General features: G+C 65.2%; 79 protein-coding genes and 2 pseudogenes. 34 read left to right on the top strand and 47 right to left on the bottom strand.

The window, feature by feature from the left end; translation table 11 throughout:
* Positions 1–288: 288 nt before the first annotated feature.
* Both E0702_RS11295 and E0702_RS11300 read right to left on the bottom strand, forming a co-directional pair.
* Positions 289–1,443 (bottom strand): enoyl-CoA hydratase/isomerase family protein, encoded by a 1,155-nt coding sequence (locus E0702_RS11295; RefSeq protein WP_132043906.1) that lies wholly within the window; start codon positions 1,441–1,443, stop codon positions 289–291.
* An 85-nt stretch (positions 1,444–1,528) separates the two neighbouring features.
* Positions 1,529–2,695: an acyl-CoA dehydrogenase family protein gene (locus E0702_RS11300; protein ID WP_132043908.1), complete on the bottom strand. Its 1,167-nt coding sequence runs from the start codon at positions 2,693–2,695 to the stop codon at positions 1,529–1,531.
* 281 nt (positions 2,696–2,976) lie between these two features.
* On the opposite strand from E0702_RS11300, the gene E0702_RS11305 reads away from it, so the two are divergent.
* Together E0702_RS11305 and E0702_RS11310 are read left to right on the top strand one after the other, a co-directional pair.
* Positions 2,977–3,426, top strand: coding sequence for a MerR family transcriptional regulator (locus tag E0702_RS11305; protein WP_132043910.1), 450 nt, complete (start codon positions 2,977–2,979; stop codon positions 3,424–3,426).
* Positions 3,427–3,510: 84 nt separating this feature from the next.
* On the top strand, positions 3,511–5,202 hold the full coding sequence (locus E0702_RS11310) for an AMP-binding protein (protein ID WP_132043912.1): 1,692 nt from the start codon (positions 3,511–3,513) through the stop codon (positions 5,200–5,202).
* 326 nt (positions 5,203–5,528) lie between these two features.
* On the opposite strand, the pseudogene E0702_RS19935 reads toward E0702_RS11310, so the two are convergent.
* From E0702_RS19935 to E0702_RS11335, 4 genes and pseudogenes are all read right to left on the bottom strand, one after another.
* Positions 5,529–5,642: pseudogene (locus E0702_RS19935) on the bottom strand (hypoxanthine-guanine phosphoribosyltransferase); the annotation flags it as partial.
* A gap of 156 nt (positions 5,643–5,798) precedes the next feature.
* Positions 5,799–6,377 (bottom strand): hypoxanthine-guanine phosphoribosyltransferase, encoded by a 579-nt coding sequence (locus E0702_RS11325; RefSeq protein ID WP_132043914.1) that lies wholly within the window; start codon positions 6,375–6,377, stop codon positions 5,799–5,801.
* Between the two features lie 32 nt (positions 6,378–6,409).
* Positions 6,410–7,462 carry a beta-N-acetylhexosaminidase gene (nagZ, locus tag E0702_RS11330; RefSeq protein WP_240721722.1) on the bottom strand — a complete coding sequence of 351 codons (1,053 nt, stop codon included), beginning with the start codon at positions 7,460–7,462 and terminating at the stop codon, positions 6,410–6,412.
* Between the two features lie 2 nt (positions 7,463–7,464).
* Positions 7,465–8,130 carry a TetR/AcrR family transcriptional regulator gene (locus E0702_RS11335; RefSeq protein WP_132043916.1) on the bottom strand — a complete coding sequence of 222 codons (666 nt, stop codon included), beginning with the start codon at positions 8,128–8,130 and terminating at the stop codon, positions 7,465–7,467.
* A 217-nt stretch (positions 8,131–8,347) separates the two neighbouring features.
* Here E0702_RS11335 and lexA point away from each other — a divergent pair, with 217 nt between their 5' ends.
* The 6 genes from lexA (at position 8,348) to E0702_RS11365 (ending at position 15,278) form a co-directional block, all read left to right on the top strand.
* Positions 8,348–8,995 (top strand): transcriptional repressor LexA, encoded by a 648-nt coding sequence (lexA, locus tag E0702_RS11340; protein WP_132043918.1) that lies wholly within the window; start codon positions 8,348–8,350, stop codon positions 8,993–8,995.
* A complete protein-coding gene (gene dinB, locus E0702_RS11345; RefSeq protein WP_132043920.1) occupies positions 8,967–10,040 on the top strand; it encodes a DNA polymerase IV in 1,074 nt (357 codons plus the stop codon). The genes lexA and dinB overlap by 29 nt, the downstream gene beginning before the upstream one ends.
* A 470-nt stretch (positions 10,041–10,510) precedes the next feature.
* Positions 10,511–13,114: a bifunctional aconitate hydratase 2/2-methylisocitrate dehydratase gene (gene acnB / locus E0702_RS11350; RefSeq protein WP_132043922.1), complete on the top strand. Its 2,604-nt coding sequence runs from the start codon at positions 10,511–10,513 to the stop codon at positions 13,112–13,114.
* A gap of 256 nt (positions 13,115–13,370) precedes the next feature.
* On the top strand, positions 13,371–13,577 hold the full coding sequence (locus E0702_RS11355) for a DUF6494 family protein (RefSeq protein WP_132043924.1): 207 nt from the start codon (positions 13,371–13,373) through the stop codon (positions 13,575–13,577).
* Complete coding sequence (locus E0702_RS11360; RefSeq protein WP_240721723.1) at positions 13,570–14,520, top strand: ABC transporter ATP-binding protein; 951 nt, start codon at positions 13,570–13,572, stop codon at positions 14,518–14,520. The genes E0702_RS11355 and E0702_RS11360 overlap by 8 nt, the downstream gene beginning before the upstream one ends.
* A complete protein-coding gene (locus E0702_RS11365; RefSeq protein WP_132043926.1) occupies positions 14,517–15,278 on the top strand; it encodes an ABC transporter permease in 762 nt (253 codons plus the stop codon). Before E0702_RS11360 ends, E0702_RS11365 begins: the two co-directional genes overlap by 4 nt.
* Before the next feature lie 50 nt (positions 15,279–15,328).
* On the opposite strand, the gene E0702_RS11370 is transcribed toward E0702_RS11365, so the two are convergent.
* Positions 15,329–15,952 carry a hypothetical protein gene (locus tag E0702_RS11370; protein ID WP_237561969.1) on the bottom strand — a complete coding sequence of 208 codons (624 nt, stop codon included), beginning with the start codon at positions 15,950–15,952 and terminating at the stop codon, positions 15,329–15,331.
* A gap of 562 nt (positions 15,953–16,514) precedes the next feature.
* Between E0702_RS11370 and E0702_RS11375 the strand changes: the two genes are divergently transcribed.
* From E0702_RS11375 to E0702_RS11395, 5 genes are all read left to right on the top strand, one after another.
* Positions 16,515–17,000 (top strand): molybdopterin-dependent oxidoreductase, encoded by a 486-nt coding sequence (locus tag E0702_RS11375; protein WP_240721724.1) that lies wholly within the window; start codon positions 16,515–16,517, stop codon positions 16,998–17,000.
* Positions 17,000–18,433, top strand: coding sequence for a sensor histidine kinase (locus E0702_RS11380; protein WP_205741924.1), 1,434 nt, complete (start codon positions 17,000–17,002; stop codon positions 18,431–18,433). Before E0702_RS11375 ends, E0702_RS11380 begins: the two co-directional genes overlap by 1 nt.
* Positions 18,420–19,502 carry a response regulator gene (locus E0702_RS11385; RefSeq protein ID WP_132043928.1) on the top strand — a complete coding sequence of 361 codons (1,083 nt, stop codon included), beginning with the start codon at positions 18,420–18,422 and terminating at the stop codon, positions 19,500–19,502. The genes E0702_RS11380 and E0702_RS11385 overlap by 14 nt, the downstream gene beginning before the upstream one ends.
* A 73-nt stretch (positions 19,503–19,575) precedes the next feature.
* A complete protein-coding gene (gene yejK / locus E0702_RS11390; RefSeq protein ID WP_132043930.1) occupies positions 19,576–20,586 on the top strand; it encodes a nucleoid-associated protein YejK in 1,011 nt (336 codons plus the stop codon).
* 10 nt (positions 20,587–20,596) lie between these two features.
* Complete coding sequence (locus E0702_RS11395; RefSeq protein WP_132043932.1) at positions 20,597–22,372, top strand: ABC transporter transmembrane domain-containing protein; 1,776 nt, start codon at positions 20,597–20,599, stop codon at positions 22,370–22,372.
* A gap of 6 nt (positions 22,373–22,378) precedes the next feature.
* On the opposite strand, the gene E0702_RS11400 is transcribed toward E0702_RS11395, so the two are convergent.
* Complete coding sequence (locus E0702_RS11400) at positions 22,379–23,155, bottom strand: metallophosphoesterase (protein ID WP_132043934.1); 777 nt, start codon at positions 23,153–23,155, stop codon at positions 22,379–22,381.
* Positions 23,156–23,237: 82 nt separating this feature from the next.
* Positions 23,238–23,558 (bottom strand): cupin domain-containing protein, encoded by a 321-nt coding sequence (locus tag E0702_RS11405; RefSeq protein WP_132043936.1) that lies wholly within the window; start codon positions 23,556–23,558, stop codon positions 23,238–23,240.
* Positions 23,559–23,744: 186 nt separating this feature from the next.
* On the opposite strand from E0702_RS11405, the gene E0702_RS11410 reads away from it, so the two are divergent.
* The 4 genes from E0702_RS11410 (at position 23,745) to E0702_RS11425 (ending at position 27,321) form a co-directional block, all read left to right on the top strand.
* The gene (locus E0702_RS11410; RefSeq protein WP_132043938.1) at positions 23,745–24,599 is read left to right on the top strand and encodes an AAA family ATPase; all 855 of its coding nucleotides are present in this window, start codon (positions 23,745–23,747) and stop codon (positions 24,597–24,599) included.
* Positions 24,600–24,602: 3 nt separating this feature from the next.
* Positions 24,603–25,793, top strand: coding sequence for a vWA domain-containing protein (locus E0702_RS11415; protein ID WP_132043940.1), 1,191 nt, complete (start codon positions 24,603–24,605; stop codon positions 25,791–25,793).
* Between the two features lie 101 nt (positions 25,794–25,894).
* Positions 25,895–26,557: a hypothetical protein gene (locus E0702_RS11420; protein WP_132043942.1), complete on the top strand. Its 663-nt coding sequence runs from the start codon at positions 25,895–25,897 to the stop codon at positions 26,555–26,557.
* 2 nt (positions 26,558–26,559) lie between these two features.
* The gene (locus E0702_RS11425; protein WP_132043944.1) at positions 26,560–27,321 is read left to right on the top strand and encodes a DUF3307 domain-containing protein; all 762 of its coding nucleotides are present in this window, start codon (positions 26,560–26,562) and stop codon (positions 27,319–27,321) included.
* Positions 27,322–27,428: 107 nt separating this feature from the next.
* On the opposite strand, the gene E0702_RS11430 is transcribed toward E0702_RS11425, so the two are convergent.
* Positions 27,429–28,970: an acetyl-CoA hydrolase/transferase family protein gene (locus tag E0702_RS11430; RefSeq protein WP_240721725.1), complete on the bottom strand. Its 1,542-nt coding sequence runs from the start codon at positions 28,968–28,970 to the stop codon at positions 27,429–27,431.
* 253 nt (positions 28,971–29,223) lie between these two features.
* Between E0702_RS11430 and E0702_RS11435 the strand changes: the two genes are divergently transcribed.
* The gene (locus E0702_RS11435) at positions 29,224–30,948 is read left to right on the top strand and encodes a proline--tRNA ligase (RefSeq protein WP_132043948.1); all 1,725 of its coding nucleotides are present in this window, start codon (positions 29,224–29,226) and stop codon (positions 30,946–30,948) included.
* Between the two features lies 1 nt (position 30,949).
* Positions 30,950–31,597, top strand: coding sequence for a lytic transglycosylase domain-containing protein (locus E0702_RS11440; protein WP_439952329.1), 648 nt, complete (start codon positions 30,950–30,952; stop codon positions 31,595–31,597).
* 2 nt (positions 31,598–31,599) lie between these two features.
* Here the strand turns inward: E0702_RS11440 and E0702_RS11445 are convergent, their stop codons facing one another.
* From E0702_RS11445 to rfaH, 5 genes are all read right to left on the bottom strand, one after another.
* On the bottom strand, positions 31,600–32,616 hold the full coding sequence (locus E0702_RS11445; protein WP_165927525.1) for a PqqD family peptide modification chaperone: 1,017 nt from the start codon (positions 32,614–32,616) through the stop codon (positions 31,600–31,602).
* 191 nt (positions 32,617–32,807) lie between these two features.
* Positions 32,808–33,224: a hypothetical protein gene (locus E0702_RS11450; protein WP_132043952.1), complete on the bottom strand. Its 417-nt coding sequence runs from the start codon at positions 33,222–33,224 to the stop codon at positions 32,808–32,810.
* 220 nt (positions 33,225–33,444) lie between these two features.
* Positions 33,445–33,555, bottom strand: coding sequence for a cytochrome c oxidase subunit CcoM (ccoM, locus tag E0702_RS20075; RefSeq protein ID WP_306766913.1), 111 nt, complete (start codon positions 33,553–33,555; stop codon positions 33,445–33,447).
* A 129-nt stretch (positions 33,556–33,684) separates the two neighbouring features.
* Complete coding sequence (locus E0702_RS11455) at positions 33,685–34,191, bottom strand: FKBP-type peptidyl-prolyl cis-trans isomerase (protein WP_132043954.1); 507 nt, start codon at positions 34,189–34,191, stop codon at positions 33,685–33,687.
* Between the two features lie 47 nt (positions 34,192–34,238).
* Positions 34,239–34,772 (bottom strand): transcription/translation regulatory transformer protein RfaH, encoded by a 534-nt coding sequence (gene rfaH, locus E0702_RS11460; RefSeq protein ID WP_132043956.1) that lies wholly within the window; start codon positions 34,770–34,772, stop codon positions 34,239–34,241.
* A gap of 137 nt (positions 34,773–34,909) precedes the next feature.
* On the opposite strand from rfaH, the gene E0702_RS11465 reads away from it, so the two are divergent.
* Positions 34,910–36,277, top strand: a complete 1,368-nt coding sequence (locus E0702_RS11465; protein WP_132043958.1) for an AmpG family muropeptide MFS transporter — start codon at positions 34,910–34,912, stop codon at positions 36,275–36,277.
* 62 nt (positions 36,278–36,339) lie between these two features.
* Here E0702_RS11465 and E0702_RS11470 read toward each other — a convergent pair whose 3' ends face one another.
* Together E0702_RS11470 and E0702_RS11475 are read right to left on the bottom strand one after the other, a co-directional pair.
* Positions 36,340–38,172 (bottom strand): SEC-C domain-containing protein, encoded by a 1,833-nt coding sequence (locus E0702_RS11470; protein ID WP_132043960.1) that lies wholly within the window; start codon positions 38,170–38,172, stop codon positions 36,340–36,342.
* 66 nt (positions 38,173–38,238) lie between these two features.
* Positions 38,239–39,483, bottom strand: coding sequence for an ABC1 kinase family protein (locus E0702_RS11475; protein WP_132043962.1), 1,245 nt, complete (start codon positions 39,481–39,483; stop codon positions 38,239–38,241).
* Positions 39,484–39,602: 119 nt separating this feature from the next.
* On the opposite strand from E0702_RS11475, the gene E0702_RS11480 reads away from it, so the two are divergent.
* The 3 genes from E0702_RS11480 (at position 39,603) to E0702_RS11490 (ending at position 43,318) form a co-directional block, all read left to right on the top strand.
* Positions 39,603–41,534, top strand: a complete 1,932-nt coding sequence (locus tag E0702_RS11480) for a DNA topoisomerase III (RefSeq protein ID WP_132043964.1) — start codon at positions 39,603–39,605, stop codon at positions 41,532–41,534.
* Positions 41,534–42,439 (top strand): ketopantoate reductase family protein, encoded by a 906-nt coding sequence (locus tag E0702_RS11485; protein ID WP_132043966.1) that lies wholly within the window; start codon positions 41,534–41,536, stop codon positions 42,437–42,439. The genes E0702_RS11480 and E0702_RS11485 overlap by 1 nt, the downstream gene beginning before the upstream one ends.
* A gap of 207 nt (positions 42,440–42,646) precedes the next feature.
* On the top strand, positions 42,647–43,318 hold the full coding sequence (locus E0702_RS11490) for a hypothetical protein (RefSeq protein ID WP_240721726.1): 672 nt from the start codon (positions 42,647–42,649) through the stop codon (positions 43,316–43,318).
* A gap of 146 nt (positions 43,319–43,464) precedes the next feature.
* Here E0702_RS11490 and ppc read toward each other — a convergent pair whose 3' ends face one another.
* From ppc to cysM, 5 genes are read right to left on the bottom strand one after another with little or no spacing between them, the layout of a single operon-like run.
* Complete coding sequence (gene ppc, locus E0702_RS11495; protein ID WP_132043968.1) at positions 43,465–46,113, bottom strand: phosphoenolpyruvate carboxylase; 2,649 nt, start codon at positions 46,111–46,113, stop codon at positions 43,465–43,467.
* Positions 46,114–46,130: 17 nt separating this feature from the next.
* Positions 46,131–47,033: a nucleoside triphosphate pyrophosphohydrolase gene (gene mazG / locus E0702_RS11500; RefSeq protein WP_132043970.1), complete on the bottom strand. Its 903-nt coding sequence runs from the start codon at positions 47,031–47,033 to the stop codon at positions 46,131–46,133.
* Positions 47,030–49,312, bottom strand: a complete 2,283-nt coding sequence (gene relA / locus E0702_RS11505) for a GTP diphosphokinase (RefSeq protein WP_132043972.1) — start codon at positions 49,310–49,312, stop codon at positions 47,030–47,032. Before relA ends, mazG begins: the two co-directional genes overlap by 4 nt.
* Positions 49,305–50,771, bottom strand: a complete 1,467-nt coding sequence (locus tag E0702_RS11510) for an RsmD family RNA methyltransferase (RefSeq protein ID WP_132043974.1) — start codon at positions 50,769–50,771, stop codon at positions 49,305–49,307. The genes relA and E0702_RS11510 overlap by 8 nt, the downstream gene beginning before the upstream one ends.
* 3 nt (positions 50,772–50,774) lie before the next feature.
* Entirely contained in the window at positions 50,775–51,671 is an 897-nt protein-coding gene (gene cysM / locus E0702_RS11515; protein WP_132043976.1) for a cysteine synthase CysM, read from the bottom strand.
* Positions 51,672–51,781: 110 nt separating this feature from the next.
* On the opposite strand from cysM, the gene E0702_RS11520 reads away from it, so the two are divergent.
* Positions 51,782–54,502 carry an ATP-binding protein gene (locus tag E0702_RS11520; RefSeq protein ID WP_132043978.1) on the top strand — a complete coding sequence of 907 codons (2,721 nt, stop codon included), beginning with the start codon at positions 51,782–51,784 and terminating at the stop codon, positions 54,500–54,502.
* Here E0702_RS11520 and acpS read toward each other — a convergent pair.
* The 11 genes from acpS to rpoE form a co-directional block, all read right to left on the bottom strand.
* Positions 54,442–54,819 (bottom strand): holo-ACP synthase, encoded by a 378-nt coding sequence (gene acpS / locus E0702_RS11525; protein WP_132043980.1) that lies wholly within the window; start codon positions 54,817–54,819, stop codon positions 54,442–54,444. The two genes, E0702_RS11520 and acpS, sit on opposite strands and share 61 nt — an antisense overlap.
* Positions 54,820–54,822: 3 nt before the next feature.
* The gene (gene pdxJ / locus E0702_RS11530; RefSeq protein WP_132043982.1) at positions 54,823–55,632 is read right to left on the bottom strand and encodes a pyridoxine 5'-phosphate synthase; all 810 of its coding nucleotides are present in this window, start codon (positions 55,630–55,632) and stop codon (positions 54,823–54,825) included.
* 157 nt (positions 55,633–55,789) lie between these two features.
* Entirely contained in the window at positions 55,790–56,536 is a 747-nt protein-coding gene (recO, locus tag E0702_RS11535; RefSeq protein WP_132043984.1) for a DNA repair protein RecO, read from the bottom strand.
* 97 nt (positions 56,537–56,633) lie between these two features.
* Positions 56,634–57,533, bottom strand: a complete 900-nt coding sequence (gene era / locus E0702_RS11540; protein ID WP_132043986.1) for a GTPase Era — start codon at positions 57,531–57,533, stop codon at positions 56,634–56,636.
* A complete protein-coding gene (gene rnc / locus E0702_RS11545) occupies positions 57,530–58,219 on the bottom strand; it encodes a ribonuclease III (protein ID WP_132043988.1) in 690 nt (229 codons plus the stop codon). The genes era and rnc overlap by 4 nt, the downstream gene beginning before the upstream one ends.
* Before the next feature lie 68 nt (positions 58,220–58,287).
* Positions 58,288–59,091 (bottom strand): signal peptidase I, encoded by an 804-nt coding sequence (gene lepB / locus E0702_RS11550; RefSeq protein ID WP_132043990.1) that lies wholly within the window; start codon positions 59,089–59,091, stop codon positions 58,288–58,290.
* Positions 59,092–59,119: 28 nt separating this feature from the next.
* Positions 59,120–60,937: a translation elongation factor 4 gene (gene lepA, locus E0702_RS11555; RefSeq protein WP_132043992.1), complete on the bottom strand. Its 1,818-nt coding sequence runs from the start codon at positions 60,935–60,937 to the stop codon at positions 59,120–59,122.
* Between the two features lie 153 nt (positions 60,938–61,090).
* Entirely contained in the window at positions 61,091–62,506 is a 1,416-nt protein-coding gene (locus tag E0702_RS11560; protein ID WP_132043994.1) for a DegQ family serine endoprotease, read from the bottom strand.
* Positions 62,507–62,618: 112 nt separating this feature from the next.
* Positions 62,619–63,590 carry a MucB/RseB C-terminal domain-containing protein gene (locus tag E0702_RS11565; RefSeq protein WP_132043996.1) on the bottom strand — a complete coding sequence of 324 codons (972 nt, stop codon included), beginning with the start codon at positions 63,588–63,590 and terminating at the stop codon, positions 62,619–62,621.
* Positions 63,591–63,603: 13 nt separating this feature from the next.
* Positions 63,604–64,329, bottom strand: a complete 726-nt coding sequence (locus E0702_RS11570) for a sigma-E factor negative regulatory protein (RefSeq protein WP_132043998.1) — start codon at positions 64,327–64,329, stop codon at positions 63,604–63,606.
* A gap of 189 nt (positions 64,330–64,518) precedes the next feature.
* Entirely contained in the window at positions 64,519–65,124 is a 606-nt protein-coding gene (gene rpoE / locus E0702_RS11575; protein WP_132044000.1) for an RNA polymerase sigma factor RpoE, read from the bottom strand.
* A gap of 323 nt (positions 65,125–65,447) precedes the next feature.
* On the opposite strand from rpoE, the gene E0702_RS11580 reads away from it, so the two are divergent.
* Positions 65,448–66,524 carry a 3-deoxy-7-phosphoheptulonate synthase gene (locus E0702_RS11580; protein ID WP_132044002.1) on the top strand — a complete coding sequence of 359 codons (1,077 nt, stop codon included), beginning with the start codon at positions 65,448–65,450 and terminating at the stop codon, positions 66,522–66,524.
* Between the two features lie 80 nt (positions 66,525–66,604).
* Here the strand turns inward: E0702_RS11580 and xthA are convergent, their stop codons facing one another.
* The gene (gene xthA, locus E0702_RS11585; protein ID WP_132044004.1) at positions 66,605–67,441 is read right to left on the bottom strand and encodes an exodeoxyribonuclease III; all 837 of its coding nucleotides are present in this window, start codon (positions 67,439–67,441) and stop codon (positions 66,605–66,607) included.
* Positions 67,441–67,710, bottom strand: coding sequence for a hypothetical protein (locus E0702_RS11590; protein WP_132044006.1), 270 nt, complete (start codon positions 67,708–67,710; stop codon positions 67,441–67,443). Before E0702_RS11590 ends, xthA begins: the two co-directional genes overlap by 1 nt.
* 132 nt (positions 67,711–67,842) lie before the next feature.
* Here E0702_RS11590 and rhlB point away from each other — a divergent pair, with 132 nt between their 5' ends.
* Positions 67,843–69,117 carry an ATP-dependent RNA helicase RhlB gene (gene rhlB, locus E0702_RS11595; RefSeq protein ID WP_237561967.1) on the top strand — a complete coding sequence of 425 codons (1,275 nt, stop codon included), beginning with the start codon at positions 67,843–67,845 and terminating at the stop codon, positions 69,115–69,117.
* Between the two features lie 14 nt (positions 69,118–69,131).
* Positions 69,132–71,276: an ATP-dependent DNA helicase DinG gene (gene dinG / locus E0702_RS11600; protein ID WP_132044010.1), complete on the top strand. Its 2,145-nt coding sequence runs from the start codon at positions 69,132–69,134 to the stop codon at positions 71,274–71,276.
* On the opposite strand, the gene E0702_RS11605 is transcribed toward dinG, so the two are convergent.
* From E0702_RS11605 to E0702_RS11630, 6 genes are read right to left on the bottom strand one after another with little or no spacing between them, the layout of a single operon-like run.
* A complete protein-coding gene (locus E0702_RS11605; protein WP_132044012.1) occupies positions 71,229–72,296 on the bottom strand; it encodes a hypothetical protein in 1,068 nt (355 codons plus the stop codon). The genes dinG and E0702_RS11605 overlap by 48 nt on opposite strands.
* 17 nt (positions 72,297–72,313) lie before the next feature.
* A complete protein-coding gene (locus tag E0702_RS11610; protein WP_132044014.1) occupies positions 72,314–73,075 on the bottom strand; it encodes an energy transducer TonB in 762 nt (253 codons plus the stop codon).
* Positions 73,072–73,482: an ExbD/TolR family protein gene (locus E0702_RS11615; protein WP_132044016.1), complete on the bottom strand. Its 411-nt coding sequence runs from the start codon at positions 73,480–73,482 to the stop codon at positions 73,072–73,074. The genes E0702_RS11610 and E0702_RS11615 overlap by 4 nt, the downstream gene beginning before the upstream one ends.
* Positions 73,475–74,011 (bottom strand): MotA/TolQ/ExbB proton channel family protein, encoded by a 537-nt coding sequence (locus E0702_RS11620; protein WP_132044018.1) that lies wholly within the window; start codon positions 74,009–74,011, stop codon positions 73,475–73,477. The genes E0702_RS11615 and E0702_RS11620 overlap by 8 nt, the downstream gene beginning before the upstream one ends.
* Entirely contained in the window at positions 73,992–75,386 is a 1,395-nt protein-coding gene (locus E0702_RS11625) for a MotA/TolQ/ExbB proton channel family protein (protein ID WP_132044020.1), read from the bottom strand. Before E0702_RS11625 ends, E0702_RS11620 begins: the two co-directional genes overlap by 20 nt.
* On the bottom strand, positions 75,383–76,162 hold the full coding sequence (locus E0702_RS11630) for a DUF3450 domain-containing protein (RefSeq protein ID WP_240721727.1): 780 nt from the start codon (positions 76,160–76,162) through the stop codon (positions 75,383–75,385). Before E0702_RS11630 ends, E0702_RS11625 begins: the two co-directional genes overlap by 4 nt.
* Before the next feature lie 180 nt (positions 76,163–76,342).
* Here E0702_RS11630 and fhuF point away from each other — a divergent pair, with 180 nt between their 5' ends.
* The 7 genes from fhuF to E0702_RS11665 all read left to right on the top strand — a co-directional run bounded on the left by fhuF (position 76,343) and on the right by E0702_RS11665 (position 84,513).
* Positions 76,343–77,092 carry a siderophore-iron reductase FhuF gene (gene fhuF / locus E0702_RS11635; RefSeq protein ID WP_132044022.1) on the top strand — a complete coding sequence of 250 codons (750 nt, stop codon included), beginning with the start codon at positions 76,343–76,345 and terminating at the stop codon, positions 77,090–77,092.
* The gene (locus tag E0702_RS11640) at positions 77,089–78,030 is read left to right on the top strand and encodes a helix-turn-helix transcriptional regulator (RefSeq protein WP_132044024.1); all 942 of its coding nucleotides are present in this window, start codon (positions 77,089–77,091) and stop codon (positions 78,028–78,030) included. Before fhuF ends, E0702_RS11640 begins: the two co-directional genes overlap by 4 nt.
* Positions 78,031–78,134: 104 nt before the next feature.
* Positions 78,135–80,207 carry a TonB-dependent siderophore receptor gene (locus tag E0702_RS11645; protein ID WP_132044026.1) on the top strand — a complete coding sequence of 691 codons (2,073 nt, stop codon included), beginning with the start codon at positions 78,135–78,137 and terminating at the stop codon, positions 80,205–80,207.
* A gap of 58 nt (positions 80,208–80,265) precedes the next feature.
* The gene (locus E0702_RS11650; RefSeq protein WP_132044028.1) at positions 80,266–81,033 is read left to right on the top strand and encodes an ATP-binding cassette domain-containing protein; all 768 of its coding nucleotides are present in this window, start codon (positions 80,266–80,268) and stop codon (positions 81,031–81,033) included.
* A gap of 104 nt (positions 81,034–81,137) precedes the next feature.
* Positions 81,138–81,965: an ABC transporter substrate-binding protein gene (locus E0702_RS11655; protein WP_132044057.1), complete on the top strand. Its 828-nt coding sequence runs from the start codon at positions 81,138–81,140 to the stop codon at positions 81,963–81,965.
* On the top strand, positions 81,955–83,967 hold the full coding sequence (gene fhuB, locus E0702_RS11660) for a Fe(3+)-hydroxamate ABC transporter permease FhuB (protein ID WP_132044029.1): 2,013 nt from the start codon (positions 81,955–81,957) through the stop codon (positions 83,965–83,967). Before E0702_RS11655 ends, fhuB begins: the two co-directional genes overlap by 11 nt.
* Before the next feature lie 153 nt (positions 83,968–84,120).
* On the top strand, positions 84,121–84,513 hold the full coding sequence (locus tag E0702_RS11665; protein WP_132044031.1) for a hypothetical protein: 393 nt from the start codon (positions 84,121–84,123) through the stop codon (positions 84,511–84,513).
* 96 nt (positions 84,514–84,609) lie between these two features.
* Here the strand turns inward: E0702_RS11665 and nrdF are convergent, their stop codons facing one another.
* The 6 genes and pseudogenes from nrdF to E0702_RS19940 all read right to left on the bottom strand — a co-directional run.
* Positions 84,610–85,584 (bottom strand): class 1b ribonucleoside-diphosphate reductase subunit beta, encoded by a 975-nt coding sequence (gene nrdF / locus E0702_RS11670; RefSeq protein WP_439952330.1) that lies wholly within the window; start codon positions 85,582–85,584, stop codon positions 84,610–84,612.
* Between the two features lie 13 nt (positions 85,585–85,597).
* Positions 85,598–87,763, bottom strand: coding sequence for a class 1b ribonucleoside-diphosphate reductase subunit alpha (gene nrdE, locus E0702_RS11675; RefSeq protein WP_132044033.1), 2,166 nt, complete (start codon positions 87,761–87,763; stop codon positions 85,598–85,600).
* Positions 87,745–88,176 carry a class Ib ribonucleoside-diphosphate reductase assembly flavoprotein NrdI gene (gene nrdI / locus E0702_RS11680; protein WP_132044035.1) on the bottom strand — a complete coding sequence of 144 codons (432 nt, stop codon included), beginning with the start codon at positions 88,174–88,176 and terminating at the stop codon, positions 87,745–87,747. The genes nrdE and nrdI overlap by 19 nt, the downstream gene beginning before the upstream one ends.
* Complete coding sequence (gene nrdH, locus E0702_RS11685; protein ID WP_132044037.1) at positions 88,173–88,400, bottom strand: glutaredoxin-like protein NrdH; 228 nt, start codon at positions 88,398–88,400, stop codon at positions 88,173–88,175. The genes nrdI and nrdH overlap by 4 nt, the downstream gene beginning before the upstream one ends.
* Before the next feature lie 317 nt (positions 88,401–88,717).
* Positions 88,718–89,329: a superoxide dismutase gene (locus E0702_RS11690; RefSeq protein WP_132044039.1), complete on the bottom strand. Its 612-nt coding sequence runs from the start codon at positions 89,327–89,329 to the stop codon at positions 88,718–88,720.
* 529 nt (positions 89,330–89,858) lie between these two features.
* Positions 89,859–89,987: pseudogene (locus E0702_RS19940) on the bottom strand (electron transfer flavoprotein subunit alpha/FixB family protein); the annotation flags it as partial.

An 89,987-nucleotide genomic window follows, 5' to 3' on the forward strand; every position in this document is an offset into this window, starting at 1 on the left:
TCGCCCGGCAGAGCCGGCCTCCCACAAGTGAGGCCAACCCATGGTTTGTCATCAGCACCCGCGGGACGCCTACGGCGCCATTCGCCCGGCAGAGCCGGCCTCCCACAAGTGAGGCCAACCCATGGTTTGTCATCAGCACCCGCGGGGCGCCTACGGCGCCAGTCGCCCGGCAGAGCCGGCCTCCCACAAGTGAGGCCATCCCATGGTTTGTCAGCACCCGCGGGGCGCCTACGGCGCCAGTCACGATGCGGAGCCGCTGCGGCGGATCGATCCCTCCTACATCACGCTTCATCCCACCCGCTGGCCATGGCCCAGGTCGCGCAGCGGGTGCTCCTCGCTGGTCCAGGGGGATTCGAACATGGCGTCAATAAAGGTGGCGGGGACGCTGGCGACGTCGCGGTAGGTCCACTGGGGACTCTTGTCCTTGTCGATCAGCAGCGCGCGTACGCCTTCGACGAAGTCGCCGAGGCGGCCGCACTGCACCGAGAGCACCAGCTCGTCGCGGAAGGCGTCGGCGAGGCTGGTGTGGGCGTGGCGCTCGAGCATGCGCCACACCAGGTGGGCACTGATCGGGCAGCCGGCGGCGAGGCGCTTGCGGTTGACGGCGAGCCACTTGTCGTCGCTGTCATCGGCCAGGATGCGGGACACGGCGGTCTCGACATCGACATTGCCGACCAGTGCCTGAATGGTGTCCTGATGTGGTGCTACCTGCCCTGCCGGCGCCTGTTCACGCGCCTCGAAGCGGTCGATCACGGCCTGCACGGTGGCACGCCGTGTCTTGGCGCTGCGATCGCCAAAGTCGGCCTCGCCCAGTGCCTCGAGCAGCGCCGCACGACACTCACGAGGGATAAAGTGATCCCCCAGGCCGAGGTCCAGGGCATCCCGAGCATTGAGCTGGGCGCCGGTCAGGCCCAGGTAGGCGCCCACGCCCGGCGGCATGCGGTTGAGGAACCAGCTGGCGCCGATATCCGGATAGAGCCCGATGGTGATCTCGGGCATGGCGATCAGGGTGGTCTCGGTGACGAGACGATGGGACGCCCCGGCCGTCAGCCCCAGGCCACCGCCCATGACGATGCCATCCGCCCACACCATTACCGGCTTGGGAAAGGTGTGGATACGGTAGTCGAGACGGTACTCCAGGGTGAAGTAGCTCGCCGGCAGCTCGCTGTCGCGACCCGACCCGCGGTTCTCATCCTCTTCGTTCAGGGCCCGGTAGAGTGCGACCACATCGCCACCGGCGCAGAAGGCCTTGTCGCCACTGCCCTCGATCCATACCGCGACGATATTGCGGTCCACCGCCCAGGCCTCGAGCTTGGCATCGAGCTGGCGCGCCATCTCGAGTGACAGCGAGTTGAGCGAGCGCGGGGCATTGAGGGTGGCGACGCCGATGCGCCCACCGTCGGCGGTGGGCCGCTCGTCGAAGAGCACGGGTAGATCCGACATCCTGGTCTCCTTATGGCTTTTTTCAGGCGAGTTACTGGATTCAGGCGAGCTGCCCGATTCAGACAAGATGGTTTGTTCAAGCGAGCTATTGCAGCGATTCGATCACGCCGTCGGCGAGCAGGCGCCGCGCGACGATCAGACGCATGATCTCGTTGGTCCCTTCGAGAATCTGGTGAACGCGGGTATCGCGCACCAGCCGCTCCAGGGGGTACTCGCGGATATAACCATAACCGCCATGCAGCTGCAGGGCCTCGTTGCAGACAGTGAACCCCATGTCGGTGGCGAAGCGCTTCGCCATGGCACAGTGGGCGGTGGCCTCGGGGTCACCATTGTCCAGGCGCCAGGCGGCGTGACGCACCATCAGGCGCGCGGCGGTGAGCTCGCTGGCCATATCGGCGAGCTTGAACTGCAGCGCCTGGAACTGGTTGAGCTCGCGCCCGAACTGCTTGCGCTCGGCCAGGTAGTCGCGAGAGAGGGTCAGCGCCTGCTGGGCGGCGCCCAGGGAGCAGCTGGCGATATTGAGGCGGCCGCCGTCGAGGCCCTTCATGGCGAACTTGAAGCCCTCGCCCTCCTCGCCCAGGCGATTGGTGACCGGCACCCGCACGCCGTCGAAGCTGACCAGGCGGGTCGGCTGACTCTTCCAGCCCATCTTCTCCTCGTTCTTGCCATACTCGATACCGGCGGCATCGGCAGGCACCACGATCGCCGAGACGCCCCCGGCACCACTGTCCGGCGCCCCGGTACGCGCCATCACCACCAGCACCTCGGTGGCACCGGCCCCGGAGATAAACATCTTCGAGCCGCTCAGCACATACTCGTCGCCCTCGCGCACGGCCTTGGTGCGCAGGCTCGCGGCATCCGAACCGGCACCGGGCTCGGTGAGGCAGTAGGAACCCAGCGCCTCGCCGGCTACCATGGCGGGCACCCAGGCCTCGCGCAGGGCGTCATCGCCCCAGCTGGCGATCATCCAGGTCACCATGTTGTGGATGGTGAGGTAGGCGGTGGTGGCCACACAGCCCTGGGCGAGCTGCTCGAAGATCAGCGAGGCCTCCAGTCGCGAGAGCCCCAGGCCGCCGTGCTCCTCGGGCGTATAGATGCCCAGGAAGCCGGCCTCTCCTGCCCGGCGAATCACGTCAACCGGGAAGTGAGCGTTGGCGTCCCACTCGGCGGCATGGTCGGCGAGCTCGGCGCGGGCGAAGTCCGCCGCGGCCTGGGCCAGTGCCTTCTGGTCGTCGGTCAAGGAGAAGTCCATGGAAGGTTCCTCGTCGTCTGGTTGTTATGGGCCGTGTCAAGAACAGTGTTAAGAGCAGTGTTAAGAACAGTGTCAAGAACAATGTTATGGACAGTGTAGTGGCGCTTCGCGGCCGTGATGTCTGGCGCTACGGAATAGTGGCACCAACCTAGCACTTGCTTGGTTTATCCCATATCAACCCATGGTCTAACAAGACCTTTACGTTAACGTAAACCTCGGCTAGTGTTGCCTGAAGGCGGGCGAGCCACGCTCCGCTTGCCAATAACAAACGGAAGACACTCATGACTCAACCACCCTCCACCTCGGCTCCCGCCACCGCCCAGGACGGCCCGCTGCCCCGCCAGCGACGTACCTACAGCATCGGCGAGCTGGCCAAGATGTTCGAGGTCACCACGCGCACCATCCGCTTCTATGAGCAGGAGGGGCTGCTGGCTCCGGAGCGTCGCGGCCAGACTCGCATCTATGACGAGAAGGACCGCGTACGCCTGAAGCTCACCCTGCGCGGCAAGCGCCTGGGCTTCTCGCTGGCCGAGATCCGTGAGGTGGTCATGATGTACGACGCCATGCCCGACGGGAATCGGCGCCAACTGCGACGCCTTATCGAGATCCTGGCCGACAAGCGCAGCAACCTGGAGCGCCAGCTGGAGGATATCCGGCTGATGCAGCTCGAGCTCGACGACGTCGAGCGCCGCGCCCGGGATGTGCTGGCGAGCCTCGGCGATAGCGACTGACGCATCCGTGCCAGCCCCCACGCAGTGCTGTCCAACCGCCCAACAATTTCAGCAACAATTCAGCAACAAGCGCGAGACACGCTCATGACACGTCAAATCAACTCGATCAGCTATGTCAGCGGCACCAGTGATACCCCGCTCAAGGGCCAGACCATCGGTGACTGCTTCGACGAGACCGTCGCACGCTTCCCCGACGGTGACGCCCTGATCAGCCGTCACCAGGGGCTGCGCTATACTTGGAAGGAGCTGCAGGCCACCGTCGACCAGGCCGCCCGCGCCCTGCTCGCCATCGGCGTGCAGAAAGGCGAGCGGGTGGGCATCTGGTCGCCGAACTGTGCCGAGTGGACCATTACCCAGTTCGCCACGGCCAAGATCGGTGCCATCCTGGTCAATATCAATCCCAGCTATCGCACCCACGAGCTGGAGTACGCCCTCAAGCAGTCCGGCGCCTCGACGCTGATTCTGCAGGGGGTCTTCAAGAGCTCCGACTATGTGGCGACCCTTGCAGAGCTGGCACCAGAGCTGCGAGACGGAGGACCGAGCACCTTCAAGAGCGCCAAGCTTCCGGAGCTCAAGCGGGTCATCTGCCTGGATGGCGATCGCGCCCTGACCGGAATGTTCAGCTGGCAGTCGATGCTGGCTCACGCCGACGAGGTCTCCGCCGAGCACCTCGCCGAGGTGCAGGCCACCCTGCAGTTCGACGACCCGATCAATATTCAGTACACCTCTGGCACCACCGGCGCGCCGAAGGGTGCCACCCTCTCCCACCACAATATCCTCAACAACGGTTTCTTCGTGGCGCGCACCATGGCGCTGACCGAGAAGGACCGCATGGTGATCCCGGTACCGCTCTACCACTGCTTCGGCATGGTGATGGGCAACCTGGGCTGCATGACCCATGGTGCCACCATGATCTATCCGGGGGATGGCTTCGATCCCGAGCAGACCCTGCGTGCGGTCTCCGAGGAGAAGGCGACCACCCTCTATGGCGTGCCGACCATGTTCATCGCCGAGCTGGAGCACCCGGATTTCGAGAGCTTCGATCTCTCGCATCTGCGTACCGGCATCATGGCGGGCTCGATCTGCCCCATCGAGGTGATGCGCAAGGTGATCGATCGCATGAACATGCAGGATGTCACCATCTGCTACGGCATGACCGAGACCAGCCCGGTGAGCTTCCAGACCGAGACCGACGCCCCGCTGGAGAAGCGCGTGACCACCGTGGGCACGATTCACCCCCACCTGGAGGTCAAGCTGGTCAGCCCCGAGACCGGCGCCGTGGTGGCGCGTGGCGAGACCGGTGAACTCTGCACCCGCGGCTACAGCGTGATGCTCGGCTACTGGAACAACCAGGAGGCCACCGACAAGGCCATCGATGCGGCGGGCTGGATGCACACCGGCGACCTCGCCACCATGGATGACGAGGGGTATGTGGCGATCGTCGGGCGCATCAAGGACATGATCATCCGCGGCGGCGAGAACATCTATCCGCGCGAGATCGAGGACTTCCTCTACACCCACCCCGCCGTCTCGGATGTGCAGGTGATCGGCGTCCCGGACGAGAAGTATGGCGAGGAGGTGATGGCCTGGATCAAGCTGACCGAGGGCCAGGCGCTGACCGAGGAGGCGCTCAAGGCGTTCTGCAAGGGCAAGATCGCCCACTACAAGGTACCGCGCTATGTGAAGTTCGTCGACGAGTTCCCGATGACCGTCACCGGCAAGATCCAGAAGTTCAAGATGCGCGAGGAGGCCGTGCATGAGCTTGGCTTGAAGTAGGGGCCAAGCAGCCAGGCAGCCAGGCAGCCAGGCAGCCAGGCAGCCAGGCAGCCAGGCAGCCAGGCAGCCAAGCGAAAGGTAGAAACTAGAAAGGGAAACCCCGCAGGCCTCAAGGGCCGGCGGGGTTTCTGATTCTATGCACCGCCACCCGCTGGGAGGCTGACAAACTATGGCAGGAAGGCTGGGTGTGGTGGGAGGCCGGGTCCCCCGGGCGAATGGAGGCCGAAGGCCTCCCTGGCAATGCCAAGGAGCTGAGCAACTCCTCCGGGGCGCCTGGCGGCGCCTTCGCCCGGCAAAGCCGGCCTCCCACCAGCAGTTAGCAATGCTTATAGTCCTTTGGGCGCGAAGATCCCCGGGGCGTTGCGCCAGTAGCCCTTGATATCCATGCCGAAGCCGTACACGGGGCGCCTGGCGGCGCCTTCGCCCGGCAAAGCCGGCCTCCCACCAGCAGTTAGCACTGTTTATCGTCCTTTGGGTGCGAAGATCCCCGGGGCGTTGCGCCAGTAGCCCTTGATATCCATGCCGAAGCCGTACACGGGGCGCCTGGCGGCGCCTTCGCCCGGCAAAGCCGGCCTCCCACCAGCAGTTAGCACTGTTTATCGTCCTTTGGGTGCGAAGATTCCCGGGGCGTTGCGCCAGTAACCCTTGATATCCATGCCGAAGCCGTACACATAGCGGTCGGCGACCTCCAGGCTGCAGTAGTCCGCCTTGAGGCCGGGAACCGCCTTGCGGTCGTGCTGCTTGTCGACCAGCACGGCGGTGGTGACGCTGTCCGCGCCCGCCTCGCGGCAGTAGTCGAGAATGGCGGCCAGGGTCGCGCCCTCATCGAGGATATCGTCGACGATTACCACATGGCGTCCCGCCATGGGGATCTCCGGCGATACCCGCCAGAAAAGCTCCCCTCCCCGCGTCTTGCCGCGGTAGCGGGTGGCATGCAGGTAATCCACCTCCAGCGGGAAGCCGAGGCGAGTCAGCAGGTGGCCGGTGGTGATCAACCCCCCATTCATGACGCAGTAGAAGACCGGCAGCTTGTCACCCAGGTCGCGGGTGATCTCCTCTGCCATGCGGTCGAGGGCGCGTTCGACCTCCTCCTGGCTGATCAGGCAGTCGGCGTTGGCCATCAGTTCGCGCATATCGGTCAACGACTGATGGGTCTCGGGGTCGAGTCTGGACATCGAAAGGATCTCGTATGGAATTAAAGGTGGGATTACCCCATGGCCTCGAGGTGGGCATGCAGGCGGCGCCAGCGCGACAGCGCGGAGAGGCTCTCCAGGGACGGCCGCGCGCGGCCGAAGCGTAGCTTCGACAGGCGTGGCGTGGTGCGGTGATCGCGACAGGCGTCGAGCACCTCCAGGGCCGCCTGACGATCATTGCAGACCAGCAGCATGTCACAGCCGGCAGAGAGTGCCGCCTGGGCACGCTCGGCGGGCGTCCCCGCCGAGGCGGCACCGGCCATGCTCAGATCGTCGGAGAAGATCACCCCCCGGAACCCCAGGCTCTCCCGCAGCATGCCTAGCCAGGCCGGCGAAAAGCCTGCGGGGCGGCTATCGAAGTCGGAATAGACGACATGGGCCGGCATCACGGCGTCGAGCCGCGAGGCCAGCCGCTCGAAAGGCACCAGATCATGGGCGCGCAGGGCCTCGAGGGGGCGACCATCGACCGGCAGCTCGTGATGAGAGTCGGCCGATACCCCGCCATGCCCCGGAAAGTGCTTGCCCACCGCCACCATGCCGGCCTCGTGGAGGCCATCGATCAAGGCACCGGCCAGCGTCGTCACGACCTCGGGAGAGGAGGAGAGGCTGCGGTCGCCGATCACCGTGGAGGTGCCACCATCGACATCGAGTACCGGGGCGAAGGTGAGATCGAGACCGCAGGCGGCCATCTCCATGCCCAGCAGCCAGCCGGTGTCCTGACACAGCCGCCGGGTCTCGTCGGGGCGGCTATCCATGTCACGCCCCAGGCGGCGCATGGCGGGCAGCCGCGTCACGCCCTCGCGAATGCGCTGGACACGCCCCCCCTCCTGATCGATGCCGATCAACAGAGTGGGCCGCAGTCGACGAATCGAGTCACACAGCTTGCGCACCTGAGTGGCCGAATCGACATTGCGCGCGAACAGGATCACGCCCCCTACCTCCGGACGGCACAGCAGGTCGGCCTCATCGGCCGTCAACCGCGTGCCCTCCAGATCCAGCATGACGGGACCCAAAGGGTCTCTGGCGGGTTGAGACATATGCACCTGAGGAGTGGGCGTCTGGGACATGATCAGGCCTCCTGTGGGGCAGACGACAGGTGGTCCGGTAACGGTGCCTGCATGGCGGCCACCACCACCGGCCGCAGGCGACGTACCAGATCACGTACCGTGACATGCTCACCATAGTCCTTCTCGGCGATATCACGCAGCGCATCCAGGCCCGAGAGGGTAAAGATCACCGAGCCGAGCATGAAGTGCAGGCGCCAGAAGCGTTCGCTATCGGGCAGCTCCGGCGTCGCCTGGCGAATCAGCGCGGTGAAGCGGGTAAAGACGCTGCCATACTCCTCCTGGATATAGCGGCGCAGGTGGCCCTGGGCCTGACTGTAGGCGAGCCCAAGCAGACGCATGAAGACCTTGAGGCTGTTGCGCTCCGCAGGCACCTCCAGCACGCTGCCCGCCATGGTCTCGAGCAGACGTTCCAGGGGAATGGGCTGGCCAGCATAGTGCGCCTCGAGCTCATCCAGAGCACGATGAAAGCGTTCGGTAAAGGGGTCGAGATAACGCGCGAAGACCGCCTGGATCAACGACTTCTTGGAACCGAAATGGTAGTTCACCGCCGCCAGGTTGACCTTGGCCTTGCTGGTAATGGTGCGCAGCGATGTCTCGGCGAAGCCACGCTCGGCGAACAGCACCTCGGCGGTGTCGAGGATCCGGGTGACGGTATCATTCTGTGCCATGCTGGGAGCGTCCAGTTATAAACATTTGTTTGAAACTTAGCGCAATTCTACGCTAGTGGGCAGTTTGGGCTCAACGCTCGGGTAACGCATCGTTTAAAACGACCTTGAGATCGAGCCCCTTTCCGATGTTTCCACGCTGGAACATCCCAATTACTGTAAGGAACGACATGCTGTATACTTGATCAATACGCTTGCGCCATTCGCACAGGAGGTTCCCATGGCTCGTCCGCTGACCCAGCGCCAACAGAACGTCTACGACTTTATCGTCAAGACCATGCAGGAACTCGGGTACCCACCGACCCGGGCGGAGATCTCCCGGGCGATGGGGTATCGCTCGCCCAATGCGGCCGAGGAGCATCTGCGCGCCCTCGAGCGCAAGGGCGCCATCCGCATGATCTCCGGCACCTCACGGGGGATTCGACTGCCCGCCCAGGAAGCGGAGGCCGAGACCGAGGAGGCCCCGGCGCGGCAGCTGCCGATCATCGGTGAGGTGGCGGCGGGCAGCCCGATCCTGGCCGCCGAACATATCGATCGCTACTGCCCGCTGCCCCCGGAGTATTTCACGCCCCGGGCCGACTACCTGCTGCGAGTCCGCGGCCTGTCGATGAAGGAGACCGGCATCCTCGAGGGCGACCTGCTGGCGGTGCATCGCACCGATCGAGTGCGCAATGGTCAGATCGTGGTGGCACGACTGGAGGATGAGGTCACCGTGAAGCGTTTCCAGCGCAAGGGTCACCAGGTGACCCTGGTGGCGGAAAATGCCGATTTCGCCCCCATCGAGGTCGACCTGCGGCACGATCCACTGGAGATCGAAGGCATCGGCGTTGGCGTGATCCGTGGCGGCAACGGTCAAGCCCTCTCCTGAGCGCAAGATCCTCCACGCCGACTGCGACTGCTTCTATGCGGCGGTGGAGATGCGCGACAACCCTGCGTTACGCGACATTCCGCTGGCCATCGGCGGGAGTGTCGATCGGCGCGGGGTCATCGCGACCTGCAACTACCCGGCGCGGGCCTTCGGCATCCATTCGGCGATGCCCACGGCCCGCGCACTACGCCTCTGCCCTCACCTCACCCTGCTGCGCGGCGACTTCGACAAGTACCGCGAGGTCTCTCGCCAGATCCAGGCGATCTTCCATGAGCTGACCCCCCTGGTGGAACCGCTCTCGCTGGACGAGGCGTTTCTCGATGTCACCGGCGTGGAGCGTTTCTCGGGCAGCGCCACCTGGATGGCGCAGTGGATCAAGCAGGAGAGCCTGAGACGTACCGGGATCACCGTCTCGGTAGGGGCGGCCTCCAGCAAGTTTCTGGCCAAGATCGCCAGCGACTGGGAGAAGCCCGATGGCCTGACGGTCATCCCTCCACACCGAGTCGAGGAGTTCGTCAGCGCGCTGCCGGTAAAAAAACTCCACGGCGTGGGCCCGGCCACCGGCGCTCGCCTGGACGCCCTGGGCATCGACACTTGCGCCGAGCTGCGAGAGCTGCCCATCGAGCGCCTGGTGGAGGAGTTCGGCAAGTTCGGCAAGCGCCTCTTCGAGCTGGCCCGCGGCATCGATGACCGCCCGGTCAAGCCCGAGCGCGAGCGCAAGTCGGTCAGCGTGGAGACCACCTTCGCCCGCGACCTGCCCGACCTCGCCCACTGCCGGGAGGCACTGCTGCCGCTCTGCGAGAAGCTGGAGGAGCGCCTGGCACGCCACGGCCACCCGGCGCTTGCCGGCATCGTCATCAAGGTACGCTTCGATGACTTCAGCCTCACCACCCTGGAGAGCCGTGGCCTGGCGCCCTCCCCCGAGAACTACGCCAGATTGCTGGAGCAGGCCTGGCGGCGCGGCCAACGCCCGGTGCGCCTGCTGGGCGTCGGCACCCGGCTGGTGGAGGCCGATGCGAGGCGCCAGCTCAACCTGCCGTTGTGAGCCTGCAGGGATGCCTGACGGCGCCATTCGCTCCTGTGGGAGGCCGGGTCATCCCGGGCGAATGGAGGCCGAAGGCCTCCCGGTAATGTCTCTGAACATGGGGAACACCGCCGAGGCGCCTGACGGCGCCATTCGCGCGGCATAGCCGCCCTCCCACAAGGCGTCCCTCCCACAAGGCCCCCCTCCCACCTTCCACGCCAAACACTATGTAGCCATCACTATGTAGCCAAACCCACATCCCGCCGACCAAAGTGCAAGGCCCGCCAGCATGGGCTTCTCTTAACATTGTCGACAGTCTCGCGTAGAATCGCCGCCACCTGAAACGGGGACTTCCCTCCCTGTTCCACACGCCAGAGGCTTGTTCCGGTGCTGTTTCTACCGGGTAGCGACTCTATCGGACAGCGACTCTACTGGGTCGTGATTCCACCGGGTCGCGACACTCTGGCCCCACACGCAATGAGGGCCCTAACGTGCTTGAAGCCTATCGCCAACATGTCGAGGAGCGTGCCGCCGAAGGCGTGCCGCCTAAGCCGCTGAACGCCGAGCAGGTCGCCGCCCTGGTGGAACTGCTGAAGACGCCGCCGGCGGGTGAAGAGGAGTTCATCCTCGACCTGCTGACCAACCGCGTCCCGCCGGGCGTCGACGAGGCTGCCTACGTCAAGGCCGCCTTCCTGACCGCCATCGCCAAGGGCGAGACCGAGTCCCCGCTGATCGACAGGGTCCACGCCGTCAAGCTGCTGGGCACCATGCAGGGCGGTTACAACATCGTCTCGCTGGTCGAGCTGCTCGACGATGCCGACCTGGCCAAGGAAGTGGGCGAACAGCTCAAGCATACCCTGCTGATGTTCGACGCCTTCCACGACGTGGAGGAGCGTGCCAAGGCGGGCAACGCCGTGGCCAAGGATGTCATCCAGTCCTGGGCCGACGCCGAGTGGTTCCTCGCCAAGCCCAAGCTGGACGAGAAGATCACCCTGACCGTCTTCAAGGTGCCTGGCGAGACCAACACCGACGACCTCTCCCCGGCCCCGGACGCCTGGTCGCGCCCCGATATTCCGGTGCACGCCAACGCCATGCTCAAGAACGAGCGTGACGGCATCGAGCCGGAGGAGCCGGGCGTCAAGGGCCCCCTCAAGCAGATCGAGGACGTGAAGGCCAAGGGCTTCCCGGTGGCCTACGTCGGCGATGTGGTCGGCACCGGCTCCTCGCGCAAGTCCGCCACCAACTCCGTGCTGTGGTTCTTCGGTGACGATATCCCCAACGTGCCGAACAAGCGCGCCGGCGGCTTCTGCTTCGGCGGCAAGATCGCCCCGATCTTCTTCAACACCATGGAAGACTCCGGCGCCCTGCCGGTCGAGATGGATGTCTCCAGGCTCGAGATGGGCGACGTCATCGACGTCTACCCCTACGAGGGCAAGGTGTGCAAGCACGGCACCGACGAGGTGCTGACCACATTCGAGCTCAAGACCCAGCTGATCCTCGACGAGGTGCGCGCCGGCGGCCGTATCCCGCTGATCATCGGTCGCGGCCTGACCACCAAGGCGCGTGAGTCTCTGGGCCTGCCCGCCTCCGACGTCTTCCGCCTGCCCGAGCAGCCCGCCGACACCGGCAAGGGGTTCACCCTGGCCCAGAAGATGGTCGGCAAGGCCTGCGGCCTGGACGGCGTGCGTCCCGGCATGTACTGCGAGCCGAAGATGGCCACCGTGGGCTCTCAGGACACCACCGGGCCGATGACCCGCGACGAGCTCAAGGATCTGGCGTGTCTCGGCTTCCAGGCCGATCTGGTGATGCAGTCCTTCTGCCACACCGCCGCCTACCCCAAGCCGGTCGATGTGGATACCCACCACACCCTGCCCGACTTCATCATGAACCGCGGCGGCGTCTCGCTGCGCCCGGGCGACGGCATCATCCACAGCTGGCTGAACCGCATGCTGCTGCCCGACACCGTGGGCACCGGCGGCGACTCCCATACCCGCTTTCCGCTGGGTATCTCCTTCCCGGCCGGCTCCGGGCTGGTGGCCTTCGCCGCCGCCACCGGCGTGATGCCGCTGGATATGCCGGAATCGGTGCTGGTGCGCTTCAAGGGCAAGCGTCAGCCGGGTGTCACCCTGCGTGACCTGGTCCACGCGATCCCCTACTACGCTATCAAGAACGGCCTGCTGACCGTCGAGAAGTCCGGCAAGAAGAACGCCTTCTCCGGTCGCGTGCTGGAGATCGAGGGTCTCGAGGACCTCACCGTGGAGCAGGCCTTCGAGCTCTCCGACGCCTCCGCCGAGCGCTCCGCCGCCGGCTGCACCATCACGCTGTCCGAGGAGAGCGTGACCGAGTACCTCAAGTCCAACATCACCCTGCTCAAGTGGATGATCGCCAACGGCTACGGCGACCGCCGTACCATCGAGCGCCGCATCCAGGGCATGGAGGAGTGGCTGGCCAACCCGAGCCTGATGCGTGCCGACCAGGACGCCGAGTACGCCGAGATCATCGAGATCGATCTCGACCAGCTCAATGAGCCGGTACTCTGCGCGCCCAACGACCCGGACGACGCCCGTCTGCTCTCCGAGGTGGCCGGCGAGAAGATCGACGAAGTCTTCATCGGTTCGTGCATGACCAACATCGGCCACTTCCGCGCCGCGGGCAAGCTGCTCGAGAAGCAGCCGGCCGGCAGCCTGAAGACGCGCCTGTGGCTGGCACCGCCGACCAAGATGGATCAGCACCAGCTGACCGAGGAGGGCTACTACGGCATCTATGGGCGTGCCGGGGCACGCATGGAGATGCCGGGCTGCTCGCTGTGCATGGGTAACCAGGCGCGCGTCGCCGCCAAGAGCACCGTGGTCTCCACCTCCACCCGTAACTTCCCGAACCGCCTGGGCGACGGTGCCAACGTCTACCTCGCCTCTGCGGAACTGGCGGCCGTGGCCGCCGTGGAAGGCCGCCTGCCGAGCGTCGACGAATATCGCCGCTACATGAGCGAGTTCGACGCCATGGCCGGCGAGATCTATCGCTACATGAACTTCCACGAGATTGAGGAGTATCAGAACGCCGCCTCCAACGTGATTCCGATCGCTCAAGAGGCCTGAGTGCCGCGGTTCTGATATCCTCAGCTTCGACTCCGATGCTCGCAACATCGCAGGCCGCCGTTCGCGGCGGCCGGAGCCGATACCAAAGCGCCCTTCGGGGCGCTTTTTTCGTTCTGCGTAGACTCACGCGAACCTCGTCGGTGCCATCTCCAGGCTAAGTGCCATCTCCCGACTAAATGCCATCGGCGCCGAGGCGACAGTCTCGAGCAGTCACGGTAGGATGGAAATTGATCCCCCTTGCTAAAGGAGTCTCAGCATGAACCAGGACGCTTTCCAGCACAGCATTCGCAAGCTGCTCAAGACCGTCGGCGTGAATACCCAGCAGGAGATCGAGAAGGCCGTGCAGCAGGCGATCGATGCGGGCGACCTCAAGGGGGACGAGCAGCTGCCGGCGCGGGTCACCGTGACGGTCGACGGCATCGACCTGGCGCTGACCTTCGACGGCGACATTACCCTTGAGTGAAGCGCAGGACAGCACGGCCATTCGCGTCGAGGGCCTGGGCAAGACATTTGCCGGCGGCTTCGAGGCACTCAAGGATATCGACCTCGAGATTCGTCGTGGCGAGATCTTCGCCCTGCTCGGCCCCAATGGAGCGGGCAAGACCACCCTGATCAGCGTGATCTGCGGGCTGGTCAACCCGAGCCGCGGACGCGTGCTGGTCGATGGCTACGACAATGTGCGTCAGTTTCGCGAGGCACGGGCACGCATCGGCCTGGTGCCCCAGGAGCTGACCAACGACGCCTTCATCAAGGTGTGGGATACGGTGAGCTTCAGCCGGGGGCTGTTCGGCAAGCCGAGGGATCCGGCACATATCGAGAAGGTGCTACGCTCGCTGTCGCTGTGGGAGAAGCGCAACAATCGCATGATCACCCTCTCCGGCGGCATGAAGCGCCGGGTGCTGATCGCCAAGGCGCTGGCCCACGAGCCGGAGATCCTGTTTCTCGACGAACCCACCGCCGGGGTCGATGTGGCCCTGCGCCGCGACATGTGGGAGGTGGTGCGGGCGCTGCGCGACAGCGGAGTGACCATCATCCTCACCACCCACTATATCGAGGAGGCCGAGGAGATGGCCGACCGCATCGGGGTGATCCGCTCCGGCGAGCTGGTGCTGGTGGAGGGCAAGCAGGCGCTGATGCAGCAGCTGGGCCGCAAGGAGCTCACCCTCCATCTGCGTGATCCGCTGGCATCGGTGCCGGAACGCCTCGCCCGTCATCGCCTGACGCTGGCCGAGGAGGGACACGCCCTGGTCTACGCCTATGACGCCACGGCAGACGAGGATGATGGCACCGGTATCGCCGGGCTGCTGGCCGACCTGGAGGCCGCGGACATCGCCGTCAAGGACCTGTATACCCGCCAGAGCTCCCTGGAGGAGATCTTCGTCAATCTGGTCAAGGAGTCGGCGTGAACCTCGAGTCCGTCAAGACCCTCTACCGTGCCGAGATGGCCCGCAGCCTGCGTACCGTGCTGCAGAGCATCGTCTCGCCAGTACTCTCCACCTCGCTCTACTTCGTGGTGTTCGGTGCCGCCATCGGCACGCGGATCAGCGAGGTGGACGGCATCAGCTACGGCGCCTTTATCGTGCCTGGCCTGATCATGCTGATGCTGCTCACCCAGAGCGTCTCCAACGCCTCGTTCGGCATCTTCTTTCCGCGCTTCTCGGGCACCGTCTACGAGGTGCTCTCCGCGCCCATGTCCTACTGGGAGGTCGTCGCGGGATATGTGGGCGCCGCGGCCAGCAAGTCGCTGATCCTGGGGATCATCGTGCTGATCACCGCACGGCTGTTCGTGCCCTACACCATCGCGCACCCGCTGATGATGGCACTGTTCCTGGTGCTGACGGCGACTACCTTCAGCCTGCTGGGCTTCATCATCGGCATCTGGGCCGATGGCTTCGAGAAGCTACAGCTGGTGCCGCTGCTGGTGATCACGCCGCTGACCTTCCTCGGTGGCACCTTCTACTCCATCGATATGCTGCCCCCCTTCTGGCAGGCGGTCACCCTGGCCAATCCGGTGGTCTATCTGGTCAGCGGCTTCCGCTGGAGTTTCTACGGAATCAGCGATGTCAGCCCTCTGCTCAGCCTGGGTATGATCGTTTTATTCCTTGCCGCGGCACTGGCGGTGGTGGCCTGGATCTTCCGTACCGGCTATCGACTGAAGCCCTAGCCACCGGGACCAGCCATCGTAACAGTCCCGCAGGAGCGGGACTGTTACGGTCAACGGGCGGACTGCTCGCGCACGGCGTCAAGATCCCACGCCTTGAGCAGCTCGACGGCAGGAGCTTCCGATTCCAGCCTGCTGCCATCGACCTGCATCAGGATGCGTCCATCCATCAGGAAGGAGGCCTCGGCGCTGCCGTTGTCGGGATCCCACTTGAGAATCGCGGATTCGCGCCCGATGCGAATACGCTCCATATTGGGTTGGGCGGCGATCAATGCCGGGTTGTTGAACATCGCCGACATGGCCTGAATCATCGGATTGTCGATCATCAGCTTGGCGGTAAGCCGACCCTCGCCGCCGTCCTGCCGATACTCGCGCTCCAGCATGCTCCCTCCCCCACCGAACATCGCCGCCGCACCGCCACCACCACTGGTGCTGACCTCGGCGGCGCTCCACCCGTCGGGAGGCGCGGGGAAGGTCTCGGCGATTCTCGCCGCCATCAGCTTGCGCATATCGCTAATGGCGAACTCCAGTTCGGTGATCGCCGCGCCATACTCCTCCTCCTGGTAGAGCTCCAGGCCCAGCTCGATCTGCTCGACCACTTCGTCGGCCTGGGCCTGTGCCACCCAGCTCCCGAGGCTCAGCGCACCGGCTGCAATAACTGCCATGCCACGTTTCATGATGATCTCCTCGCTAATTCCGGGGACCTGCCCCGCTTCAGGCTCCTGGCGACTCCAGCGCCTGGTCCCATTAATCCGCCTCACCACCCTCACCAATCAGAGAGTTCGTGCGCTGCTCGCCCTGCAGGCCCTACTCACCGGCCAGCTCTGCCGCAACTCCTGTCGGGTGTAATAATTGCTGAATGCGCTCGCGCATATCAGGCTGTCGCAGCGTATTACTCGTCATCGTCTTGACTCCCCCGGCCTACCCAGCCTGAGTGGCTGTCGCTCCCTATCTCACCCTCGATACGGCAACATGCTAGGGTGCCCTGAAGGTGCGCCCTCGAAAGCCTGGACGCCAGGCGTTCCTGCTGCCGCCGCCTTCTCATAGCCTAGCGCCCCGATGCAGCACGCGACCCCTTCATACGCAGGGGGTCACCCTTGATCCCGGCGGGCTACAGTGCAATAGGGGCGATCACAAAAGAGGGGCGATCACAAGGGAGACGTTGACGTGATACCGATCCGATACTGTTTTCTCCGATACTGTTTTCTCCGATACCGTTTTCTCCGATACTGCTTTCTGGTGGCTCTGTTACTCGCCTTCCCGACCGCGACCTGGTCCACCGACACCCCCTTTCCTCCCCCCAGGGGTGACGTCTTGTTGGAGGTCGCCGGCGATATTGCACTCACCAATCTCGGTGATGAGGCTCATCTGGATGCCCAGATGCTGAATGCCCTGCCCCGTGAGCGGCTGACGACCCATACCAGCGTTACCGACGGCCGCCAGACATTCGAGGGCTTTCTGGTTCGGGATCTGCTGGATGCCCTGGCGGCGGACGGCGAAACGGTGACGGCCCTGGCCCTCAACGACTACCGGGTCGAGATCCCGATCGAGGACTTCCGGCGCTACGATGTGCTGCTGGCCGACACCATGAACGAGCAACGCCTCACCCGTCGCGACAAGGGGCCCCTGTGGATCGTCTATCCGCGTGACGACCACCTCGAGCTGCAGGATATCCGTTACGACTACCGCTGGGTCTGGCAGCTGCATCGGCTCGAGATCGACTGATGGCCAAGCTGCGAAGCGTACCCGCCTATGCCGCGCCGACTCTGGTGATCGTGGCATTGACCGCGTTTCTCGTCTTCGCACTGGTTCGCCTCGTCCAGGTCGAGCAGGCCATGCGCGTCAATGTGGATGAGAACATGCTGTGGGTGGTGACCCAGGCCCAGGTGGCCAGCCACCGACTGGATCAGGCGATCAACCGGCAGGCGCTGGGAGACCTCCGCGAGGACCCCGAGCTACGCCTGGATATCCTCACCAGCCGCCTGACGCTGCTGGATGATGGGCCCCAGCGACGCTACCTCAGCAACGAAGGATTGGCGGCGCGTCTCGATGATGCACTGCTTCAGATGCAAGCCCTGCGTGACAGTGCCACGACCCCGGAGGGGATGAACGGGTTCGACCCTCAACGGCTCACGCCAGATCTCGATGCGCTGATGGCCAGCCTCAATCGCATCGCCAACCGTGTCATGATGGCCGAGTGGGAGAGTACGGGGGCACGCCTGGATACGTACCATAGCAGCCTCAGGCAGGTGATCGCTTCCATCATCGGCATTGGCCTGAGCGGCATGGTACTGGTCATGCTGCTGGTCATCGCCCTGCGCCAGCGACGCGCCGCACAGCGTGAATTGATGGTGCATCGTGACCGCCTGGAGGAGGAGGTCGAACGTCACGTCTATCGCTATCGTCAGACCTCCGAGGCCCTCGCCCAGTCCCTCGACCGCGAGCGTGGCGTCAGCGAGTTCTATCGCAGCTTCGCGGCCATGGTCTCCCATCAGTTCCGAACGCCGCTGGCGGTCATCGACTCGGGCCTGCAGCGGCTACAACGACGGCATCTGCAGTTCAGCCCCGAACAGCGCAGCGAACGCTATACGCGGCTGCGCGAGGCGGTCACCCAGATGACCCGCCTGGTGGAGTCCTCGCTGACCGCCGCGCGTATCGACGGCAAGCAGGTCATAGCCAGCCTGGGACGGCATTCGTTGCGCCGTATCGTCGATGAGCTCTGCCACCTGGAGGCCGACGTCTCCGGCACCCGGCGTCTGCAGGCACGGCACGGCGCTGAAGACGCCTGGGCCTGGTGCGACCGCACCCTGACCGAGCAGATACTGGCCAATCTTGTCGAGAATGCCGTGAAGTACTCCCCCGAGAGTCAACCGGTACATCTCACCACGGCCCGCGAGGCGAATCAGATCATCTGTCGGGTCACGGATTTCGGTCGTGGCATTGCTGTCGACGAGCAACCGCGACTGTTCGAGCGATTCTTCCGCGGCAGCGCTGCGGCCGGCAGCGATGGTACCGGCCTGGGGTTGAATATCGCTCGCCATCTGGCCCAGATCCAGCACGGCGACCTGACGATGTGCTCGCGCCCCGGTGAGGGCACCACCTTTACGCTGCGGCTACCCGCCGCCGAGGTCAGGGAGACCGGCAATGAACAGTCATGACATCACTCACCGTTCACCGCTGATTCTATGCGCCGAGGATCAGGAAGATCTGCGCGCCGACATCTGCGATGAGCTCAGAGAAGCGGGATATGCCGTGCTCGAGGCGGCCGATGGTGAGGCCACTCTGCAGCAGGTCGACGCCTGTACTCCGGATCTGATCCTGTGCGATATCAATATGCCCGGGCTCAACGGCTACGGGGTACTCGATGCCGTGCGCGAACAGCGGCCACACCTGGCCGATACGCCCTTCGTGTTTCTCACCGCCCTTTCGGATCCTCGGGAGGTGGTCGAAGGCAAGCGCCTCGGGGCCGACGACTACCTGGTCAAACCTATCGACTTCGACCTGTTGCTGGCCACGATCGATGCCCGGTTGCGGCAGGTCTCACGCATGCGCGACAAGTCGAGCCATGAACTCCAGGAGCTGCGCCAGGCCATGAGCGCGCTGCACCAGGAAGTATCACAACAGGCGTTTCAGGCCGCCACCCGTGTGCTGGATCTGGTGGCACCGGGCATGGTGCTGCTTGATTGCCAGGGCGAGATCACTTTCATCAATCAGCGAGCGCAGCAATTGGCCGCAGCGAGCGACGTTCTTCGATTGAACCGGACACTCTCCGTGCGCGGTGCCATGGCCCGAAAATTACGCGAGACCCTCGCGGCGGCGACCCTGGCCAGTTGCCAGGGCGAGGAGCCGGTCTTCTCCCTGCGTCTGCCCCATCAGCCGGGCGGACACGGCCTGCTGGTGCTGATCTGCGCGCTAGGACAGACACCGGAAGCCACGGGGAAGGACGCCAGTGTCGTGGTGCTGTTATCGGCGCCGGATCAGCGTCCGCCATTGCCTCGGGAGATACTGGCCAGCCTGTTCGGGCTGACGCCTACCGAGTCGCGAATCGCCACCGCACTGCTGGAGGGCCTGCGCAGCGAGGAGATTGCCGAGCAGATGGGCGTCTCTCCTACTACCGTGGCCTTTCACCTGCGCAACCTGTTCCAGAAGACCGATACCCATCGTCAGGCGGATCTGATCGCGCTGCTGCTGGCCGGTTCGATGACCGCCTATCTCGAGGAGCGCTGAGACCGTCGCGCCTATCGGCGGCGACCAGCGGCGGGTATCATGCCTGCCCTCGTCCACCATCGCGGGAGGTCCCATGCCCATCCTCAACGCCATCGTGCATCGCATCGAGAAAGGCGGTGACGCCCCGGCTCGTCTACTGCCGGCAAGTGAACCGCTGTCCGAGTCGGAGGCTCTGGAGGCCATGCTCGAGGACCTGACCCGCGCCTATCATGCCAAGAACAAGGCCTGGGGCCACTTCGCGGAGCGCGGCCAGGATGATGAGAGTGATGCCGCCTCACCGCTGGCGATGGAGCTCACTGCCTATCTGGAGGAGCAACGCGACTTCGTTGCCGTGACACGAGACCTCGCCGGCCGCCTCGCCACGCTGCTGGATGCCCACCTCTCCGTGTCCGGTGACCTGATGGTGCTGGACACGCGTTTCGGCGATGCTCGCTTCCTGACCCTGGCCCTGCTGCACCATCGAGAGGGGTTCGCCATCGACGACGACCTGCAGCCGACGACGGCGCGCCAGCTCAATATGACCCAGATGAGCCTGGCCGCCCGGCTCGATATCAGCCAGTGGCAGCGCGGCGACTCCCGACAGTACCTCTCCTGGACCCGCGAGCGTGGCGGCAAGGCGCTGGCCGAGGGCTTCGCGGCCCTGCTGGGTGCCGTGGAGGGCGTCGATGCCCCGGGAGAGACCCGCACCCTGCTCAAGGCCTTCAGCGACTATGTCGAGCAGGAGGACCTGCCCGAAGAAAACAGCCGCGAGAAGACCGAGACCCTGGTGGAGTATGCCAGCGAGCAGGCCAGCCGGGGCGAGCCGATCACCCTGGAGGAGCTCTCGGGGCTGCTCGACGAGCAGCAGCCCAAGGCCTTCTACGATCATATTCGCAACGCCGACTACGGGCTGTCGCCGGAGATCCCGCCGGATCGCAAGACCCTGAACCAGTTCAAGCGCTTTACCGGACGCGCCGGCGGGGTCTCGATCAGCTTCGACTCCCACCTGCTGGGCTCCAGCATCGAATACGACGAGGCAAGCGACCGCCTGATCATCAAGCAGGTACCCAAGCAGCTCAGGGAGCAGCTCAAGGGTCAGGGCTAGGGAGGCGGTGATGTCGTCACGCCCCGATCCTCGCATACTGCTGCGTCTGCTGAGCCTGCTGGCCCCCTATCGAGGGCGCCTGGCGCTGGCCGCCCTGGCCCTGCTGATGGCCTCGGGCAGCGTGCTGCTGCTAGGCCAGGGGCTGCGCCTGGTGATCGACCGCGGCTTCATGGACGCCGACAGCGCCGCCCTGGGGCGCACCCTGGGCATGATGCTGGTCGTGGTCACGGTGCTGGCGATGGCCTCGGCACTACGCTACTACCTGGTATCCTGGATCGGCGAGCGGCTGGCCGCGGACCTGCGCCGCCGGGTCTTCGATCATCTGTTGACCCTGGAGCCCGGCTTCTTCGAGAGTGCCCAGGCGCCCGACCAGGCCGCCGGCGAGATCACCTCGCGACTCACCGCCGATACCAGCGTGCTGCAGAGCCTGTTCGGCTCCTCAATCTCCCTGGCCCTGCGCAACCTGGTGATGTTGATCGGTGCCGTCCTGCTGATGCTGGCGACCCAGCCATGGCTGTCGGCCATCGTGTTGGTGGGCATTCCGGCCACGGTGCTGCCGATTCTATGGTTCGGCAGGCGGGTGCGGGGGCTCTCGCGGGCCAGCCAGGACCGTGTGGCGGAGCTCGGCCGTTATGCCGATGAGGCGCTCTCCGGCATCCGCACCATCCAGGCCTTCACCCATGAGCGGCTCGATCGGCGCGACTATGCCGGGCGCGTCGAAGAGGCCTTCGCCAGCGCCATCGCGCGTACCCGCCAGCGCGCCTGGCTGACCGGCGTCGCCATGCTGGTGGTCTTCGCGGGGGTGGGCATCATGCTGTGGCAGGGCGGGCTGGCGGTACTCGCCGGCGAGATCAGCGCCGGTGAGCTCTCGGCCTTCGTCTTCTATGCCGTGCTGGCGGCCGGCGCCGTGGCCACACTTGCCGAGGTGGCCGGCGATGTGCAGCGCGCCGCGGGGGCCGCCGAGCGCCTGCTGGAGCTGCTCGACACCCGCCCTGGCATCGCACCACCGAGCCGGCCGATCCCTCTGCCTCGGCCACTCACCGGCGAGATCCGCCTGGAGGGAGTAAGCTTTACCTATCCGGGCCGGAAGACCCCGGCACTTGAGGCCATCGATCTGATCATCCGCCCGGGCGAGCGGGTGGCGCTGGTCGGCCCCTCGGGCGCCGGCAAGAGCACCCTGCTCGCGCTTCTGCTGCGTTTCCATGATCCGGACAGCGGCACCCTGCGCCTCGACGGCATCGACCTTCGCGACCTCGCCCCCTTCGAGCTGCGCTCGACCCTGGGCCTGGTGGCTCAGGAGCCTGTGCTGTTCACCGGCAGCGTGGCCGACAATCTGCGTTACGGCGACTTCGATGCCTCGACCGATGCACTGCGCAGGGCCGCCGAAGCGGCCAACGCGCTGGCCTTTATCGAGGCGCTACCCAGGGGCTTCGATACCCCCTTGGGCCCCGGGGGCGTACAACTCTCCGGCGGCCAGCGCCAGCGCCTGGCGATTGCCCGGGCGCTGCTCAAGGATCCCCGAGTGCTGTTGCTGGACGAGGCGACCAGCGCCCTGGATGCCGAGAGCGAGCGCCTGGTACAGCAGGCCCTGGACCGGCTGATGGTGGGACGCACCAGCCTGGTGATCGCTCATCGCCTGGCCACGGTGGCCGCCGCCGACCGCCTCCTGGTGATCGACGAGGGACGCCTGGTGGCCGCCGGCAGCCATGAGCAGCTGCTCGTCACGAGCCCACTCTATCGCCGCCTGGCCGAGCTGCAGTTCGGGCGGCAGGCAGCACAGGGGTGATGTGCATCAGCTTGATGGCCCCGGCACCGCAACGACCAGGTCGGGAACGAAGAGCGGCGGGTCGAACTCTCCCGGGTAGCCGCCTGGGTTGGCGATAACGCGGGTCCCCGCGATTTCGACATCGACCGGCTCGTGGACGTGGCCGTGGATCCAGAGGTCCATGCGCCCCATCAGCTCGGGCAGATGAGACGCGAAGGCCGGCGAGGCCGCATCGCCCCGATAGCCGGGCGGGATGCACTCGGCCAGCGGCGCATGGTGGCTGATCACCACCCGGGGGCCGCCGAAGGGCTCGGCGAGCGCGGACTCCAGCCAGCTCCTCGCCTTGGCATGCAGACGACGGCTCTCCGCCGGGGTGAACACCACTGCGTCCGGCTGCTCGACGATGCGAAAGTCCGGCATAAAGGCCAGTACCCTCTCTTCGGTAAGCGCCGGGTCATGATCGGGCTCGCCGACATAGAGCTCGAAGTCGGTCCACAGGGTAGTGCCGTGGAAGCGCACGCCGCCCAGGGTCAGTGAGCGGTTGTCGAGCAGGTGGATGCCGAGCCTGGCTGCCTCGTCGGCCAGCTCCCGGCGTAGCACCGGCATACTGCTACGATAGAACTCATGGTTGCCGGGGACATAGAGAGTCGGTATGCCAGCGAAGCGCTCGGCCGCCCACTCGAGCCCTCGAGTCCCGCGCGAGATATCTCCGGCCAGAATCACCACGTCACACTCCACATCCGGCAGCTCTCGCCCTTCATCGAAGCACTCGAGGTGCAGATCGGAGAGTATCCTCAAGCGCATGGTTCAGAATCCCTTTGTGGCATGCCATTTCGGACACAGTTTGATACAGGCTCCACGCGAAGGCCACGCGCCCAGACGCAGGCTATCCCTCATAGTGCACCGCCAGCCAGATGGTCGGCTGCCCCGGATCCGACCACGTCACCCGGTGTCGGCAGTGTGCCGGAATCACCAGATGATCGCCCGGGCCGAGCTCTCGCTCCTCACCCGTCGCGAAGGCCAGTACCGCACGCCCCTGCAGCACCGCTACCCACTCGTGCCGGGGCTGATCGTACCAGCCCTCTTCAGGCGAACTGTGGCCGCGCGAGACGATGCGCTCGATGCGCACCCCCTGGCCGGCGGCCAGCTCATCGAACTGCTCTTCTTCCAGCTTATCGGGAAGTGATGCATAGAGGTTGCGAAGCATGTTTCCTCCCTTGAAGATTCCTGGGCCACCCTTTCACAAGTCTACAGATAAACCATGAAACCCTGGCCTGGCTGTTAACTTGGTAATCCTTCTTGCATAACCGTGCTGAGGTTTGTCCCTGCTGGCGCCCTTCCGTACACTTGTTTGATCCCTTCACCCCTCTGATGACAAGCCGAGGCATGACGCATGGCGTTTGATTCCACTTCCACCTATGTAGCCACCGAGGCCCTCAAGCAGGCGGTCAACGCCGCGGTGACCCTGGAGCGTCCGCTGCTGATCAAGGGCGAGCCCGGCACCGGCAAGACTCTGCTCGCCGAGGAGCTGGCGGCCTCGCTGGGCACCGAACTTCACACCTGGCATATCAAGTCCTCCACCAAGGCCGCCCAGGGGCTCTACGAGTACGATGCGGTAAGCCGCCTGCGTGACTCCCAGCTGGGCGTCGAGGGCGTGGAGAACGTCGCCAACTACATCAAGCCCGGCAAGCTGTGGGACGCCTTTACCGCCGACAGGCGGGTGGTACTGCTGATTGACGAGATCGACAAGGCGGATATCGAGTTCCCCAACGATCTGCTCCAGGAGCTGGATCGCATGGAGTTCCATGTCTACGAGACCGGCGAGACCATCACCGCACGCCACCGCCCGATCATCATCATCACCTCCAACAACGAGAAGGAGCTGCCCGACGCCTTCCTGCGCCGCTGCTTCTTCCACTACATCGAGTTTCCCGACCGCGACACCATGCAGGCGATCGTCGATGTGCACTTTCCGGACATCGCCCCGAAGCTGGTCAGCGAGGCGCTGGAGGTGTTCTTCGACCTGCGTCAGGCCCCGGGCCTCAAGAAGAAACCCTCCACCTCGGAGCTGGTCGACTGGCTGAAGCTGCTGATGAGCGACGAGCTGGCCCGCGAGGCGCTCTATCAGCGTGACCCGGTCAAGGCGATCCCGCCGCTGGCAGGCGCGCTGGTCAAGAACGAACAGGATACCCAGTTACTGGAGCGGTTGGCCTTCATGATGCGCCGCCAGGGCAACCAGAGGCGCTGAACCATGTTTATCGGCCTGTTCGAGACCCTCAAGCGTGCCGGCGTCCCGGTATCGCTGCGCGAATTGCTCGACCTCCATGCGGTGGTGGAACGCGGCGTGGTCTTCGCCGACATGGAGGCGTTCTACCAGATTGCCCGCACCGTGATGGTCAAGGATGAGCGCCACTTCGACCGCTTCGATCGGGCCTTCGCCGCCTGGTTCGAAGGACTCGAGAACCTCGACGCCGCCATCGAGGCGCTGATCCCCGATGACTGGCTGCGCCGCGAGTTCGAGAAGCAGCTCTCCGATGAGGAGAAGGCCCAGATCGAATCTCTGGGCGGCCTCGAGCAGCTGATCGAAACCTTCAAGAAGCGTCTCGAGGAGCAGCAGGAGCGCCATGCCGGGGGCAACAAGTGGATCGGTACCGGCGGCACCAGCCCCTTCGGTGCCTACGGCTATAACCCGGAGGGAATTCGCATCGGCCAGGATGGCTCTCGCCACCGGCGTGCGGCCAAGGTGTGGGATGAGCGCCGCTTTCGCGACTATGACGACTCCCTGGAGCTTGGCACGCGCAACACCAAGATGGCGCTGCGCCGGCTCAGGAAGTTCGCGCGCCAGGGGGCCGCGGAGGAGTTCGATGTCGATGCCACCATTCGCGAAACCGCGCGGGATGCCGGCCTGCTCAATGTGCAGATGCGCCCCGAGCGCCATAACGCGGTGAAGGTGTTGCTGCTGCTCGATGTGGGCGGCTCCATGGACGACCATGTCCGCACCTGCGAGGAGCTTTTCTCGGCGGCCCGTTCGGAGTTCAAGCACCTGGAAGCCTACTACTTCCATAACTGCATCTACGAGGGGGTGTGGCGCAGCAGTGCCGGCACCCAGACTCGCCGTCATGCCGAACGCCTCCCGACCATGGAGTTGCTGCACACCTATGGCGATGACTATCAGGTGGTGATCGTCGGCGATGCGGCCATGTCGCCCTACGAGATCACCCACCCCGGCGGCAGCGTGGAGCACTTCAATGACGAGGCCGGCGCGGTGTGGCTGAAGCGCGTGATCGACAAGTTCCCGCGTCTGGTGTGGCTCAACCCCATGCCACGTCACACCTGGGACGTTACCCACTCCACCCGGCTGATCCGCCAGCTGGTCGAGGATCGCATGTACCCCATGACTCTCGAGGGGCTGGAGAGCGCCATGCGAACGCTGGCCAAATAGCCCATAAGGGCTATAAACCCATTTAATAGCCTTTAAAGGCTATAAACTGGCGACATAGCCACAGGCGGCTATACTGAGACGCAGGCTCAAGGAGTGACTGCGTGTTCGAGAAGACCACCCCGACCCAACGCATCGCCGTACTGACCGGCGACGTGGTCGACTCACGCAAGGTGAGCGACCGCCGTCGCCTCTATCGCCTCCTGGATGACAGCCTGCAGCGCCTGGCCAGGCAACAACAGGGTCATGCCGAGCGCTTTCGCGGCGATGGCTTCCAGATCGCCCTGCCCCGGGCTCGGCATGCCATGACGGCGGCCATCGCCCTGCGTGCGGCGCTGATCGAACACTCCGAACCCGATCAACGCTGGGATGCCCGTATCGCGGTGGCCGTGGGGCCGGCCAGATGGCACGCCGACCTGCGCATCGCCGAGGCCGATGACGCCCCCTTCGTCGCCTCGGGGCACCGACTGGATCGCCTGGGAGAGGGTAGCGAACATCTCGCGCTGACACTGCTCGACGACCCTGACGATGGCAGCCTGGCGTTGCTGATGCGCTTTCTCGATGACCTGCTCGCTGGCTGGTCCCCCTATTCGGCGGAGGTGGTCCAGCTGAGCCTCGAGCGGACCCTGTCCCAGCAAGCCATGGCGACGCATCTCGGCATCAGCCAGCCCAGCGTCTACAAACGCCTGAAGGCGGCACGCTGGCCACTGCTCAGCGATACCCTCGCCTATCTCGAGACCCGCCTGGCCGACAAGGACGCTGGCTGACCATGACACCGAACGAACTCTCGCTGCTGCTGGGCCTGGTGCTCGCCCATCTGGTCGGCGACTTCCTGCTGCAGCCACGCCACTGGGTCGAAGAGCGTTTTCGGCTACGCCACCGCTCACGCCATCTCTACTATCACGGTGCCGTGCATGGGGGACTCACCGCCCTGGTGCTGCTTGTCGCGACCCTGTTGCTGCCCGACGCGCCGGGGCCGGCAGGAGCACTCGGCGGCGCCCTGGGGGTGGGAGTCAGCCACTGGATAATCGATCTGGTGAAGGCCCGGCTACCCGGCACCTTACGCTGGTTCCTGCTCGACCAGGCGCTGCACCTGAGTGTGCTCCTCCTGATCTGGCTGGCCTGGATCGGCAGCATGGCACCGCTGGAATCCCTCGGTGCCTGGCTGCTCTCGCCCGGGGTGCTGGGTGTGGCGGCGGCCTACCTGATCGTGACGCGCCCCCTGTCGTTTGCCATCGCCATGGTGTTGACACCCTGGAGCCGCCAGATCGAGGAGGCCGGTACGCTGGACCAGGCCGGAGCACAGATCGGCATGCTCGAGCGCCTGCTGGTGCTCTCCCTGGTGCTGCTGGATCAGCTCACCGCCGTGGGCTTTCTGCTCGCGGCCAAGTCGGTATTGCGCTACGGCGACCTGCGTGAGGCGGGGGATCGCAAGCTGACCGAATACGTGCTGCTGGGCACCCTGGTCAGCGTTGCCACGACGCTGGTACTGGGCCTGACGCTGCGACTTCTGCTATCCAGCCCCATATAGGGAGTGCGATTCGACGATGGCATTGAGATCACCGCCATCGTCGATAAATCAGGCTCTCAGCGAAGAAGGCACCGGGACCGCCATTGCCAATCAGGCACTATCGCCAATCAGGCACTCAGGGCGCCGACCTCCTCCTGAAGGCTGCGCATATGACCATCACGCTCCACCGCCATATGCCATGACAGCGCCTGCTCCAGGCAGTGCGGCGTATGGCCACCGCGTCGACAGGCCTCCTCGAAGTAGCGACGCAACGCCGGACGATAGAGCGGGTCGGCGCACTGCTCGATCACCCTGACCGCACGCTCCCTGGGCGCCAACCCACGCAGATCGGCCAAACCATGCTCGGTCACCAGGATATCGACGTCGTGCTCGGTATGGTCCACATGGCTGGCGAAGGGGACCACGCTGGAGAGATCGCCACCCTTGGCCACCGACTTGGTGACGAAGATCGAGAGCTGGGCGTTGCGGGCGAAGTCGCCGGAGCCGCCGATGCCGTTCATCATCTTCGTCCCCCCCACGTGGGTGGAGTTGACGTTGCCATAGATATCCACCTCAAGGGCGGTGTTGATCGCGATGATGCCCAGACGACGCACGATCCCCGGATGGTTGGAGAGCTCCTGGGGGCGCAGGATAAGGCGGTCGCGATAGTCATCCAGACGAGGCCACACCCGCTCGCCACAGGCCTCGGAGAGGGTGATGGAGCAGCCGGAGGCGTAATCGAGCTTGCCGGAGTCGAGCAGGTCGAAGGTCGAGTCCTGAAGCACCTCGGAGTACATGGTCAGATGCTCGAAGGGCCCCTCGGCCAGCCCGGTCATCACCGCATTGGCCATGGTGCCGATACCGGCCTGCAGGGGCAGCAGCGAGGGCGTCAGTCGTCCGACCCTGACCTCGTCGGAAAAGAAGCTGATCAGATGATCGGCGATTCGCTGCGTATCGACATCCGGCGGCAGCACCGTGGAGGGACTGTCCTTGCCCTTCGTCACCACGATGGCGGCGATCTTCTGCGGGTCGATCGGGATATAGGGGGTGCCGATGCGCGAGTCCGGCGCCACCACGGGAATCGGCGTGCGCGTGGGCCGCATCTGGGGGATATAGATATCGTGAAGCCCCTCGAACTCGGCGGGAGCGTCGAGATTGAGCTCGATGATCACCTTGTCGGCAAGGATCGCATAGCTGGCGGAGTTGCCCACCGAAGAGGTGGGCACGATGCCGCCCTCCTCGGTGATGGCACAGGCCTCCACCACCGCCACATCGATCTCGGCCAGCTGACGGTTGCGCAGCAGCTCCACGGTCTCGGAGAGATGCTGGTCGATGAACATCACCTCGCCGGCATTGATGGCCCGGCGCAGGGTGGCATCGACCTGAAACGGCATGCGCCGCGACAGCACCTTGGCATCGGTCAGCACCTTGTCGAGGTCATTGCCCAGCGATGCGCCGGTCATCAGGGTGATCGAGAGCGGACTCCGTGCGGCACGCTCGGCCAGGGCACGCGGCACCTCCTTGGCCTCACCGGCCCGGGTAAAACCGCTCATGCCCACCGTCATGCCATCCTCGATCAAGGCCGCGGCCTGCTCCGCGGTACGCCGCTTGTCCTGCCAGCCGGCCCAGCGGCAACGCGCCTCGATCGAACTTGTGTCGCTCCTATCCAAGATCATCTCCTTTTACGGTCGGCGTGGAGGCCGAAAGACAGAATGGATCATGTCATGATGCTTACATGCTTTTATTTAGCACGCTAGTTGTAAGAACAGTCAATTTAACCTTGGCCATGAGCTGTCTGTGCAAGCCTCTGTGCACCCCTGGAAATGGCCGCCTTTTGCCGCGCCCGTGGCTTGGCCGTACAATGCCACCATCATTGCCGCCCTTGCGGCCCCCCTGTTTGACTACCGAGGAAACGCCGGACCCATGCGCGCTACCCAGATGCTGATTTCCACCCTGAAGGAAACCCCCGCCGATGCAGAGGTCATCAGCCACCAGCTGATGCTGCGGGCCGGCATGATCCGCCGCCTCACCTCCGGCCTGTACACCTGGTTGCCGCTGGGGGTGAAGACCCTGCGCAAGGTCGAGCGCATCGTGCGTGAGGAGATGAACCGGGCGGGCGCCCAGGAAGTGCTGATGCCGGCGGTTCAGCCTGCCGAACTATGGCAGGAGTCCGGCCGCTGGGAGCAGTACGGCCCGGAGCTTCTGCGTCTCAAGGATCGCCACGACCGCGACTACTGCGTGGGTCCTACCCACGAAGAGGTGATCACCGACCTGGTCCGCAAGGAGATCTCCAGCTACAAGCAGCTGCCGGCCAACTTCTATCAGATCCAGACCAAGTTCCGCGACGAGATTCGCCCGCGCTTCGGGGTCATGCGCTCCCGCGAGTTCATCATGAAGGACGCCTACTCCTTCCATGTGGACGAGGACTCCCTCAAGGAGACCTACCAGGCGATGTATGACGCCTACACGCGAATCTTCACCCGCCTGGGGCTGGACTTCCGCCCGGTAATCGCCGACAACGGCGCCATCGGCGGTACCGGCTCCCACGAGTTTCATGTGCTGGCCGAGTCCGGCGAAGACGACATCGTCTTCTCCACCGACTCCGACTACGCCGCCAACATGGAGAAGGCCGAGGCACTGCCGGCACCGCTGGGCAGCGATGTTCAGCGCGCCGCCCCCGGCGAGGAGCTGCGCCTGGTCGACACCCCCGATGCCAGGACCATCGCCGCCTTGGTGGAGCAGCACGGCCTGCCCATCGAGAAGACCATCAAGACACTGATGGTTCATGCCGCCGAGGGCGGCCTGATCGCCCTGCTGGTGCGTGGTGACCACGAGCTCAACGAGGTGAAGGCCGAGAACCTGCCCGAGGTGGCCGCTCCGCTGACCATGGCCAGTGAAGAGGAGATCCGCGCCGCGGTGGGTGCCGGCCCTGGCTCCCTCGGTCCGGTCAACCTCGAGATGCCGGTCATCATCGACCGTAGCGTGGCACTGATGAGCGACTTCGGTGCCGGCGCCAACATCGACGGCAAGCACTACTTCGGCATCAACTGGGAGCGTGATGTGGCACTGCCCAGCGTGGCCGATATCCGCAATGTGGTCGAGGGCGACCCCTCGCCGGATGGCAAGGGTGTGCTCGCCATCAAGCGCGGCATCGAGGTCGGTCATGTCTTCCAGCTGGGGCAGAAATACTCCGAGGCCATGAACGCCAGCGTGCTGGGTGACGAAGGCCGTGCCATCCACCCCTGGATGGGCTGCTACGGCATCGGTGTCACCCGCGTGGTGGCCGCCGCCATCGAGCAGAACCATGACGACGCCGGCATCATCTGGCCCGACGCCCTCGCTCCCTTCCATATCGCGCTGGTGCCCATGAATGCCCACAAGTCACAGCGCGTACGCGAGGAGTCGGAGAAGCTCTATGCCGAGCTGAGCGCCGCCGGTTTCGAGGTGCTGCTGGACGACCGCGACCTGCGCCCCGGGGTGAAGTTTGCCGACCACGAGCTGATGGGGCTTCCTCACCGCCTGGTGGTGGGCGATCGCGGACTGGACAAGGGTGAACTGGAATACAAGGGACGCCGTGACAACGACGCCACCATGGTGCCGGCCGGGGAGATCCTCGACTTCCTGCGTCAGAAGGTTCAGCTGGGTTAACGTGCAGCGCCCGCTTGTCGCCCTGGTGATAGGCGGGTGGTTGGCGACGGCGTCAGCGGCCGACGAGCAGGGCTTCCTGAGCGCGCTCGAGGCCGACGGCAAGCCGTTGCTGATCCAGCCGCTGCCGCCCGCGCCGCACACCCTTCGCACCACCCTCGACGAGGCGCTCTCTCGCCCTCGCCCACCGGCCGAGGTGTGGGCCGCGCGTCAGTGGCTCAACGCCATGGAGCCCTCACTCGAGCGCTATATCAATGAGCCGGGGCTGCGCCGCGAGCTGCTGCGCCGGGTCTATCACGAAGCGACCCTGGCGGGCCTGCCTCCCGAGCTGGTGCTGGCCCTGATCCAGGTGGAGAGCGCCTTTCGAATCGAGGCGGTCTCCTCTGCCGGGGCGGTTGGGCTGATGCAGATCATGCCATTCTGGATCCGCGAGCTGGGCCTGCCCGCCGATGACCTCAAGGACCCCTGGCGCAATCTGCGCTATGGCTGCACGATACTGGCCCACTACCTGGCGGTGGAGAACGGTGATCTCACCGACGCCCTGGCCCGCTACAACGGCAGCCTGGGCAAGACCTGGTACCCGGAGCGGGTGATGCGCGCCTGGCAGCGCCACTGGCGCCCCGCCGAGGAGCGCCTGACGGTCAGGCGTTGAGGCTATTCACCGCTGGTCACCAGGCCAACATCGGCCAGACCTGCCAACCACCGGCAGACATCCTCGATCACTGGCTCAGCAGGTTGACCGTAATATTCGGCCAGCAGCTCTCCCAACTCCCTCCCGCCAAGCGACTCCTGACCCAGCAGGCGCCAGATCATCGTGCCCGTTTCGTTCAGACGATGTATCTCGCCGCTACCCGACTGAATCAGGAAAAGCTCCCGGCCAAGCGGATAGGTTCGCACCTCCCGGCACGTCACCCAGCGCCGTTGCGCCGGAACCGGGTCATTTATCGCGGGCGCTCCACGTCTGTCAGGTCGAAACCCCTCCCGGCTGCCGACGCCGCAGCCTTGATTTCCCTGCATGCCTCCTTCGAGCGTGGCTCCCAGATGGCGCGCTGCCGTCAGCGGTTCGGCATAGCGCAACAGCAGACAGGGAACACGCTCCATCAGCGGAAGCAGGTGTGCCATCAACGCCTCGGGGCGGGCATGGTAGGCGAAGTTCTGCATCAGCAGCTGCAGCAATCCCTCCCCAGGCTGGAGCCGGATGATATCGGGGCTGGTTAGCCGGTCATCGCGCTCGAGGAGAACCAGGGCACCCACCGCGCATCGCTCACCATGTTCAGCGAGCCCATTGCCCGGCGGCAACACGAAGCGGTAACGTGAATCCTGCGGGCCGGCATGGGCCTCGGCATACTCGACCAACGGCGGCGAGAAGCTCTCGGGAAGCGGCAGACGTAGCCTCGGTGCCATGCCCAGCGCGACACCCTCACCCTCTCGTGTCAGACCCAGAACATCGTCCCCGAACAGCCGATAACCGGCCGCGGAGAAGGCCACCGCCAGAGTGCTCTTGCCGGCCCGATGGCCCTCCGGGAACAGCACCAAACGGCCATCAACTTCGACAGAGGCACAGTGCAGCCCCAGCAGTGAGGCCTCGCGATCGAGATAATCACCACCCAGATCCGCGATCAGGCTGCATACCGCCGCCGTCGAGGTCGGTAACTCGAGTCCGCGGGGCAACCTGGGCGAACGCTGCCAATATCCCCCAGGGCGTCGCCGCAGGCGTATGGCGGGCGCCAACCCCCGGGCTTGCCTGATGGAGGGGGGCCAATGCGCCAGCGCCTGTCTTAGCGCCTCGATGACGTCGGGTGACTCCTCTACACGCAGGCAACGACCGAGACCGGGGAGGGAAATATCAAATGCGCCGTCCCTCATCGCCGATAATCGGGGCGACCAAAGACGATATCCTCGACAATCGTCAACGGGTCTTCGCGATATTCACGCAGGCGGCGACGGTCTCGCTCATATTGCCGACGCGAATGGTAGCGGTCGTCTTTTCTATAGTGACCACCTTCCCGATGATGATAGTGCTCGTGGTAGACCCTCTTCTCCTTCCGGTAACCCCCATCGTAACGACTGGGTCGGGAATAGCTGGGACGCGACCAGCTGGGTCGTGAGTGGCTGGGGCGCGAACGATGCCCCCCGTCCCACGCATGGGCCTGGCCAACACTGAGCAACGTGGGGGCCACATAGGCACTGGCCACTCCTGCCCCCAGAGTGGCAAGCAACCGTCGGCGGCGCTGGCGATGCTGCTCAGCAGCCGTATTCTCATGATCCTGTTGTGACATATCAGCCTCCAGCTTACCCAATAGGCCATAATCGAACACTGTTCATACTAACCATTGAGGAAACGAGAAGTCCCCACCGGACGATCGTTGTCGTATTGTTTTCATGAGCGTTGCAGGATCGCGACACTTCGATGGCCAATAAAAAAAGGCCGACCCGTGAAGGTCGGCCCACTGGGCGGATGGCTCCCCCCTCCCCTGACGACTCGTGCCGTGACTGACTTCAGCGCTTCTTGCGGTGATCCCGCACGATGAAGGTGATCCAGCCACCCATGAAAGCGACCATCATCGCGACGGTGACTAGCCCAAAGACTACAGCGTCATCCAGATACATGTTGATCTCCTCCCCGCCCTGATGTGTTGAATCCACTGTAAGCCGGAACGGCGGGGGGAATTCTGATCTGAATCAAGTTACGCTTCGGCGCCTGCCGGGAGCCATCAGGCAATTGATTCAGGTCAGTTTTCAGAGCAACTTCTTGTCCTCGACCTGGGTGTGATCCGTGTCGGGGGGCAGCGGGTGTCCCTTGGCGAACTCGGCACGGGTGGCATCGCGAACCGTCAGCACCTCGAGCTCATAGCGCAGGGTTTGACCGGCCAGGGGGTGGTTGGTGTCGATCAGCACGCTGTCGTCGCGCACCTCCAGGACGGTGACGATCTGGGGGCCATCATCGCCGGGGGTCTGGAAACGCATGCCAGGCGAGAGCTCGGGGACCGGAAAGGCGTCCCGCCCCACCTCGCGCTTGAGGGCCTCATTACGCAGGCCATAGGCCTCGGCGGGCATCAGGGTCACGGTCAGTTCGGCCCCCTCGGCCTGGCCGTCCAGGGCACGCTCCAGCCCGGCGACGATGTTGTGGTGGCCGTGCAGGTATTCGAGGGGCTGCTGGCGGGCGCGGGAGTCATCGAGGACCCGGCCGTCGGCATCAATCAGCACATAGTGCAGCGTGACGACACACTGGGGAGCGATGGTCATGGGCTTCTCCTGAGTGGGAGGGGATAACGTGACAGGGCGGGGGCGACCTAGCCGCGCCGTAGATTGGCGACCGGCATCTCCAGACGCTGCTGACGCTGCAGCATGTTGAGCAGCACGATGGCGCGCTCTTCCCCCTTGTGGCTCTCGAACACCGCCTGCAGCTCCTTGAAGGGCCCTTCGGTGATCTGCACCACCTCACCGGCCTGGAAATAGAAGTTGGCATCCTGGTCGCGCTCGTTACCCTTGTCGCGCAGGGTCGCCACCAGGCTGTCATCCACGGCGACCGGCGTATCGCCGAAGGTGACCAGTTTCAACACGCCCCGGGTGGAGCGGATCGGCCGCCAGTTGCTGACCAGTCGGTCGAGGCGAATAAACAGATAGTAGGGAAACAGCGGCTCGGTGACCCAGGTCAGCTTGCCGCGGCGCTTCTTCTGAACGTCGAGTACCGGATGGAAGACCTCGAAGCCCTGGTTGAGCAGATTCTCGGTGGCGCGAAAGGATTCGCCCCCCTTGCACTGGATCACATACCAGCGCGGCACGGCCGCATCCTCTTCCTGGCGGATCGTATCGCTCTCCTTCATGGGGTCTCCCGTCGCTCTGGATGCTGGTATCACTGCCGGGGCTCTGCAACAATCGCTCGTTGCTTGTGCGCCCCGCTTGCGGGCCGGGCGCCCGGCGAAAGAGGCGAGGATTCTAACACCGTTGCAAGGAGAGCCCCATGCCGACGCCACCCGTGCAGAGAAGCTGGCAAGATGCCCTGGCGATCTATCTGCGTGCGCCTGTCATCACCATGCTGTTCCTGGGCTTCTCCGCCGGCCTGCCCTTCCTGCTGGTGTTCTCCACGCTGTCGGCCTGGCTGCGCAGCGACGGTGTCGAGGTGGCGGCGATCGGCTTCTTCGCCTGGATCGGCATGCTCTATTCGATCAAGTTCTTCTGGGCGCCAGTGGTGGACCGCCTGCCACTGCCGTTGCTGACTCGCCGCCTCGGCCAGCGCCGCGGCTGGATGCTGCTGGCTCAGGCAATGATCGTCGCCGGGCTGGTGGGGCTCGCCGGAATCGACCCGCTCGGGCAGCTGCCCCTGGTGGCCGCCTTCGCCCTGCTGGTCGCCTTCGGCAGCGCCACCCAGGATATCGCCATCGATGCCTTCCGCATCGAGTCGGCGCCTGAGGACATCCAGGCGGCCATGGCCTCCACCTATATCATCGGCTACCGGGGCGGGCTGCTGGCCGCCGGCGCCGGCGCCCTCTACGTGGCCTCGTGGCTCTCCTGGGAGGCCGCCTACCTGAGCATGGCGGCACTGGTGGGCATCGGCATCATCACGGTGCTGGTGCGCCCGGAACCCGAGCGGCTCTCGCTGAGCACGCAGTTGATCCACGAGCCACGCGTGCGCGCCTTCCTGCGGGCCAGTCGCGGAAGACCCAAGCCCCTGCGGCGCCTGGGCGCCTGGGTGATCGGCGCCATCGTCTGCCCCTTCACCGACTTCTTTACCCGCTATCGGCACAAGGCCCTGTGGCTGCTGCTCTTCGTGGCGGTATTTCGCATCAGCGACCTGGCCATGGCGTCCATGGCCAACCCGCTCTATATCGACCTGGGCTTCTCACTCAAGGAGATCGCCAACGTCACCAATGCGTTCGGTATCGCCATGAGCATCGGTGGGGGCATGCTGGGGGGGCTGCTGGTGGCACGCTACGGCATCGGGCCGCTCCTGGTGCTCGGCGCCACGGCCGCCGCACTGACCAACCTGCTGTTCAGCGCCCTGGCGCTGACCGGCCAGAGCCTGCCCATGCTGGTCATGGCCATCGTCGGCGACAACCTGGCCAATGGCCTGGCCAGTGCGGTCTTTATCGCCTTCCTCTCCAGCCTGACCTCGAGGGCCTACACCGCGACGCAGTACGCGCTGTTCTCGTCGCTGATGACCCTGCCAGGCAAGTTCCTGAGCGGCTTCGGCGGGCTGGTCGTCGAGGTCGAGGGCTATGCCACCTTCTTCCTGATCTCCGCCGTCATGGGGATTCCGGCGGTGCTGCTGGCACTCTGGATCAGCCGCGACCGTGAGCTGATGCCCGTCCCTGAAGCATCGAGAGCATGAATACCGGGCGCCTGGCGGCGCCATTCGCCCGGCAGAGCCGGCCTCCTACATGGCAGAATGGCTCAGCGCCGGCTGAGCCACTCCTGCAGCCACGCCAGGGCCCCCGGTGTGGCCCGCCACTGATCGCGCATCAGGGTGCGATACTGCCAGGCCTCGGCCCGGCTGCCCGGCACGACCGCGCCATCCTCGCCCACCGGCGTCGGCGGCGCCGAGCTGTCGCCACACATCAGCTTCACCGCGTGAGCATTGTGGGCATGAGTCTCCTCCAGTGCCTGGGCCGCCTCGTCGAGCCGGTCGAGGCGATAGAGCGCCAAAACACGTCCCATCAGCACGCCCAACACCGGCCCCTCGGCCTCGGCTTCCGGTGGCTGCTCACTGAGCGCCAGTGCCTCGCTGTCGCGTCCGTCGCGCAACAGCTGGTCGAGCACCAGCTCGCGAAGCCCCAGGCTGTCATGGCGATCCAGGGCCAGCAGGCCTTCGGCGAGCCGTCGTGAACGCTCCCGCGCCCCGCGCTCCATGCCAACCACCAGCGCCAGCCCCGTCCGCAACAGCAGCGTGTTGTCGGCATCTTCCCAGGCCAGGGTGCCCGGCCCCTCGGCCGCCACCTGCTCCAGCCAGCGCTCCAGCCGCAGGGCAAGCGGCACGAACAGGCTCGGCGCCATCCAGGGCAGGCTGCCGAAGCGCGAGGTCAGCGCCAGAGTCAGTTCCTGGACGACTGCCGGTGCATCCAGCCACTCCGGATGGCGGCAAAGCTCGGGCAACCACTCCGCGGCAGCGGGCCAGGGATCATCATCGAGTCCCAGTGGGGAGTCGGAAACACCCGATATCGGGAAGACCCGTCGCCAGGCGGCGTGCAGGGTGTCCTCGCGGGCGGTGGTGTGATACAGGAGCCGCCCCTCCCCGGTGCATGACACGGCCAGGCGCGGAGCGATCGGGAGCTCCTCGAGAAGCGCCTGCAGCGACGCCAGCGGCTCGGCCAGGTCTTCCTCGGCATTGAGCAGCTGCTCGGCCAGGGTGGCACCGGGGTTCTCGGCCAGGTCGGCGAGGAACTGCAGCTGCTCCGGCGCCAGATCCCCCTGGCGTGCCAGACGACGAAACCAGAAACTCGCTCGCTCGGCAGCCTCCTGCTCGTGCCCCTCGTGCAGCAGCAGCATGGCCTCGATATAGGCCAGGGTCGGCGAGTCCGGCAGCGCCTGCTGGGCACGCACGAAGGCCGCCCGGGCACTGTCCAGGTCGTCGTTGTCGAGATGCATCAGGCACAGGCGCTCCAGCGCCACGCCGCGCAGGAACAGTGGGCCATGCTCGAGCACCGCATCGAGAAGCGCCTCGCGCTTGCGATGAAAGCCGCGCTCCTGGAAGAGGTCGATCAGGATCTCGAAGGCGGGCTCGGCCTGCTCCGGTAGTCGAGACCAGTCACTGGATTCGAAGAGTGACTCGAGAACCTGCTGGGCGCGGCCGCGTTGGCCGGTCTCGGCCGCGATCAGCCCCGCCTCGAGCAGCGCCTGGGCGGGGGCACGGCCGCTGGCCAGCGCCGCCTTGAGCGTGTCGCCCTTCCAGTCGCGCAGCGAGAGCATCCACATCAGGTGTTCGGGCACCGAGCCGGGCAGCGACACCGCGCCACAGCAGTGCTTGGTCTTGCGACCGGAGTCACACCAGCAGGGCTCGTTTCGCCCGGGGCGCGCCAGCGGTTCGCAGAGGAACTCCAGGCGCGCCAGGGGCGTCTGTGACCACAGCTCCGGCGCCAGCGCCTGGGCCAGTGACAGATCGCCGCCCACCAGTCGGGGCCCCTCTTCCCGCGCCCAGGCCATCAGCGCCGGATAACGCTCATCCTGGCGAATCGCCTTGAGCGCCCCCGAGGCAAATCCCAGCAGCTGTTCCACCCATACCGCCAGCATTGCGCACTCCACCGTCCGGAAAACGGCACAGTCTACCAGCCCGCCGGGGGGCTTGGCAGCCGCTTGCTACCTCGTCGCCCACTCCAGCAGCGGTGCGGTGCGGGCCTGCATATCGAGCCGGGCGCCGAGGCGCACCAGGTTCCAGTAGTGGCCGTTGAGGGTTCGCGACAGCAGCAGGGTGTCGGCGGGCGGCTGCAGACGGTCCATGGCCGCCCACACCTTGGGTGAGAGCTCACGCAGGCGACGATGGACGCGCACATCGCCGAGGTCCTGCTCGCCGGGAGCGAAGAGCGCCGAGACGGCCTCCGCCGCCTCTCGGTAAAGCGACAGCGGTGCGCCCTGCCCCTGACGACCACCCAGCTCGAGCAGGGCGCTATCCATGGCCATGGCATCCCCCTGCAAGGTGGCGTCGAGCAGATGCATCATCGCCTTGAGCCGCTCGTCAGGCACCGGGATCACCGCTCCCAGGTCGTAGACCACCAGCCGAGCCTGGTCATCGGCGGCGAAGTTGCCGGCATGGGGGTCGGCATGCAGCTCGCCATGAGTGAAGAGCTCCTCGGTGAGCCAGTCGGCGAGGGTGGCGGCGATGCGCTGACGGGTGGCGTCATCCGCCGTCTCCAGGTCACGAAGCGGGGTGCCCGGCACATGGCGCATGGCCAGCACGCGCTCACCGGAGTAGGCCGGTAGCGGCTCGGGAATCACCACGCCCGGCCAGTCGGCATAGCGCTGTCGATAGCGCGCCAGTGCCTCGGCCTCGGCGCAGTAGTCAAGCTCTCCTCGCAGGCTCGCCGCCAGCTCCTCGAACAGCGAATCGAGGCGTGCCTGAGGCACCTTGAACCAGCGCCCGAGGCGCATCAGGCGGCGGACCTGTGCGAGATCTCCCTCCAGCACCTCGGCCAGCCCCGGGTACTGCACCTTGAGCACCAGCGTCTCCCCCTCATGCGTCACGGCGCGATGCACCTGGCCCATGGAGGCGCTGGCGAAGGGGCGTGTCTCGACCTCGCGAAACACCCTGTCGATATCCCCATAGTGATCATCCAGGGTGTGGCGGATCGACTCCCAGGGCATCGGTTCGGCCTGGCGCTGCAACCTGGCCAACTCCTCGGCAAGGTCCGCAGGCAGCAGATCGTCCCACTGGGACATGATCTGGGCCAGTTTCATGGCTGGCCCCTTGAGTTCGGAGAGCCCCTCGAACAGCGCCTCACCCAGGGCCCGCCAGTCGGCCTGCCCGCCCAGGCGAGTCCGCAACAGCGCACCACCGGTACGCGCTCCCAGCCCCATTAGCCGGCGTGTTCTGCCTCGCTCGCGCATCGCCCGGACTCCATGAAAATATTGATACAACAATTGTACACCATAATCGCAATGCAACACCTAGCCAAGCGTCGGTAACACTGGAAGAATCCTCAACTCTCACCGCAAGCGAGGACGCCATGCGCCTGATCATCGCCGAGAAGCCCAGCCTGGCCCGGGCCATCGCCGACGCCCTGCCCGGCTCCCCCCGCAAGCAGGGGGGGGCGATCGTCGTGGGCGATACCACCGTGACCTGGTGCCTCGGCCATCTGCTGGAGCAGGCGCCTCCCGACGCCTATGACCCGGCCCACAAGCAGTGGCGGCTGGACACCCTGCCGATCCTGCCCGAGCACTGGAAGCTCACCCCACGCCCCAAGGCTCGCGGCCAACTGGCGGCGATTCGCAAGCTGCTCAAGGCCGCCAATGAGGTGGTGCATGCCGGCGACCCCGACCGTGAAGGTCAGCTGCTGGTCCAGGAGGTGATCGAATACCTAGGCTGGAAGGGCAGAGTCTCACGACTGCTGGTCAGCGATCTCAACCGTCCCGCCGTGCAGCGGGCGCTGTCGCGACTGGAGGACAACCGTCGCTATCAGCCGCTCTACCGGGCCGCCGAATCACGCTCCCGCGCCGACTGGCTTTATGGCATCAACCTGACCCGGGCCTGGACGCTGACGGGCCGTCAGGCCGGTCATGACGGGGTGCTCTCGGTAGGTCGCGTACAGACCCCGGTGCTCGGCCTGGTGGTACGCCGGGACGCCGAAATTCGCGGCTTCACGCCCAGGCCCTTCTTCGTGCTATGGGCCGATCTTGCGGTGAGCCGCGGTGAGCTACGCGCCTGGTGGTCCCCCGGGGAACACCACCCGCTCGACGACCAGGGGCGCCTGCTGGCCCGGGAACCCGCGGCCAGCCTTGCCGAACGCCTGCCCGGGGCCGAGGGGCGACTGGTAACGCTGGAGACCCAGCAGAAGCGCCAGCCCGCCCCCCTGCCCTACTCGCTGTCGGCGCTGCAGGTCGATGCCGCCAGGCGCCATGGCATCTCCGCCAAGGTCGTGCTGGACACCTGCCAGTCGCTCTATGAGCGCCATCAGCTGATCACCTACCCGCGCTCCGACTGTCGCTATCTTCCCGAGGAGCATTTCGCCGCCGCCCGAGGCACCCTGGAAGGTGCCTGCCGTGAAGATGACACCCTGCGCGGCTGGTTGGACGGGGCCGATTTCACGCGCCGATCGCGAGCCTGGAATGACAGCAAGGTGGGCGCACACCATGCCCTGGCGCCCACCGGACGACCGGCGGACATGGCACGCCTCACGACCACCGAGGCGAACGTCTTCCGACTGATCGCCCGCAACGTGATCGCCCAGTTCTATCCGCCGCTCTCCACCCGCGACGTGAAGGCGGAGTTCTCGATCCTCGGGGAGACCTTCCGTGCCCGGGGCCAGGAGATCCTCGATCCCGGCTGGAAGCCGCTGTTCACCACCCGCGACGAGGCACCACCGCTGCCGCCGCTCAGCGAGGGTGAGGGGTGTCGCGTCCAGAACAGCGACGTGGAGGATCGCGAGACCCGGCCACCGGAGCCGTTCAATGACGCCAGCCTGATCAAGGCGATGATGAACATCGGCCGTTACGTGGACGATCCCGCCGTGAGACGCACCCTGCGCGAACACGATGGCCTGGGCACCGAAGCGACCCGCGCCGGCATCATCGAGACGCTGGTGGAGCGCGGATATCTGGTCCGGGAGGGCAAGGCCCTGCGTGCCACCCGCCTGGGCAGTGCACTGATCGCGTCCCTGCCCGAAGCGGTGAGTCGCCCCGAGCGCACCGCGTTATGGGAGCAGCGCCTGGGGGCCATCGCCGAAGAGGACGCCGCCCCCGCCCCCTTCCTCGAGTCACTGGTGGCCGACCTGCGCACCCTGCTCGCCGCCGCCGATGCCGGCCGCCTGCGTCAGGCACTACATAGTGCCGAGGGCGCCGAGGCCAAGGCGCCCCGTCGCACCAGCGGGCGCCGCAGTTCCGGCCGCTCGGCCAGGAGCGGCAAGCGTCGCACTCCCCAACGCCGCAAGGAGAGCCGTTGATGGCCCTTCAAACACACTGGATCGTCGGGCCAGGCGCCATCGGCCGGCTGCTCGCCCTGCGTCTGGCCCAACAGGGCCAGCGGATAACGCTGATCGGCCGCCGCCCCCTTCCCGGCCTTCAGACACTGGTCACCCCCCGGGGTGAAACTCTCGACATGGAGGTGGTCACGCGGACTCGCCCACCCGACGGGGTTCCCGATCTCCTCCACCTGACCACCAAGGCCTACGCCGCCGAGGGGGCCTATCTTGAGCTCGCTTCCCGACTTCCCGCCGACCTCCCGCTGGTACTGTGGCAGAACGGCTTTCACACCCAGCCACGACTCGCGACACGTCACTTGGGCCCTGTGCTGTGCGCCACCACCACCGAAGGGGCCTATGTTGCCGCGGATGATCGCGTCGTCCACGCCGGCCGGGGCAACACCCTGATCGGCTCGCTGGAGGATGGTCATGACGACCTGGCGAGAACAGTGGCCAGCCTGCTGAGCACAAGCGGCCTGTCGGCCCAGGCGGTGCCGGACATTCGGCGACGGCTATGGCACAAGCTGGCCATCAACGCCGCCATCAATCCCCTGGTTGCCCACCACAGGATTCGCAATGGCGAGCTTCGCGACACGCCGTTTCGTGAGGAAGTAGAGGCGGTGATCGGTGAGGTGGCGAGGGTAATGGAAGCCGAAGGCATCGCACCGCCCGAAGGCAGCGGGCTCGATGGCTGGCGCACCCTGGTCTGGAGGGTGGTGGAGGCCACCGCCAGCAATCGCGCCTCGATGCTCCAGGACGTGTTGGCGGGACGTCCCACGGAGCATGTCGCCATTCTCGGCCCTCTTAGCGAGACCGCCAGGCGCCACGGCCTGGCGACACCCAGGCTGGATTCGTTGCTGGAGTCCCTGGCCGGTGATTCCGCCTAGCACGAGAGACATTCCCCGGACGAGCTGCCATGCCAGCCTTGATGCATTGCGCCTGCAGCGTCGACACTGTCGGAGAGTGTCCCTGCTATCGTCGGACCAGTTGGCTGGCGAACCGGGGATGGGCTTGCTAGCCTATATGGATCTCATCGCTACTCGCCCTGCGGCCTGGTACGAATGAATCAGGCCTCAGCGCAAGGACAGGGACCCATGTCATCCCGTCATACCGCACCCCGTCATACCGCATCCCGTCATACCGCACCCCGTCATACCGCACCCCGTCATACTATTACCGCGCTACTGGCTGCTCTTGCCTTCGGGACATCCCTTGGCGCTGTCGGCGCCGAAGGGAGCTCCCTCGCCGAAGAGGTCGTCAGACAGGCCGATCAGCATAGCCCCGCTTATGCCAGCCAGCCAGACAACCTGATGCGCCTGGAAAACGGTGTTGTCATCGACGGCCATGACATCGAGAGTCCCGACGGCTATACCTCCGGTTTTCGGCTGATTGCCGGCTTCAGTCCATTTCAGCTCCCCAAGCTGGATCTCGGTGCCGAGTTCCGCTACCACCATAGTGACGAGATGCCGACCCGCCTCGATAATCAGCAGCTACTGGTCAATACCGTCAGCCTCGGCGGCAGCCTGGTGGCCGGCGTGCGTCTGGGCCGCTTAGGCCTCTATGCCAAGTCGGGCCTGGTCGGCTGGGAGGGCGACGCCGTGATTCCACGTGGAGACAGCGATGAAACCGGCACCACGCGGGTTCGGGGCTTCGGCGCCCGCCTGCAGCTCCCGGGCTTTACCAGCCGCCTCGAGCTCGAGGAGTACGATTCGCCCGACATGGCGCATCTCAACCTGTTGACCGCCTCGATTCATATTCCCTTCTAAAGAGCGCGACTACACCGCTTCAGGGCGCAAGGCGCAAGGCGCAAGGCGCAAGGCGCAAGGGAATTTCATCGCTTCACCCCCAGGAGTGCAAAAGCTTCCTCGCACCTTGTTCCTCGTACCTTGTTCCTCGCCCCTGACCGCAGGCCCTATCCCGTATTTCGCAGCCCCGCGGCGATACCCGCCATGGTGACCATCAGCGCCCGCGACAGATCGGCGCTGATCGCCCCGTCGGCGTCACGATTACGCTGCAGCAGCTCCGCCTGCAGCCCATGTAGCGGGTCGATATAGGGATTACGCACGGCTATCGCCTGGTGGATCAACGGCGTCTTCTCCAGCAGTTCCTGCTGCTCGAGAATCTCCAGCAGCACTCCATTGAGCCGCTCGAAACGCTGCCGAAGGCGCTGCCCCAGCGCCTTGAGACTCGGCTCGTCGACGAGGCGATGCTCATAGTAGGCAGAGATGCCCACATCGGCCTTGGACAGCAGCATTTCCAGCATGTCCAGGTAGGTGCCGAAGAAGGGCCAGCGGTCACGCATCTCCTGAAGCACCTCGCGCCCCCCCTCCTCTTCGAGGCGGGTGGCGAAGGCCTCGCCACTCCCCAGCCAGGCGGGCAGCATCAGGCGTACCTGGGTCCAGGCAAAGATCCAGGGAATCGCCCGCAGTGTCTCCACTCCACCATCCTGGCGCCGCTTGGTAGGCCGCGAGCCCAGAGGCAGACGCCCTAGCGAACCCTCCGGTGTCACCGCACGGAAGTACGGCACGAAATCGTCATCCTCACGCACCACCCCCACGTAGGCCCCATGGGCAATCTCGGCCAGGCGATCCATCTCATCGCGCCAGTGGGGTTCCGGGTCGGGTGGCGGCAGCAGCGTTGCCTCCAGCACCGCGCAGGCGTAGATCTCCATGGAGCGCAGGGCGATCTCCGGCTGACCGAACTTGAAGCGGATCATCTCGCCCTGCTCGGTCACCCTGAGGCTGCCATTCACCGAGCCAGGCGGTTGAGAGAGAATCGCCGCATGAGCCGGGCCACCACCGCGCCCCACGGTACCACCGCGTCCATGGAACAGCGTCAAGTCCACGGCGTGACGACGGCACACCGTCACCAGGCTCTCCTGGGCACGGTACTGGGCCCAGGCGGCGGCCAGCTGGCCGGCATCCTTGGCCGAGTCCGAGTAGCCAATCATCACCTCCTGCCGGCCGTCGATCAGACGACGATAGCCGGGCAGCGAGAGCAGGCGGTCGATCGCCTCGCCGGCATGATTGAGATCGTTGAGGGTCTCGAACAGCGGTGCGATCGGCAGCTTGACCTCGCCCCCCACCTCCTTCATCAGCAGTGCCACGGTCAACACGTCGGACGGCTCTGCCGCCATGGAGATGACATAGGTCCCGAGTGCTTCGGCCTGCTCACTGGCGATGACTCTGAAGGTATCGATCACCTCCCGCGACTCCGTCGAGCACTCCCAGCGCCGCGGTATCAATGGTCGGCGTGACTCGAGTTCCTCGAGCAGAAAGGCCTGACGCTGCTCTTCGCTCCAGTCACGATAGTGCCCCAGGCCCAGACCGGCGGTGAGCTCCTCCATCACCTGGGCATGGCGACTCGCCTCCTGGCGGATATCGAGCTGGGTCAGGGTGACACCGAACACCGCCACCCGCCGCAGGGTATCCAGCAGCGCACCATTGGCGATGGTGTCGAGGCCCACATCGCAAAGCGAGCGGTAGCAGGCAAGCAGCGGTGAATAGAGCTGATCACGGCTCTCGATGATCGGCCCCCCATCATAGGGCTTGCCATCGAGACTCGCCTTGGCCCAGTCACGGGTAGCCTCGACTCGCGCCAGCAGCTGGCGCAACAACTCGCGATAGGGCTCCGGTGCGTCGCCAACCTCGGCCTTGAGCGCGCTGTTGGCCTTCCACATGGAGAGCTCGGCCTTGAGCTGTTCCAGATCGCGCAGATAAAGATCCGCGGCCATCCAGCGCCCCAGCAGCAACACCTCGCGAGTCACCCGGGAGGTCACGTTGGGGTTGCCATCGCGATCGCCCCCCATCCACGACGAGAAACTGATCGGCGCGGCATCCAGAGGCAGTCGCTCGCCGGCCGTATCCAGCAGCAGATTGTCCAGGTCGCGGTGAAAGTCGGGAACCGCCTGCCACAGCGAGTTTTCGATCACCGCGAAGCCCCATTTCGCCTCATCCACCGGAGACGGTCGTTCGTGACGGATCTCGTCGGTATGCCAGGCCTGACTGATCAGCTCCTCGAGACGCCCCTTGGCCCGCGCACCGCGCTCGGGATAATCACCCGATGACTCGATGGCGGTCAGGCAATCGTCGATGGCATCGTACTTCTGGATCAGGGTGCGTCGGATGACCTCGGTGGGGTGGGCGGTCAGTACCAATTCGACACGCATGCCGGCCAGGCTCTCGACCAGCTTGCGTGGTGAGTGGCCGGCACGGCGCGCCCGCTCCACCAGCTCGGAGAGCACCGGTTGCGTTCCCGGCCGGTAATCCTCGACGCGACGAAAGCGGGCCCGGTAGTGCTGTTCGGCGATATTGGCCAGGTTGAGAAACTGGTTGAAGGCGCGGGTTACCGGCAGCAGGTCGCGATCAGGCAAGCGGCGCAGGTACTCGATCAGTTCACGCTGAGCCTGCTCATCGCCCTGACGACCTCGCTTGGCGAAATCGCGGATGGCCTCGATCTTGTCGACGAAGTCGGCCCCCAGGTCATCGGCGATGGTGCGCCCCAGGCTATCGCCAAGGATACGAACATTGTCACGCAGGGATTCGTGAAGGTCATGGCTCATGAAACTGAGTCTCCGGATCAAGTGGCAGCATCGTTGTATTCATTACGCTTGGCGGCCTGCCAGTGACGCTCCATGGTCGCAAGATCGGCATCGGCGGGGCTAGTGCCCGTGGCCGCCAGGGCCGCCTCCACGTGACGGAAGCGGCGCTCGAACTTGGTGTTGGTGGCCCGCAGGCACTGCTCGGGGTCGGCCTTGAGGGTGCGGGCGAGATTGGTCACCGCAAACAGCAGGTCTCCCACCTCCTCGATGGCATGTTCCCGACTCCCCTCGGCCAGCGCCTCCTCGACCTCATCGAGCTCCTCGCGAATCTTGGCGATCACCCCTTGGGAGTCGGGCCAGTCGAACCCTACCCGGGCGGCACGCTTCGAGAGCTTGGCGGCTCGCGACAGCGCCGGCAGGGTGCGCGGCACATCATCCAGAGCCGAGAACGCAACACCGTCGACCCCTGGGGCATCAGAGGTGTCGTGCGTTTCACGCCTCCGCTGCACACGCTCTTCGGCCTTGAGGGCCTCCCAGCGGCGATTGATGCTTTCGAGTTCGGGGGCCTGGCGTAGCCCGATATCCGCCACACCAACGCCGGGGGAACGCCGTGAGGCCAGGCTGCCATCGGGGAAGACATGGGGGTGGCGACGCAGCATCTTGGCGGTCAGGGTATCCACCACCGTGTGGAAATCGAAACGTCCCTCTTCACTCGCGAACTGGGCGTAGTAGACCACCTGGAAGAGCAGATCCCCCAGCTCTCCGGGCAGCTCCTCCCAGGCGCGGCGCTCGATGGCATCGGCGACCTCGTAGGCCTCCTCCAGGGTGTGGGGCACGATGGTGTCCCAGTTCTGCCTGAGGTCCCAGGGGCATCCCCGGTCCGGGTCGCGCAGCACCGCCATCAGGGTCAGCAGATCGTCCAGACCGTGGTGCTGGCTCATGCCTTCTTCTCCTTGCCCTTGCGCTTGCCGGGCTTGCCGCCGCTGCGCAGGCGCCTCACCTCGATAACGTTGGGCAGCTGCTGGATGCGAGAGAAGAGCCGCCCCAGCGACTCCAGGCCATCCACTTCGACGGTAATGGTCAGCCGGGCGATGCCATCATCGGTATCGGTGAGGGTATTGACCGCCAACACGTTGACCTTCTCGTTGCCCAGCACACCGGTGACGTCGCGCAGCAGGCCGGAGCGATCCCACGCCTGCACCTCGATATTGACCGGGTACTGGGTTCGCGCCCGCTCGCCCCACTCCACCTCGATGATGCGCTGGGGCTCGTCCACACTCAACTGCAGAATATTGGGGCAGTCCTCGCGGTGCACCGTCACTCCGCGACCCTGGGTAATAAAGCCGACGATCGGCTCACCCGGTACCGGATGACAGCAGTTGGCCATGCTGGTCTTGAGGTTACCCACGCCCAGCACGGTGATATCACTCTTCTCGCCCTTTCCGGTGGTACGCCTGGGCTTGGCCAACAGGCGGTCGAGCTGCTCCTGGTCGTCGTTCTCACCGAACAGCTGCTGAGCCTGGTTCAACACCTGACCGATGCGCAGATCCCCCGCCCCCAGAGCGGCGTACATGTCATCGGGTGTTGCATAGTTGACCTTGCGCGCCAGGGTATCGAGGGCCATGTCTTCGAGGTCGAGGCGCTTCATCTCACGCTCGAACAGGGTACGCCCCTCGAGGATGTTCTGATCACGGGCCTGGTACTTGAACCAGGCCTGAATCTTGGAACGTGCCCGGGAGGTGCGTACATAGGCCAGGCTGGGGTTGAGCCAGTCGCGACTCGGCCCCCCCTTGCTGGCGGTGAGGATCTCGACCTGCTGGCCGGTCTTCAGCGTATAGGTAAGGGGCACGATGCGGCCATTGACCTTGGCCCCACGGCAGCGGTGTCCCACCTCGGTGTGCACCCGGTAGGCGAAGTCGATGGGGGTCGCGACACGCGGCAGGTCGATGATATGACCATCCGGGGTGAAGACGTAGATGCGATCCGGGGCCACATCGCTGTTGAGGCCCTCGCGCAGATCGCCGAGATCACCGACCTCCTCCTGCCATTCGAGCACCTGACGCAGCCAGGCGATCTTGTCCTCGTAGCTGGTGCTCTTGGCCCGGGTATCATGTCCCTTGTAGCGCCAGTGAGCACAGACCCCCAGCTCCGCCTCCTCATGCATGGCGAAGGTACGTATCTGGATCTCCACGACCTTGTGCTCGGGGCCGAGGACCGCGGTGTGCAACGACTGATAGCCATTCTGCTTGGGGTTGGCAATATAGTCGTCGAACTCGTTGGGTACGTGGTGCCAGCGCGAGTGCACCAGGCCCAGCACGGTATAGCAGTCGGCGACTTCGGGCACCAGAATGCGCACCGCCCGAATATCATGGACCTGGGAGAAGTCGATGCGCTTGCGCTTCATCTTCCGCCAGATCGAGTAGATATGCTTGGCGCGGCCATCGACATCGTAGCGCTGGATACCTTGAGCATCCAGCAGGCCATTGAGAGTATTCACAATCTCGGTGATGTAGCGGTCGCGATCCAGGCGCTTTTCGGCCAGCTGGCGCGCGATGGCCTTGTAGTCATCCTCATGGAGATAGCGGAAGGAGAGGTCCTCGAGCTCCCACTTGAGGTGACCGATCCCCAGCCGATGCGCCAGGGGCGCATAGATATCGAACACCTCGCGGGCTACGCGCAACTGTTTGTCGCGGGGCGCTTCCCGGACCTGGCGCAGCGCACAGGTGCGCTCGGCGATCTTGATCAGTGCCACACGAACGTCGTCGATCATATTGACCAGCATCTTGCGCAGATTGTCCTGCTGGTCATGCTGGCCCATGTCATGGCTGGGCAGCTGCGTCGCACTGATCGCCGCCATCTGCAACACGCCATCGATCAGTCCGGCGACCTCCTTGCCAAACTGCTTGCCGACGGCCTCGAGGCCGACCAGCCCTTCACGCACCGCGCGATAGAGTACCGCGGCAACCAGCGCCGCCTGGTCGAGCTTGAGCTCACCCAGGATATCGGCCATCTCCAGGCCCATGCGAAAACTGGACCCTTCCGCCATCCAGGCCCGGTGGGGCCGGTCCGACTCGCCCTCCAGCCTCTCGGCGAGCCGACAGGCCGCGATCATCTCGGCAGGGTCGCGCAGCTTCACATCCTCCTGCAGGCGCTCGACCCAGCGTTCGATATCCACGCACCCCGCCTGGGTAAGTGGCTGATCCTCACGTACTTTAACCATCGACCAAGGCTCCTTGCCGCCGTTTCTCTGTCCGTGAATGTTCAAACAGCAGCATAGATTCCAGGTGAGAGGTATGCACGAACATATCGGCCACGGCGATGCGCGTGATCCGATACCCTCCCTGCACCAGGTGTGCGGCATCCCGTGCCAGGGTCGCCGGATCACAGGCGATATAGAGCACACGCGGCCCTGGCGCCGACGCCAGGGCCTGGGCGGCGGCTTCGGCACCCTCGCGTGGCGGATCGAGCACCACCACCTCGGGGCCGATGTTCTGCAGCAGCGCTGCCACTGTCTTCTGCTTTGCCAGGTCGGCCTGTTGTGCCGACAGCTGCAGCTCACCGCCCAGGGAGTTGTCACGCGCATTGGCATCCAGGCGCTCGACCATCGACGGGCTCCCCTCGACCGCCACGACTCGTGCTCCCGCGGAAGCCAACGGCAGGCTGAAGTTGCCAACACCGGCAAACAGATCAAGCAGCGTTTCACCGTCAAGATCACCTAGCCAGTTCAGGGCGGTCTTCACCATCTGTCGGTTGACCTCGGCATTGACCTGCAGGAAGTCGCCGGGAGCAAAACGCAGCTCGAGCTCTCTTTCGACACCCGGCACTCGGCAGCTCAGCAGCGGAGCGGGTGTCAGCCACTCCAGGGCGGGAGCCTCACGCCCTACCAGCCAGCCCAGATGGATCCCGTGTTCTGTGGCAAAGGCTCGCCAGGCTTCACGATCCGTGACGTGTTCCTTGAGCTGACGGATCACCAGGGTGCTGCCCTGATCGCTGGCCAGTAGCTCCAGATGCCCCACCTGGCGTGGCGCCTGCAGCGATATCAACTGACGATGCAGGGGGGCCAGCAGGGCATCGAGTTCAGGCATCAGGATGGTGCAATGAGCGATATCCACCAGGCGGTGACTATGGCGTGCGCGGAACCCCAGATGCAGGCGGCCCTCGGCATCCAGCTTGACCCCCAGTCGTGCGCGGCGTCGATAGCCCTGGCTGGCACCGGCCAGCAGCTCTGGCTCAGCGGCAAGCTCGATCCCCTGGCGCGCCAGCAGATCAACGAGAACTGCCTGCTTGTGGCGACGCTGAGCAGGCACTGCCAGATGCTGAAGATCACAGCCGCCACAGCGCTGATAATGGTTGCAGGGGGGGGTGACGCGCTCGGGCGAGGCCTCAAGCACCTCACGCACATGAGCCTCGTCGAAACGCTTACGGGTAAGGTGGATCGCCACCTCGACCCGCTCTCCGGGCAGCGCGCCGTCGACGAACAGCGTCTTGCCCTCGGCATCATGGGTCACGCCACGGCCATCATGGGCCAACCGCTCGATCACCAGGCCCTGCGCCTCGCACTCCCTCGAGGGCGCATCCCCCCTGCTACTCGTGTATGCCGGCGAGTGTGGCTGTCGGCCCTGCAGGCCGGAAACACCCGACCGCTCGCGACGCGGTCGCCGCTTGCCCAGCATCGCCATGACTCACTCCTCCGGGGCGTAGAGACCGGTGGAAAGATAACGGTCGCCGCGGTCGCAGACGATAAACACGATCACCGCATTCTCGACCTGCTCGGCGACTCGCAGGGCGCCGGCCAATGCCCCACCGGAGCTGACGCCGGCCAGGATGCCCTCCTCCCGAGCCAGGCGTCGCATATGTTCCTCGGCCTCACGTTGGCCGATATCGAGCACCCGATCGACGCGACTGGCATCGAAGATGCTCGGTAGATACGCCTCGGGCCAGCGGCGAATACCGGCGATACTGGCGCCATCCTCGGGCTGCAGGCCGATGATCTCGATGCCGGAGTTGCGCTCCTTGAGAGCCTGGGAAACCCCCATGATGGTACCGGTGGTCCCCATCGAGCTGATGAAGTGGGTCACGCTGCCGGCGGTCTGTTCCCAGATCTCCGGGCCGGTGCCACGATAGTGGGAGAGCGGGTTGTCGGGGTTGGCAAACTGATCCAGACGCTTGCCTTCACCGCGCGCGAGCATGGCCTCCGCCAGATCACGTGCCTCCTCCATGCCGCCCTCCTGGCTCACGGTGATCAGCCTGGCGCCGTAGGCCGCCATGCACTGCTTGCGCTCCTCCGAGGCGTTGTCGGGCATGATCAGCACCATGCGATAGCCCTTGATGGCCGCCGCCATGGCGAGGGCGATGCCGGTATTGCCCGAGGTTGCCTCGATCAACGTATCGCCCGGGACGATCTCTCCCCGGGCCTCGGCCTGCTCCAGCATGGCCAGGGCTGGCCGGTCCTTTACCGAACCCGCAGGGTTGTTACCCTCAAGCTTGGCCAGCAGCACATTGTTGCGACCGGCCGCGATACGCTTGAGGCGCACCAGCGGCGTATGACCGACGACGTCCTCGATGGTCGGAAAGTGCATGCAAGCATCCTTCTCTAAAGGTATTTTCACCATTATATCCGCGTGAATGCAGGGTGGACAGACACCTCCGCCGGCTGCGGGCCCCATCTCACTCACCGTCGAGATTCTCCATGTCACTAAAGCTGCGACTGCTGCTGACCGCACTGGTTCTCCCCTTGCTGCTGATGCTCGCCGTGGCGGTCATTACCCTGTCCCTGCACCGTGATGATCATGAGGGGCAGCTCGAGGCCAGGCTGAATCAGGCCACGGCTCTGATCGAACCCAGCCTATTGACTGCACTGCGAGCGAAGGACCTTTCAGCTCTGGAGGCACATACCGCCAACCTGCTCGACCTGCCGGAAGTCACGGCTGCGGCCATCATCGACACCGACGGCACGCCACAGGTGGAGGTCGGTCGTCTGACGCCGGGGGCTCCTGACGAGGATACCAGGGGCATCGTGCGACTGGGCGACGGCCACTGGCGTTTGATCCATCCTCTTGAGGACAACGCTAATACGCGCCTGGTGATGGATATCGATGCCAGCGGACTGCTGTTGGGCCATTATCGACAACTGGGTGCCAGCGGCCTGCTGCTTATCCTTGGTGCCGCCATCCTGGGGCTTGCCACCGCCAATACCTATCGGCGCCTGCAGCGCCCACTTGAGCAGATCGCTGCCACGCTGGCGAGACTGGCCCAGGAGGAGACTACCCAGCCACTGCCCCCTTCGCCTCCTGAGCTGCCGCCACTGGATGATCATATCAATATGCTGGCCTGGCGCCTTCAGGAGACTCGTGAAGAGATGCAGCGCCAGATCGCCCAGGCCACCAGGGAGCTGGAGGAATCGATGGAGACGGTCGAGATCCAGAACATGCAGCTGGATATGGCACATCGTCGCGCCGTGGAGGCCAACCGGGTTAAGTCAGAATTTCTCGCCAATATGAGTCACGAGATCCGCACCCCGCTCAACGGCATCATCGGCTTCTGTCGACTACTGGGGCGCTCGTCCCTGGATAGCCGCCAACAGGAGTGGCTGGAGCACGTCGATCGCGCCTGTAGCAATCTGCTGATGCTGGTCAACGATATCCTGGACTACTCGAGGCTCGAAGCCGGTAGGCTGGAACTCGAGCGAATGCCGATGGAAATGGTGGAGCTGATCGATGAGGTACTGGCATTACAGGCGCCCCTGGCCCAGCAGAAGGGGCTTGAACTGCTTGGCATGGTCTACGATGACGTGCCTGCGGTGCTACAGGGCGACCCGATGCGCATCCGCCAGGTGCTGACCAACCTGGTCAGCAATGCCGTAAAATTTACTGAACACGGAGACATTCTGGTCCGTGTGATGGTAGAGGAGAGCGAGGAGAGTCGCGTCATCCTGCGGATCAGCGTGACGGACACCGGCATAGGGCTTTCGGATGAGCATAGACAACGCCTCTTCGATGCCTTCCATCAGACCTCTCCAAGCCACCCTCGTGAGTTCGGCGGCAGTGGGCTTGGCCTATCAATCTGCCGCCAACTGGTGGAGCAGATGGGCGGTGAAATCGGAGTGGAGAGCGAACCGGGCCGCGGCAGCTGCTTTTCATTTACCCTGCCGTTGACTGGCGATCTCGAGTCGGAACGACCGCCGGAGCTTAACCTGGCCGGAGAGTCTATCCTGCTGGAGGAGCCGCACTCTCCCAGTCGATACGCGCTGCTGCACCTGTTACGCCGCTGGGGAGCCACGCCACGGCCGGCCGACATCACATCGCCATCTAGCCCGAGCCTGCTGATCGTGAGCCTGGGCGCACCGCCCTACACTCCCGAACTTCTTCAGCACTGGCAAGAACGGATCAGCGAGCTGCAATGCCCCGCACTCGTGCTGTGTACCGCCAGTCCACTCGAGTTTCCCGACATCATGCTGCCCACCAGAAGCGAGATGCTGGCCAAGCCGTTTACGCGGCGCGCGCTCGCCGATGCCATCCAACGCATCCTGACAAGCAGGCAGCCTGCTGCACTGACCATCGTCGACAGATCGGCTGGCATGGCCGACACGACCTTACGACTGCTCGCCGTCGACGACAACAACACCAATCGCCGTCTGCTGTGTGAACTGCTGACCGGCCCTGGCGTGGAGATCACGATCGCCGAAGGCGGTGAGCAGGCCGTCTCGCTGGGGCGTGAACAACATTTTGACCTGGTGTTGATGGATATCCGCATGCCGGGCATGGATGGACTCGCGGCAACTCGTGCACTACGCCGCCTAGACGACAGGTGGCGGTGCACTCCGATCATCGCCGTAACCGCCCATGCATTGGAGGAGGAGCGCCGTCGGCTGATGGCCAGCGGCCTTGATGATGTGCTCATAAAACCGCTGGACGCCAGAGACCTGGCTGACCTGCTGAGTCGTCACCTGGGGAGCGCTCCCCACCACCTCCTGACAACCGGCGCATCATCGGAGAAAACACCGTCATCGGTACTTGCCACTGTGGATCTCACTCTGGGTACGCGATTGGCTGGTGGGCGAGAAGAGTTGGCACATCAACTGCTTCTTCAGCTCGCCGACTCTCTCGATGCAAGCGAGGAGGCAATACACCAGGCCTATGAGAGTCGGAACGACGAAGCGCTGCTGGATGCCATACACGCCCTCAATGGTGCCTGCCGTTACTGCGGGGCACCACGCCTGGGGCTGCTTGCCGAAACGATGGAAACACGCCTGCGTAGCCGCGGACGCGTGGCCATGGCCCCACTGATAGAGGACCTGGCCGACGCCATGGAGGAACTTCGCCAATGGCGCAAGGCCCAGTCCGAGGGAGCTCACCCCTCCAGTATCACGAAGGCGACCGCGAACTCCTCCTCATCGGATAGCGTCAGATGAGCGACACGTACACCGACACTGCGTGCCAGCTCATGGGCCTTGCCGGCCAACAGCAGCGATGGCCGACCGAGGCTGTCATTGATCACCTGGATCTCGGTCCAGCGCATGCCGTGACGCAGACCGGTGCCCAGCGCCTTGACGAAGGCCTCCTTGGCCGCAAAGCGCTTGGCCAGGAAGGCCGCCGGCCTGGCATGCCTCTGGATACGCTCGCGCTCTACCTCCCCCAGCAGACGACGGGTAAAGCGTTCTCCCCTGCGTGAGAGCGCGGCCTCGAAACGCGCCACCCTGGCAATATCAGTACCGATCCCCAGAATCATGACTTAATGGACATGGTCATCATGGTCATCATGGTCATCATGGTCATGATCATGTTCCTCGAGGGCGGCGACGAAGCCAGCCTCCTGCCCCGCAATTGCCAGGCGCTTCATCTCGGATACCGCTTCCTTGAGGCCCACGAACAACGCCCGTGCGATGATCGCATGACCGATGTTGAGTTCATGCAGCCCCGGAATGGCGGCCACCGCCTCGACGTTATGGTAGTGCAGGCCATGACCGGCATTGACGGTCAGCCCCAACTCGAGGGCCATTTCGGTGGCCGCGGCGAGTCGCGCATGCTCACGGACGGCCTCGTCTCCTGTGGCTTCGGCATAACTACCGGTATGCAGTTCGATGACTGGTGCGCCGGCCCTGGCGGCGGCCGCGATCTGCTCGGGCTCGGGGTCGACGAACAGCGAGACCTCACAGCCCGCCGCGGTCAGGCGTTGGCAGGCATCGCGAATCGTCTCAAAACCACCTACTACATCGAGCCCCCCCTCGGTAGTCAACTCTTCGCGCTTCTCAGGCACCAGACAGACGTGGGCCGGGCGCACCTCCTCGGCCAGGGCCATCATCTCCTCGGTCACCGCGATCTCGAGGTTCATGCGGGTATTCAGCACCTCGGCCAACAGCCGTACATCGCGTTCCTGAATATGCCGGCGATCCTCGCGAAGGTGGATGGTAATACCATCGGCGCCGGCCTCCTCGGCAAGCAGCGCTGCCTGGAGCGGGTCGGGGTAGCGCGTACCACGAGACTGACGCAGGGTGGCGATATGATCGATATTGACGCCAAGCAGGATACGGGGGGGATGCATATGGGTCTCCTTAAAATAAGCCGTAAGCCGTAAGCCGTAAGCCGTAAGCCGTAAGCCGTAAGCCGTAAGCCGTAAGCCGTAAGCCGTAAGCCGTAAGCCGTAAGCCAGGATATCGGCGCCAGGCCTAGCGGCAGGGGTTTTGGTTACAGCTTAAGGCTTATAGCTTATAACTTATAGCTTCCGACGAAGATGGGCCCAGCTCCGAACGAAGTCCGGCGCGCCGGGCCTCGGCAAGCTCACGCATCAGCTCCCGGGAATGCAACGGACGGCTGCCCAGCAGTGGCGCCAGGGCGGCGCGAGCCACCATTTTGGCAGGACCGGCAAGCCCCGGCGCACTCCAGTCTTCGGCGGCGAGCAGGCGAAGGGTACGGCCATCGAGCCCTGGCCGGCCGAGGCGGAAGGCGCGGCTGGCAGCGTCGAAGACATAGCGAGCCTGGGGGTCGAGCTCGCCACCTTCGCTCGTAACGAAGCGTGGGGCAGCATCCAGTGACTCGAGCAGGGTAAACTCCAGGCGTCGAAGGGCTCCGGCGCGTGAGCCAGGGCTGGGAAGGGCCTCGAGCAGCGCGGTATAGAAGGCAAACACCTCCGCTACCGGAAACTCCACCGGGAGGGTGCGTGTCAGCAGCTCGTTGGCATAAAGCCCGCACAGCAGCCCTTCGCCCGCCAGCAGCGCCACCCCACCACGACTCTCCATTAGTCTCAGTCGTTTGAGCTCACCTTTCCCGATCCAGGTCACATGCAGCGGGGCGAAGGGCTGCAGCCCGCCACGCGACCGAGATCCGGGTCGCTGCACGCCCTGAGCGACCGCACGTACCCGGCCATGGTGAAGCGTCAACAGCTCTACCAGCGCACTGGTCTCGCGATAGGGGCGCTTGTGCAGCAGGAAAGCCGGCTCGGGGGTCATACGAGACGCCAGCCTCGTGCCGCCTGTTTGGGATTGTTTGGTGTCAGACCCTGGCCACGTCGGGGTCTGACCCCATAGGACGACTGGCGCAGCATCATTAGTCGAGGTCGTAACCCAGGCTCTTGAGCGCTCGCTCGTCATCGGACCAGCCACGCTTGACCTTGACCCACAGATTCAGCATCACCTTGGCTCCCAGGGCACGCTCCATATCGAGACGCGCCTCGCGGCCGATGCTCTTGATGCGCTCGCCGTTCTCGCCGATCAGGATCTTCTTCTGGCCCTGGCGCTCCACCAGGATCAGGGCGCTGATATGCACCACCCTGCCCTCGTCGCGGAACTCCTCGATCTCCACGGTCATCTGGTAGGGCAGCTCATCGCCAAGCTGACGCATGACCTTTTCACGCACCAGCTCGGCCGCCAGGAATCGCTGGCTCTTGTCGGTGATCTGATCCTCGGGGAAGAAGTGCACACTCTCCGGCAGGTGCTTGGCCACTTCGGCCTCTAGCTCCGGCACGTTGGTGCCGTGCTTGGCGGAGATCGGCACGATGGCGGCAAAATCCCGGCGCGCACCGACCGACTCCAGCCAGGGCAGCAGCTCGGACTTGTCCTGCAGGCGATCAACCTTGTTGACGGCCAGAATCACCGGCGCGTTGACATGCTCGAGGCGCTGCAGAACGACCTGGTCCTCGTCGCTCCAGCGAGTGCGGTCGATGATGAACACCACACAGTCCACATCGCGCAGCGCCTGCACGGCCGCCTGATTCATGAAGCGATTGATCGCCTTGTTGCGATCCTTGGCCATGATATGGATGCCGGGCGTGTCGACGTAGATGAACTGAGTCTCCTCCTCGGTCTTGATGCCCATCACCTGATGGCGGGTCGTCTGGGGCCGCCGCGAGGTGATCGACACCTTCTGGCCGAGGATACGGTTCATCAGCGTGGACTTGCCGACGTTGGGGCGGCCGACGATGGCCACGAAACCACAGGTCTGGGTCATGACCGAACTCCTCTTGGCTCAAGCTGCTTCAGGGCCATCTCGGCGGCCTGCTGCTCGGCATGACGGCGGCTGGAGCCAATGCCGGTGGTATGATCCTGCAGCAGTTCCACATGGCACTCCACGGTAAAGGTCTGGGCATGGGCCTCGCCCTCGACACTGACCACCTCGTAGCGGGGCAAGGGCTCCTGACGCGACTGCAGGAACTCCTGAAGGCGTGTCTTGGGATCCTTCTGGGTATGCTGCAGACTGGTGTCTTCCAAACGCCCCGCATACCAGGAGAGTATCCGGGCACGCACGGCTTCCATGCCGGCATCGAGATAGATGGCGCCGATCACCGCCTCGACGGCATCGGCGAGGATGGAGTCACGGCGATGTCCACCGCTCTTCATCTCTCCGGAACCCAGCCTGAGATGTTCTCCAAACTCCATCTCGCGGGCCAACTCCGCCAGTGTCTGTCCCTTGACCAGGCGCGCGCGCAGGCGGGACAACTGACCTTCTCGCGCCTCGGGGAAGCGGCGGAACAGGGCCTCGGCAATGACGAAGTTGACGATGGAGTCACCCAGAAACTCGAGGCGCTCATTGTTCTGGCCACCATAGCTTCGGTGGGTCATGGCAAGCTCGAGCAGCGAGTCGTCGCCGAAGTCGTGGCCGAGACGTCGGCTGAAGGCGTTGAGGGTTTGGCTCACGAAAATCCTGTTATCTGATTCTGTCGTCTGATTCTGGTCGTACAGCTTCTGAAAGTACAACGAGGCAGTTAGTGAATGAGTCGCATGCTGGTGAAGCTAGGTAAGCCGCCATCCCAGTGCATCCAGACGGCAAAGGCACGTCCCACCACATTGGCTTCCGGCACGAAGCCCCAGTAGCGACTATCGTTGGAGTGGTCACGATTATCGCCCATGGTGAAGTAGTGCCCCTCCGGTACGATCAGTTCACGCATCTGGGGACCGAAGTCACGCGGGTTATTGTAGATGTGGTGCTCCACTTCGCCCAGTTGTTCGGTGTACATCAGCTCTCCCGGCGCCTCTGCCGGCCCTTCGGCCAACAGTGTCTTGGGCACTGGCTTCCCATTGATATAAAGCTGCTTGCCTTCGTAACGGATGCGATCACCCGGCAGGCCTACGACGCGCTTGATGAAATTGACAGACGGCTCGCTGGGAAAGCGAAACACCATGACATCACCACGCTCGGGCTCACCCAGATCGAGAATCTCGGTATGCACTACCGGCAGGCGCAGTCCGTAGGCAAACTTGCTGACGAGGATGAAGTCACCGATCTCGAGAGTCGGCCGCATGGAGCCCGACGGGATCTGAAACGGCTCCACCACGAAGCTTCTCAGTACCAGCACCACCAGCAGCACCGGAAAGAAGGAGCGGGCGTAGTCAACCGGCCAGGGCTCTTTCAACACCTGTTCTCGGGCATTGTTCGGCAGACCTTCGGTGGTACCAGCCTCGGCGGTTTGCAGTGACTGGCGACGAGCCGGCCGCCACCAGAAATAGTTGAGCAGGGTAATCACGCCGGTGACGGCAACGGCAATCACCAGCAGCAGTGAGAAGTCCATGGCGGTTCGTTATCCCTCGCTGGTGAAATCAGTCGTTGACCTTGAGCACGGCAAGGAAGGCGTCCTGGGGAATCTCCACCCGCCCTACCTGCTTCATGCGCTTCTTGCCTGCCTTCTGTTTCTCGAGCAGCTTCTTCTTGCGGGATACATCACCGCCGTAGCACTTGGCGGTCACGTTCTTGCGCAGCGCCTTGACGGTGGAGCGGGCCACCACCTGACCGCCAATGGCCGCCTGAATCGCCACGTCGAACATCTGCCGGGGGATCAGATCCTTCATCTTTTCCACCAGCAGTCGCCCGCGACTATGGGCATGATCACGGTGAATGATTACCGCCAGGGCATCGACCTTGTCACCATTGATCAATACATCCAGACGCACCAGCTTGGCGGCTTCGAAACGCTCGAAGTTGTATTCCAGCGAGGCATAACCCTTGGAGATCGACTTCAGGCGATCGAAGAAGTCCATCACCACTTCGGACATCGGCAGCTCGTAGGTAAGCTGGATCTGACTGCCCAGGAACTGCATGTCCTTCTGGGTACCACGACGCTGCTCACACTCGGTGATCACGTTGCCGACGAACTCCTGGGGAACCAGGATGCTGGCGCGCACAATGGGCTCGCGCATCTCCTCGACGTCGGCCATATCAGGCAACTTGGAAGGGTTGGCGACGTAGATCACCTCGCCATCCTTGAGCATAAGCTCATAGACCACGGTGGGCGCGGTGGTCAACAGATCGAGATCATATTCACGCTCGAGACGCTCCTGAATGATCTCCATATGCAGAGTGCCAAGAAACCCGACCCGGAAACCGAACCCCAGCGCATCGGAATTCTCCGGTTCATACTCCAGCGAGGCATCGTTGAGCGCCAGCTTCTCCAGGGCGTCGCGGAAGTCCTCATAGTCGTCGGCACTGACCGGGAACATGCCGGCATAGACCTGAGGCTTGACCTTCTGGAAGCCGGGCAGGCGAGCCACATCCGGGGTCTTGGTATGGGTGATGGTATCGCCCACCGGCGCCCCCTGGATCTCCTTGATACCGGCCACGATGAAGCCCACCTCACCGGCACGCAGGATACCGGTCTCGCGGCGCTGCGGGGTGAAGATACCCACCTCGTTGACCTGCCAGTCGCGACCGGTGGACTTGATACGGATCTTCTCGCCCTTCTTCAGGGTGCCGTCGAAGATCCGCACCAGCGATACCACCCCCAGATAGTTGTCGAACCAGGAGTCGATGATCAGCGCCTGAAGCTGGCCACCCGGGTCCCCCTTGGGCGGTGGAATATCGCGCACCAGGCGCTCCAGCAGGGCATCAATGCCCAGCCCGCTCTTGGCCGATACCTGACAGGCATCGGTGGCGTCCAGGCCGATGATCTCCTCGATCTCGTGGGAGACCTTGTCGGGGTCGGCCTGGGGCAGGTCCATCTTGTTCAACACCGGCAACACTTCGAGCCCCTGCTCGATGGCGGTGTAGCAGTTGGCAACCGACTGAGCCTCGACGCCCTGACCGGCATCCACCACCAGCAGGGCACCCTCACAGGCATACAGGGAGCGCGAGACCTCATAGGAGAAGTCGACGTGCCCAGGGGTGTCGATGAAGTTGAGCTGATAGATATTTCCGTCCGGCGAGTGATAGTCGAGGGTCACCGACTGCGCCTTGATGGTGATGCCCCGTTCGCGCTCCAGATCCATGGAGTCCAGCACCTGCTCCTTGAGCTCACGCTCGGTCAGGCCGCCGCAGGTCTGGATCAACCGGTCGGCCAGCGTGGACTTGCCATGATCGATATGGGCGATGATCGAGAAATTCCGGATATGCTTGAGCTTGTCGAGGGAGGTGTCTTGGGACATCGGTGGACTTCTACCTGAATAGAGTTCGGGGCGGCGGGCACGGCAAGGCCGGCCGGCGGCCAGGATGGGCGCATTGTACCGGTATGCCCGTGCCAGATACAGCAGCCCGACGGGAAGACCGTCGGGCTGCTGGAGAGCTGACAGGAAAAGAGGTCAATCGCCGGTCAGGCGAAGCGCGACAAACAGCGAACGACCATCACGGTAGAGGCGCACCGGAACGGCACGATCCGTGGGCAGTTCACGCGCCAGGGAGACCAGCTGTGAAGCGTCGGTAATGGCCTGGTGATCGATACTGACCAGAATATCACCGGCCTGCACCCCTGCGGCTGCGGCGGCTCCACTGGGGTCGACCGAGGCAATGCGGACACCACCCTCGATGCCGAGTCGCTTGCGCTCGGCGACATCAAGCTCGGTCACGGCAATCCCCAAGCGCGCCTGCTGACTGTCATGCCCCTTATCGGCAGTACCCCTGCCGCTTTCAGGCCAGTCACCCAATGTTATCTCAAGGCTGCGACGCTTTCCGTCACGCATCAGCTCAAGCTCGACATCGCTCCCCGGTGCGGTACGTCCGATCAGCCGCGGCAGCGTGCTGGAGTCATCCACCCGGGCGCCATCAACCTCAAGGATGATGTCACCGGCCTGGAGGCCCCCTGCCGCCGCCGGCCCGTCAGGGTCCAGGTCTGCGATCAGCGCGCCACGAGGATCGTCCATGCCGAAGGACTCCGCCAGATCGCGCGATACCGGCTGGATCATCACACCCAGCCAGCCGCGACGCACTTCACCATCGTTGCGCAGCTGATCGGCCACATCCATGGCAACATTGATGGGAATGGCAAATGACAGCCCCATGAAGCCACCGCTGCGGGTAAAGATCTGGGAGTTGATCCCCACCACCTCACCCTCGAGATTGAACAGCGGGCCACCGGAGTTGCCCGGATTGATGGCCACATCGGTCTGGATAAAGGGCACATAGGCATCGCGCGGCAGGGTCCGGTCGATGGCACTGACGATGCCCGCCGTGACGGAATGATCGAAGCCGAAGGGTGAGCCAATGGCCGCCACCCATTCACCGACCTTGAGGTCATCGGAGTCGCCGAGACGCAGTGTCGGCAGGTCATCGCTATTGACCTTGAGTACCGCCACATCGGTGCGCTCGTCGCTGCCTACCAGCTCGGCGGGCAGTTCCCGGCGATCATTGAGACGTACCAGAATTTCATCGGCGCCATCGACCACATGGGCATTGGTCATGATGTAACCGTCGTCGCTGATGATAAAGCCAGAGCCCAGCGACTGACGCTCATGGGGTTTGCCAGCCCCGTGCCCCGGCGGCACCGGGAAGCGGTCGCCGAAGAAGTGGCGAAAGATCTCGGGGACCTCCTCACCACCGAATCCCTGGAAGGGATTGCGACTCTGCACCATGCGGGTCGTCGAGATATTCACCACACCGGGTGCCGCCTCCTCCACCAGTTCGGTGAAGTCGGGCAGCTCACGGGCCATGGCCCCCTGCCAGGCCATCAGGGTCACGGCCAGCAGCATCCATAGGGAGAAGTGTCGCAGCATTCGCATCATGTTGGCTCCTGCGTAGCTTGGAATGAACCGGGTTGAATTGACCAGGATGGGATCAACCAGGTTGAAATGAGCAGTGCAAAAAGAGTATTGACAGCATCGGGGCGTCACCGCATCAGGAGTCCTCGGCGGCCCAGCTCAAGCCATCGGCAACCCGCAGCAACACCCGCGGCGGCATCTCCCCCATGACCACCACCTGACACGGGGTACCGTCCAGGTCACGGTGCCGCACAACGGCATGGGAGACGCCGAGCCGATGCAGCCCGGGGGCCAGGGGCTCAATCTCGCCGAGTGGCGCGACGAAGAGGCTGAAGGTGGAAAGGCCGTCGCTGAACAGACGATGGGTCACGTCGCTGCCATGACGCCCACTGTGCGTCTCCACTGGCTGAGGGCTGAATCCGGCAGGCAGCCAGCCGATGTGCCAGGCATCTCCAGGCGCCTCGCGGGGAGCGTCGATGCTCACCTCGCCCTGATGCAGCCGTGGCCGCTCGAGCACCGTCAACTGAAAGGTCTCCACCGCGCGACCGGTCTCATCGAGCAGACTCTGCTTGAGGGTCAAGCCGGTCTCGGCATCGAGCCACAGCCGCTTGCCGTAGCGAAAGCTGTCGAGCGGCGAGATATCCAGACGATAGGCCCGCCGGTTGGCGATACGCTCCTCACCTGCCAGACTCAAACGGTAATGAGACGAAATCTTCGCCGCAATGCCGGCCGGGATCGTGGGAGCCGAGCCACCCTCCGCCCAGCCCAGGCGCCCGATGCGACTGCGTCGCTCAAACACCTCGGGGGGACCATCCAGAAAGCGCGCCCTGCCCCGCTCGACCCCATCGTTGACCTCGTGACTGATCACGAGGGTGCGCACCCCATCGAAACCGATGCGCACCGCGTGGGCATCGTAGCGGTAGCAGTGGCCGGCCCAGAGATTGAGCTCGTACCAGTCGCGAGCGGTCTGCGGGGTCGGCTCCGTGGTTAGGAGACGACAGTCGAAACGGTCATTATCGGGAGTGGCCTCCAGGGCAACGACAGAAGGCGCAACCGCCGCCAGCAGGAGCGGCACAAACACCGTAGCGCAACTGCGAAAGACGCGCATCGCCGACCTCCCGTCAGCGCTGACCGAGGCTGTCGCCACCGCTGGCGCGCAGCAGCGGCATCCAGGCATCACCGCTGCGGTAGGCTGTCCCTTCGGCGTGACGATCCAGATAGGATTGCAACAGGCGCGCCTGCTCCTCATCGGCCATCAACGACTGCCGCTGGCTGGGCGCCAGGAACATCGGTGTGCTCTGCATGCCGGCGCCAACGGTCATCAGGCCACTGACGCCCCCCTGGGGCAACTGGAAGAGTGGCAGATCCGCCAATGACGGTCGCTGCACGGCGGTGGCTGCCAGGCCGGCGGGCGACGCCTGGGGGGCACCCTCTGGGGTGCCTCCGGCGAGCTCGGCCGACGGGGCTCCCCCGCTGGGCAGGCCGCCGCCGTTGTAGAACTGCACACCGGTGATCACCATCAACGACACCGCGGCGGCGATTCCGGCGCTGCGTGCCAGCGGAAGTGAGCGGCGTGCAGCAGCTGGCCGAGCTCTATCGTCGTGGAGACCCACGTCGAGTACGGGGGCCGGCTCACTCTCAAGGCGCGCCAGGATGCCCGCCGACAGGTCGACGCTGACATCCACATCCGACTCCTGTCTCATCAGGCTGCGCATCAGATGGTAGCGTCGCCACGCGTCGGCGGCATCGGGTTCATCACTCAGCGATTTCAGCACGCGGCGAAGCTCCAGCTCGTCGCCCTCATTGTCCATCAGGGCAGAAAGCGATTCCCGTGCGTTCTGACTCATTCTTTACACCTCAGCCTGGCAAGGCCCCGGCCTTGCATCCGTTATCACCCAGATGTCGACATCCGCAATAGCCGCCCCACGAATGCCGACGCTCTGAACCGCCTTTAGCGGATCGAACACTGCTTGAGACGCCAAAAGCATCGGTCAGTTCAGCGAATCGACAATAAATCGACAAATTACTGCTGGACATCACTCGCCCACCGGTTCGCGGTTGCGCGAGGTGGTCACCAGCGGCTGGATATGCTGGTCGACCGCCTCTCGTGCCCGAAAGATCCGCGAGCGCACGGTACCCACCGGGCACTCCATGATGGTGGCGATATCCTCATAGGAGAGCCCCTCCAGCTCGCGCAGCGTGATCGCGGTACGCAGGTCATCGGGCAGGGCCTCGATCGCCTCGAAGATGGCCCCCTTCAGCTGGTCGCGAGCCATGGCCGCCTCGGGGGTCTCGGTATCGGAGAGGCGGCCACTCTGATCGAGGATCTCGGCATCGACGATATCCAGGTCGCTGCCGGGCGGGCGCCGCCCCCTGGAGACCAGATGGTTCTTGGCCGTGTTGATGGCGATTCGATACATCCAGGTGTAGAAGGCGCTCTCGGCACGAAACTTTCCCAGGGCGCGATAGGCCTTGATGAAGGCCTCCTGGGCGACATCCTGCACCTCGGCATGGTCATGCACATAGCGCCCGATCAGGCCGATGATCTTGTGCTGATACTTCCTCACCAGCAGGTCGAAGGCGCGTGTATCACCCTTCTGGGCCCGCTCGACGAGCTGCTGATCGGTTTCCCTGGCGCCCATCTAGCCCCTCCCCGTCATCAGGCGACGGGAAGGGGCGCGTCGTCCGTAAGGCATGGAAACTTCAACAATATGGCGTGCTTGCATAGCGTCTACCTGAAGCCTGGGCGATTGGGGGTCAAAGACCATCATCAAGAGTCGCACAAGTGTTCCCTTTTCCTGTTCATCCATCAAGCCGCGGATCCTCATCGGGCGCGGCCGCTATGACACTGCCGGCCCTTCGTAGGTTCCCGCGATTGATCCGGCCTACCCCGGCCGGTGTATAGTAGAGCCAAAACAACCATGCCGTCAGGCCTTCAGCGCAGACACGACCCACAGGAAATCGCATGACAGATCAACAGGTCAGCAACCTCAACGTCCTCTCCCAGGACGTGCTTATCACCCCGGAAGCCCTCAAGCTGGAGATTCCGCTTACCGACGCCGCCGAGCAGACCGTGATCGAAGGGCGCCATACCATCCAGCGCATCCTGGACGGCGAAGACCCGCGTCTGCTGGTGGTGGTGGGCCCCTGCTCCATCCACGACGTGGATGCCGCCCTCGACTATGCCCGCCGCCTGCGCCGCCTGGCCGACGAGGTGAAGGACAGCCTGTATATCGTGATGCGCGTCTACTTCGAGAAACCGCGTACCACCGTCGGCTGGAAGGGGCTGATCAACGACCCCAACCTGAACGGCTCCTTCGAGATCGAGAAGGGCCTGCATACGGCTCGCCAGCTGCTTGTGGAGCTGTCCGAGATGGGGTTGCCGTTGGCCACCGAGGCACTCGACCCGATCTCGCCTCAGTACATTCAGGACTGCATCAGCTGGTCGGCCATCGGTGCACGCACCACCGAATCCCAGACGCACCGCGAGATGTCCTCGGGGCTCTCCTGCCCGGTCGGCTTCAAGAACGGCACCGACGGCAGCCTGGACGTGGCGGTCAATGCCCTGCAGTCGGTGGCCCATCCGCACAACTTCCTGGGCATCGACTACAAGGGGCGGGTGGCCATCATTCGCACCCGGGGCAACGTCTATGGGCACGTGGTGCTGCGCGGCGGCAACGGCAAGCCCAACTATGACAGTGTCAGCGTGGCACTGGCAGAGCAGGAGCTCAACAAGGCCGGCATCAAGCCCAACATCATGATCGACTGCTCTCACGCCAACTCCAACAAGGATGCGGCGCTGCAGCCGCTGGTGCTGGAGAACGTCACCAACCAGCTGCTCGACGGCAACCGTTCGATCATCGGCCTGATGGTCGAGTCCAATATCGGCTGGGGCAACCAGAAGTTGCCGGAGGATCTCGACCAGCTTCAGTACGGCGTTTCCATCACCGATGCCTGCATCGACTGGGAGACTACCGAGCAGGCCTTCAAGGAGATGAACGAGAAGCTGGCACCGGTCCTGGTCAAGCGTATCGAGCGCTGATCGACACTACCGATAGCGCCGACAGGCACCTACCACACAAGCCCACGCTCCTCCGCGGCGTGGGCTTTCATGTTATGCCGTCACACTTGCGGCAGCGAAAGCTCGGTCCATACGGGGGCATGGTCGGAGGGCTTCTGCATGCCGCGCAGCTCATAATCGATGCCGGCGTCGACCACCTTCTCCGCCAGCGGTGCGGTCACCAGGATATGGTCGATGCGCAGGCCCCGCTTCGGCTCGCGATCGAACCCCTTGGAGCGATAGTCGAACCAGCTGTAGCGGTCGGCCACCTCGGGATAATGCAGCCGGTAGCTGTCCGTGAGACCCCAGGCCTTGATACCCGCCAGCCACTCACGCTCCACCGGCTGGAAGCTGGTCTTGCCTTCGCGCAGCCAGCGCTTGCGATTGGCCTCGCCGATACCGATATCGATATCCTCGGGCGAAATATTGAAATCGCCCATCACCGCCAGGCGCTCGTCGGGGCGGTGATGGAGTTCGAGCAGCGACCCCAGCTGGGCGTAGAACGCCCGCTTGTGGGGAAACTTCGTCGGATGCTCGACACTCTCGCCCTGGGGGAAATAACCATTCCATACCGTCAGCGGCTCACCGTCTGACAGCCGCAGGGTCACGCCGATCATGCGCCGCTGAGCCTCATCCCCGTCATCGGGAAAGCCGTAGTGGACCGCCTCGGGCTCGCCACACTGGGCAGTATCGAGCATCATCGCGACGCCGTAGTGCCCCTTCTGGCCGTGATAGATGACGCGATAGCCCAGCGCCTCCACCGCCTCGCGGGGAAACTCGGCGTCCTGGACCTTGGTCTCCTGCAGGCCGATCAGCGCCGGCCGGTGGGCCGTGACCAACGCCTCCAGCTGATGAAGTCGCGCACGAATGCCATTGATATTGAATGAAACCAGACGCATCAGCTCGGCGTGCCTCCCCGCTCGGACTCTTCGCTGTCCGCCTGCTGCGCATCGCGTTGCGGATGGATATCAATGGCCTGCCCCGTTTCCTGACGAGCCTGCTTGCGGGCGGCCTGAAGCTTGCGCTGCTGACGTTTCTTCTGGGTGTAGCGCGTCGACGAGGTGACCTGGTCGGGATTCTCGTGGCGCCACTTCTTGTAGTCCTTGCGCCGACCGGTACGAATCTGCACCTTGTCGGCCAGCGAACGGGTCTTCTTGCGACGTGTCATGGGCATACTCCTCTGCTGTGACGCGCATTCTATCAGCCCTGCGCGGTGAGACGCGCCCTTCGTCGCATAGACTGGTACAATACCCGTTTGCATGACATGACTACCCTATCGACACGGAAAGACAGCAAGCCTATGAGCGAGTCGGAACAGACCACGGCCCCGGCCGAGAACCACAAGCCCAAGCGTCGTCGTCGCAAGCCACGCCGTCGCCAGTCGAACTGGGATCTGCGCCAGTTCCAGGTCACCCCGGTGGCCGGCAAGTGGCGCTTTCACGACTTCGACCTGCCCCTGCCACTGATGCGCGCCATCCACGCGCTGGGCTTCGAGTACTGCACCCCGATCCAGGCCGAGGCCCTCGACCACACCCTGCTCGGCGGTGATATCGTCGGCAAGGCCCAGACCGGCACCGGCAAGACCGCCGCCTTCCTGATCTCGATCCTGGCCTACTTCCTCGAGGAGGAGCGCCCCAATGGCCAGAAGCCGGGCGCACCCCGCGCGCTGGTCGTGGCCCCGACCCGCGAGCTCGCCCTGCAGATCGAGAAGGACGCCAAGGCCCTGGCACGCTTTACCGACCTCAAGGTGGCCAGCGTCGTGGGTGGCATGGACTACCAGAAGCAGCGCGAGGCCCTCGAAGGCAAGCTCGATATCCTGGTGGCCACCCCGGGTCGTCTGCTCGACTTCCATCAGAAGCGCGATGTCGACCTCACCCAGGTCGAGGTGCTGGTCCTCGATGAAGCCGACCGCATGCTCTCCATGGGCTTCATCCCCGACGTCAAGCGGATCATCCGCCATACGCCGAAGAAGGAGGAGCGCCAGACCTTCCTGTTCTCGGCCACCTTCACCGAGGATATCCTTCAGCTGGCCAGCCAGTGGACCCATGAGCCGGCCCATGTCGAGATCGCCGTCACCGTCGACAACGCCGCCGACATCGACCAGCGGGTCTATATGGTCGGCGATGCGGAGAAGCAACGCCTGCTGGTCAAGTTGCTCCAGCAGGAGAGCTTTGACCGGGTGATGGTGTTCGGCAACCGCCGCGACCTGGTTCGCAAGCTCGATGATCTGCTGCGCAAGGCAGGCATCGACGTGGCCATGCTCTCCGGCGATGTTCCCCAGAATCAGCGCATCGAGACCCTCGAGAAGTTCCGTGCCGGTGAGATCCAGGTACTGGTGGCCACCGATGTGGCCGGCCGTGGCATCCATATCGAGGATGTCAGCCACGTCATCAACTACACCCTGCCGGAGGACCCGGAGGACTACGTCCACCGCATCGGCCGCACCGGCCGCGCCGGCGCCAAGGGGGTATCCATCAGCTTCGTGGGCGAAGAGGACGCCTTCTCGCTCCCCGAGATCGAGCGCTATATCGACGACAAGCTGCCCTGCGAGCATCCGCCCGAAGGGCTGCTTTAAACGCTTGGACAGATATGCTTGACGAGGCCTTGAAAGGCGAGATTCAGACCGCCTACCGCCATGCGCTGGAGGGCCTGGGTCTCACGCCCCGCTACGGTCAGCGACTGATGATCGCCGAGATCGCCCGCACCCTGGGGGGCATCGAGGCCGATGAGACCGGCAAGCGCGTCAGCGATGAGCATGTCTGTGTGCTCGAGGCCGGCACCGGCACCGGCAAGACCCTCGCCTACCTGCTGGCCGCCCTGCCGGTGGCCAAGGCCCGCGGCAAGCGACTGGTGCTCTCCACCGCCACCGTGGCGCTGCAGGAGCAGGTATTGCACCAGGATCTGCCGGCACTCAAGGCCCATAGCGGTATCGACTTCCGCTACGCCCTGGCCAAGGGGCGTGGCCGCTATGTCTGCGTGGCACGACTCGACCAGGCGCTCGACGGCGGCGAGGAGAACCCTACCCTGTCGATGTTCGAGCAGGCGCTCGACAGCGGTGGCGACGACTTCCAGGCGCTGGTCAAGGCGATGGGCGATGCCTACGGCAATGGCCGCTGGGAGGGTGACCGCGACAGCTGGCCCGAGGCGATCAAGGACGAGCACTGGCGTCGCCTCACCGTGGACCACCGGCAATGCACCAATCGTCGCTGCGGCCACTTCGGGGCCTGCGCCTTCTTCCGCGCCCGCCGCGATATGGAGCAGGCCGACATCATCGTCGCCAATCATGACCTGGTGCTGGCCGACCTCTCCCTGGGGGGGGGTGTGGTGCTGCCCGACCCGGGTGACTGCATCCATGTGTTCGACGAAGGCCACCATCTGCCCGACAAGGCCCTCAACCACTTTACCTATCGCTTCGGCGTGAACGCGGGCCTGCGCTGGCTCCGCAATCTCAGGAAGTCGCTCACCGAGCTCAATGCCGCCCTGGGGGGGCAAGCCACCCTGGCGCGGCTGCTGGCCAGCCTCCCCCAGGCGATGGATGCCGCCGAACCCCGGCTGGGGGAGGCCTTCGCGCTGGGCCACCAGCTCGCCGGACGCCCTCAGGGGCTTGGTGACGGCGAGGAGATTCACCAGCACCGTTTCGAGATGGGGCGAGCTCCCGAGGCATTGCGCGATCATGCCGCGGCACTGGTCACGCTGTTTGCCGAGCTCTCCCGCATCCTCGAGAGCATGGCCGATATCCTGCGCGAGAGCCTCGACCCCGACAAGCACACCGGGCTGCCGCGAGAGGCAGCCGAGGCGTGGCTACCGCTGGTGGCGCTGCTGCATGGCCGCGCCCTGGAGGCCCACGCCTTGTGGCAGGCCTTTACCGAGGTGGACCCCGAGGGTGAGCCACCACGGGCCCGCTGGCTGACCCTGGAGCATGTCGGCGGCGAACCCGAGCTGACCTTCTCGGCGAGTCCCGTCTCGGCCGCCCACACCCTGGCCAAGAGCCTGTGGGGCACCACCTTCGGCGCCGTGGTCACCTCCGCGACGCTTACTGCCCTGGGGCGTTTCGAGCGCCTGCAGGAGCGCGCCGGCCTCGCCAATCGTTACCGCTACCAGCGACTCCCAAGCCCCTTCGACTACTCGAAGGCGGTGCTCAGCGTCCCCAGGGAGGCCGTCGACCCGGCCGACCGCGAGGGACACGAGCGGGCCATCGTCGACTTCGTCAACGGACTCGAACGCCAGGAGGCGGTGCTGATGCTGTTCTCGTCCCGGGCCCAACTCCGCGCCGTGGAAAAGGCACTGCCCAAGGATCTGGCCAAACGGGTACTGGCCCAGGACCGCCTCCCCAAGCGCGAACTGATCAACCGTCATCGCAAGCGCGTGGATGCCGGTGAAGGCAGCATCATCTTCGGGCTGGCCAGCTTCGCCGAGGGCATCGACCTACCGGGGGACTATCTTACCCATGTGGTGATCACCCGGCTGCCCTTCGCGGTGCCCGATGATCCGGTGGGTGCCACCCTGGCGGAGTGGATCGAGAGCCGGGGCGGCAACTCCTTCATGCGCATCAGCGTGCCCGACGCCTCCATCAAGCTGGTACAGGCCTGTGGCCGCCTGATCCGCAAGGAGGCGGACCACGGCCGCATCACCCTGCTCGACCGACGCGTGCTGACGCGCCGCTACGGCCGGGCGCTGCTCGACTCGCTACCGCCCTTTGTGCGCGAGATCGACGGGGTGCAGCAGGAGCCGTAAGGACTCTTCCGCCGCCTCGTCACGCCCCCAGGCATTAGCCAGCCGGTCGAGCCGCGACCAGTCATCGGCCTTACCGCTGCGCTGCGCCACATCTCGCCAGGCTTTCAGTGCGCGCCCGCGATCGCGAGCGCGCTCCCAGGCCTGGGCCAGCAGGCGTCGATTCGCCTCGTTATCCATCAGCTCGTCCGACGCCAGGGCCGCCTCGAGATGTTCGGCGGCACGCGCCGGGGTGCCGCCGGCGAGGTGCAACTCGATCAATCGGCGCAGATCCTCTTCACCGCTCAGCACACCGGCACGCCAGCCCGCTTCCCAGATGGCGGCCGCTCTCCCGGCCTCCCCAAGCCGCTGAGCCAGAGCCGCCGCCTCGCGCCAGTGCGCCGGGTCGCGGCTTTCGGTCAGCCCGGCTCCGAGCAGGGAGAGCGCCGCCTTGCCCCGGCCGGCGCGTCGCAGCACGGCACCGGCCAGGGCACGCTGGCGATCGTCGAGCTGCGGCGCCAGCTTCCGCGCCTGTTGCACTCGTTCGGCGGCCTCCTCCCAGCGCTCGAGCTGTGCCAGGGAACGCACCAATTGCCAGTGATCGCGAGGCTCGCCTGCATGACGACCCAGCCACCCCGCCAGCAGCTCACTCCCCCGCTCGCGATCGCCGGCGGCCAGCCGCAGACGTGCCTCGTCGCGCAGCCAGCGATCATGGTGCTCTGCCTCGATGCCCTCGACACCGCGTGCCTCGGCGAGAAGCTCGGCCGCTCGGGCCGGCTCATCCTGCCGCGACGCGGCGCCGGCGGCCAGCTGCAGATAGAGAGCCCGCGCCCAGCGGTCGCCGGCATTGCCACCGGCCAAACGCCGCGCCTGCGCCAGGGCACGCGCCTCCACCGCCGCGGCCTCCCCCTCCTGGAGTGCCGCCTCAAGCTGCTGGAGGTCGTCGATAAAGCTGGCCTTGAGTGGAGGGGCAGCCTGAGCCAGCGAAACGCCCACCAGCCAACAGAGCAGCAGAGCGGAAACAGAGAGCAGGGTGTGGCGCATGGGAGACTCCTCGCGACTCATCTCAGCTGAAATTCCAGGCGCTGGCGCGCTCGCCGCAGCCCCTGGGCCGGCTCGAAGCGCCAGCGCGACACCGACCGGCGCGCCGCCTTGTCGAAGACATTGGTGGGTCGCGCCGAGAGCACCTGAATGCTGCCCGGATCCACGCTGCCGTCAGAACGAATGACGAACTGCAGCTCGACATACCCCTCGAGACCACGGCGCTGGGCCCGAGACGGATACTCGGGTGGCACACGACTGGTGGGGGCGATCTGGCCGACGTCGACCGGCTCGCGGCTGACGGGCTTGGCCACCGTCTCGGCGGGACTCCTTGCCGCCGAGGAAGGGGACGAAGTGGGCGCAGGCGCGGGGGCCGGTGTCGGGGTCGGCTCCGCTCGGGGCTGCTGGCGCGGCTCGGGCGGCGGCGGTTCAGGCGCCGGATCGGGGGGCGCCTCGGCCAGCTCGGGAAGTGAGCTGTCCAGCTCGACCGGCGCCGGCTCCTCGGCCGGCAGCTCCGGTTCGGGCAGAGCCAGTGCGGTGTTCGGCAAGGGGGACGGCTCCGGCAGTGGCGGTGGCGTGGCGGCAGGCGGCATCACGGGAGGGGGCTCGCTGACAGATTCAGCCGCTTCGGGCTCCGGTGCCGATGCCAGCTCTGTCATCGTCAGGCGCATCTCCTGTACCTCGATATCCGGCTCAGGGGGCGAGACCAGCAACGCCAGCAGCCAGAACAGCAACAGCGCCATGCCGGCACCGGCCAGCACCGAGAGTAAGGCTCGCCTCATGACGCCCCTCTGGTCGCCGCCACGGCGACATTGTCCACACCGGCCTGACGGATACGATCCATCACCTCGATCAGCAGCCCGGTGGTCGACTCCCGGTCGGCTTGGATCACCACGCCCCCTTCATCACTGACCAGCGCCGCCACGGCGTTGCCGACGCGATGGACATCTACCGGCTCGCCATCGACCCACACCGCCCCCTCGGGAGTGATGGCCACCATCAGCTGGGCATCCGGCCGGGGCGAGGCGGCACTGGACTCGGGGCGGTCGATCTCCACCCCGCTCTCCTTGATGAAGCTGGTGGTCACGATAAAGAAGATCAACATGATAAAGACCACGTCGAGCATCGGGGTCAGATTGATCTCACCGCTATCCCCGGCATCACCGGCAAGCGTACGTCGTCTACGCATCGTTCTCCTCCACGGCACGGGCCAGTCGGTCATGCAGCCGCTGATCCTCGCGCCGAATGACCTGTTCCAGCCGAGTGGTAAACAGCAGCCCCACCACCGCCACCGCCATGCCCGCCAGGGTCGGCAGCGTGGCCCGAGCCACGCCGTCGGCCATGGCGCGCGCCTGGCTGGTATCACTCAGCGCCAGGCTATCGAAGACGGCAATCATCCCGGTGACGGTGCCCAGCAGACCCAACAGCGGGCAGAGCGCCACCAGCAACTTGAGCCAGGGCAGTGGCCGGCGCAGCCGGGTGATCAGTTCGCGGGCCCACACCTCGCGAACGGTCAGGGCACTCCAGCTATGGTGGTCGGCGCGCTGCGCCCAGCGCCGAACCAGCCTGCGCCGAGCACGCCGATAGGTGAATCGAAAGAACAGCACCCGCTCCAGCGCCAGGCTGAACAGCAGCGCCGCCACGGCGGCGATGCCCACCAACACGACGCCACCGGCGTCAATCAGCCGTGTCAGGGGCTCAAGCCATAGCGGCAGCATGCGACCCTTTCTCCTTGGCGGTAATGGCGGATCGGCGATGCTCCAGTCGCTCGGCCAGGGCGGCACTGGCCTGCCCCTCCACCACGCCGGCCAGCTGACGACTGCGGCCGGCCAGGGCGGTGTGGGCAAACAGCAGGGGCACCGCGGTGATCAGCCCCAGCACGGTCGTCACCAGTGCCTGACTGATGCCGCCCGCCATCAGCTGTGGGTCGCCGGTGCCGAAGACGGTGATGGCCTGGAAGGTCACGATCATCCCGGTGACGGTGCCCAGCAACCCCAGCAGAGGAGCCACCGCGGCCAGCAGCTTGACCAGTGGCTGTCCTCGCTCGAGCCGCGGCAGCTCGGCCAGCACCGCCTCGTCGAGACGTGCCTCCAGCGCTTCGGGCATGGGGGCATCGGAAAGCGCCCGGAAGCGCAGCAAAACACGGCCCAGGGGATTGTCATCACGCAGTTCATCCAGCGTCATTAGTTGACGACGTAGTGCCACGGTGACGCTGAGCAGGTAGCCATACTGCAACAGCGCCACCAGCAGGCCAAAGGCGCCCAGGCCCACCACCACATAGCCGACGACGCCCCCCTGCTGGAAGCGCTCCTGCAGGCTGGGGCGCTGCGCCAGGGCCTCGATCACCTGCCCGCCGGTCGGGTCCAGGGCAATGCGCTCGCCCTCGCCTGCCTGGAAGGCGGCAAGCTGCTGGGCCACCTCATTGGGGGTACGCGTCACCGTGGCCAATACGCCCTCTTCGGCGCCGCGTTCGAGCAGCTCCCCGGCGCCGAAGGCTGCCAGATTCCCCAGGCGCACGACCTCGCGGGGGGCGATCTCACCACTGCTGGCGGCCACCGGCGCCTCGAAGGCGCGTATGCGGCCGGTCTCGACCGTCAGGGCGATAAGGGAGTCGGCAAGCCTCTCGAGGTGCTCGGGGCGCAACACCTCGACGTCATTCAGTCGCGGCGGCAGCTCGGCGCCGCCCACGGTAAGCCAGCTCTCGGCGAGGGCATCACGCAGCTCTCCGCTATGGCGAGCCAGTACGGCCAACACCGCCGTCAGGTCGTCGCTCTGCTCGGCCTGGCGGCTATCGAGGGCCTCTCGACGAGACTCCAACTCGGCCTGACGTGATTCGAGCTCGACATGGCGCGACTCGGCCTCGGCATGAAGCTGTCGGGCCTCCTCCAGGGCCGCTTCCAGTGCATCACGGTCCTCGACCAGCTCGGCCAGCCGCGCGGCATCCCGGGCTTCTGCTGCTTCTCGCTCGGCGCGCAGGGTAGCGAGAGGATCACTCTGCGCCGCGGCGGGCAGCACCGTCGTTACCAGCATGGCTCCCAGAATCAGTGCCGCGACGCCCCTCAGGCTGGTCTTGCTCTTGCTCCAGGTGTTCATAAGGCGTGCTCCGCGTCGACCGGCGTCACCGGGTGGGAGACCGGCAGGGTAAGCAGCTCCGGCGCCCGCTGTTCGCGAGCGATACGCAGCCCGTGGCGCAGTTCGACACGCTCGGCCTCAGCCAACGGTTGCCAGCGCTGCTCGTCCGAGCGCCAGACGGCGCCTTGATGTCCATCGGGCGTCAGATAATAGAGCCCTACGCGTCCCAGGCGGAAAAAGTCCACCTCTCGGCGCACCTCCCCCTCCTTCAGGATGCCGCGCCAGGCATCGAGTTCGCGGCCATAGTCCAGCTCGGCGCGCCAGGCGGCCAGGGTGCGGTCCAGGCGCTCCGCCGTGGAGAGATCGGGGTCTGCCATGCCATTCACGAGCCCCTCGACCCGAGCCAGACGCTCCTGTTTCAGGAAGGGCAGGTCGGCCTCCACCCAGGCCCTCAACCGCGACAACAACCCCTGCTCGACCGCCGGCAAGGCTTCACGCGTCTCGGCCAGGGCGTCCAGGGCCGCTTCGCGGGTCGCCAGACGCTCGGCCTGGCGCTCGAGACGCGGCGCCAGGCTCTCGCTGTCCGCCCGGAGGCGTCGCGTCTCGGCTTCCAGGCGACGCAGCTCGACCAGCATCTCGCGACTGGCGTCATCGGCGGCATCGATGCGCACCTGCAACTCGGCCTGAGCACGCTGGGCCTCGCTGGCTTCCTCTACCAGCTCCTGCCCCATCAACGGGGGGGTAACAAGCAGCAGGGCGGCCGCCCCCCCTATCAGAGTTGATCGAATCCTCTTCACGTCAGGCTCCCTGGTTCCGTGACGAATGGCGAGCGGATGCTCTCACAAGTGATAATAGTTATCAATCATTGAAAACCCTTAAAAATTAATGATAATAAGTCTCAAGTGTATCACTGCCTCGCTACGACTATCAGGGTCGAGACACCCCTGACATGGTCGATAACCTTTCCGATGGACACCATGCCTCACACCCTCTCGCCGCTCTATATTGGCCCGTTGAGGAGTCTTCCTCCTCCGCGGGTCTCAATGGCTCCCGAGGCCGACACCCTGCCCGCCCGGAACCTGCTTGACCCAGCCTACCTGGACGCGCTGTTCACGCGTTTTGGCGCCCGGTACGGTCACGGCGACCGCCGCGCGGTGGCCTCGCTGTGGTCCAAGTGGCACTTCAGCGCCCTGGCGGCCCACGGCCTGGCCGCCAACCTGCTGCTGGAGCGCGACCTGCCGCTGGGGCTGGATGACTTGCACCTCGAGCAGTCGCCCGAGGGACAGACCACCGGCCTGATTCTGCGCGATGCCGGCCGCCCCCTGACCACACGGGCTCCCAGCTTCCGCTTCGCCACACTGCTTGACGGCCATCTGACGCCGCTGGTCGATGCCCTGGCCTCAGCCACCGGAGCCTCGCCCAGGGTGTTCTGGAGCAACGCCGGCAACTACTTCGAGTACTTTGCCGGCGCCCTGGCCGATCACCCCATGGCGTCGTCGGGGGTGGCCGAGCCCGCCCGGGCGCTGATGGAGAGCCGAACACTGACCGACGGCCGCCGCAACCCGCTCTATCGACCGGTGCGCTACGTCACACCGACCAAATCGGACCAGCCCGCCCGGGTGCGCCGACTGTGCTGCATCCGCTACCTGATCGACGAGCTGGGCTACTGCGCCAACTGCCCGCTGGGATGCCGGCGCACCGCCAGCGCCGCCAAGGCGGCCGGATGAGCGTCATCACATCTCAGGTGCGCCAGCACACCGCGCGCGACCTGCAGGCCTATGGCCGGCGCTACGGGCTCGACTATCGGACCCCCGACCTCTCCCCCCGAGCCGAGGCGCCGGTGGTGCGTGGGGTGGTGCGCGAGTTCGCGCCACGCCCGGGCATGCAGCTGGTCGCCTCCGACGTGGAGGTGCTGCACCGCTATGAATCCTACTCCCGGGCAGCCTCGCCGCTGTCGATCGTGGTCATGCTGGAGGGCCGTGCCGACGTCAGCCTCGCGCACCGCACCCTGACGCTGACCGCCGGCATGGCACTAAGCCTGCGGCTGGAGGCCGACTGTGGCCTGGCCGCCTCCCAGCCCGCCGGCCAGCGCCTGCGTGCCCTGACCCTGAGCCTCGACGACGCCTGCCTGGCGCGGCTGGGCATGAGCGCCCCGGCGCCTGCCGCTTCCCACCTGCGTGCCTGGCAACTACCCGAGCCACTGCGCCAGGGCCTGGAGCAGGAGCTGACCACGCCGCTGCCGGGCGAGGCTCAGCGTCTGCTGCTCGAGGGACTGAGCCTGCAACTGCTGGCCCACGGAGGCCGCGTCGACGATCCGACGCCGTCCCCCGCTCCCACGCTGTCGCCTCAGGAACGCCAGCGCCTGGAGCGGGTCCGCGCCGCCCTGCACGACCAACCGGCCGGCGAACACCGCCTGACCACCCTGGCCGAGCTGGCCGCCATGAGCCCGGCAAGCCTCAGGCGAAAGTTCCGCGCGGCCTATGGCCACTCGGTGTTCGACTACCTGCGCGAGTGCCGGCTGGCGCTGGCCCACGACTACCTGGAGCAAGGCTTCAGCGTGCAGCAGGCGGCCCACTTCTGCGGCTATCGTCACGCCAGCAACTTCGCCACCGCCTTCCGCCGTCGCTTCGGCTACCCGCCGAGTTCCCTTCACGAAACGAGCTGAGCATCCCGCATAACAGGGTGATCACCGCGCATACCTCAGGCACCAGACAAAAGGTAATAATTCTCATTACCTGAAGTCACTTGGTCTTATCACAGGAATCCTTCATGCCGACTCCACGTCCCTTGGTGCTGGCGGTGTCGCTCACCGCCGCAAGCATTGCCCTGACGGCCCACGCCGAAGAGGCCGAGCTGCTCTCCACCCTGACCGTCACCGCCCAGGCCGCCACCAAAACCGAGACGCCGTTCAACGAGACGCCGCAGTCGATCTCGGTGATCGAGAACGAGGAGTGGGAGGCCCGCGGCGCCGAGACCGTGCAGCGCGCCGCCGACTACACGCCAGGCGTCTATACCAATCAGATCGGCGCCTCCAACCGCTACGACTATCTGGTGCTGCGTGGCTTCACCGACGGCAGCGTCAGCAACACCTTCCTCGACGGCCTCAAGGTGATGAGCGACGGCGGCTCCTTCAGCTCGCTGGTCATCGATCCTTGGTTCCTGGAACGGATCGAGGTGGTCAAGGGCCCCGCCTCGGTGCTCTACGGTCGCGCCTCCCCGGGCGGCCTGGTGGCCCAGACCAGCAAGCGCCCCGAATTCGAGGAGAGCGGCGAGCTGCGCTTGGGCGCGGGCAACAACGCCCAGCGCAGCGCCGCCTTCGACCTCACCGGCCCGCTGGATGACGCGCGCCGCGTCGCCTTCCGCCTGACCGGCCTGGCCCGCGCCGCCGACACCCAGTTCGGCCCGGTGGAAGAGGAGCGCTACGCCTTCGCTCCCCAGCTGAGCTGGGACGTCACCGACGCTACCAGCCTCACCCTGCACGCCTACCTGCACAAGGACCCGGAAGGCGGCTATCACGCCGGGCTGCCCTTCGAGGGCACGGTGGAAGATCGCAATGGCCGTCGCATCGCCAATACCTTCTTCGAGGGCGAAGAAGACTACGATTCGTTCGAGCGCGAGCAGACCATGGTGGGCTACGAGCTGGAGCACCGCTTCAACGACGCCCTGACTGGCCGCCAGACGCTGCGCTACACCGAGTCCGATGTCGAGCTGGAGCAGGTCTATGCCTTCGGCTGGGCCAGCGACACCGAGCTCAACCGCTACTTCTCCAGCGGCGACGAGTCGCTCGAGGCCCTGGCGGTGGACAACCAGCTCGAGGCCCATCTCACCACCGGGACCGCCGAACACACCCTGCTGGCCGGCGTCGACTACCAGCAGCGCGACAATGACGTCGTCTGGGGCTCGGCCATGTTCCCAACCATCGATGCCTTCGCCCCTGAGTACGGCGCCGAACCCACCGCCTTCTACCCGGACGTGCGCCAGAAACGCGAGCTGGAGCAGACCGGCGTCTATCTCCAGGACCAGCTGGCGTTGGGGAACTGGCGACTGAACCTGGGCGGCCGCCATGACTGGGTCGATGTCAGCAACACCGACCGCGATAGCGGCTCCGAGAGTGAACTGGACGACACCCAGTTCAGCGGTCGCGCTGGAGTGCTCTACCTGTTCGACAACGGCCTGGCGCCCTACGCCAGCTACACCACCTCCTTCAGCCCCAATGCCGCCGTCGACCGGAACGGCGACCTGATCGAACCCTCCCAGGGCGAGCAGGTGGAAACGGGCCTGAAGTACCAGCCGGCCGACTCGCAGGATCGCTACAGCGTGGCGCTCTTCCATATCACCCAGGAGAACCTGGCCACCAAGCGCGCCAGCGAGAACTTCTTCCGGGCCACCGGGGAGATCGAATCCCAGGGCATCGAACTGGAGGCGCATAGCCGGCTGACCGATAACCTGCGCCTGCAGGCCGGCTACAGCTACACCGACGTGACCCTCGAAAAGACCGGCGATGCCAACGAGGGCAATACTGACAACTGGGTGCCGCGCCACCAGGCCTCGGTGTGGGGGCAGTACGCCTTCCGCCAGGGCATGCTCGCCGGCCTGGAGGCGGGGCTCGGGGTTCGCTACTACGCCGACATCTACGCCGACGAGGCCAACACCGAGAAGGTGCCCGACTACACCCTGGTCGACGCCACCCTGGGCTACGACCTGGGCCTCGAAGGCGTCTCCGCGCAAGTCCACGTCAGCAACCTGCTCGACGAGGAGTATGTCGCCGGCTGCAGCGACCTCGACTTCTGCTACTTCGGCGCCGAGCGCAGCGTCAAGGCGACGGTCAGCTACAACTTCTGACCCGGCCACCGCGACTCTCATTCACGATCACCGGTCCAAACGAGGAGGAGATGTTCCCATGATCGAAACGCGCGCCGCCTCCTTCGAGATCAACGGCCAGTGCCTGCTGCATCCCATCGACCTGAGCTTCGCGGAGGGTCGTATCCACGGCCTGATCGGCCACAACGGCTCGGGCAAGTCGACCCTGCTCAAGCTGTTGGCCCGCCAGCAGGCCGCCACTCGCGGCGAGCTTCGTCTGAACGGCGAGCCGATGACCGCCTGGGGACATCGCGCCTTCGCCCGTCGGGTCGCCTACCTGCCCCAGCATCTGCCCGCCGCCGACAACCTCACCGTCCGCGAGCTCGTGGGCTTCGGCCGCTACCCCTGGCGCGGGCTGCTGGGCCGCCGCGGCCGCGAGGACGAGGCGGCCATCGACCGGGCCCTGGCCCTGACCCATACCGAGCCCTTCGCCGAGCGCCAGGTGGACACCCTCTCCGGCGGCGAGCGCCAGCGGGTCTGGCTGGCCATGCTGCTCGCCCAGGGCAGCCGCTTCCTGCTCCTCGACGAGCCCCTGGCGGCGCTGGACGTCGCCCATCAGGTGGAGGTGCTGGCACTGACCCGTCGGCTGTGTCGGGAGCTCGGCCTCGGCGTGATCATCGTGCTGCACGACATCAACATGGCCTCGCGCTACTGCGACCGCCTGGTGGCCCTGCACGGCGGCCGCCTGCTGGCCCAGGGCACGCCCGAGGAGATGATGAACGGCGAGACCCTGAAGGCCATCTACGGCATCCCCATGCACGTCATGGCCCACCCGTCCGGCGAGCACCGCGTCGCCATCGCCCACTAGCCCCGCTCTCCATTGCCCTTGAAACCGCCCTGGAAACCGCCCTTGCCCCCCTGGAGACGCCCGTGCCCCGCCCTCGACGCGCCCTGACGTGGCTCGCCGGCCTGATGGCCGCGCTGGTCGCCGCCGCGACCCCGGCCGATGCGCCGCGCCTCGCCACCCTTGACTGGACCCTGGCCGAGACGCTGGTCGCGCTCGACGCGCCCCCCGCCGCCGTCGCCCAGGTCGAGGCCTACCACGCCTGGGTCGGCGAGCCGGCCCTGCCCAGCTCGACCGTCGACCTGGGGCTGCGCAGCCAGCCCAACCTGGAACTTCTGGCGAGCCTCGCGCCGAAGCGCATCCTGATCTCGCCGATGTTCGCCAACCTCGCGCCGCGTCTTGCGCACATCGCCCCGGTCACGTCGCTGCCGCTCTACAGTCCCGGACGCGACACCTGGTCGGAGATGCGCGAGCTAACCCGCTCGCTCGGCGAGATGGTCGAGCGCCCCGTGGCGGCGACGCGACTGATCGCCGACACCGAGGCCCGGCTCGACGCCCTGCAAGGACGGCTGGATGACGAGGCGCCTCCCCTGCTGGTGGTGCAGTTTATGGATGGCCGCCACGTGCGGGTCTTCGGCGAGAACGGACTCTACCAGGCGGTGCTCGATCGGCTGGGGCTGGAGAACGCCTGGACCGGCTCCACCAACGCCTGGGGCTTCTCGCTGGTGGGCATCGAGGCGTTGGCCGGCCTCGACGCCCGCCTGGTGGTGGTGAAGCCCTATCCCGCCGGGGTCCGCGAGCGCCTGAACGCCGGCGGCCTCTGGGGCCACCTGGTCGAGGCGAGCCGCGGGGAACCCATCGTGCTGCCGCCGATCTGGAGCTTCGGCGCCCTGCCCTCGGCCGAGCGCTTCGCCGAGCAGCTGGTGAACGCAATGGAGCCCGACGATGCCGCCTGATGCCCTCGCCTCTCGCCCTCCCTGCCGCCCCCGGCTGACGCCGGCCTGGCTCTGCCTGCCGCTGGCCCTCGGCGTGCTGGCCCTCGCCCTCGACCACCTGCTCGCCGGCCCCGGCCTGGGCGCCGGGTTCGCCGCGCTGCTCCGCGCCTCGCTGCCTGCTGAAACGGCCGAGACGCTGGTGCTGCACTACGCCTGGTGGCCGCGCCTCGCCATGGCGCTGCTCGCCGGCGGCGGCCTGGCGCTCGCCGGGGTGCTGATGCAGCAGGTGCTGCGCAACCCGCTGGCCGCCCCCACCACCCTGGGCGTGGCGAGCGGCGCCAACCTGGCGCTGATGGCCGCCTCGCTGATGGCCCCGGGCCTGCTGGGGCTCGGGCGGGAGTGGGTGGCGCTGGCCGGCGGCGGCCTGGCCATGGGCCTGGTCTTCGCCCTGGCCTGGCGGCGGGGCCTGGCGCCGGTGGTGGTGGTGCTCGGCGGACTGGTGGTGAACCTCTACTTCGGGGCCCTCTCCATGGTGCTGCTGCTCTTCCATCAGGAGGCGCTCAAGGGGCTGCTGATCTGGGGGGCGGGGTCGCTTAACCAGAACGGCTGGCAGGACGTCGCCTTCCTGGCGCCGCGCCTGGCGGTCGGCGCCCTGCTCGCCTGGCTGCTGCTGCGCCCCCTGGCGGTCCTCGCCCTCGACGAGGCCGGCGCCCGGAGCCTCGGCGTCTCCCTCAAGCATCTGCGTCTCGCCGGCCTCGGACTCGCGGTCTTTCTCACCGGCTGCGTGGTGAGCGCGGTGGGGATCGTCGGCTTCATCGGCCTGGCCGCGCCCAATATCGTGCGCCTGGCCGGCGCACGACGCCTGGGCGCGCGGCTCGCCTGGTCGACGCTGCTCGGCGCCCTGCTGCTGGCCGCCACCGACCTGGCGCTGCAGCGCGTCTCGGGGCACCTGCCGACCCTGATCCCCACCGGCGCCACCACCGCGGCCCTGGGGGCGCCGCTGCTGCTGTGGCTGATCCCGCGACTGCGCCTCGGCGGCGCGACGCCTCCCCGCGAGGCGCGGGCCCTCGGCCATCGCCATCCGGCGCCCGGGCGGCTGGCCGGCGGGCTCGCCATCGCCCTAGTGGGCGTGGGGGCGGTCGCGGTGCTCGCCGGCCAGGGGCCCGACGGCTGGCAGTGGGCCGCGCCGACCGACTGGGGCGTGCTGCAGTGGCGCGCGCCCCGGGCGCTGGCCGCCGCCGGCTGCGGGGTGATGCTGGCCTTGGCCGGCACCCTGATCCAGCGGCTCACCGCCAACCCCATGGCCAGCCCCGAGGTGCTGGGCATCAGCGGCGGCAGCGCCATCGCCCTGATGGGCGCCATCTTTCTGCTGCCCGCCCCCGGCAACCTGACCCTGGTGGCCGCCGGCACCCTGGGGGCGCTGGCCAGCCTGGCGGTGCTGGTGGGCCTCAACCGAAAGAGCGGCTTCCAGCCGGAACGGCTGCTGCTGACCGGGGTGGCGATCACCGCCCTGTTCGAGGCAGTCAAGGGCGTGGTGCAGGCCGGCGGCGATCCCCGCGGCCAGCAGGTGATCGCCTGGCTCTCCGGCTCCACCTACTACGTCGACCCGATCAGTGCAGTGATGGTGGCCGGCGCGGCCCTGCTGCTGGTCCTGGTCGCCGCGCCGCTGGCGCGCTGGCTCGACATCCTGCCGCTGGGCGGCGCCACCGCCGCGGCCCTGGGGCTGCCCCTGGCCCGCGCGCGACTGGCGCTGCTGCTGATGGTGGCGCTGCTCACCGCCGGGGCCACCCTGGTGGTGGGACCGCTCTCCTTCGTCGGCCTGCTGGCCCCGCACATGGCCCGCCTGCTGGGCTTCGCCCGGGCCCGGGCGCACCTTCTCGGGGCCGCCCTCACCGGCGCCCTGCTGATGGTGCTGGCCGATGCCCTGGGCCGCCAGCTGCTGTTCCCGGAGGAGATCCCCGCGGGGCTCGTCGCCTCGCTGCTCGGCGGCGCCTACTTCATGTGGGGGCTGCGACGGCTGTAGCGCCGCCTCGCTAGACCGACCTCCATGGCAAACGCTGGCTTTGCTGGAACCTGCGAGAGTCGCGCACAAGAGATAATCCAGCCTGACGCTACCTTGACAGGTCCCTCACACCCAAAGAGAATAATAATTAATATCAAATAAGAGTTACCCATCATGTCATCCTCTCCCCAGCTCCGCTACCACTGCATCTTCCTCGAGGTCTCCTTTCGGGAGCTCCAGGAACGAGTGAATGCGCAGACACAGGGTGATGATACGCCCTGCTGGCTGGATGCCCGTACCCTCACCCTGCTCACCAGCGAACTGGAGCGCTGCCGCCGAGATGCCCAGGGGGTACCCGAGATGGCCGAGTCACTGGGCACGGCGGTCTATCATGCCGGACTGCTGTTGGCGCAATGCCCCGGCGCCCTCGGAAAACGCCTCTGTCTACATCACCTGCAGGCCATCCGAACGCCACTGCAGGAGACAATTGCCAGGCTGGAGGGGCGCCAGGCCCGCTCACAGCCAGGCCCCATGCAGCGGCTGCGCTACTGGCTAAGCGCCGAGTAAGTCGCGTCTCGAATAGAGATCCGAAGCACTCCGTTATCCGGCCAACCGCGGGAGATAGCCCCACCCCTCCACCCCAGGAAGAGCGAGGCAGTCGCGCTAGAAGGCCCAGTCCTCGTCTTCGGTGGCCTCGGTGCGGCCGACCACATAGGAGGAGCCCGAACCGGAGAAGAAGTCGTGATTCTCGTCGGCACCCGGGGAGAGTGCGGCGAGAATGGTCGGGTCGACGTCACACACCTCCTGGGGAAAGAGCCCATCGAAGCCCAGGTTCATCAGCGCCTTGTTGGCGTTGTAGTGAAGGAACTTCTTGACGTCCTCGGTAAGCCCGACCTCGTCGTAGAGCAGCTCGGTATAGGCCACCTCGTTCTCATAGAGGGCCAGCATCAGCTCATAGGCGTAGGCCTTGACCTCCTCCTGGCGCTCAGGCGTCGCGTCGGCCATGGCCTGCTGGAACTTGTAACCGATGTAATAGCCGTGCACCGCCTCGTCGCGAATGATGAGGCGAATCAGGTCGGCGGTATTGGTCAGCTTGGCGTGGCTGGACCAGTACATCGGCAGGTAGAAGCCCGAGTAGAACAGGAACGACTCCAGGAAGACACTGGCCACCTTGCGCATCAGCGGGTCCTCGGCCCAGTAGCGCTCCAGCACCAGTTCGGCCTTGCGCTGCAGCGCCGAATTCTCCTCGCTCCAGCGGAAGGCATCGTCTACCTCCCGAGTGGTGCAAAGCGTGGAGAAGATCGAGCTGTAGGAGCGCGCATGAACCGCCTCCATGAAGGTGATATTGGCGTAAACCGCCTCCTCGTGGGGGGTGCGGGAGTCAGGCATCAGCATCGGCGCGCCCACGCTGCTCTGGATGGTATCGAGCAGGGTCAGGCCGGTGAAGACACGGATGGTAAGCCGACGCTCGGGCTCGCTCAGGGTGTTCCAGGACGGGATATCATTGGAGAGCGGCACCTTTTCCGGCAACCAGAAGTTGCTGGTCAGACGGTTCCACACCTCCAGGTCCTTGTCGTCCTGCAGGCGGTTCCAGTTGATGGCATCCACGCGGGTGAGTCGTTTGGCAGTCATCGACATGTTAAGCAATCCCTTAGAGTGTGCAGGAGACACAGCCTTCTACCTCGGTGCCCTCCAGGGCACTCTGGCGTAGGCGCACGTAGTAGAGGGTCTTGATACCCTTGCGCCAGGCGGTGATCTGGGCCCGGTTGATATCCCGGGTCGTCGCGGTATCGGGGAAGAACAGCGTCAGCGACAACCCCTGGTCAACGTGCTCGGAGGCGGCGGCGTAGGTATCGATGATCGCCTCGGGGCCGATCTCGTAGGCGTCTCGGTAGTAGGCCAGATTGTCGTCATCGAGATAGGGGGCCGGGTAGTAGACGCGTCCGAGCTTGCCCTCCTTGCGAATCTCGATGGGCGAGGCCACCGGGTGAATGCTGGAGGTGGCGTGATTGATGTAGGAGATCGAGCCGGTGGGCGGCACCGCCTGAAGGTTGCGGTTATAGAGCCCATGGGCCATGACCGACGCCTTGAGCGCCGCCCAGTCGTCGCGTGTCGGCAGCGCGATGCCGGCACTCGCGAAGAGTGCCTGGCCGCGCTCGGTCCGCGGCAGCCAGTCGCGTTCGGTGTACTTGTCGAAGAAGACTCCGCTGGCGTATTCCGACGCCGCGAAACCGGAAAAACTTTCACCGCGCTCAATGGCAAGCCGGTTGGATGCGCGCAGGGCGTGATAGGCCACACAGGCGAAGTAGACGCTGGTGAAATCCAGCGCCTCTGGCGAGCCGTAGTGGACATGCTCCCTGGCCAGGAAGCCGTGCAGGTTCATCTGCCCAAGACCAATCGCCCGGGACAGAGCATTGCCGTTGGCGATCGAGGGCACCGAGGCGATCTCCGTCATCTCGGCCACCGCGGTGAGGCCACGTACGGCGACCTCGACACTGCTGCCGATATCACCTGAATCCATCACCCGGGCAATATTCAGCGACCCCAGGTTGCATGAGATATCCTCCCCCACCCGACGGTAGCCGAGGTCGTCGTTGAACTCGCTGGGCGTATTGACCTGCAGGATCTCCGAGCAGAGGTTGCTCATATTGATGCGCCCGGCGATGGGGTTGGCGCGGTTGACGTTATCCTCGAACATCACGTAGGGATAGCCGGATTCGAACTGCACCTCGGCCAGGGTCTGGAAGAAAGCCCGGGCATTGATCTTGGTCTTGCGAATACGGGAATCGTCGACCATCTCGCGGTACTTCTCGGTCACAGAAATGTCACCGAAGGGCATGCCGTAGACCCGCTCCACATCATAGGGCGAGAAGAGGTACATCGGCTCATTGCGCTTGGCCAACTCGAAGGTGATATCGGGAATCGTCACCCCCAATGACAGCGTCTTGATGCGGATCTTCTCATCGGCATTCTCGCGCTTGGTGTCGAGAAAACGCAGGATATCGGGATGGTGGGCATTGAGATAGACCGCCCCGGCCCCCTGGCGTGCACCAAGCTGGTTGGCATAGGAGAACGCATCCTCGAGCAGCTTCATGATCGGGATAATGCCCGACGACTGGTTCTCGATATGCTTGATCGGCGCGCCTGCCTCACGGATATTGCTCAACAGCAGCGCCACCCCTCCCCCACGCTTGGAGAGCTGCAGGGCCGAATTGATGGCCCGGCCGATGGACTCCATATTGTCCTCGATGCGCAGCAGGAAGCACGACACCAGCTCACCACGTTGACGCTTGCCGGCGTTGAGGAAGGTCGGGGTAGCCGGCTGGAAGCGACCGGCGATGATCTCATCCACCAGCGACCGGGCCAGCGTCTCATCACCACGAGCCAGGGCCAGGGCCACCATGCAGACCCGATCCTCGAAGCGTTCCAGGTAGCGGCGTCCATCGAAGGTCTTCAGCGTATAACTGGTGTAGTACTTGAAGGCGCCGAGAAAGCTCGGGAAGCGAAACTTCCAGGCATAGGCCTGCTCGAAAAGCGCCTTGATAAAGTCGGCATCGTACTGCGCCAACACCTGAGGCTCGTAGTACTGGTTCTCCACCAGGTAGTCGAGCTTCTCCTTCAGCGAGTGGAAGAACACCGTGTTCTGATTGACGTGCTGAAGAAAGTACTCGCGTACCGCTTCGCGGTCGCGCGCCAACTGCAGCCGTCCTTCATCGTCATACAGGTTGAGCATGGCGTTCAAGGCGTGGTAATCCAGCTTGCGCCCCGCATCACTCTCCGCCTGGCGAGGCGGCTGGGTCAGGATTGTCGTGTCCAAAACTCTCTCACTCCCTTGCGAACCCGGGTCACGTCATCGTCCGTGCCCAGCAACTCGAATCGATAGAGCAGGGGAACACCGCACTTGTTGGCGATGATGCGCCCTGCCAGGCCGTAGGCGGCGCCAAAACAGGTATTGCCGGCGGCGATCACGCCCTTCAGCAGCGCCCGATTGTCGGAATCATTGAGAAAACGGATCACCGGCGCCGGCACCGCCCCCTTCGCCCCACCACCGCCATAGGTAGGTGTCACCAGCACGAAGGGACGTGTTGCCAACAGAGCCCGAGCACCACGCTCAAGGGGAATACGCCGGGCCGACAGCTCCAGCTTCTGAATAAAGCGATGGGTGTTGCCGGAGCGTGTCGAAAAATAGATCAGTTCCGGCGGAACACTCCTCAACGGCGCCTCGCTCATGCCGGCGTCAGGCCGCCGAGTCGGTCTGGGCGAAAACCGGACCAGTGCTCATCACCGGCTACCACGACCGGCAGCTGGCGGTGCCCCAGCGCCATGACGCGATCGCGAGCCTCCGGATCACGATCCAGGTCGATCAGGCGGTAATCGATCCCCTGGCGCTCCAGGGTGCGACAGGTAGCCGTGCACTGCGGGCAGGCTGGACGGGTATAGACCTTGATCTCCATGGCGATACTCCCTGAGGAAAGAAACTATATATGGTGACTACGGAGGAAAGGATACACCATATATAGAAACTGTCACCCTTGAAATACCACATGTTGTGTTATATAGACCCTTCAAACACAAGAGTTTGACAGCCTAGATAGCGCCTTTGGGGCGAGGGGCGAGGGGCGAGGAGCGAGGGGCGAGGAGCGAGGGGCGAGGGGCGAGGGGCAAGCAGTACAGCAGAGAGGCAATGCGATTCTGCCCGGAGGGGTACCCATACAACAGCGCCGCGGCCCCAGGGGCCGCGGCGCTGTTTGTCAGACCGGGAAGTGGTCGATCAGGCAGTGGCAGCCTGGTAGCGACGCTCGACTTCATCCCAATCCACCACGTTGAAAAACGCAGCGATATAGTCCGGACGCTTGTTCTGGAACTTCAGGTAGTAGGCATGCTCCCACACGTCCAGCCCCAGCACCGGCGTGTTGCCGTTGGAGATCGGGCTGTCCTGGTTGAGGGAGTTTTCCACCACCAGCTTCTTCTCGGGGGTCACGCTGAGCCAGGCCCAGCCGCTGCCGAAACGACCCAGTGCGGCCTTGGTAAAGGCATCCTTGAACGCCTCGAAGCCACCCAGCTCGCTCTCGATGGCCTCGCCCACCTTGCCCTTGGGCTGACCGCCACCATTGGGTGACATCATCTGCCAGAACATGGAGTGGTTCGAGTGACCGCCACCGTTGTTGATGACCGCCTGACGCTTCTCGGCCGGCACCTTGTCCAGATCGGCAAGCAGCTCGTCGACCGGCACACCTTCCAGGCCGGTGCCTTCGAGGGCAGCGTTCAGGTTGTTGACGTAGGTCTGATGGTGACGGGAATGGTGGATCTCCATGGTCAGCGCATCGATATGCGGCTCGAGCGCATCGTAGGCATACGGAAGGTCAGGGAGGGTATGTGCCATGTTGATCATCTCCTTTTGGTGGCTTTGCAGACACTGCAATTCTTGTCCTGCAATCACTATAGGTGCGGCCATCGGTCGGTAACTTCAACCACCCCGGCCAGATTTTTCTTGACCAGCACCGCCGGTGCGTCGACTCACCCTACTCTAGACGATACGAAGCCGTCCAGCAGGAGCCCTGCCCAATAGCAGAAAGCCGGCTCCACAAGGAGCCGGCTTCCGATTTCGAGCCTGAAAAAGCAGACAATTATAGCTTCTGCTCGAGCTCCGGCAGGGCGTCGAACAGGTCAGCTACCAGGCCGCAGCTCATCGAGAGCGCGACCTGGAAGATCACGATCGTTATCAGAGCTTCTGCTCAAGCTCCGGCAGGGCGTCGAACAGGTCAGCTACCAGGCCGCGGCTCATCGAGAACGCGACCTGGCAGATCACGATCGCGTTCAGAGCTTCTGCTCGAGCTCCGGCAGGGCGTCGAACAGGTCAGCTACCAGGCCGCAGCTCATCGAGAGCGCGACCTGGAAGATCACGATCGTTATCAGAGCTTCTGCTCGAGCTCCGGCAGGGCGTCGAAGAGATCCGCCACCAGGCCATAGTCGGCTACCTGGAAGATCGGCGCCTCCTCGTCCTTGTTGATCGCCACGATCACCTTGGAGTCCTTCATGCC

The organism is Halomonas marinisediminis, assembly GCF_004347715.1.
GTDB classification, from domain to species: Bacteria; Pseudomonadota; Gammaproteobacteria; order Pseudomonadales; family Halomonadaceae; genus Halomonas; species Halomonas icarae.

Bases quoted from the DNA above. Each gene is read 5' to 3' on its own strand.
- E0702_RS11310 (WP_132043912.1), top strand. From the start codon at position 3,511: ATGACACGTCAAATCAACTCGATCAGCTATGTCAGCGGCACCAGTGAT.
- E0702_RS11300 (WP_132043908.1), bottom strand. From the start codon at position 2,695: ATGGACTTCTCCTTGACCGACGACCAGAAGGCACTGGCCCAGGCCGCG.
- yejK (WP_132043930.1), top strand. From the start codon at position 19,576: ATGCCCATCCTCAACGCCATCGTGCATCGCATCGAGAAAGGCGGTGAC.
- E0702_RS11465 (WP_132043958.1), top strand. From the start codon at position 34,910: ATGCCGACGCCACCCGTGCAGAGAAGCTGGCAAGATGCCCTGGCGATC.
- E0702_RS11480 (WP_132043964.1), top strand. From the start codon at position 39,603: ATGCGCCTGATCATCGCCGAGAAGCCCAGCCTGGCCCGGGCCATCGCC.
- E0702_RS11520 (WP_132043978.1), top strand. From the start codon at position 51,782: ATGTCACTAAAGCTGCGACTGCTGCTGACCGCACTGGTTCTCCCCTTG.
- lexA (WP_132043918.1), top strand. From the start codon at position 8,348: ATGGCTCGTCCGCTGACCCAGCGCCAACAGAACGTCTACGACTTTATC.
- E0702_RS11655 (WP_132044057.1), top strand. From the start codon at position 81,138: ATGGCCGCGCTGGTCGCCGCCGCGACCCCGGCCGATGCGCCGCGCCTC.
- ccoM (WP_306766913.1), bottom strand. From the start codon at position 33,555: ATGTATCTGGATGACGCTGTAGTCTTTGGGCTAGTCACCGTCGCGATG.
- xthA (WP_132044004.1), bottom strand. From the start codon at position 67,441: ATGCGTCTGGTTTCATTCAATATCAATGGCATTCGTGCGCGACTTCAT.
- E0702_RS11610 (WP_132044014.1), bottom strand. From the start codon at position 73,075: ATGAGGCGAGCCTTACTCTCGGTGCTGGCCGGTGCCGGCATGGCGCTG.
- E0702_RS11425 (WP_132043944.1), top strand. From the start codon at position 26,560: ATGACACCGAACGAACTCTCGCTGCTGCTGGGCCTGGTGCTCGCCCAT.
- E0702_RS11560 (WP_132043994.1), bottom strand. From the start codon at position 62,506: ATGATGCGAATGCTGCGACACTTCTCCCTATGGATGCTGCTGGCCGTG.
- E0702_RS11565 (WP_132043996.1), bottom strand. From the start codon at position 63,590: ATGCGCGTCTTTCGCAGTTGCGCTACGGTGTTTGTGCCGCTCCTGCTG.
- E0702_RS11570 (WP_132043998.1), bottom strand. From the start codon at position 64,329: ATGAGTCAGAACGCACGGGAATCGCTTTCTGCCCTGATGGACAATGAG.
- E0702_RS11335 (WP_132043916.1), bottom strand. From the start codon at position 8,130: ATGGCACAGAATGATACCGTCACCCGGATCCTCGACACCGCCGAGGTG.
- fhuB (WP_132044029.1), top strand. From the start codon at position 81,955: ATGCCGCCTGATGCCCTCGCCTCTCGCCCTCCCTGCCGCCCCCGGCTG.
- cysM (WP_132043976.1), bottom strand. From the start codon at position 51,671: ATGCACTTTCCGACCATCGAGGACGTCGTCGGTCATACGCCGCTGGTG.
- rfaH (WP_132043956.1), bottom strand. From the start codon at position 34,772: ATGAAGGAGAGCGATACGATCCGCCAGGAAGAGGATGCGGCCGTGCCG.
- E0702_RS11455 (WP_132043954.1), bottom strand. From the start codon at position 34,191: ATGACCATCGCTCCCCAGTGTGTCGTCACGCTGCACTATGTGCTGATT.
- recO (WP_132043984.1), bottom strand. From the start codon at position 56,536: ATGACCCCCGAGCCGGCTTTCCTGCTGCACAAGCGCCCCTATCGCGAG.
- fhuF (WP_132044022.1), top strand. From the start codon at position 76,343: ATGCCTCACACCCTCTCGCCGCTCTATATTGGCCCGTTGAGGAGTCTT.
- lepA (WP_132043992.1), bottom strand. From the start codon at position 60,937: ATGTCCCAAGACACCTCCCTCGACAAGCTCAAGCATATCCGGAATTTC.
- nrdH (WP_132044037.1), bottom strand. From the start codon at position 88,400: ATGGAGATCAAGGTCTATACCCGTCCAGCCTGCCCGCAGTGCACGGCT.
- E0702_RS11410 (WP_132043938.1), top strand. From the start codon at position 23,745: ATGGCGTTTGATTCCACTTCCACCTATGTAGCCACCGAGGCCCTCAAG.
- E0702_RS11620 (WP_132044018.1), bottom strand. From the start codon at position 74,011: ATGCTGCCGCTATGGCTTGAGCCCCTGACACGGCTGATTGACGCCGGT.
- rhlB (WP_237561967.1), top strand. From the start codon at position 67,843: ATGAGCGAGTCGGAACAGACCACGGCCCCGGCCGAGAACCACAAGCCC.
- E0702_RS11295 (WP_132043906.1), bottom strand. From the start codon at position 1,443: ATGTCGGATCTACCCGTGCTCTTCGACGAGCGGCCCACCGCCGACGGT.
- E0702_RS11640 (WP_132044024.1), top strand. From the start codon at position 77,089: ATGAGCGTCATCACATCTCAGGTGCGCCAGCACACCGCGCGCGACCTG.
- E0702_RS11325 (WP_132043914.1), bottom strand. From the start codon at position 6,377: ATGTCCAGACTCGACCCCGAGACCCATCAGTCGTTGACCGATATGCGC.
- E0702_RS11490 (WP_240721726.1), top strand. From the start codon at position 42,647: ATGTCATCCCGTCATACCGCACCCCGTCATACCGCATCCCGTCATACC.
- E0702_RS11605 (WP_132044012.1), bottom strand. From the start codon at position 72,296: ATGCGCCACACCCTGCTCTCTGTTTCCGCTCTGCTGCTCTGTTGGCTG.
- E0702_RS11450 (WP_132043952.1), bottom strand. From the start codon at position 33,224: ATGTCACAACAGGATCATGAGAATACGGCTGCTGAGCAGCATCGCCAG.
- E0702_RS11405 (WP_132043936.1), bottom strand. From the start codon at position 23,558: ATGCTTCGCAACCTCTATGCATCACTTCCCGATAAGCTGGAAGAAGAG.
- E0702_RS11415 (WP_132043940.1), top strand. From the start codon at position 24,603: ATGTTTATCGGCCTGTTCGAGACCCTCAAGCGTGCCGGCGTCCCGGTA.
- ppc (WP_132043968.1), bottom strand. From the start codon at position 46,113: ATGAGCCATGACCTTCACGAATCCCTGCGTGACAATGTTCGTATCCTT.
- nrdI (WP_132044035.1), bottom strand. From the start codon at position 88,176: ATGAGCGAGGCGCCGTTGAGGAGTGTTCCGCCGGAACTGATCTATTTT.
- lepB (WP_132043990.1), bottom strand. From the start codon at position 59,091: ATGGACTTCTCACTGCTGCTGGTGATTGCCGTTGCCGTCACCGGCGTG.
- rpoE (WP_132044000.1), bottom strand. From the start codon at position 65,124: ATGGGCGCCAGGGAAACCGATCAGCAGCTCGTCGAGCGGGCCCAGAAG.
- E0702_RS11370 (WP_237561969.1), bottom strand. From the start codon at position 15,952: ATGAAACGTGGCATGGCAGTTATTGCAGCCGGTGCGCTGAGCCTCGGG.
- pdxJ (WP_132043982.1), bottom strand. From the start codon at position 55,632: ATGCATCCCCCCCGTATCCTGCTTGGCGTCAATATCGATCATATCGCC.
- E0702_RS11615 (WP_132044016.1), bottom strand. From the start codon at position 73,482: ATGCGTAGACGACGTACGCTTGCCGGTGATGCCGGGGATAGCGGTGAG.
- E0702_RS11380 (WP_205741924.1), top strand. From the start codon at position 17,000: ATGGCCAAGCTGCGAAGCGTACCCGCCTATGCCGCGCCGACTCTGGTG.
- E0702_RS11435 (WP_132043948.1), top strand. From the start codon at position 29,224: ATGCGCGCTACCCAGATGCTGATTTCCACCCTGAAGGAAACCCCCGCC.
- mazG (WP_132043970.1), bottom strand. From the start codon at position 47,033: ATGAGCCAGCACCACGGTCTGGACGATCTGCTGACCCTGATGGCGGTG.
- dinG (WP_132044010.1), top strand. From the start codon at position 69,132: ATGCTTGACGAGGCCTTGAAAGGCGAGATTCAGACCGCCTACCGCCAT.
- E0702_RS11650 (WP_132044028.1), top strand. From the start codon at position 80,266: ATGATCGAAACGCGCGCCGCCTCCTTCGAGATCAACGGCCAGTGCCTG.
- E0702_RS11510 (WP_132043974.1), bottom strand. From the start codon at position 50,771: ATGGCGATGCTGGGCAAGCGGCGACCGCGTCGCGAGCGGTCGGGTGTT.
- E0702_RS11690 (WP_132044039.1), bottom strand. From the start codon at position 89,329: ATGGCACATACCCTCCCTGACCTTCCGTATGCCTACGATGCGCTCGAG.
- era (WP_132043986.1), bottom strand. From the start codon at position 57,533: ATGACCCAGACCTGTGGTTTCGTGGCCATCGTCGGCCGCCCCAACGTC.
- E0702_RS11470 (WP_132043960.1), bottom strand. From the start codon at position 38,172: ATGCTGGCGGTATGGGTGGAACAGCTGCTGGGATTTGCCTCGGGGGCG.
- E0702_RS11305 (WP_132043910.1), top strand. From the start codon at position 2,977: ATGACTCAACCACCCTCCACCTCGGCTCCCGCCACCGCCCAGGACGGC.
- E0702_RS11580 (WP_132044002.1), top strand. From the start codon at position 65,448: ATGACAGATCAACAGGTCAGCAACCTCAACGTCCTCTCCCAGGACGTG.
- E0702_RS11625 (WP_132044020.1), bottom strand. From the start codon at position 75,386: ATGAACACCTGGAGCAAGAGCAAGACCAGCCTGAGGGGCGTCGCGGCA.
- E0702_RS11355 (WP_132043924.1), top strand. From the start codon at position 13,371: ATGAACCAGGACGCTTTCCAGCACAGCATTCGCAAGCTGCTCAAGACC.
- E0702_RS11485 (WP_132043966.1), top strand. From the start codon at position 41,534: ATGGCCCTTCAAACACACTGGATCGTCGGGCCAGGCGCCATCGGCCGG.
- E0702_RS11645 (WP_132044026.1), top strand. From the start codon at position 78,135: ATGCCGACTCCACGTCCCTTGGTGCTGGCGGTGTCGCTCACCGCCGCA.
- E0702_RS11400 (WP_132043934.1), bottom strand. From the start codon at position 23,155: ATGCGCTTGAGGATACTCTCCGATCTGCACCTCGAGTGCTTCGATGAA.
- E0702_RS11395 (WP_132043932.1), top strand. From the start codon at position 20,597: ATGTCGTCACGCCCCGATCCTCGCATACTGCTGCGTCTGCTGAGCCTG.
- nrdF (WP_439952330.1), bottom strand. From the start codon at position 85,584: ATGTCGATGACTGCCAAACGACTCACCCGCGTGGATGCCATCAACTGG.
- nagZ (WP_240721722.1), bottom strand. From the start codon at position 7,462: ATGTCCCAGACGCCCACTCCTCAGGTGCATATGTCTCAACCCGCCAGA.
- E0702_RS11590 (WP_132044006.1), bottom strand. From the start codon at position 67,710: ATGACACGTCGCAAGAAGACCCGTTCGCTGGCCGACAAGGTGCAGATT.
- E0702_RS11385 (WP_132043928.1), top strand. From the start codon at position 18,420: ATGAACAGTCATGACATCACTCACCGTTCACCGCTGATTCTATGCGCC.
- acpS (WP_132043980.1), bottom strand. From the start codon at position 54,819: ATGATTCTGGGGATCGGTACTGATATTGCCAGGGTGGCGCGTTTCGAG.
- E0702_RS11475 (WP_132043962.1), bottom strand. From the start codon at position 39,483: ATGCGCGAGCGAGGCAGAACACGCCGGCTAATGGGGCTGGGAGCGCGT.
- relA (WP_132043972.1), bottom strand. From the start codon at position 49,312: ATGGTTAAAGTACGTGAGGATCAGCCACTTACCCAGGCGGGGTGCGTG.
- E0702_RS11665 (WP_132044031.1), top strand. From the start codon at position 84,121: ATGTCATCCTCTCCCCAGCTCCGCTACCACTGCATCTTCCTCGAGGTC.